The organism is Ruegeria sp. D4, assembly GCF_056534475.1.
Genome location: NZ_JBQFPJ010000013.1, coordinates 56,111 through 145,394, shown reverse-complemented (window position 1 = coordinate 145,394; position 89,284 = coordinate 56,111). Strand labels below are relative to the sequence as shown.

The 89,284-nt window shown below is 57.0% G+C and carries 88 protein-coding genes, 1 tRNA gene, 2 pseudogenes and 1 riboswitch (1 of these 92 only partly in view); of the genes and pseudogenes, 41 read left to right on the top strand and 50 right to left on the bottom strand.

The features are described from left to right. The 3 genes and pseudogenes from ACR0MI_RS17105 to ACR0MI_RS17095 all read left to right on the top strand — a co-directional run. A pseudogene (locus ACR0MI_RS17105) lies at window positions 1–188 on the top strand (IS5/IS1182 family transposase); the annotation flags it as partial. A 37-nt stretch (window positions 189–225) separates the two neighbouring features. Beyond that, entirely contained in the window at window positions 226–1,191 is a 966-nt protein-coding gene (locus ACR0MI_RS17100) for a M15 family metallopeptidase (RefSeq protein WP_480491735.1), read from the top strand. A 247-nt stretch (window positions 1,192–1,438) separates the two neighbouring features. Beyond that, window positions 1,439–2,196 (top strand): annotated as a pseudogene (locus ACR0MI_RS17095) (IS5 family transposase). Window positions 2,197–2,232: 36 nt separating this feature from the next. On the opposite strand, the gene ACR0MI_RS17090 reads toward ACR0MI_RS17095, so the two are convergent. Next, a complete protein-coding gene (locus ACR0MI_RS17090; protein ID WP_170616387.1) occupies window positions 2,233–3,174 on the bottom strand; it encodes a response regulator in 942 nt (313 codons plus the stop codon). 556 nt (window positions 3,175–3,730) lie between these two features. Here ACR0MI_RS17090 and ACR0MI_RS17085 point away from each other — a divergent pair. Together ACR0MI_RS17085 and ACR0MI_RS17080 are read left to right on the top strand one after the other, a co-directional pair. Then, window positions 3,731–4,471: an acyl-homoserine-lactone synthase gene (locus ACR0MI_RS17085; protein ID WP_170616389.1), complete on the top strand. Its 741-nt coding sequence runs from the start codon at window positions 3,731–3,733 to the stop codon at window positions 4,469–4,471. Between the two features lie 403 nt (window positions 4,472–4,874). Continuing rightward, a complete protein-coding gene (locus ACR0MI_RS17080) occupies window positions 4,875–6,011 on the top strand; it encodes a response regulator (protein WP_170616391.1) in 1,137 nt (378 codons plus the stop codon). A 63-nt stretch (window positions 6,012–6,074) separates the two neighbouring features. Here the strand turns inward: ACR0MI_RS17080 and ACR0MI_RS17075 are convergent, their stop codons facing one another. Then, the gene (locus ACR0MI_RS17075; protein WP_480854976.1) at window positions 6,075–7,325 is read right to left on the bottom strand and encodes a cytochrome P450; all 1,251 of its coding nucleotides are present in this window, start codon (window positions 7,323–7,325) and stop codon (window positions 6,075–6,077) included. Window positions 7,326–7,710: 385 nt separating this feature from the next. Here ACR0MI_RS17075 and ACR0MI_RS17070 point away from each other — a divergent pair, with 385 nt between their 5' ends. After that, window positions 7,711–9,144 (top strand): sensor histidine kinase, encoded by a 1,434-nt coding sequence (locus tag ACR0MI_RS17070; protein WP_170616395.1) that lies wholly within the window; start codon window positions 7,711–7,713, stop codon window positions 9,142–9,144. A gap of 151 nt (window positions 9,145–9,295) precedes the next feature. On the opposite strand, the gene ACR0MI_RS17065 is transcribed toward ACR0MI_RS17070, so the two are convergent. From ACR0MI_RS17065 to ACR0MI_RS17035, 7 genes are all read right to left on the bottom strand, one after another. Next, window positions 9,296–10,267 carry a hypothetical protein gene (locus ACR0MI_RS17065; protein WP_480854973.1) on the bottom strand — a complete coding sequence of 324 codons (972 nt, stop codon included), beginning with the start codon at window positions 10,265–10,267 and terminating at the stop codon, window positions 9,296–9,298. A gap of 287 nt (window positions 10,268–10,554) precedes the next feature. Next, the gene (locus ACR0MI_RS17060) at window positions 10,555–11,079 is read right to left on the bottom strand and encodes a hypothetical protein (protein WP_170616399.1); all 525 of its coding nucleotides are present in this window, start codon (window positions 11,077–11,079) and stop codon (window positions 10,555–10,557) included. 297 nt (window positions 11,080–11,376) lie between these two features. Further along, window positions 11,377–11,655 carry a site-specific integrase gene (locus ACR0MI_RS17055; protein ID WP_480854971.1) on the bottom strand — a complete coding sequence of 93 codons (279 nt, stop codon included), beginning with the start codon at window positions 11,653–11,655 and terminating at the stop codon, window positions 11,377–11,379. 92 nt (window positions 11,656–11,747) lie between these two features. Continuing rightward, entirely contained in the window at window positions 11,748–12,953 is a 1,206-nt protein-coding gene (locus ACR0MI_RS17050) for a hypothetical protein (protein WP_480854969.1), read from the bottom strand. A 323-nt stretch (window positions 12,954–13,276) separates the two neighbouring features. Next, entirely contained in the window at window positions 13,277–13,657 is a 381-nt protein-coding gene (locus tag ACR0MI_RS17045) for a hypothetical protein (protein WP_480854967.1), read from the bottom strand. Window positions 13,658–13,698: 41 nt separating this feature from the next. After that, the gene (locus ACR0MI_RS17040; RefSeq protein ID WP_170817274.1) at window positions 13,699–14,820 is read right to left on the bottom strand and encodes a tyrosine-type recombinase/integrase; all 1,122 of its coding nucleotides are present in this window, start codon (window positions 14,818–14,820) and stop codon (window positions 13,699–13,701) included. A 100-nt stretch (window positions 14,821–14,920) separates the two neighbouring features. Then, window positions 14,921–15,007 (bottom strand) — tRNA-Leu (locus tag ACR0MI_RS17035). A gap of 140 nt (window positions 15,008–15,147) precedes the next feature. On the opposite strand from ACR0MI_RS17035, the gene ACR0MI_RS17030 reads away from it, so the two are divergent. Then, on the top strand, window positions 15,148–15,807 hold the full coding sequence (locus tag ACR0MI_RS17030) for a DsbA family oxidoreductase (protein ID WP_170616403.1): 660 nt from the start codon (window positions 15,148–15,150) through the stop codon (window positions 15,805–15,807). A gap of 39 nt (window positions 15,808–15,846) precedes the next feature. Then, window positions 15,847–16,503 (top strand): lipoyl(octanoyl) transferase LipB, encoded by a 657-nt coding sequence (gene lipB / locus ACR0MI_RS17025; RefSeq protein ID WP_170616405.1) that lies wholly within the window; start codon window positions 15,847–15,849, stop codon window positions 16,501–16,503. A gap of 308 nt (window positions 16,504–16,811) precedes the next feature. Here the strand turns inward: lipB and ACR0MI_RS17020 are convergent, their stop codons facing one another. Continuing rightward, window positions 16,812–17,744: a cation diffusion facilitator family transporter gene (locus ACR0MI_RS17020; RefSeq protein ID WP_170616407.1), complete on the bottom strand. Its 933-nt coding sequence runs from the start codon at window positions 17,742–17,744 to the stop codon at window positions 16,812–16,814. Between the two features lie 80 nt (window positions 17,745–17,824). Here ACR0MI_RS17020 and ACR0MI_RS17015 point away from each other — a divergent pair, with 80 nt between their 5' ends. Continuing rightward, window positions 17,825–18,238: a MerR family transcriptional regulator gene (locus tag ACR0MI_RS17015; RefSeq protein WP_170616409.1), complete on the top strand. Its 414-nt coding sequence runs from the start codon at window positions 17,825–17,827 to the stop codon at window positions 18,236–18,238. 2 nt (window positions 18,239–18,240) lie between these two features. Here ACR0MI_RS17015 and ACR0MI_RS17010 read toward each other — a convergent pair whose 3' ends face one another. After that, window positions 18,241–18,660 (bottom strand): HIT family protein, encoded by a 420-nt coding sequence (locus tag ACR0MI_RS17010; protein ID WP_170616411.1) that lies wholly within the window; start codon window positions 18,658–18,660, stop codon window positions 18,241–18,243. 288 nt (window positions 18,661–18,948) lie between these two features. Here ACR0MI_RS17010 and ctaD point away from each other — a divergent pair, with 288 nt between their 5' ends. The 3 genes from ctaD (at window position 18,949) to ACR0MI_RS16995 (ending at window position 21,900) form a co-directional block, all read left to right on the top strand. Continuing rightward, on the top strand, window positions 18,949–20,607 hold the full coding sequence (gene ctaD, locus ACR0MI_RS17005; protein WP_170616413.1) for a cytochrome c oxidase subunit I: 1,659 nt from the start codon (window positions 18,949–18,951) through the stop codon (window positions 20,605–20,607). A 144-nt stretch (window positions 20,608–20,751) separates the two neighbouring features. After that, window positions 20,752–21,351, top strand: a complete 600-nt coding sequence (locus ACR0MI_RS17000; RefSeq protein ID WP_170616415.1) for a 2-hydroxychromene-2-carboxylate isomerase — start codon at window positions 20,752–20,754, stop codon at window positions 21,349–21,351. Between the two features lie 45 nt (window positions 21,352–21,396). Then, entirely contained in the window at window positions 21,397–21,900 is a 504-nt protein-coding gene (locus ACR0MI_RS16995; RefSeq protein WP_170616673.1) for a DUF2244 domain-containing protein, read from the top strand. A gap of 16 nt (window positions 21,901–21,916) precedes the next feature. On the opposite strand, the gene ACR0MI_RS16990 is transcribed toward ACR0MI_RS16995, so the two are convergent. After that, window positions 21,917–22,396, bottom strand: coding sequence for a GatB/YqeY domain-containing protein (locus ACR0MI_RS16990; protein ID WP_480854960.1), 480 nt, complete (start codon window positions 22,394–22,396; stop codon window positions 21,917–21,919). 183 nt (window positions 22,397–22,579) lie between these two features. Between ACR0MI_RS16990 and carA the strand changes: the two genes are divergently transcribed. Together carA and ACR0MI_RS16980 are read left to right on the top strand one after the other, a co-directional pair. Further along, complete coding sequence (gene carA / locus ACR0MI_RS16985) at window positions 22,580–23,746, top strand: glutamine-hydrolyzing carbamoyl-phosphate synthase small subunit (protein WP_170616419.1); 1,167 nt, start codon at window positions 22,580–22,582, stop codon at window positions 23,744–23,746. An 80-nt stretch (window positions 23,747–23,826) separates the two neighbouring features. After that, complete coding sequence (locus ACR0MI_RS16980; RefSeq protein WP_170619757.1) at window positions 23,827–25,707, top strand: glycosyltransferase; 1,881 nt, start codon at window positions 23,827–23,829, stop codon at window positions 25,705–25,707. A gap of 2 nt (window positions 25,708–25,709) precedes the next feature. On the opposite strand, the gene ACR0MI_RS16975 is transcribed toward ACR0MI_RS16980, so the two are convergent. Next, entirely contained in the window at window positions 25,710–26,357 is a 648-nt protein-coding gene (locus tag ACR0MI_RS16975) for a GntR family transcriptional regulator (protein WP_170616423.1), read from the bottom strand. A gap of 100 nt (window positions 26,358–26,457) precedes the next feature. Between ACR0MI_RS16975 and ACR0MI_RS16970 the strand changes: the two genes are divergently transcribed. The 3 genes from ACR0MI_RS16970 (at window position 26,458) to ACR0MI_RS16960 (ending at window position 28,709) form a co-directional block, all read left to right on the top strand. Beyond that, complete coding sequence (locus tag ACR0MI_RS16970) at window positions 26,458–27,102, top strand: pyrimidine 5'-nucleotidase (RefSeq protein WP_170616425.1); 645 nt, start codon at window positions 26,458–26,460, stop codon at window positions 27,100–27,102. Window positions 27,103–27,189: 87 nt separating this feature from the next. Next, complete coding sequence (locus tag ACR0MI_RS16965) at window positions 27,190–27,438, top strand: hypothetical protein (protein WP_170616427.1); 249 nt, start codon at window positions 27,190–27,192, stop codon at window positions 27,436–27,438. A gap of 74 nt (window positions 27,439–27,512) precedes the next feature. Then, a complete protein-coding gene (locus ACR0MI_RS16960; RefSeq protein ID WP_170817275.1) occupies window positions 27,513–28,709 on the top strand; it encodes a UbiH/UbiF family hydroxylase in 1,197 nt (398 codons plus the stop codon). 15 nt (window positions 28,710–28,724) lie between these two features. Here the strand turns inward: ACR0MI_RS16960 and ACR0MI_RS16955 are convergent, their stop codons facing one another. Then, window positions 28,725–29,852 (bottom strand): aminotransferase class V-fold PLP-dependent enzyme, encoded by a 1,128-nt coding sequence (locus ACR0MI_RS16955; RefSeq protein ID WP_170616431.1) that lies wholly within the window; start codon window positions 29,850–29,852, stop codon window positions 28,725–28,727. A 234-nt stretch (window positions 29,853–30,086) separates the two neighbouring features. Between ACR0MI_RS16955 and ACR0MI_RS16950 the strand changes: the two genes are divergently transcribed. Then, window positions 30,087–30,788 (top strand): GntR family transcriptional regulator, encoded by a 702-nt coding sequence (locus ACR0MI_RS16950; RefSeq protein WP_170616433.1) that lies wholly within the window; start codon window positions 30,087–30,089, stop codon window positions 30,786–30,788. Window position 30,789: 1 nt separating this feature from the next. Here ACR0MI_RS16950 and ACR0MI_RS16945 read toward each other — a convergent pair whose 3' ends face one another. Continuing rightward, window positions 30,790–31,248, bottom strand: coding sequence for an Lrp/AsnC family transcriptional regulator (locus ACR0MI_RS16945; protein ID WP_170616435.1), 459 nt, complete (start codon window positions 31,246–31,248; stop codon window positions 30,790–30,792). Continuing rightward, window positions 31,245–31,700, bottom strand: coding sequence for an Lrp/AsnC family transcriptional regulator (locus ACR0MI_RS16940; RefSeq protein WP_170616437.1), 456 nt, complete (start codon window positions 31,698–31,700; stop codon window positions 31,245–31,247). Before ACR0MI_RS16940 ends, ACR0MI_RS16945 begins: the two co-directional genes overlap by 4 nt. Window positions 31,701–31,831: 131 nt before the next feature. Here ACR0MI_RS16940 and ilvC point away from each other — a divergent pair, with 131 nt between their 5' ends. Then, window positions 31,832–32,854, top strand: a complete 1,023-nt coding sequence (gene ilvC / locus ACR0MI_RS16935; protein WP_170616439.1) for a ketol-acid reductoisomerase — start codon at window positions 31,832–31,834, stop codon at window positions 32,852–32,854. Window positions 32,855–32,899: 45 nt separating this feature from the next. Here the strand turns inward: ilvC and ACR0MI_RS16930 are convergent, their stop codons facing one another. Both ACR0MI_RS16930 and ACR0MI_RS16925 read right to left on the bottom strand, forming a co-directional pair. Next, the gene (locus tag ACR0MI_RS16930) at window positions 32,900–33,355 is read right to left on the bottom strand and encodes an SRPBCC domain-containing protein (RefSeq protein ID WP_170616441.1); all 456 of its coding nucleotides are present in this window, start codon (window positions 33,353–33,355) and stop codon (window positions 32,900–32,902) included. Next, window positions 33,348–33,662 (bottom strand): metalloregulator ArsR/SmtB family transcription factor, encoded by a 315-nt coding sequence (locus tag ACR0MI_RS16925; protein ID WP_170616443.1) that lies wholly within the window; start codon window positions 33,660–33,662, stop codon window positions 33,348–33,350. The genes ACR0MI_RS16930 and ACR0MI_RS16925 overlap by 8 nt, the downstream gene beginning before the upstream one ends. Before the next feature lie 79 nt (window positions 33,663–33,741). Here ACR0MI_RS16925 and ACR0MI_RS16920 point away from each other — a divergent pair, with 79 nt between their 5' ends. Further along, on the top strand, window positions 33,742–34,644 hold the full coding sequence (locus ACR0MI_RS16920; protein ID WP_170616445.1) for a DMT family transporter: 903 nt from the start codon (window positions 33,742–33,744) through the stop codon (window positions 34,642–34,644). Here ACR0MI_RS16920 and glmM read toward each other — a convergent pair. From glmM to ACR0MI_RS16880, 8 genes are all read right to left on the bottom strand, one after another. After that, entirely contained in the window at window positions 34,641–35,984 is a 1,344-nt protein-coding gene (glmM, locus tag ACR0MI_RS16915) for a phosphoglucosamine mutase (protein WP_170817276.1), read from the bottom strand. The genes ACR0MI_RS16920 and glmM overlap by 4 nt on opposite strands. Window positions 35,985–36,020: 36 nt before the next feature. Beyond that, the gene (folP, locus tag ACR0MI_RS16910; RefSeq protein ID WP_170619756.1) at window positions 36,021–37,019 is read right to left on the bottom strand and encodes a dihydropteroate synthase; all 999 of its coding nucleotides are present in this window, start codon (window positions 37,017–37,019) and stop codon (window positions 36,021–36,023) included. After that, window positions 37,016–37,936 carry a dihydroneopterin aldolase gene (locus ACR0MI_RS16905; protein WP_170616451.1) on the bottom strand — a complete coding sequence of 307 codons (921 nt, stop codon included), beginning with the start codon at window positions 37,934–37,936 and terminating at the stop codon, window positions 37,016–37,018. The genes folP and ACR0MI_RS16905 overlap by 4 nt, the downstream gene beginning before the upstream one ends. A 196-nt stretch (window positions 37,937–38,132) precedes the next feature. Then, window positions 38,133–38,774, bottom strand: coding sequence for a cell wall hydrolase (locus tag ACR0MI_RS16900; RefSeq protein WP_170619755.1), 642 nt, complete (start codon window positions 38,772–38,774; stop codon window positions 38,133–38,135). Window positions 38,775–38,960: 186 nt separating this feature from the next. After that, window positions 38,961–41,522: a pyruvate, phosphate dikinase gene (locus ACR0MI_RS16895; RefSeq protein ID WP_170616455.1), complete on the bottom strand. Its 2,562-nt coding sequence runs from the start codon at window positions 41,520–41,522 to the stop codon at window positions 38,961–38,963. A gap of 43 nt (window positions 41,523–41,565) precedes the next feature. Next, window positions 41,566–43,785: a glycine--tRNA ligase subunit beta gene (gene glyS / locus ACR0MI_RS16890; protein ID WP_170817277.1), complete on the bottom strand. Its 2,220-nt coding sequence runs from the start codon at window positions 43,783–43,785 to the stop codon at window positions 41,566–41,568. 9 nt (window positions 43,786–43,794) lie between these two features. Beyond that, entirely contained in the window at window positions 43,795–45,006 is a 1,212-nt protein-coding gene (gene gltS, locus ACR0MI_RS16885) for a sodium/glutamate symporter (RefSeq protein WP_480441938.1), read from the bottom strand. A 10-nt stretch (window positions 45,007–45,016) separates the two neighbouring features. After that, window positions 45,017–45,562 (bottom strand): DUF6446 family protein, encoded by a 546-nt coding sequence (locus ACR0MI_RS16880; protein ID WP_170616461.1) that lies wholly within the window; start codon window positions 45,560–45,562, stop codon window positions 45,017–45,019. Between the two features lie 71 nt (window positions 45,563–45,633). Here ACR0MI_RS16880 and ACR0MI_RS16875 point away from each other — a divergent pair, with 71 nt between their 5' ends. Further along, a complete protein-coding gene (locus ACR0MI_RS16875; protein ID WP_170616463.1) occupies window positions 45,634–46,266 on the top strand; it encodes a MarC family protein in 633 nt (210 codons plus the stop codon). 8 nt (window positions 46,267–46,274) lie between these two features. Here ACR0MI_RS16875 and ACR0MI_RS16870 read toward each other — a convergent pair whose 3' ends face one another. Next, a complete protein-coding gene (locus ACR0MI_RS16870; protein ID WP_170616465.1) occupies window positions 46,275–47,204 on the bottom strand; it encodes a glycine--tRNA ligase subunit alpha in 930 nt (309 codons plus the stop codon). Window positions 47,205–47,409: 205 nt separating this feature from the next. Between ACR0MI_RS16870 and ACR0MI_RS16865 the strand changes: the two genes are divergently transcribed. Further along, a complete protein-coding gene (locus ACR0MI_RS16865) occupies window positions 47,410–49,149 on the top strand; it encodes a serine protease (RefSeq protein ID WP_170817278.1) in 1,740 nt (579 codons plus the stop codon). Window positions 49,150–49,214: 65 nt separating this feature from the next. On the opposite strand, the gene ACR0MI_RS16860 is transcribed toward ACR0MI_RS16865, so the two are convergent. From ACR0MI_RS16860 to folE2, 4 genes are all read right to left on the bottom strand, one after another. Next, a complete protein-coding gene (locus ACR0MI_RS16860) occupies window positions 49,215–50,789 on the bottom strand; it encodes a thiamine pyrophosphate-binding protein (RefSeq protein WP_170619754.1) in 1,575 nt (524 codons plus the stop codon). Continuing rightward, window positions 50,789–52,237 carry a TrkH family potassium uptake protein gene (locus tag ACR0MI_RS16855; RefSeq protein ID WP_170616471.1) on the bottom strand — a complete coding sequence of 483 codons (1,449 nt, stop codon included), beginning with the start codon at window positions 52,235–52,237 and terminating at the stop codon, window positions 50,789–50,791. The genes ACR0MI_RS16860 and ACR0MI_RS16855 overlap by 1 nt, the downstream gene beginning before the upstream one ends. Window positions 52,238–52,287: 50 nt before the next feature. After that, entirely contained in the window at window positions 52,288–52,956 is a 669-nt protein-coding gene (locus tag ACR0MI_RS16850; RefSeq protein WP_170616473.1) for a hypothetical protein, read from the bottom strand. A 275-nt stretch (window positions 52,957–53,231) separates the two neighbouring features. Continuing rightward, on the bottom strand, window positions 53,232–54,335 hold the full coding sequence (gene folE2, locus ACR0MI_RS16845) for a GTP cyclohydrolase FolE2 (protein WP_170616475.1): 1,104 nt from the start codon (window positions 54,333–54,335) through the stop codon (window positions 53,232–53,234). Between the two features lie 257 nt (window positions 54,336–54,592). Here folE2 and ACR0MI_RS16840 point away from each other — a divergent pair, with 257 nt between their 5' ends. Next, window positions 54,593–55,390, top strand: coding sequence for a HalD/BesD family halogenase (locus ACR0MI_RS16840; RefSeq protein WP_480441941.1), 798 nt, complete (start codon window positions 54,593–54,595; stop codon window positions 55,388–55,390). Window positions 55,391–55,435: 45 nt separating this feature from the next. On the opposite strand, the gene metZ is transcribed toward ACR0MI_RS16840, so the two are convergent. Then, window positions 55,436–56,626 carry an O-succinylhomoserine sulfhydrylase gene (gene metZ / locus ACR0MI_RS16835; RefSeq protein WP_170616478.1) on the bottom strand — a complete coding sequence of 397 codons (1,191 nt, stop codon included), beginning with the start codon at window positions 56,624–56,626 and terminating at the stop codon, window positions 55,436–55,438. 64 nt (window positions 56,627–56,690) lie between these two features. Further along, window positions 56,691–56,768, bottom strand: a riboswitch (SAM riboswitch). Between the two features lie 118 nt (window positions 56,769–56,886). Between metZ and ACR0MI_RS16830 the strand changes: the two genes are divergently transcribed. Continuing rightward, window positions 56,887–57,585 (top strand): glutathione S-transferase N-terminal domain-containing protein, encoded by a 699-nt coding sequence (locus tag ACR0MI_RS16830; RefSeq protein ID WP_170616480.1) that lies wholly within the window; start codon window positions 56,887–56,889, stop codon window positions 57,583–57,585. 69 nt (window positions 57,586–57,654) lie between these two features. Here the strand turns inward: ACR0MI_RS16830 and ACR0MI_RS16825 are convergent, their stop codons facing one another. Together ACR0MI_RS16825 and ACR0MI_RS16820 are read right to left on the bottom strand one after the other, a co-directional pair. Next, window positions 57,655–58,146: a hypothetical protein gene (locus tag ACR0MI_RS16825; protein ID WP_170616482.1), complete on the bottom strand. Its 492-nt coding sequence runs from the start codon at window positions 58,144–58,146 to the stop codon at window positions 57,655–57,657. A gap of 234 nt (window positions 58,147–58,380) precedes the next feature. Next, on the bottom strand, window positions 58,381–58,752 hold the full coding sequence (locus ACR0MI_RS16820; RefSeq protein ID WP_170616484.1) for an OB-fold nucleic acid binding domain-containing protein: 372 nt from the start codon (window positions 58,750–58,752) through the stop codon (window positions 58,381–58,383). A 127-nt stretch (window positions 58,753–58,879) separates the two neighbouring features. Here ACR0MI_RS16820 and ACR0MI_RS16815 point away from each other — a divergent pair, with 127 nt between their 5' ends. Together ACR0MI_RS16815 and ACR0MI_RS16810 are read left to right on the top strand one after the other, a co-directional pair. Beyond that, complete coding sequence (locus ACR0MI_RS16815) at window positions 58,880–59,203, top strand: 2Fe-2S iron-sulfur cluster-binding protein (RefSeq protein WP_039534845.1); 324 nt, start codon at window positions 58,880–58,882, stop codon at window positions 59,201–59,203. Next, complete coding sequence (locus tag ACR0MI_RS16810; RefSeq protein ID WP_170616486.1) at window positions 59,203–59,925, top strand: FG-GAP repeat domain-containing protein; 723 nt, start codon at window positions 59,203–59,205, stop codon at window positions 59,923–59,925. Before ACR0MI_RS16815 ends, ACR0MI_RS16810 begins: the two co-directional genes overlap by 1 nt. A gap of 117 nt (window positions 59,926–60,042) precedes the next feature. Here the strand turns inward: ACR0MI_RS16810 and purD are convergent, their stop codons facing one another. Next, on the bottom strand, window positions 60,043–61,305 hold the full coding sequence (gene purD / locus ACR0MI_RS16805; protein ID WP_170817280.1) for a phosphoribosylamine--glycine ligase: 1,263 nt from the start codon (window positions 61,303–61,305) through the stop codon (window positions 60,043–60,045). A gap of 75 nt (window positions 61,306–61,380) precedes the next feature. Between purD and xseA the strand changes: the two genes are divergently transcribed. Continuing rightward, window positions 61,381–62,865 carry an exodeoxyribonuclease VII large subunit gene (gene xseA, locus ACR0MI_RS16800; RefSeq protein ID WP_170616490.1) on the top strand — a complete coding sequence of 495 codons (1,485 nt, stop codon included), beginning with the start codon at window positions 61,381–61,383 and terminating at the stop codon, window positions 62,863–62,865. Between the two features lie 3 nt (window positions 62,866–62,868). Continuing rightward, entirely contained in the window at window positions 62,869–63,510 is a 642-nt protein-coding gene (locus tag ACR0MI_RS16795; protein ID WP_170616492.1) for a glutathione S-transferase family protein, read from the top strand. Between the two features lie 8 nt (window positions 63,511–63,518). On the opposite strand, the gene ACR0MI_RS16790 is transcribed toward ACR0MI_RS16795, so the two are convergent. Further along, complete coding sequence (locus tag ACR0MI_RS16790; protein WP_170616494.1) at window positions 63,519–63,914, bottom strand: hypothetical protein; 396 nt, start codon at window positions 63,912–63,914, stop codon at window positions 63,519–63,521. 142 nt (window positions 63,915–64,056) lie between these two features. On the opposite strand from ACR0MI_RS16790, the gene ACR0MI_RS16785 reads away from it, so the two are divergent. The 5 genes from ACR0MI_RS16785 (at window position 64,057) to ACR0MI_RS16765 (ending at window position 68,385) form a co-directional block, all read left to right on the top strand. Then, entirely contained in the window at window positions 64,057–64,695 is a 639-nt protein-coding gene (locus ACR0MI_RS16785) for a lysoplasmalogenase (protein WP_170616496.1), read from the top strand. A 58-nt stretch (window positions 64,696–64,753) separates the two neighbouring features. Continuing rightward, window positions 64,754–65,944, top strand: coding sequence for a signal recognition particle-docking protein FtsY (gene ftsY / locus ACR0MI_RS16780; RefSeq protein WP_170817282.1), 1,191 nt, complete (start codon window positions 64,754–64,756; stop codon window positions 65,942–65,944). An 88-nt stretch (window positions 65,945–66,032) separates the two neighbouring features. Next, entirely contained in the window at window positions 66,033–66,935 is a 903-nt protein-coding gene (locus ACR0MI_RS16775; protein ID WP_170616500.1) for a DMT family transporter, read from the top strand. A 16-nt stretch (window positions 66,936–66,951) separates the two neighbouring features. After that, on the top strand, window positions 66,952–67,557 hold the full coding sequence (locus ACR0MI_RS16770; RefSeq protein ID WP_170616502.1) for an inner membrane-spanning protein YciB: 606 nt from the start codon (window positions 66,952–66,954) through the stop codon (window positions 67,555–67,557). Window positions 67,558–67,716: 159 nt separating this feature from the next. Beyond that, the gene (locus tag ACR0MI_RS16765; RefSeq protein WP_170806107.1) at window positions 67,717–68,385 is read left to right on the top strand and encodes a Crp/Fnr family transcriptional regulator; all 669 of its coding nucleotides are present in this window, start codon (window positions 67,717–67,719) and stop codon (window positions 68,383–68,385) included. Window positions 68,386–68,608: 223 nt separating this feature from the next. Here ACR0MI_RS16765 and ACR0MI_RS16760 read toward each other — a convergent pair whose 3' ends face one another. From ACR0MI_RS16760 to rpiA, 6 genes are all read right to left on the bottom strand, one after another. After that, window positions 68,609–70,051 carry a Do family serine endopeptidase gene (locus ACR0MI_RS16760; protein ID WP_480854979.1) on the bottom strand — a complete coding sequence of 481 codons (1,443 nt, stop codon included), beginning with the start codon at window positions 70,049–70,051 and terminating at the stop codon, window positions 68,609–68,611. 181 nt (window positions 70,052–70,232) lie between these two features. After that, window positions 70,233–70,427, bottom strand: coding sequence for a DUF2065 domain-containing protein (locus ACR0MI_RS16755; protein WP_170616506.1), 195 nt, complete (start codon window positions 70,425–70,427; stop codon window positions 70,233–70,235). Continuing rightward, the gene (gene hflC / locus ACR0MI_RS16750) at window positions 70,427–71,305 is read right to left on the bottom strand and encodes a protease modulator HflC (protein ID WP_170616508.1); all 879 of its coding nucleotides are present in this window, start codon (window positions 71,303–71,305) and stop codon (window positions 70,427–70,429) included. Before hflC ends, ACR0MI_RS16755 begins: the two co-directional genes overlap by 1 nt. Then, on the bottom strand, window positions 71,305–72,450 hold the full coding sequence (hflK, locus tag ACR0MI_RS16745) for an FtsH protease activity modulator HflK (protein ID WP_170616510.1): 1,146 nt from the start codon (window positions 72,448–72,450) through the stop codon (window positions 71,305–71,307). Before hflK ends, hflC begins: the two co-directional genes overlap by 1 nt. Window positions 72,451–72,522: 72 nt before the next feature. Further along, complete coding sequence (gene gor, locus ACR0MI_RS16740; protein WP_170616512.1) at window positions 72,523–73,881, bottom strand: glutathione-disulfide reductase; 1,359 nt, start codon at window positions 73,879–73,881, stop codon at window positions 72,523–72,525. 129 nt (window positions 73,882–74,010) lie between these two features. After that, a complete protein-coding gene (gene rpiA / locus ACR0MI_RS16735) occupies window positions 74,011–74,799 on the bottom strand; it encodes a ribose-5-phosphate isomerase RpiA (protein ID WP_170616514.1) in 789 nt (262 codons plus the stop codon). Between the two features lie 167 nt (window positions 74,800–74,966). Here rpiA and ACR0MI_RS16730 point away from each other — a divergent pair, with 167 nt between their 5' ends. From ACR0MI_RS16730 to ACR0MI_RS16715, 4 genes are all read left to right on the top strand, one after another. Then, window positions 74,967–75,668 carry a glutathione S-transferase family protein gene (locus ACR0MI_RS16730; RefSeq protein WP_170616516.1) on the top strand — a complete coding sequence of 234 codons (702 nt, stop codon included), beginning with the start codon at window positions 74,967–74,969 and terminating at the stop codon, window positions 75,666–75,668. A gap of 1 nt (window position 75,669) precedes the next feature. Then, window positions 75,670–77,043 (top strand): L-serine ammonia-lyase, encoded by a 1,374-nt coding sequence (locus ACR0MI_RS16725; RefSeq protein WP_170616518.1) that lies wholly within the window; start codon window positions 75,670–75,672, stop codon window positions 77,041–77,043. A gap of 98 nt (window positions 77,044–77,141) precedes the next feature. After that, window positions 77,142–77,558 (top strand): GFA family protein, encoded by a 417-nt coding sequence (locus ACR0MI_RS16720; RefSeq protein WP_170616520.1) that lies wholly within the window; start codon window positions 77,142–77,144, stop codon window positions 77,556–77,558. 38 nt (window positions 77,559–77,596) lie between these two features. Further along, window positions 77,597–78,511, top strand: a complete 915-nt coding sequence (locus ACR0MI_RS16715) for a DMT family transporter (protein WP_170616522.1) — start codon at window positions 77,597–77,599, stop codon at window positions 78,509–78,511. On the opposite strand, the gene ACR0MI_RS16710 is transcribed toward ACR0MI_RS16715, so the two are convergent. After that, complete coding sequence (locus ACR0MI_RS16710; RefSeq protein WP_170616524.1) at window positions 78,456–79,163, bottom strand: thiamine diphosphokinase; 708 nt, start codon at window positions 79,161–79,163, stop codon at window positions 78,456–78,458. The two genes, ACR0MI_RS16715 and ACR0MI_RS16710, sit on opposite strands and share 56 nt — an antisense overlap. A gap of 123 nt (window positions 79,164–79,286) precedes the next feature. Here ACR0MI_RS16710 and ACR0MI_RS16705 point away from each other — a divergent pair, with 123 nt between their 5' ends. Next, window positions 79,287–80,912: a hypothetical protein gene (locus tag ACR0MI_RS16705; RefSeq protein WP_170616526.1), complete on the top strand. Its 1,626-nt coding sequence runs from the start codon at window positions 79,287–79,289 to the stop codon at window positions 80,910–80,912. Window positions 80,913–81,229: 317 nt separating this feature from the next. Here ACR0MI_RS16705 and ACR0MI_RS16700 read toward each other — a convergent pair whose 3' ends face one another. From ACR0MI_RS16700 to nthA, 6 genes are all read right to left on the bottom strand, one after another. Further along, a complete protein-coding gene (locus ACR0MI_RS16700; protein ID WP_170817285.1) occupies window positions 81,230–81,832 on the bottom strand; it encodes a hypothetical protein in 603 nt (200 codons plus the stop codon). Window positions 81,833–82,385: 553 nt separating this feature from the next. Continuing rightward, a complete protein-coding gene (locus ACR0MI_RS16695) occupies window positions 82,386–82,628 on the bottom strand; it encodes a DUF2842 domain-containing protein (protein WP_170616529.1) in 243 nt (80 codons plus the stop codon). Continuing rightward, entirely contained in the window at window positions 82,628–83,923 is a 1,296-nt protein-coding gene (locus ACR0MI_RS16690; RefSeq protein WP_170616541.1) for an adenylosuccinate synthase, read from the bottom strand. Before ACR0MI_RS16690 ends, ACR0MI_RS16695 begins: the two co-directional genes overlap by 1 nt. A gap of 218 nt (window positions 83,924–84,141) precedes the next feature. After that, window positions 84,142–84,471, bottom strand: a complete 330-nt coding sequence (locus ACR0MI_RS16685) for a nitrile hydratase accessory protein (RefSeq protein ID WP_170616543.1) — start codon at window positions 84,469–84,471, stop codon at window positions 84,142–84,144. Next, entirely contained in the window at window positions 84,468–85,145 is a 678-nt protein-coding gene (gene nthB / locus ACR0MI_RS16680) for a nitrile hydratase subunit beta (RefSeq protein ID WP_170616546.1), read from the bottom strand. Before nthB ends, ACR0MI_RS16685 begins: the two co-directional genes overlap by 4 nt. Then, window positions 85,142–85,756: a nitrile hydratase subunit alpha gene (nthA, locus tag ACR0MI_RS16675; RefSeq protein ID WP_170616548.1), complete on the bottom strand. Its 615-nt coding sequence runs from the start codon at window positions 85,754–85,756 to the stop codon at window positions 85,142–85,144. The genes nthB and nthA overlap by 4 nt, the downstream gene beginning before the upstream one ends. A 150-nt stretch (window positions 85,757–85,906) precedes the next feature. On the opposite strand from nthA, the gene secG reads away from it, so the two are divergent. Further along, a complete protein-coding gene (secG, locus tag ACR0MI_RS16670; protein ID WP_170817286.1) occupies window positions 85,907–86,272 on the top strand; it encodes a preprotein translocase subunit SecG in 366 nt (121 codons plus the stop codon). Between the two features lie 160 nt (window positions 86,273–86,432). Then, window positions 86,433–88,076 (top strand): CTP synthase, encoded by a 1,644-nt coding sequence (locus ACR0MI_RS16665; protein ID WP_170616552.1) that lies wholly within the window; start codon window positions 86,433–86,435, stop codon window positions 88,074–88,076. 47 nt (window positions 88,077–88,123) lie between these two features. Here ACR0MI_RS16665 and ACR0MI_RS16660 read toward each other — a convergent pair whose 3' ends face one another. Beyond that, window positions 88,124–88,921 carry a peptidoglycan-binding protein gene (locus tag ACR0MI_RS16660; protein WP_170616555.1) on the bottom strand — a complete coding sequence of 266 codons (798 nt, stop codon included), beginning with the start codon at window positions 88,919–88,921 and terminating at the stop codon, window positions 88,124–88,126. 264 nt (window positions 88,922–89,185) lie between these two features. Here ACR0MI_RS16660 and ACR0MI_RS16655 point away from each other — a divergent pair, with 264 nt between their 5' ends. Continuing rightward, on the top strand, window positions 89,186–89,284 hold the beginning of the coding sequence (locus ACR0MI_RS16655) for a DUF1330 domain-containing protein (protein ID WP_170616557.1). It continues 195 nt past the right edge of the window; only the first 99 of its 294 coding nucleotides appear in the window; its start codon is at window positions 89,186–89,188; the stop codon falls past the right edge of the window.

Genomic DNA, 89,284 nt, shown 5'->3' with positions numbered 1-89,284 from the left:
TCTGGCGAAGATGGAGCGGTTACCACCGCCGGAGCCGCGTCGAGACCAAGATGCATTGTGTGAAACTGCTGGGACAACGGCTCATGGCGAGGGACTTCGAGCGACAGGTCGCCGAGTTCCAGGTCCGCATCGCCGTCCTGAACGGCTACACCGCGCTCGGCATACCCGTCACGGGAGCTGTGAGATAAGTCCGTTCGGGGAAAGGGGAACCTCGGCGTTCAGCCGATTTGTGCAACAGAGCCCTCGCAATCGCAAAGATCTCGAAGCCTTCGAAAATTTTGGATTTATGTTATTATACAACCCATTAGCTATAGTTTTCGATGGAGGTTTTTTATATTTAAGCTCTCACGGGGTGGGAACAACGTTCCTGCGGAAGTCCAAAGATGGCAATATTTTCTGTTAAAGAATAACATCCCTCAAGTGGGCATCATCGATGCTATTTTCGGGAGCAATTCTGAAACAGGTACTAAGGTTTTTCAGATGCAGAATGGCTTAACCGCAAATGGCAGGGTGGATGAAAAAACTCTGAAAGCTGCAGCTACTTTGGGCTACAATATTCTGCCAAAGGACTACTACAAAAAACGGTCTGGGATCGACTGGCTACCCAAACCTGCTAAGCTGAAGTCGCCCACTAATGCTTGGCGAAACAAGAAGTTTACGGCTTTTGACTTTATTCAAAAGTCCAAGCCGCCACGGCACGATGAGGAAGCTATCGTCGTAAAAGGGTCGCATGACGGAAAATCTTCAGATTGGGAAGAAGACTTCATCGTCAACTTTTACGACAACCGATTTGAGTTCGCTTCGGGATACAGAGGTTACATCAGGTGTCACAAGCCTATGGTTCCCAGGATCAAAAGCCTCCTTGATGATTGGGAGGACGCGAGTTTGCTTCACCTTGTTCTCAATTACGCAGGTTGCTTCGTGCCTCGTTACAAACGAGACAAGGCTCCCCATCCCACTAAAGGTCATGGGAAAAAGAGCAGTGCAAAAGTTAGCAATTTGAGCAACCATTCTTTTGGATCTGCAATCGACATCAGCACCCATTGGAACCGCTGGAAGAAGACGCCTGCGCTATGCGGGAACAAAGGGTCTGTCCGCGAGCTCGTCGAAATCGCGAATAATGCGGGTTTCTACTGGGGCGGACATTACAACAAGACCAAGGATGGAATGCACTTTGAAATGGCTAAGTGAGCGTTTTCCGCCCTGCCAGAAGCTGGCACCGTGTCCAATTCACTAGTTTTGTGAACCCAAAAACAACAGAAGCACCCTTTCTGCGGGTCACCACAAAAGGGGTGCTTTTAGATCAAGACACACGGGTTTCTGATCTGCTTGATTTTCCACAGCATGGACTTTTACAAGCGGAGGCAAGGTCTAGGGTCAGGACCCATTGATTTCCGCTTGGCTGCGTGGTTCACGGTTCGAAAATCGGGCGGTGACCATGTCTGATCTTTTCTGGCTGACTGATGCGCAGATGGCACTTCTTGAGCCTTTCTTCCCCAAGTCCCACGGCAAACCACGCGTTGATGATCGACGTGTGTTATTCGACATTATCTTCATTAATCGCAATGGGTTGAGATGGCGCGATGCCCCTTCGGCGTATGGCCCACACAAGACGCTCTATAACCGTTGGAAGCGGTGGAGCGACAAAGGCATCTTCGCCCGGATGATGGCCGGTCTGGCTGCCGAACACGGTGAAGAGAAGACCGTGATGATCGATGCCACCTACCTGAAAGCCCACCGTACCGCAACCAGTTTGGGCGTCAAAAAAGGGGGCGTGGATGCCTGATCGGTCGCACCAAGGGCGGCATGAACACCAAGTTGCATGCCATCTGCGACGACCGGGGACGTCCGCTCAACCTGTTTATCACCGCCGGTCAGGTCAGCGATTAAATTGGTGCGCGGGCACGGCTGAGCGGCCTGCCGGATGTTGATTGGCTGCTCGGGGATCGTGGCTATTACGCCGATTGGTTCCGGGAAGCGTTGAAAGACAAGGGGATACGCGCCTGCATCCCTGGCCGGAAGCAGCGGAAGAAACCGGTTAAGTACGACAAGCGTCGTTACAGACGGCGCAACCGGATCGAGATCATGTTCGGCAGGTTGAAGGATTGACGGCGTGTGGCAACCCGCTATGACAGGTGCCCGAAGGTCTTCCTGTCAGCAATCGCCCTCGCAGCACTCGTTATCTATTGGCTATGAGTCCTGACCCTAATCACCATCCATATATGCAGTTTTTCAAGCGATATTCGCCGCTCGACCCTCCGACATTTCAGCCATTTCGACGGCCTTGTCTATCAAGAACAACGCCTCCATCTTGGTTTTGGCTTTAAGCATAACTTCTTCGCTAACTTGGAAGCCAATTGGCCGACCTGAAGTGGTGTCACCGGAAATTTCTTTCAATGCCTCGGGAAGCGGAGCTCCTAACTGGTCCACGCTCAAATTAATTTGATTGTCGTAGATCACCAAGAACACGCCATTTCCCCAATAGGTCGCCACTTTACGCCCTTCCTGACTAGCTGACAGAACCGCTGTACCAGCTAAAGTCATGGCACTACGGAATTCACTGACCGTGCTCGTCTCATAGATTTGTTCGGCGCCTATGCATTTCACCGCCACAAGCTTTGCAGCCATGGAGTGCATCGTTGAAAGCTGAATTACGTAGTTCTCAAATTCAGCTAACCCAATGAAACCGGGCAAATCTCCGAAACATTGCGGATCAATTAAGCGAACGTCCGGACTATTGCCAAAACACAACTCAAAATCCGCTTCAGCTTCCAGCACTTCGATTGCGGCTCTTCGTTCCGCTGCCATTCTATAGGCGTCAGACAACCTCTGCTTCAGGTCAGAGAACTCAAAAGGCTTTGTAACGTAGTCCGTTGCCCCAACTCCGAATGCTTCGTCGATGTACTCTTTTTGCACCATGGCGGTCACCATGATAATGGGCGTGTACTTGTATTCTGGTAATTTTCGCACTTCTTCGCAAAGAGTTATGCCGTTCATTTGCGGCATCTGCACATCCAGTAACAAGCAGTCGAACGCTTCGTTAGGTCGTGACAGTATTTCAATGGCCTCTGGCCCACTTCTGGCGGTGACGACGTCTTTATAACCGAACGCGTCTAGAACTCTATCTAGCAACTCCAGGATGCTAGGATCGTCGTCTACAGCAAGTATACGCATAACTTTTCACCAACCTTTTACGCCTCGCCAACCGTTGGGCATTGCAGACTTCAGGCAACGGTTGGCTGGCGCATGATACACTCAGGGTGTTCTCATCCTCTCTTACGAAGGCGGCAAAACGGTGACATAAGGTGGGCTTCCTTATGTCTGTGCATTATTTTTACCTTGTACAATTCTTCCCGTGCGAGAGCGCATACTGAAAAGCAAATCCCTCCAATTATTGATGCCATTATAACTTTGCTTCTATCAACCGTCACGACTGCCTCGAAATACTATCGGATAGCGAAACCGCGCCTGATCCATCAAAAATTTGAAAGGAATACATAAAAGAATCTATATTTTTCAGTGTGTTGCCAGACATGGGGAAATAATTGGAACCTGCGGGAAAAAATAGAAGCCAAGAACTTTCTAAAGTTTTTGGTCAGGCGGCGAAGGTAACCAAAGGAAGGGAGGAGATTTAGACACACCTATCCATCTATTCGGGCAACTACCGCATAGGGTTGTGGACTTTCTGAGTTGAATCTTGCCATAAGTGTGTCGGAAATATGAGTAAAATATGGACCAACCACTCAGGTATAAGCAGACATACCCGGTCCCGGAGGGGCTTCCGGAACTGACACCTGCTAACGGCACTTCAGGCGCACCAAATACTTTGGCGCGCCTACAAATTTTTGCTGTCAATAGCAAGCCGCCAAAGCCACGTGGCAACATTGGCCATATTCGCGCGACTACACTTAATTTTCGCAATATTTACGAGCATGGCACCCTTCTGGCAAAATACCTTGAAACCAGAAAATCAATTTTCATTGACCAGTTAAAGTGGCAAGTTGGTGAAGCTGACGGGATGGAATTTGACCAATACGACACACCAGCCTGTCGATGGGTTGTGTTGCATGAATTCGGTGAGGTCTTAGGAGGTGTGCGACTTCTGCCCACGACTGCAGAGTGCGGGATATATAGTTATATGCTGCGCGACGCGCAAAGAGGTATCCTTAAAGGAATACCATCTGACGTTCTATTTATTGACGCCCCGGTAAAGCGCTCTGTTTGGGAAGCATCCCGTTTCTTCGTGGCAAAGGATGTTGCATCGTCACGCAGGCTTCCGGTTCAACAGGAGTTGTTTCACCAGATGACTACTGTCGCGATGGAAGGTGGTGCAACCAGCATCCTGGGCATCGTCCCCTCAGTCTGGGCACGGTGGTCACGGCGACTGGGCATCAATGCCTCGCCTGTCGGCGCAAAGTTTTCCATCGATGGCACCATCAGTCAGTCGGTTTTATTCAACATCCACAAGTAAATGGAACACCTCACCCACTAGATTGTCTTATTTACTCTTGGACGCCCGACGCATATTTCATTGCAACTAAGGTTGATTTTAAGACTATTGGGAAAACTCGGCTGTATTGCATTTTCGTGGGGTTCCCAGAGTCGATGCTTGGACTTCTAACCGTTGTTCAATTCCGTAGTTTTGCAATCGTATACTGCCCTTTGGCGCCAACAGATTGCCGAAATAATAACGTTACGAGAAAGCGACGCTAGTTCACAACAATAACTGGCAATTCGTTGTTGAGGCCGTTGGCGCCAAATAAAGGTCAAGAAAAAGCCCCTTTCTACGAAGACTTTCTCCATTTTTGCCGCTGTTTCGACCCACTCTCCTCATAAGTTTACCCCGTTATGAGGATATCGACGGTTCACCAGTTATGAGACATTCCACATTTGGCAGTGATCGGTTCCAAAGAAATCTAGAGCATCGAGCACAAAGAAAGACCGCACTTACTGTACTGGCGGTTGATGATGATCCTGACATCTTGAAATTGCTCCAGTCAGCACTTCCTGAACTCGAAAACTGCAATGTGGCTGCTGCCAGTTCAGCTGATGAAGCGCTTAGGATGATAGAAGCAGCAGAATCCCCGTTCGACTGTCTGCTTGTTGACATTCAGATGCCTGGAACCTCGGGGATAGAGTTGCTTTCACAAATCCGAAACCTGCCGGAAAATCTGGAAACACCTGTCATAATGCTGACTGCACTGGATGACAGGCAGAACATCGAGAAGGCATTTTTAGAAGGCGCGTTTGATTATGTAACTAAACCCTTCGACTTCTTTGAATTGCGCAGCCGTATGAACGCCGCTCACCTTCTGATGATGGAGAGAAAGAAAACCCAATCCTCATCGGCGTCGATAGAAAATCTTCGCAGTGAATTGGATTTCAACCAGAAATTCAATTTCAAGGATCCTTTGTCTATCGACGAGCAAGAACACTGCTTGGGGTATGTCGAATTCGACAACTATGTCGAGCAGCTTTCACGGAGGCGTCGATTTGACACCTGGGTCACCGCAATCAAATTTCGTGACGCCGAGTATCACTTTGATCTGAAGAATTTTGGTGATTTTCGGCGATCTGTTTCCGACATTGGATTCTGCATTGAAAGAACAACACAGGCTGCTGGAGGAATCTATTCCTATCGCGGGAGTGGCGCATTTCTCATTGTTACACATGGGCGGGAATGCACCCAGAATATTCCGACCGAAGCTTTCCTAAACCAAGAACTAGGGACTGTTCTCAGCAACCGCTGCGCATCTGTCCATCTTAAAGTGGTGAAAGGTACACCGGTATCGCTTCGTTCTTTTACGAAGGTTGGAGCATTCGCCTCTTTGGACATGGCTATCAAAAACGTAAATCATCGTGAGGCCAATCTCAGAAAGGGCCTGGTTACAACCTCTTCCACATTTTCTGAGCCCACACCGCATCGCAAAGAAATGGTCAACGATAGACTGTTTGATGTAGTCTTGCGTGAGCTGTACGGCGATAACACTTACCTCACTCGCCGGCAGTAAGCGAATTCTATCGCCAGGCCTGACGTCGATCAAAGGTCAGGCACTGGAGTTTAGATATCAACTTTATTCGCGAACCCGTTCGGCGTTGAGGATGAGTGGGCCACTGGTACGCATGGTGAATGTCAAAACTGGTTCCGGCAATTCAGACTCTGTAATCGAAAAATTTATTCGACGGAGCACCGAAGCCATAAGTACCATGATTTCAGTTTCAGCGTACTGAGCACCAATGCAGATTCTGGGACCATCTCCAAATGGAATGTACTGACCTCGAGGTAGTGTAGATCCCAAGAACCGTTCGGGTCGATAGTGGTCAGGAGCATCCCATAGTTTTTCGTTTCTGTGCAAAGAGTAAACTGGGAAGAACAGCGCGTCACCATTTGCAATCTTTACCCCTTTGATTTCAAGGTCGGCAGATGCGTCTCTAGCAAAGAACGCGGCTGAAGGGTAAAGCCGCAGCGTCTCTTTTACATGGGCGCGCAGGAGTGGCATTGCTTCCAGGTCAGAAAACTCCATTGGACCTTTTGGGCGAACCGACCGAATTTCTTGTCTAACCTTAGCTTGCATATCTTGGTGCAACGCCAGCAGATAATACCCCCAGGCCAGAGCGTTGGCGGAAGTTTCATGGCCAGCGACGACAAAGGTTAAAAGGTTGTCAACGGTTGTCGCTTCATCCTCGAAATCTGTTTTCAACGCCTCAATCATAAAATCAAGGAAGTCCTGTGGCTCGCTGCGGCTTTCGGCGCGACGCTGATCAATGACCTGTCCGGCGAGGTTCCGCATATTGGTGACCGGGGCCAGGCTGCGTAGCCAATTCTTGCGCGGCACCCACTTTGGCAAACCCATTAAATCGAAAAGAGACAAATCAGAAATGTACTCAAAATACTTGATCAGCCCCATGCGTATCTGCTCTGAACTGACTTTCTTGTTACCCGAAAAAATTACCCTAGAAATATTCGTCAACGTTGATGCAGGCGCAATTTGTGCAATATCTACAGGGCCTTCGTGTTCCGCCAATGAATCCGCAATCTCGACACCAGTCTCTGCAAAATGCCGGGCCAAAACCGGGAGGTTCCTGGCGGCGAATAGTGGAGAATACCTACGCCGCTGCTGACGCCATTTTTCCCCTTCAGAGAGTATCAACCCGTTGCCTACAGCCGATCCAATAATGTCTTTAGTGAACTTGGCTTTGGGAAAAGAACGGCCCTGCCCGACAAGTAACTCGGTTATTATTTCAGGATCACAGATATAGTGTATGTTCAAAGGCCCACGAACATAAGTTTCACGTAGAGTTTCGGCCGGGATGACTTCAAACATGTTTCGACCAGCGGACCTTGCAAACTGAAGCAGTGTCACCGGCTTTTTTGCAAGCCTAGCCGAAACAGGAGCGGCAGCGCCCTGCCCCAACTTCGTAAATTCAACAGCAGTCAAACCCCAACCCTTTAAGATTTTCTCCTTCTTTCTGGCACATTAAGATAAAAAAAAACGCACTTAGCAACGAGATCGTCAATTTTGGGCGCCCCACACTGCATTTGCGCAACAAAAGTTTTTCAACCTCTCACACCAGAATCTTGCGTGAAACGCCAACAATCACGGTGGCCTTCAAAGGATTAGCGCCAAACTGTGAACCCAATTCAGACCAACTAAGTCCTCATTGTGCCGCTAATGGTACTGTCCAAGCGCAAAAAACGAAGACATTTAGATGACAGCCATCGACGCCAATCTACCGGACCGGGACTCCGGTGAAACGGAAAACCGGCTTCTGCAAAACATCATAGATTATACTGCCATGAGCTTTGCGCTTCTGTGGCAGCGGCAGGCTATTTATCTGGCCACGACCATTTTGACTGCGTTCTTCTTCGATCCCGTTAACGCCATGCTGTTCTATGGGACAATTCTCATTTGCGAAGCGCAAGATTTATTGCTGGCCAAACGCGTACCGCGCTTAAAGCCAGATCAGCACAAAGCAATTGGTATGATGGTTGTTTGGATTCTGTTGAACACGATCCTCAGTTCATCTGCAATCTGCCTGTATGCTGTTTCAGTTGCATTCGCACAGCCCGCCGGTGGTCACTTTACTCCAATGTTCTTCTTGTTCGCTGCGGCGTTGTTTGCAGCAATGAACAACCATCAGTTTCTGTGGGCAATGATTGTCCGTCTGACCATGTACGGCGTATCGTTCATGTTGATTGTCGTCAAGGATATCTGGACCGAACGCCCCGAGCTTTCATCTGAACTCTGGCTGCACTTCTTCACCGTTATCTTTGTAATGTACTTTCTGATTGACTGTTCGATGGTGTTCCTGAAGCTCTACCGCAGGAATTTGGAACAACTCGAAAAGCTCAAAGCAGAGCACGAAAGAACAAAAGCGGCCTACATTGCGAAAACTCAGTTCATATCGACAGTTAGCCATGAACTGCGCACGCCTCTCACTTCGATCAAGGGATCACTTGACCTAATCAACACAGGCGCATTGGGTGAAGCTCCAGATTCAATGCAAAGCCTCATTCATTTAGCAGGTAAAAACTGCGAACGGCTCGCATCCCTAATCAATGATGTGCTGGACATTCAAAAAATGGAAGCGGGCGAGATGAACTACCGTGAAGGAACTGTTGATGTACATGCGCTAATTCAGGAAGCGATTGCCTGTAACATGGGATACACCAGTGCTCACAACGTAGAAATTGTAGAAGACTTAAGAGGAAACAATGATCTGTACGTTAAAGGTGATGCTTCCCGCCTTCTTCAGGTGTTGGCCAACATTATCTCCAACGCAGCTAAATTCTCCCTTGATGGAGGCGAGATAACCGTCGGATGCGAGAAGGTCGGCGGGAATATTCGCCTCTTCGTCAAAGACCATGGCATCGGGATACCTGAGGGGTTCCATGACAAAGTTTTCGATCGCTTTTCCCAGATAGACTCCTCCGATGAACGTCACGCAGGCGGTACCGGACTCGGGATGCACATTTCAAAGGAAATTGTTGAGCATTTTGGCGGAACAATAGACTACAGAAGCAAACTTGGTGAAGGCACAGAGTTCTTTGTTATGTTTCCCGCGATAAGCGGGCACGAGGTAGGTTCCGCCGGAGCCGAGCACACCTCACTAACCTGCGCCGTGCAAACCAAGCAACTTTAGCCGAATCCCAGCTCTGTTGCACAAATCGGCTGAACGCCGAGGTTCCCCTTTTCCACACCCTCAATATTGAAGTACGCGTCAGCGTGATCGCCGAGGAATTTGCCCAATGCCGTAGCATCATAGATAAGGTCTGCGTCTTTGCGGGTTCTCTTTACCCCTCAAGTTCAATATCTTCAGCGAAACACAAGGCCACCAAACCTTCATCCGTGCCAGCAACCATCTCTGTTGTGACAAACTGCTGCTGAGGATCATTTGCCTTTTCCCACCAGACCGCGATCAAGTTATTGATGCCCTCAGCTTCATTGATAGCCGCAACAGCATCCTTCTGGTCTTCGTTTCCAAGGAACGTACTGACGCCCGCGTTTTCGAGAACCCCGCCAAGTACCCTAACCCATTCGCCATAGGAGGCCATTTGCGGGACTTTCTCCGGTCGGGGCACGCCGTTCACTACCCACGCCTTAATGAGCGTCAGCGCGGCCCACAGTAGTTCTCCGCGATGGTCCGAAACGTAAGTGCCTTCAAGATCAAACTTAAATTCCTTCCGGTCCTTTGGGTTTTCCATCCTGGCATCTAGGCGGATCAGGAATGCACGTCGCTTTAGGTCTTCGTTCAGGCGAGCATTGTTCGACGTCATCACGAACATTGCGTTTGCCGATACGGTTGCCATCTCAGACTTCCCGAGAACTCGCCCCTCAAAAGTCGTCGCCGTCAGTACTGAGGCCAATGCATCAGACGTGATTTCACCGGACACATTGTCAAAAAGGCCGTAAGGCTTCTGCTTCCGCAGGCTGGCAAAGATCGTCTTACGGCGTTCTTCTTCAGACGAAGGAAGTGCAGCCGATGGTTCCGATACACCGGCAGCAATGATGTATGAAGATGCGGCAAGCAGAGACGCGCCGGTGGCAACCTTTGGCATCGAGATGAATGCGAGAGGCAACAGGCGTTCGACCTGTTCACCCCGTAACCATCTTTCCAAGCGGCGGGCTCGGGTAACAGCGTTATCACCCACCCAAAGCTCTTCACCGTCACTTCGAGCAGCTTTGAAAAGTTCGGGAAAAGCGCCTCTTTCTCTCGGTTTGATCGACGGCAAAACATCCGCCAGCCGATAGAGCCGCGCACCCATTGCACCTGTGGTATAATCCAACCCACGCGCACGGGCCGTCACAGTATTCCGCGTTAGCCCGACCGCGTGGGCCAGATCGCTTTGACTTACAGTCAACACTTGTTAACCTACTCACAAATAAAGAAAGTTTCCCTTGGATCATTCATCCCGTTCTGTGCGGATTATGCACCTGAGCTGGGAACAAAGCAAGAAAACCGCAAAAACGGGTCAAGGTCAGCAATGCTGACCTAAAAGATGCAACGCGTTAAATGGAAAGCCTGCTTACGCAGGCTTACTTTAGTGAAGTGCTATGCGAACTCGTTTATGTTCATTCCGTCTCTGACAAAGTCGATCTGTTGCATTTGCATAACAAACGAACCTGAAGCCAACCCATCAGTTAGTATGATGTGCTCTTTGGGTTTCAATCCAAGCAACGAGTTCCTACGGAAGGCGTAAATCATCTCCATCGTCATATCACCAAGGTTATCGATGAACGCCTTGTTCGCTAAGAAAACATTCCACACGTCGCCATCATAAGGCTCAAAGCCAACGGACTTGACTGTACCCGTGCCCGTTGATGTTAGAAGCTTGTCTCCCGGCTTTAAAACGTAAGCTTGTACCAATGAGTAGTAGTTTCTCATTAACGAGTGCCATTTAGAAACCTTTACTTTGTACTTCGCTCTATCAGTTTCGACTTCCACCACGACGACGGGGAATTCTTTTTCTGGGCCTGCTATCAAAGCAACCGGATATACCGTCGAACCTTCGATACATAAGTTCGTCTCCAGCCTTGTCCGCAGTAAATGGCTGAATATCTTCAATTGGCTTTTCATGCCCGTCTTTCAGAAGGACTCTTGTACCTTCAACGACGCAGGCAGCTCGACCGCGAGTGTCCCTTTGAATTCTAATGGTTGAACCGTCAAAAGTCGCACTCTCGGATTCAATTTGATCTGTCACTGAATTATCTCCTCTCAAGAACAAAATACGTGCGTGCCTAATCAACACTAAATGAGCCAACCAATTACCTGAGCCACCGAAAATACCCTGACCCTTGATCATATTGGCTGAGTTTCCGTTTTCTGCACAGCCGGTGCAAACAGCAGGCATCCAGAACACAAAAAACTGACTGATTAATGATCGAGCGGGTCAACCTGTTTCAAGCTGTCAAACAGATACCGCATGCCAGCACCATCACCATAGCCACCCTCAACAGCATCTCTGTTGGCGCGGCCTGTCAGGTAACGACGATGCGCATCAGATATATTGGCGTTGTCGCAGGCGTCCTGAAAGCGATGACGGAAGCTGTGAAAGACCGCCTTGGGGTCCTTGATGCCTAGCTTGGAACGCAACAGGTATGAGAACCGCTTGCCGTAGTCGGCGCTGACGCGCCCACGAGTGTCCGGCGTCATTTCTTCCAGCTTCTTAGCGTATCGCCCAAATTGGTTGAATGCGAAAGCGTCAGCCGGTCGGGCTTCGACCACGCCACGCAATCCGGCTGCGATCAATGCGGGATGGACAGGCACCCAACGACAGATGCCGCATTTTTGGTTTTTTGGTCTTCGCCTTCATCGGTGATCTTCATTGACCAAACGCCACCGATTTCCTCGAAGTCTTTTGTCCGAAGCTGGCAGGCCTCTTGAATCCTCAACCCGTGGTAGGCAGCAATCCATGGTGCCCAGCGGTCCACGGTCGTGCTACCATATTGGTCCGCATTCGATCCTTTGACGAATTCCAATATCTTGCCAACTTCCTCACCCGTGAAGGCGCGGCGGGCCTTTTCGGCGCTGTGCTTCACCTTGGGCTTAACCAGCTTCATGCCCACCCAAGGGTCGGCTTCGACGAAGCGACGCCCAACAGCGTGAGACATGAGACCCTTGAGCATGTCGAAGTATTTCTTCTGAGTGGCATAACCGATGGTGTCCGCCCCGGTCTTCTTGGCATCTGCAACTAGCTGCTGAATTGTCATTTCGCGACGCTTGCCGCTCTGGACCTTGGGAAGACCTTTGAGTGCGTCGGTAAACTCCCGCAGGTGAGCGCCGGTAATGTCCTGCAATCCAATCTCGCCATGCAGTTCAGTGAACCGCCTGACGTATGTACGCCCGTTTTCTGCGGTATGTGCATCAACGGACGGTGCCCAATCTTCGACCAGATCGCGCAAGCTGAACACGTCGCCGACAAGATCAACGTCTTGACCAATCTGGCGCAACACCCTACCCCGCGCATTTGTCTGGGCGCGTATCGCCGCTGACGCGGCGTGGTTTTCTGCTTGCTGTAACTTTAGCTCTTCTGGGTCAGCCAACTCGTCAATCAGCACCTTAGTGGGCGCGCCTCTTGGCCCGACCTCAACGTCGAATGCGCCCGCGTCAGCGGGCTTACCGGCCTCTAAGAAAGCCAGTGCTTTCTTGCTTCGCTCGAACTCATCCAAAAGCCCGGACAATCCACCGGCCTTGTCCAGCAGCGCTCTTTGATCTGGCGGCAAGTGTCGGGCCAATGCCCGCCAACCCTCTTCGGCCTTAGCCTGTTCAAGCTGCGCATCCATGATTGCACGAATGCGCCGCGCCTCCTTTGCGGCAGCAACCGGGTCCGTCGATCTGGTGGATTTTTGGTAAACATCTTTTCCAGCCCAATGCGCCCTAATCGACTCGGGTATCGCGATTTTCACATGATACCGCCCACGCAACTGAATAGTGTCAGCAACCTTTTTCATCCACCAATCCCTAAATCGTCACATTATCTAATGTGACGACCAATGTGACGCTTTGCAAGGCTAAGGCCCTATTTTCACGAAGTTCTTTATTTTTATGGGTGAATTACTGGTGCGGTCGAGAAGCATCTAGGACCATCGAACTAGCGCCACGAACCCCTTATTTTTATGGGCGAAATGCCCCAGGGCAGCCTTCAGGTTTCCCCAAATGTGTGCTGCCCTAAGGGCTATTGTGTGCTGTCGCGCCTGTCAAGCGGCCATAGTTTTCCTTTGAGATTGATGTGAGGTTAAGCGCAATTTCCAATTTCGGGAAAAACAAAGAAAACTCAGTTCACAAAAACTGCCGTTCCTGAAACTGTCTGCTCGTCGTAAGGGTAAGCAACGTTGTCGATCATGACAAAACCGCCAGTCTGAGCGCCAGTCGCACCAATCACTACACCGTTGGCACCAACCTTGGCCGCCTGTTTCTTAAGCTCGGTCACCGCGTAATCAATAGATTGTTGATCAGTCCACCCATTTCCGCTGCTCGCTCGGACAAGCCCAATAACTTCATAGGAAGATTGTGGGGGCTGTGAGTACAACTTAACTTGCTCAGGATTGATGGCGGGTCGTTGCTGGCCCGTTACAACAGTGGTGCCCTCAGCACAGGCAGCAACGATGGCTACAGACAAGATGGCAGCGGCAAATTTTGCGAGTTTCATATTCATTCACTTTCGATAAACGGAGTAGGCAATAAAACCCGAGATGCCTACAGACGAAAGAGGCGAATAGGGCCGCCATCACGGCCATAAGAAGGGAACAGTGGCTCCTCACCCTTGCGCCCCTCTACACGCGCCCTGAGGGATTCCCTGAGGCTGTCTGAAGCTATGGGAACATACCTGTCACTATTGCTGTTTTTGATGCCATTGATTTCGTTGGGGGTGATCAAAATGGATGGCGTTTCCCCGGTCAGGTCCACGTCGCTCACTCGCAGACCGCAGGCTTCACCCAGCCGCATCCCGGTACCTTTCAGCACCTGCCACATATCAGGAAGGTCTTTGCTCCTGCCACCCTCTAGGGTCGTCTGTACGGCGTCGACAACACTGTCTGGTAGCGGGACGTTCTTATCCAGTGAGCTAACCTGCTCCTTAGGCCACGCTAGACGTTCGAAGGGGTCGCGCCCCGCTGGTATCTCTAGCTCCCTGACTGCATGGCGATAAGCGGCGGCTACAATAATCATCTCACGCTGACACGACTTTAGTGCCAGTGGTTTCCCGTTTGCCTTCTTTAGTCCTAGTAGATGGTCCTTGAACGCGCGAGCCGTCAGCCGGTCGATACTCTCGATAGTCACCTCGTCTAGAGGCTTCCTTAGCGCGTCGCTTAGTCGACCAAAGGTGCGGTCAATCCTGACCATCTTCTTCCTGTCATCAGCAAGCCCATTGTCTTTCGCATAAATGTCCCGCATGTCGACCAGCGTTGGCTTTGGAGGTTCCTGATCAGGGTTAAGGACAGCAGCAACAACTTCGGGGGCCTCACCACGGGCAGCCAGACTGTGACCTACTACCCCACGGGTCCAGCTATCGTCGGGGTCCAACCCTTGAACACCCTCTATGTATTGCTCTGCTAGGCGCTGGGCATCGATGAACTTCTGAGTGGCCGACCTGTTATCAACCTCAGGGTGCCGCCTAAGGGTATCCTCAACAATCGCGTCAAAATTCCTCAGGTGAAACTGGTACTCACGCTGAAAGGCGGCTCCATTACGTGCCTTAATGTGCTTCTGGTAGGCGTCCTCACCAAGAATTTCGCGCACCCTCTTTGGCCACCTTCTACGGAAACGCCACTGAGTGTCACTGATTTGGTCTACGTATTTGATAGTCAATTTGAAGGCCATTGTGTGCTGTCCATGTGTGCTGTTTGCGTTATGCGACACACTCGGAAAATGCTGAATGCCCTTGTTTATAAGGCCAAAAACTAACTGATCAAGCTAGTTCTGGTGCGGTCGAGAAGACTCGAACTTCCACGGGAGTTACCCCACAGCGACCTCAACGCTGCGCGTCTACCAATTCCGCCACGACCGCACTGCCAGTGACTTGGTAGAGGGCGTATAGACGCTGATGAAGACGTTGTGAAGAGGCAAAAGACACCTGTTTGAAATCCCCTGCCCTCTGCTTATCTAATCAACCAAACCGACTACAGGATTCCCGCGCAGGAGCTCTCGATGACAACATCCGATCCCCGTCCCGTTGTTCAGATCGACATCATTTCGGATGTGGTATGCCCATGGTGTATTGTGGGATTTCGTCAGCTTGATCTTGCTTTGCAACAAACAGGTGTGCTTGCCCGTCTTCGGTGGCATCCGTTTGAGCTGAACCCCGCCATGCCGCCGGAAGGTCAGAACCTGAGAGAGCATATTGTCGAAAAATACGGCTCGACACGTGAACAAAGCCAGCAGGTACGCGAACGGCTGACAGCGCTGGGGGCTGAGCTTGGGTTTACCTTCAACTTCAACGATGACAGCCGGATCGTGAATACATTTGCCGCACACCAATTGCTGGATTGGGCAGAACATGAGGGGCGTCAGCATCCGCTGAAACTGGCTTTGTTTGATGCCTATTTCACGCAACAGCAGGATGTCTCGGACATTGATGTATTGATGCAGGTAGTGCGAGCGGCAGGTTTGAACCCTGACGCGGCACGGGACGCACTGGCTGGCGGCACCCACGCGGCTGCCGTGCGAGAAAAGCAGCAATTCTGGACAAGCCGGGGTATTTCAGGTGTTCCGGCTATGGTGTTTGGGGGCAAGTACATGCTGACCGGCGCTCAGGGTCAGGACACGTATGCTCAGGTATTGCAGCGATGCCTGTCCGAAGCCGCCTGACCCCTTTTCCCTGACCCCAGTGCAGGATAAGAGGCCGGTATGGAATGGAAGATCACCGAAGGGCTGACCGAATACGAAGACGCCGTGGCCTTCATGGAGGCGCGCGTGGCCGCGATCGCCTCGGGCGACGCGCAGGAGTGTATCTGGTTGCTGGAACATCCCCCGCTTTACACGGCGGGGACATCCGCGCGTATTGAGGATCTGACCGATCCGGAACGGTTTCCTGTTTACCAAAGCAAACGCGGCGGCGAATACACCTATCACGGACCAGGCCAGCGTGTGGCCTATGTCATGCTGGATCTCAACAAGCGTGGCCGGGATGTGCGCAGGTTTGTGAAACAGCTGGAAAACTGGGTGATTTCAGCACTTGCCGAGTTCAACGTCCGCGGAGAGATCCGCGACGGTCGTGTCGGCGTCTGGGTGCGGCGGGATGACAAGCCGCTTATCGTTACGGGCCAGCCTGCCGAAGACAAAATTGCGGCCATTGGGCTACGCCTGCGGAAATGGGTCAGTTTTCATGGAATTTCGATCAATGTCGAACCTGATCTTGATCATTTTACGGGCATCGTACCGTGCGGCATCACCGAATATGGGGTGACATCCCTTGTCGATCTGGGGCTGCCGGTGACACTGGCGGATGTGGATTCTGCCCTCCAGAGAACCTTTGACGACGCTTTTTCCGCGGGTGATTCCTGACCGATCGGCCGGTGGCAAGGCGCCTATTGCCCAACATGCAGTAACAATCACCGACTCCTCTGGCATCTGTTTCCCGGTCAGTGGGTTCATTAACTATTATTACCCACATTTCCGGTGATATTTATGCAAAGTTTAATTCTGGCCGATACAAAGAAGACGTTAACGAGTAGTATGAGTTCACCGTTCTAAAGTGAGTGGTATGTTAACCGGTGATCACGGGCTTGCCCGGAGAATCCGAATATGTGTTTGGTTACGAGTCTGCCGTTCCGACCCCAAATCGGAACGGCAATTCTCATTAAACGCATGTTTCACTGATGTCCAAAGCGGGAAGATGCGGGACAGCATTGGTCAGTTCGCTCCAACTCCAGCGTTGCGTGCGTAATCCCAAATCGGTTTTTCAGGCTCTGCCTGATCCTTGATCTGACGGCCCCGGCGTCGGACCAGGACGCCTCGTCTACAATGACATGTGCGGTCAGCGCCGGTTCGCGCTCCTGCATGCTCCAGATATGCACGTGGTGTACGGCGGTTACGCCTTCGACTTCTTCGATGGCCGTGGCAACCTGTTCCGGCTCCAGATCGGGGGGCGCCCCCAGCATGAGAACCCGGATCGTTTCACCGATCTCACCTTTGACATGCCAAAGGATGTAGACCGAGATCATGATCGTGACTGCGGGATCGACCCATGTCCAATCAAACACAATGACCGATGTTCCGGCGATAATCACGGCAACAGACCCCAGCACGTCTGCCACGTTGTGCAGGAAGGCCGCCCGGATATTCATACTCTCCTTGGCCATTGAGTAGGTCAGTGCCGCAGTGATGAGGTCGACGACCAAAGCAATCCCGGCAATCCAGACGACAATCCAGCCATTGACCGGTTCCGGCTGGATGAACCGCGTGACACCTTCGTACATCAAGTAGACGGACAGCACGATCAACGTTGTGTAGTTGATCAGCGCTGCCACGACCTCGGCCCGGCCATACCCGAAACTCATGCGCGGGTCGGCGGGTCGCCGTGCGATCTTGCGGGCGAAAAAGGCGATGACCAGCGCTGCGGCATCCGACAGGTTGTGCAGCGCATCGGCGATCAGCGCGAGCGAGCCGGACAGAATGCCGCCGACAATCTGCGCCAGTGTAAGGAACAAATTGACGGCGATTGCCCAGGCGACACGGGCATCTCCGGCCTTTGGGTCGATGTGATGATGGTGGCTGTGACCAGAGTGCGAGTGCTGATGTGCCATGTAAAGAGCGCCTGTTGTTTCGGTTCTTAAAGCAATGTAATTCCTCTAGTAACTAGAGGTTCAAGTGGCAGGCCAATAAAATGTACTCAATCGGTGATTTGTCCCGTCATACTGGGGTCAAGGTTCCCACCATCCGATTTTACGAAGAAAAAGGGCTGTTGCCCAAACCTGCGCGCACAGCCGGGAACCAGCGGCGGTATGATGCGGCTGCGCTGCGGCGCTTGCAGTTCATCCGCCACACGCGCGATCTTGGGCTGCCCCTTGCCGAAGTCGAAGCTCTACTGACCCTGGAAGGCGCGCAAGGGGATGACCTGAACCGCGCGCATGACATCGCCGAGCGTCAACTGGCTGACATCCGCGACCGGATCGCACGTCTGGCCCGGCTGGAAAAAGAACTGGCCCGCATCACCAAAGCATGTGACGGGCATCATGATCATGTCTGTGCCGTTCTGCATGCATTCGGGGATCATGACACCTGCGATGGGGCGCATTAGAGTCAGGTCAGAGATGCGCGAATTTTCTCGGCATGTTGGGCGATGAGGTCGAAATCACCCATATTTCCCGGCGGGCGCATCGAAACGCCCTCGTGCCGAGGCAGGACATGGAAATGCAGGTGGAAAACCTCCTGTCCGCCTGCGGCTTCGTTGAACTGCTGAATAGTGACGCCGTCCGCGTCAAAGGCCGCCTTTACCGCCCTCGCCATTTTCTGCACGGTCGCCATTGCAGCAGCCAGTTGCTCGGGTGAGGCATCCAGAACGTTTCGGCACGGTGTTTTGGGTATGACCAGAAGATGACCGTCCGAGCGTGGCATAATATCCATGAAGGCAAGCGTGTCATCGTCTTCGTAAACACGGGTCGCTGGGATTTCACCACGCAGGATCTTGGCGAAGATGTTGTCATTGTCGTAGCCCGTCATGGCATTTCTCCCGATTTGGTACTGCTACCCGTTCTGCGATCCAACTTGCCAGGGGTCAAGCACGGAAACGGGAACCGGGCGCACCTCTTGAAAACCGTACTGCAATAGCCAAATAGCAGGCACCACCGGGTCAAAAATGTCGTGGAAGCCTCCTGCCCGCGACAATTAATCTTGATCCAGATCAAACTCGACCATTGAAGGTCGTCCCCTCGCAATCTAAAACCAGCAGGAATCCCGCGCGTTGGAGAGGTCCGACTGCGCGGTAGTGTTGTAACAGGAGGCACCTAAATGGCAGACGCAGCCATTCATGGTCACGAGCATGAAGACAATCGCGGTTTCTTTACCCGCTGGTTCATGTCGACCAACCACAAGGACATCGGGATTCTCTACCTGATCGTTTCGGCCCTGGCCGGTCTGATCTCGGTTCTGATGACCGTCTACATGCGGCTTGAACTGATGCACCCCGGTGTTCAGTACATGTGCCTGGAAGGCTTCATGGCCGACCCGTGCACACCCAACGGACACCTATGGAACGTGATGATCACCTATCACGGTGTTCTGATGATGTTCTTCGTGGTCATCCCCGCCCTGTTTGGCGGATTTGGCAACTATTTCATGCCGTTGCAGATCGGTGCACCGGACATGGCCTTCCCGCGGATGAACAACCTGTCCTTCTGGCTGTACGTCGCGGGTACCTCGCTCGGTGTGGCTTCGCTTCTGGCTCCGGGCGGCAACGATCAGGCCGGTTCGGGCGTGGGCTGGGTTCTGTATCCGCCGCTGTCGACGACCGAGGGCGGCATGTCCATGGACCTTGCGATCTTCGCCGTGCACGTATCGGGCGCCTCCTCGATCCTCGGCGCGATCAACATGATCACCACCTTCCTGAACATGCGCGCCCCGGGCATGACCCTGTTCAAGGTGCCGCTGTTCAGCTGGTCGATATTCGTCACTGCATGGCTGATTCTGCTGTCGCTGCCGGTTCTGGCAGGCGCGATCACCATGTTGTTGATGGACCGCAACTTTGGCTTCACCTTCTTTGATCCGGCCGGTGGCGGTGACCCGATCCTGTATCAGCACATCCTGTGGTTCTTTGGACACCCGGAAGTGTACATCGTGATCCTGCCTGGTTTTGGCATCATCAGTCATGTCATTGCGACCTTCTCGCGCAAACCGATCTTCGGCTACCTGCCGATGGTTTGGGCGATCATCGCGATTGGTGTTCTGGGTTTCGTCGTTTGGGCGCACCACATGTACACCGTTGGCATGTCGCTGCGTCAGCAGGCCTACTTCATGCTTGCCACGATGGTCATCGCGGTTCCGACAGGCGTTAAGGTCTTCTCGTGGATTGCGACGATGTGGGGCGGTTCCATCGAGTTCAAGACACCGATGCTGTTCGCCTTCGGCTTTCTGTTCCTGTTCACCGTCGGCGGTGTGACCGGCGTTGTATTGTCACAGGCGGGTGTGGACCGTGCCTATCACGACACCTACTACGTTGTGGCGCACTTCCACTATGTGATGTCGCTGGGTGCCGTGTTCGCGATCTTTGCCGGTGTCTACTTCTACTTCAGCAAGATGACGGGCCGTCAGTACTCCGAGTTCTGGGGTAAGGTTCACTTCTGGATGTTCTTCATTGGCGCCAACCTGACCTTCTTCCCGCAGCACTTCCTGGGCCGTCAAGGCATGCCGCGCCGCTACATCGACTACCCCGAGGCATTTGCCCAGTGGAACTTCGTATCGTCGATTGGCGCGTTCATCTCGTTCGCCTCGTTCCTGCTGTTCTTCGGCATTGTCATCTACGCCCTGCTACGTGGCGCGAAAGAGACACGTCCGAACCCGTGGAACGAATACGCGGATACGCTGGAATGGACCCTGCCGACGCCGCCGCCCGAGCACACGTTCGAGCAGCTGCCCAAGCAGGAAGTCTGGGACAAGGGCCACGCCCACTAATCCCTGAAAGCACGACTTAGAAGCCCCGCCAATTTCGGCGGGGCTTTTCTTTTGAAACCTTCGGACATTTCGGGAATATCGCCAGAAGGCCAAAAATCGGCTATTCTGTTTGCGGTTGGTCATCCGGCAATCCGGAGGTACGCAATGCCCGAGATTGATTTCTGGTTCTCAATAGGTAGCACATACAGTTTTCTGACGGTGATGCGTCTGGATGAATGGTGTGCAGAACATGATGCGACAGTACATTGGAAACCGTTCAACGTGCGAACCATCATGTCCGAACAACAAAACATTCCATTTGCCGGAAAACCCACAAAGTCAGCCTACATGTGGCGGGATATCGGACGGCGCGCGGCAAAGTACCGGCTTCATGCCAAGCTGCCTGCCCCTTACCCGATTTCCGATCTTGCCCTTGCCAATCAGGTCGCCCTTCTGGGCATGCGCGAGGGCTGGGGCAAGGACTTTACCCAGAACCTCTATCGCATCTGGTTTGAAGATGGCGTCGAAGCAGGCAGCGAAACTGCCCTGTCCGAGGCCCTGTTCAGATGTCAGCAGGATCCGCGCCTTGCACTGTCCCGCGCGCGCAGTCCGGAAATCTCGGAGGCGCTGGTATCCGAGACCAAGAACGCCACCCAGCTGGGCGTATTTGGCGCCCCGAGCCTCGTCGTGCGCGGTGAGGTGTTTTGGGGCGATGACCGGCTGGATGATGCATTGTCGTGGGCGCGTGTCGGCCACGTGATCTGATCTTTTGGCCATCGACTCCGGGTGTCGATGCGCTATTTTTTCACCATGCCTTATCAATGGACGCAGACATCAGACACAGAGCAGGAATTGCGCCTTTGGCCGCATAATTCGCTGCCGCCCCGATGGGCGATGCGGTTCATCCTGTTGGTGTTTGCCTTCGGGCTTATCCCGATGCTGGCGGTGTTGGGGTCGGTGCTGCTGTGGGGGCTGCTTCCTTTCATGCTACTCAGCGTTCTGGGCCTGTGGCTGGCCATTCAGACAAACTACCGCGCCCGCAGCGTCTTTGAGGTTCTGACGCTGAGCGGCAGCCAGGCCCGGCTGGTGCACCACCACCCCCGAACCGGTCGTCAGGAATGGACGTGCAACCGATATTGGGCTCGGCCTGAAATGCACCAACGCGGCGGGCCTGTTCCACATTACGTCACCCTGACCGGCGACGGCCGCCAGGTTGAAATCGGTTCATTTCTGTCCGAGGAAGAGCGCATCGCGCTTTATGACGATCTGATACAAAAACTGCGCGAACCTGTCGCGCAGCAATTGGTGCAGTAAATGTCGAAGTGACAGGTCAGCTGTTGCTGGCCGCGCAAAGCTGATCCTTGACCATCGGTCCGACCTTGCCGAAATCCAACTGGCCGGTATAGCGGGTTTTGAGTTCGCCCATCACCTTGCCCATATCACGGATCGAACCGGCACCTGTCGCGGTGATCGCGGTCAGAATGGCCTGGTTCACTTCGTCATCATCCAGCTGCTTTGGAAGAAATTCCTCGATCACATCAACTTCGCGCAGCTCGCGTTCTGCCAGATCCAAGCGCCCGCCCTCTTCATAGGCGCGTGCGCTTTCCTTGCGCTGCTTGGTCATTTTACCAAGGATTTCAAGTACCTCGGCATCACCGCAACCTTTTGCTTCTTCGTTGTCCGAACCCCGTGTTGCGATGTCGCGGTCCTTGATCGCCGCGTTGATCAGCCGCAGCGTCGATAGACGTTCGGCCTCCTTGTCTTTCATTGCTTGCTTCAGGGCTGCATTCACCCTTGATCGCATATCCATCTGCTCAATCCATCCCCAAGATGAAGGAACCCCGACCATATCGAAACAAAAAGCGCGACACAACCGGGGTCTAATATATCTAAGTCATTGATATTAAATGATTGCCCAAAAATTGAACAGACTTGACCCAGCGGCCCAACCCCCTTAGGAATGCGCCGATTTACCCTGCAGGAGAGTCGCGCCATGGCCCAGAACGCCCCGTCCAAGCCCACCGCATGTCTGGCTTTGGCCGACGGAACATTGTTCTACGGCACAGGCTTTGGCGCCACCGGCCAGACCGAAGCCGAGCTGTGTTTTAACACCGCCATGACCGGTTATCAGGAAATCATGACCGACCCCTCATATGCGGGACAGATCGTGACCTTCACATTCCCTCATATTGGGAATGTCGGTGTGAACCCCGAGGATGACGAGACCGGCGATCCGGTTGCGGCAGGAATGGTGGTCAAATGGGACCCGACCGAGCCTTCGAACTGGCGTGCCGCAGACGAGCTTAAGACCTGGCTGACGCAACGCGGGCGAATTGCGATTGGCGGCATTGACACCCGGCGACTGACCCGTGCCATTCGGCAGCAAGGTGCGCCTCATGTGGCGCTGGCCCACGATCCGGACGGTAATTTCGATATCGAGGCTCTGGTCGCCGCAGCCCGTGGGTTTGCCGGTCTGGAGGGCATGGACCTGGCCAAGGATGTGACCTGCGCGCAAAGCTATCGCTGGGACGAAATGCGCTGGGCCTGGCCCGACGGTTACTCACGCCAGACAGCCCCCGTGCACAAAGTCGTGGCGCTGGACTATGGCGCCAAGCGAAACATCCTGCGCTGTCTGGCTTCGGCCGGATGTGACGTGACCGTTCTGCCCGCGACGGCAACCGCTGCCGAGGTTCTTGCACACGATCCGGATGGCGTCTTCTTGTCCAACGGTCCGGGCGATCCCGCCGCCACCGGCGAATATGCTGTTCCCATGATCAAAGAAGTGCTCGAGACCACGGACCTGCCCATCTTTGGCATTTGTCTGGGCCATCAGATGTTGGCGCTGGCGCTTGGCGGTCAAACCGTCAAGATGAACCACGGTCATCATGGCGCAAACCACCCGGTCAAGGACATGGAAACCGGCAAGGTCGAAATCACCTCGATGAACCACGGTTTCGCCGTTGACGCTCAATCCCTGCCCGATGGCGTCATTGAAACCCACCGGTCGCTGTTTGACGGCTCGAACTGCGGTATTCGCATGACGGACCGCCCGGTCTATTCAGTGCAGCATCACCCCGAAGCATCGCCGGGGCCGCAGGACAGTTTCTACCTGTTCGAACGCTTTGCGGATGCAATGGCCGCGCGAAAAGAAAAGGCTTAGCCGCCTGCCTTTGCCGGATTAACCGGCCATTAACTATGTTGAAGCAACCCTGACGTGCGTAATCGCGTCAGGGTTTATTAATGGTCGAACTGAACTTACAGCAACTTGCTCCGGCAGAACCGGTACCGGCACTGGGGCTGCGCAAACCTCTCGGCCTCTATTTGATGGAACGCGGCCTGATCACCCGCGCGCAACTGGATCACGCATTGCTGCTCCAATCACGACAGCAGGCCCCCTTGGGCGAGATATTGGTGAGCGAGGGCTGCGTCAGCCGGCAGGATGTCTTGCTGGCCTTGTCCAAACAAACAGGCCTGCAAATCGCGGATCTGGAAGAAACGCCGCCATCCCCTGATCTGGTCGATCTGAAACCTGCGTCCTTCTGGCTTAAGAACCATGTCATACCGTGGGTCAGACTGGGTCCGATCCTTCTGGTTGCCACTGCCCGGCCAGACCATTTCGATGCCATTGCAGCAGAATTTGAGGCAAGCCGATATACAGTGATTCCCGTTCTGGCGGCACCAGATCAGATTGGCACGGCGATATCCCGACTATTCTCACGAGATCTGGCCCGGGCGGCCGAAACCCGTGTGGACCCGCTGCACAGTTGCCGCACCTGGACAGCCCGGGCACGCACCGGACCAGTCGCAGGCGCAATCGCCCTGTTGGCGACAATGATCGCAATCCCAACGATCGGTTGGTCCGTTCTGGTGTTTGCGGCGGTCTGCACGTTGTTCCTGTTCTGGGTCCTGAGATTGTCCGGGTTGCTGGCCTTCTTGACGTCAAAGACAGCTCGGACATCGGAACAGGAAGGACCCAGGGTGTCACGCACTCGCCAGCCCTATGTGTCGATCATGGTGCCTTTATACAAAGAAACCGAGATTGCCGACGCGCTGATCCAACGACTGCGGCGGCTGACATACCCCAAAGCACTGTTGGACGTTATTCTGGTGCTCGAAGAAGACGACGCCGTTACCCGCGAAACACTGTCACACGTTGATCTGCCCAGTTGGATGCGCACCGTGGAAGTCCCGGAATTGAACGGCTTGACCACCAAACCCCGCGCGATGAACTACGCCCTAGATTTCTGCCGCGGCGATTTGATCGGGGTTTGGGATGCCGAGGATGCGCCGCAACCGGATCAGATCGAACGCGTGGTGGATCACTTTCAACATGCGCCGCCCGATGTCGTATGTCTGCAGGGCGTGCTGGATTACTACAACCCGCGCACCAGTTGGAGATCACGCTGCTTTACAATCGAATACAACAGCTGGTTCAGGGTAATCCTGCCCGGTATTGCCCGATTGGGCCTTGTGGTCCCGCTGGGCGGCACCACCTTCTTTTTTCGCCGGGACAAACTGGAGGAGTTGGGCGCCTGGGACGCGCACAATGTCACCGAAGACGCCGATCTGGGTGTCCGGTTGTACCGCGCCGGGTATCGGACCGAGATGGTGGACACAACAACCTTTGAAGAGGCGAACTTTCGGACCTGGCCCTGGGTCAAACAACGCTCGCGCTGGCTCAAGGGTTTCATGGTGACCTATCTGGTCCACATGCGCACACCGGTTGGTTTGTTGCGGGATCTGGGATTGCTTCGCTTTTTGGGCGTTCAGGCGTTTTTTCTGGGAACTTTGGGGCAATTCCTTCTTGCCCCTGTCCTTTGGGTGTTCTGGCTGTTGGCGATGGGTATATCCGTACCGCTGCCGCAGGGGCTGACGCAAGAAGGTGTCACAGCCCTTTTCAGCCTGTTTCTTGCAGCCGAACTGACCAACGTCATGGTCGGGCTTGTCGCCGTCGCAGCAAGGGAAAGGCGTTTCCTGCTGCCTTGGGTGCCGACGATGATCCTGTATTACCCGTTGGGCGTTCTGGCGGCCTACAAAGCGCTATGGGAGCTGATCTGGAACCCATTTTTTTGGGACAAGACCCAACACGGACAAGCGGCCGAGGAACAGCTGCCCTCCTGAGTTCAGGACTCGCGCCGGACCGCATCCTGTTTGAGGCGGGTCATGAACGCGATCGAGATGTGTTCCCGCAACGCCTGACTTGCAGCATCTTCATCACGTGCCGCGATCGCTTCGACAATTCCCTTGTGTTCATTCTGGGCGATTTCACCCCGGCCCTGCACGGCAAGCGATGTCGTGGCCATTAGGGCCATCGTGCGATGCACCAGATCCAGTTGCTGAACCAGATATCGGTTGTGCGACGCCAAATGAATCTGTTCGTGAAACCGACGGTTGGCACGCGACAGGGCCGTCGGATCATCGACCAGTTCGTCATCTGCCAGAACCATGTCCTGAAGAACTTTAATTTCCTCTTCCGTTGCGTGTTTGGCGGCTAGACGGGCTGCCAACGCCTCGAGTTCGCGGCGCACGACGTACAATTCAGCCATCTGGTTGTGATCCAACGATGCCACGATAAGTGATCGCCCGTCCCTTTCCAGCAGGGATTGTGTTTCCAGTCGCTGCAACGCTTCGCGAATCGGGGTGCGCGATACGCCAAAACGTTCCGCCAGTTCGCTTTCGACAAGCCGATCGCCGGGCTTGTACACGCCAACATCAATGGCTTCGAGAATCAGGCTGTAGGCATCTTTGTTGGGTTGGCGGGTCTGGCTCATTTTGTCTTTCGTCTCCTCGTTCGGTCATGTCTATCCGCCACTTGGCCTTCCAATCAAGTGAAGCATTGAAATCCGCAGCACCGGACCCTAAACCATAACCATGGTCAAACCTGCATTTGCTCATGTCACCCAGTGGGTGTTCGATCTCGACAATACGCTGTATCCGCCCCATATGCGCCTGTTCGATCAGATCGAGGTGCTGATGACGGATTATGTCGTGCGCACTCTGGGTGTGGACCAGGCCGAGGCGGATCGTTTGCGGTCAGAATACTGGCGCCGGTACGGCACTACGCTGGCCGGGTTGATGGCCGAGCACGACCTGGACCCTGATCCATATCTGCATGCGGTCCATCAGGTGGACATGAGTCATATGGATCCGGACGCGGAACTGGCCGCCCATATCCGCTCTCTACCCGGTCGCCGCATCGTCTATACCAATGGCAGTGCGCCCTATGCGGAACGCGTTCTGGCGGCACGCGGTCTGAGCGGGTTGTTTGATGCGGTCTATGGCGTCGAACACGCCGGATACCGCCCAAAACCGGAAAAAGCCGCGTTCGAGGCGATTTTCGCGCGAGACGGCATTCGCGCCGAACAGGCCGCGATGTTCGAGGACGACCCGCGCAATCTGGCAGCCCCGCACGAGATGGGAATGCGCACGGTCCATGTGGCACCTGAACCGCACACTGCGGAGCATATCCACCACCATACAGACGATCTGACCCAGTTTCTCGGACGCCTGGTCTGACAGGGCAACCTGCGACGATCTGCTCATTCTGCACCTGCATCATCGTTCCTATATCCGCCTTAGCGACGAACAGAACGGAGATCTCCAATGAGCGCGATCGAAATGTCCCCGCGCCTTCCTGTGTGGCAGCGCCTGTTGTTTGCCATTCCCTTGTTTGGATGGATGGCCCGCGATGTGAAAGACGGCGCGCCCGAGGATCTGGGCTATACCGCCGCCGCCATCGTCAGCATGTGGGGATGTTCCATCCTTCTGTTCGGTCTTCCCGGCCTGTATCTGCCCGCACTTGCGATGGTGCCGGTGATGTTCCTGATCCTGTTGCTGATTTCGCGGGGTTAGGAACCGGGACAGGATGTCACTTGGCGCCCGGGCCGCAACACCACTAGGGTCTGCGGACAACGGAGAATTTCGCGATGACTGACAGTTGTGACATCCTGATATCAGGTGGCGGTATCGCCGGTCTGACCGCCGCCGCTGCCTTTGGGGCAGCCGGATTTGAAGTAATCTGCGTCGACCCTGCCCCGCCCGTGACCGAGCGCAACATTGAAGGGTCAGATCTTCGAACAACGGCGTTTCTGCAACCCGCCCGGGTTTTGCTGGAACAATGCGGGCTGTGGCAACGTCTGGATGCGCACGCCGCCCCTTTGCAGATCATGCGCATCGTGGATGCCGGCGGTGACGTGCCTGAACCGCGTGTCGTTCGCGACTTTGATGCCTCGGACATTTCCGACCAGCCTTTCGCCTGGAACCTTCCCAACTGGCTGCTGCGCCGGGAAATGGTGGCGCGGCTGGCCGAGTTGCCCAATTTGGATTTCAGGCCCGGAACCGGCACCACCAGTCTGTTTACCCGCACCGCCGAAGCCCGCGTCGGGCTTAGTGACGGCGCCCGGGTTCGCTGCCGACTTGTGATCGCGGCAGACGGGCGCAATTCACCCATGCGCGAAGCTGCTGGTATCGGCGTCCGGACAACACGCTATGGTCAGAAAGCGCTGGCTTTTGCGGTCACGCACCCAATCCCGCACGAAAACGTATCAACCGAAATCCACCGGTCCGGCGGGCCATTCACTTTGGTTCCATTGCCCGACTGGCAGGGTCAGCCGTCCTCTGCGATTGTCTGGATGGAACGTGGTCCTCGTGCGGTCGAGCTCATGAAGCTCGACGCCCCGGATTTCGAGGCAGCCATGACCCGTCGATCCTGCGAACTCTTCGGACCGCTCAAGTTAGCGTCGCGTCGCACGATCTGGCCGATCATCAGTCAATCGGCCGAGCATCTGTCCGGTGAAAGACTCGCCCTGATGGCCGAGGCCGCACATGTGGTTCCGCCGATCGGGGCGCAAGGTCTGAACATGTCGCTGGGGGATCTGCGGTGCCTGCTGGATCTGGCGCAGGCGCGACCGGACGGGCTGGGTGATGCCCAGATGCTGGCGGCCTACCACAAAGCGCGCCACACCGAGATCGAATTGCGTGTCAAAGGAATCGACCTGCTGAACCGCGCCTCCATGATCGAAGCGCGCCCATTGCGTGACGCCCGCGCAATGAGCCTGAATGCCCTTTATTCACTGGCGCCGGTGCGCAAAACGCTTATGCAGATGGGCCTCGGCATGCGCTGAGGCCCGGTCTCCGGCTCAAATCACCTGATCCAGAACCCGTTTCAGACGTTGGATGGTACCGTCCACGTCATACAGCTTGTCCAGCCCAAACAGACCAAGGCGGAACGTGCTGAACCCTTCAGGTTCGTCGCATTGCAGCGGCACGCCCGCCGCGATCTGCATACCCAGCGCTGCGAATTTCTTGCCGTTCTGAACATCGGGATCCGATGTATAACTGACGACAACACCGGGCGCGCCAAATCCGTCGGCGGCCACCGAGACAATTCCCTTGTCCTTCAGAATCGCCCGCACACCATTCCCCAGCGCCCATTGCGCATCACGCAGCTTTTCGAAACCATAATCACGGGTTTCAATCATTGTTTCACGAAACGCACGAAGCGCATCCGTTGGCATCGTGGCGTGATAGGCGTGACCGCCATTTTCGTAAGCCTGCATTATCTGGCGCCACTTTTTCAGATCGATAGCAAAACTGTCCGACGTCGTTTGCTCAAGTCGCGCTTCGGCCTGTTCGGACAACATGACCAAACCGGCGCATGGCGACGCGCTCCATCCCTTCTGTGGCGCGGAAATCAGAACATCAACACCGGTTGCCTTCATGTCGATCCAGGCGCACCCCGAAGCGATGCAGTCCAATACCATCAGCGCGCCGACTTCGTGCGCGGCTGCAGCCATGGCCGCCACATAGTCGTCAGGCAGAATCACACCTGCAGCGGTTTCCACATGCGGCGCGAACACGACATTCGGACGTTGTTCACGAATGGTCGTCACGACCTCGTCAATCGGGGCCGGTGCAAAGGGCGACGGGCTGGTATTTCCGGTCTGGCGCGCTTTCATCACAGTGGCCGAGGCCGTCAATCCACCGGTTTCGATGATCTGGCTCCAGCGGTACGAAAACCAACCATTGCGAACCACCAGAACATTGGCGTTCTGTGCAAACTGGCGGGCAACGGCCTCCATAGCATAGGTTCCGCCCCCAGGGATCACCGCGACACCGTCAGCGTTATAGACCTGTTTCAACATATCCGAGATATCGCGCATCACCTGCTGAAAGGATGCCGACATGTGGTTTAGGGATCGGTCCGTAAATACCACCGAGAATTCTTCGAGACCGTTTGGGTCAACACTGTCCAGCAACGCGGGCATGATTGTTCCTTTCCTGAGAGGTTCCTGAAGTTCTGAACCTTTTGGCGAATTTCGTAAAGCACCTTACGCACGTCACATGTTGACGCAACGGAACCTTTCTCTTCAGATTGTTTTTTGCGTCTCGCACGGCCCGATCAAGGCACAAATGACGCCAATTAGGGTCACCCCTACTTTACACTTTGACGTGTTTCTGACCAGATACATACACTTTGTACAAGAAAGGTAATTTCGCAGGTGACAGGGCAAAAACGGATAAGTTTTCAGGTAGTTCGCGACGAAGTCAAAAGAAGGATCGAAGCCCGTATCTGGCCGCAGGGATCTTTGCTGCCGACCGAGACGCAGCTGGCCGAAGAGTTCAATTGCGCCCGCGCGACCGTAAACCGGGCCCTTCGGGAACTGGCCGAACAAGGCTATGTCGAAAGAAAGCGGAAAAGCGGGACACGGGTCAAAAAAGAACCCAGCAAACATGCCAAGCTGGAAATTTCGCTAGCGCGCCAGACAGTGGAAAACCAGAATGCCACCTATCGGTATGCTCTGGTCGAACGAAGCGTCGTGCCCAGCCCTGGCTGGCTGGCATCGCAACTGAGTGTTTCGCCGGAAGCGCGTGTCCTTCATATCATCTGCATGCACTACGCGGACAACCGCCCCTTTCAGTTAGAAGAACGCTGGATCAATATCGAGGCCGTTCCGGATGTGGAACACGCCGATCTGAACCAAAACGGGCCGCATGAATGGTTGCTGAAGACCGCACCCTTTACCGAAGCCGAAATCGCGTTCTGTGCCGTTTCCGCTGACGGGCGACTGGCCGAATTCATGGGGACCACGACCGGTACCTCAATGATTCAGCTTGAGCGTACAACCTGGAAAGACGGAGAGCCGATGGCGTTTGCCCGCATGACGCATCACCCGGGTTTCTGCATCCGCTCAAAATACTGACCTATCCGATCGGGCCCGGAAGACGCTCTTCACTCAGCAGCACGTTGGCCTCGACGTCACCGGCCCCAGGCAATGTCATGATGCGCCGCCGCAGGACGCGTTCAAAGTCCGACAGATCCCGCGCGACGACCCGAAGTCGGTAGTCATAAAGACCCAGCACATGCTCGACCGTCTGAACCTCGGGAATGGCGCTTACGGCACGTTCGAAATCCTCAAGGCTGACCTGCCCTTTGCGCGCCAGTTTCACACCCAGAAACACCGTCACCCCAAACCCCAAGGCCTCAGCGTTCAACCGTAGCCGGCGCCCCTTGATGATACCTTCCTCCTCAAGCCTGCGGATACGCCGCCAGGTTGCCGGTTGCGAAAGGCCAAACCGTCGCCCCAGCGCGCCCGCGCTTTGCGCCGCGTCTTGCGCCAACGCACGCAATATCTTGCGGTCGGTTTCGTCCAGTTCCGTCATACCGGCAGCACCTCGTCCCGTTTCACCCGGGCAATATGCATCAGCGCTTCGATGTCAGCGATGTGCGGCAACGTCAGAATGCGGTCACGATATACTTGCTGGTAGTGGGACATATCCCGCGCCAAAACGGACAAGCGCACGTCGACCCGCCCAAGGAAGGTCTGAATCTCGATCACTTCGGCCACTTTGCGCGCAGCTGCGGTGAACTCGTCAAAGGCACGTGGCTGTGTCTTGTCCAGCGTAATCCGCAGCGAAACCTCAACCGCATACCCAAGCGCGACCCAGTCGATCACGGCCTCCTGCCCCTGAATGATTCCTGCGGCCTGCATCTTTTCAATCCGCCGCCAGCACACCCCTGCACTGATCCTGCACCGCTCGGCGAGTTCGGCTGTGGTCAGGCTCGGATCGGCCTGGAAATGACGCAGGATGCGACGGTCAGTATCGTCAAGCATGATTTTTTCACAATATAGATGTTTTGCGAATTATTCTTCATCTTTTTTTCAAATACTCAACCCCATTACTATCGCCATTGCGCCGACGGGCAGATAGAACCACCGCAATCGAAACTGAAAGGACCGGCAAAATGCGTGTCTATTACGATCGCGATTGCGACATCAACCTGATCAAAGACAAGAAAGTGGCTATCCTGGGCTATGGCAGCCAGGGACACGCACACGCGCTGAACCTGCGCGACTCGGGTGCCAAGAACCTGGTCATTGCCCTGCGCGAAGGCTCGCCCTCGGCCAAGAAAGCCGAAGCCGAAGGTCTGCAGGTGATGGGCATTGCCGAAGCCGCCGCATGGTGCGACGTCATCATGTTCACCATGCCCGACGAGCTGCAGGCCGAAACCTACAAGAAATATGTGCATGACAATATCAAGCCCGGCGCGGCCATTGCCTTTGCCCATGGTCTGAACGTTCACTTTGGCCTGATCGAGCCGAAAGAAGGCGTCGACGTCATCATGATGGCCCCCAAGGGCCCCGGACACACCGTGCGTGGCGAATATGTCAAAGGCGGCGGCGTGCCCTGTCTGGTCGCCGTGAACAACGACGCCACCGGCAAGGCGCTGGAAATCGGTCTGTCCTATTGCTCGGCCATCGGTGGCGGCCGCTCGGGCATCATCGAGACCAACTTCCGCGAAGAGTGCGAAACCGACCTGTTCGGCGAGCAGGCCGTTCTGTGCGGCGGCATCGTCGAACTGATCCGCTGCGGCTTTGAGACTCTGGTCGAGGCAGGTTATGCACCGGAAATGGCTTATTTCGAGTGTCTGCACGAAACCAAGCTGATCGTTGACCTGATCTATGAAGGCGGCATCGCGAACATGGATTACTCGATCTCGAACACCGCCGAGTATGGCCAATATGTCACCGGCCCGCGGATCCTGCCCTATGAGCAGACCAAGAAGGCGATGAAAGAGACTCTGTCGGATATCCAGACCGGTAAGTTCGTGCGTGATTTCATGCTGGAAAACGCTGTTGGCCAACCGACCATCAAAGCGGCCCGCCGTCACAACGATGAACATCAGATCGAGCAGGTCGGTAAGAAACTGCGCGACATGATGCCTTGGATCTCGGCCGGCAAACTGGTCGATCAGGAAAAGAACTGAGCCTGACTTCTGTCAGCACAAGGGCGGCCCCGGTGGCCGCCCTTTTCAGTTTGCAACCGCATTTCGATAGCACTCGCCCAGAACGTAATCCCAGCCACCGTCGTAACTGCCGCGTTTGTCCGGTGCTTCGGTTGCCCAGGCCTGCCAGCCGGAATGGGTAAGGACTACCTTTGTTTGCCCCAGCTCGTGGTCTTCGAATTCGACTGTCACCAGGGTGGAACGCTTTTCGTCTGTTCCGGGATGCCAGGTAAACGCCACCTTTTGCCCGGGCGCAAACAACAGAACCTCTCCCCAGTCCGAACGTGTGCCGTCAAACATTGTTTCGTAAATCGCGCCACCTACAAACGGCTCGATCGAGACAGCAAGTGCCGGTTTACCGTGTGCGGCGGACACGGCATGGCCATGCAGCGGCCACCATTTTGCAATCCGGTTCACAAAAACATCAAATGCCTGTTCACGCGTCGCATTTACAATCACCGTTTTGACGATGGGATCAGTCATTGTTCTGTCCGCTTTCGTTAAATTCGGCCGCATAACTTTCCAGCACTTCGGACCAATACCGATCCAGCCAATCCCGCAACTCGGCAAGCCCCTCGGGGCGGGCAGCATATATCCGCCGGGTCCCTTCGGCACGGCACACCACGAGACCCGCATCGGTTAGAACCCGAAGATGCTGGGACACGGCAGGACGACTGACAGGCATGTTTTCAGCCAAATCCCCAACTGCCTGCGGCTTGATTGCAATCGCTTCGAACAATTGTCGCCGGGTGGGATCACTTAAAGCAGAGAATACATATTGGTTAGCCATCACTTACCGTAAGTGAAAGCTTACCGACTGTCAAATATGGCGGCGTGACATCCCCGGATGCGCAAGATAAGGGGAAGCCATGGTAGAGAGCCCCAATTCACGCGACTGGAGCGGCGTTGTAACGCTTGGCCTGATCTGGGGCGGCACTTTCATGGTCGTTGCCATGGCCCTGGAAGGCTACGGCCCGATCACCGTGGCAACCGCCCGAACGACACTGGGTGCACTGACTTTGCTGTTGATGATGGCGGCGACGGGCCGAAAAATTCCCACTGGCAACCCGGCACTCTGGTGGTCGATCATAATCATCGGCATCCTGTCGACGGCCCTGCCCTTTGTCCTGCTAAGCTGGGGACAGCAATTTGTTCCGTCAGCCTTTGCCGGGCTTTCCATGGCCGCAATCCCGTTGATGGTTTTGCCGCTTGCCCATTTCTTTTCCGATGAACCGATGAACGCGCGCAGACTGTTCGGCGTAACCCTTGGGTTCACCGGTGCGCTGATACTGATCGGGCCAGGTCTTGCACAATTGGGGTCGGGGGCTGAACCCTTGGCTCAACTGGCCTGCGTCGGTGCGGCATTGTCCTACGCCCTGGCCTCGATCTTCACCCGCCGCTGCCCGCCCGTTGATCCGGTTGTCCTGGCCGCCTTGACGCTTGTGGTCGGTGCTGTGCTGTTGCTGCCGATCATGTTGGTTTACGAAGGTATTCCCCGTTGGGAAGGCACCCGGCCCGGTCTTGCCATCATCGTGCTGGGCCTGTTCCCCACTGCCTTTGCAACGCTCCTGCGGGTTTCCATCATTCGCAGCGCCGGATCCGTTTTCCTGACCCTGGTGAACTATCAGGTTCCAATCTGGTCAATGGTGTTTGGCGCCTGGATCCTGTCCGAGGCGCTGCCTTTCCGGTTCTATCTGGCGCTGGCAATGATCCTGACGGGGCTGGCCATCAGCCAATGGTTCAGCCTGCAGAAACTGCTTTTCAGACGCTAGCCAGCCGCCGCCTCGACCTCGGAGACGATGCCGTCAACGACTTGATTCAACAGGGTATCATCTTCGCATTCGGCCATGACACGGATCAGCGGCTCAGTCCCGGACATGCGAATCAACAAACGCCCTTGTCCGTTCAATCGCGCTTCGGCATCGGCAATCGCCGTCTTGACGTTCTGAGCTTCCAGGGGATGTTGGCCAACTTCGTAGCGGACGTTTTTCAGCAATTGCGGAACTTTCTCAAACTGCTGCGAGATCTCAGAGGCGCTGCGGCCAGCCCGAACCATTTCCGCCAGGAAATGCAGCCCTGCCATCAGCCCGTCCCCGGTGGTTGCGTAGTCTGTCATCACGATATGACCCGACTGCTCGCCGCCCAGATTGAACCCGCCTTCGCGCATGCGTTCGACAACATAGCGGTCGCCTACCGCAGTGCGTTCTAGTCGCAGCCCCCGCGCAGCCAGGTGCCGCTCGAGCCCGAGGTTGGACATGACCGTTGCCACCAACGCCCCGCCGGTCAGCCGATCAGCACGGGCCCAGCTGCTGGCGAGCAGCGCCATCAACTGATCGCCATCGGCAACCTGCCCCTGTTCATCGACAATCACGACCCGGTCAGCGTCACCGTCCAGGCAAATCCCTACATCGGCACCGTGGGCAACCACGGTTTCCGCCGCCATTTGCGGTTTGGTCGACCCGCAGTTGAGGTTGATGTTCTTGCCGTTGGGCGCGATGCCAATCGGAATGACCTCGGCACCCAACTCCCACAGAACCTCCGGGGCGGTGCGGTGCGCAGCGCCATTGGCGCAGTCGATCACAACTTTCAGACCATCGAGCCGCAATTCACGTGGCAACGAGGATTTCACACGCTCGCCATAGCGGAACCGCGCATCATCCACGCGACGCGCCCTGCCAATATTCTGGGCCTTGGCGGGGTGGACGCCTTGTTCAATCAGGTCTTCGATATCCATTTCTGCCTGATCCGACAGCTTGAAGCCGTCGGGGCCAAAAAACTTGATCCCATTGTCTTCAGCCGGGTTGTGGCTGGCAGAAATCATCACACCCAGATCAGCGCGCATCGACCGGGTCATCAGACCCACCGCAGGCGTTGGCACCGGGCCCAGCAGCAACACGTTCATACCGGTCGAAGTCAAACCTGCCGTCAGCGCGTTTTCCAGCATATAGCCCGAAAGGCGCGTATCCTTGCCGATGACCACGCGGTGCACGCCGGAGGCGTCGCGCCGGAAATATCGCCCGACTGCCGCACCAATGCGCAAAGCCATTTCCGCCGTCATCGGAGGCGTGTTGGCAGTGCCCCGCACCCCGTCGGTTCCGAACAATTTGCGCATCGGTGTTTTCTCCAAAATTCCAGCCTTGGGACCGGATTACCGGACGGCAGTCCACAAGCGCAAGGCCTGAGCCGTCTCGGCCACATCATGGACCCGAATGATCTGCACACCTTGCGACAATCCGGCCAACGCAACAGCAATTGATCCTGGCGCACGCGCATCCTTGCGCGGTTCCTTGCCGATCTGACCGATGAATCCCTTGCGCGACACGCCCAACAGGATCGGGCAACCCAACCCGTGAAACAGGCTGAGGTTCCGCAACAGGGTCAAGTTATGAGCCTCGGTTTTGCCGAACCCAATGCCCGGATCGGCAATGATCTGGTCCCGGTTCAGGCCAAGGCCCTCAAGGTGTTCGATCTGTCCATTGAGGAAATCGTATACATCCAGCAGGACGTCATCATATTGCGGGTCATCCTGCATCGTCGCGGGATCACCCTGCATGTGCATGAGGCAGACCGGGGCAGCGACCCGGGCACAAAACGGGGCCAGATCCGGATCAAAGGTAAACCCTGAAACGTCGTTGATCAGTCCAGCCCCGGCTGCCCAGGCGGCTTCGGCGACGCTGGCCTTGCGCGTATCGATTGAAACCAAAGCATCCGTTTCCGCGCAGATCGCGGAAATCAGCGGGCGCGTCCGCTCGATCTCTTCAGCTTCCGGAACATATGGGGCACCCGGGCGGGTGGATTCCCCACCGATGTCCAGAATGCTGGCGCCATGCGTGACCATGGATTTGGCCGCAGACACAGCGGCTTCGACCGAATTGTGCAGACCTCCGTCCGAGAAGCTGTCGGGCGTTGCGTTCAAAATGCCCATGATCTGCGGGACCGCCATGTCCAGACCTGCAACTGCCGCCCTTTTACGGGTCAGGCGGCTGATCACTTCTTCCGGGATGTCGTTCACGGCGACCAAAACCGGGTCGCCGTCGCGTGTCAGTTTTTCCGCATGGGTGAACCACAAATCCTGCCCAGCCAACGACACCGCGTGGGCCGGGCGCGTCGGTCCGTGCTGTACAAGAGGACGAAAATACCCGGTCACAGTTTGGCCTGATCCACCGGCACCGCCCGCAGGGGAGTTTTGGGAGCCTCTGGAAGATCGCCGCCTATGACCAACATCTCGCTGGCTTCGAATGTTGCCGCGAACCAAGCTGCCAACGCAACCGAATCGGACGGCGCCGCTGACGGGCCATCCACCGCATCCAGAACGATCTTGGACGGCGCCCAGACACAAATCTGGCCGTTCTTCATGGCCCAATCCAGCTCTGTCCGCGTTGAAATCACCACGCACCGGTGATCGCGCGCCGCCAATACCCATGCATTTTGTTCAATGGCCAGCAGGTCGATCCGACGTTGTGTCATTGCATGACCGGTTTTTGGAACAGTCAGGTCCGATGCCCCGACACACAGGATCAGAGGGCGCTGACGGCTTTCAAGCTGATCGATCCATCCGGTCAGATTTTTCGACTGCATCGCCTCGTTCGACAAATAAACCAGACGTGGATGCGGCCGCTCTTCTTCAATCAGGTCATGATGGGCCGTGTCCTTGCCGCGAACGATCTCGACGCCCAAAGCACCTGGACCCCGGTCCAGCTTTTCTATTCTGACAAAAGCTCTTACAGCCTGAGGTTCAAGCAAGATACGCTCGGCGATCCGGTCGGCCAAAGTTTCCAGAAGGTTCAACCGCTCAGCAGCCAGTTCAAATGCAATGGCTTCTGTGACGCGGTCGTAGGACAATATACGGTCTACATCATCATCAATCGGATCGCTGATCGGGCGCACTTCGACCACGATGTTGAAACAGATGCGCTGCGTTGTTCCCCGCTCGGCCTGAAATGCGCCGATTTCCACTTCGACGATATGATCGCGCAGTGAAATACGGTCCAGAGGACCCCGGGACGCTGTCGCTTCCGAGCGTTCGGACGGGTGCGCAAAGGCAAGGCGGATTTCAGAACTCATGGGTATGGCCTTTTCGGGCTCGGGCAGTGCAGGTTGCCTATCATAGGCGGTGCGCAGGCCTATAACATTCATACAAACGCCATTCCAACCGCCTAAAACGCCACTTGGGCCATTTGCACCGGCGAGAACTTGCGAAACCCGAGCGTGCGAATGCCGGTTCAGCATTCGCGGTGCTTAGTCACCAATCGGAAGCAGGTCAGTTGCTCGCGGTACGGTAATTGTGACGATAGAAGATGTGCACACCGATCCGGGCGGTTTCCTTGTACACCCGCGACCAAGACGGGCGTACGGCTTTGGTGTGATAATGCGTTGCCCCTTCGGTCAGTTGATCTGCAATCCCATCAATGGACGTGCGGGCAACTTTAGCGACACGCTCATAGGCTTTCTTTTCGTGAATGACCTCTTTGCGGCCATCGCAGGTGTAGGTGAACTGACACTGGTACTTCTTGCCCGTTCCCTGCTGGATGACACCGCACAGATCATCCGGAAAGCGGCTGCTTTCAACCCGGTTCAAGATAACCTCGGCCACCGCAAACTGACCACGGACGCTTTCGCCGCGTGCCTCGAAGTACAGCGCTTCGGCCAGACACTTCCAATGCTCATCGCCGGTTGCCTTGGGCTGCTGGTCCAACCATTCCTTGGAATAGGATACGTCCAGCGGTTTGGCTTCTTTTCGGGGCGTAAATAGCTTCAGGTAATCACGAAAAACCTGACCCGGCAGTTCACTCCGAGTCACCAGCTCAGCCTTGGCGGAATGAGTCTCTTCCTTCTCGGCGAAGGATACAGTCGGCAGCACGGTTGCTGCCACAGTGGCAACAGCCATTATGTAACGTAGCATCAGATAACCTCGCACAGGCACTTCTCGCGCCATACCCTCCCCCGGCGGGCGCGATGAGGCTCTTAACGCACTGAGGGCGAAAGGTCTACATCTGAAAAAAATGCAAGAGGAAAATTGCCTGCGGGGTCGAGTTTTTTCGACCACAGGTCCTTCCAAAACCACTATTCCTAGGGCTTGCGACCCTTGTCAACCCCCAAGTCTGGACGAAATCGCCAGTTGAGCGGCAGCCAGCCGAGCGACAGGCACCCGGAAGGGCGAACAGGACACATAGTCAAAACCCAGATCGCGGCAAATCGAGATTGATTCGGGGTTTCCGCCATGTTCGCCGCAGACCGAAAGCGTGACATCCGGCTGCGCGGCACGCCCGCGTTCAGCCCCGAGTTTCAGCAGCTCGCCGACGCCGTCGCGGTCCAGTACATGAAACGGATCTTCGACAAACACGCCCTGGCGCACATAGGCGGACATGAACCTTCCCGCGTCGTCGCGTGACAGCCCATAGGTCATCTGGGTCAGGTCGTTTGTTCCGAAGCTGAGGAACGAGGTCTGTGGCGCGATCTCATCCGCACGCAGGCACGCACGCGGTGTTTCCACCATGACGCCCAGTCTGTATTCGAATTCCTGCCCCTTTTCCGAGGCGACGGCCGCAGCCACGGAGTCGATACGGGACTTCACCAGCTCGACCTCGCGCCTGGCGGAAACCAGCGGAATCATGACTTCGGGCACGACGGCCGCACCATCCATACTGGCTTCGATCGTGGCCTCGAAGATGGCCCGCGCCTGCATGTCATAGATTTCAGGCACCGTAACCCCCAGACGCACGCCGCGCAGGCCCAGCATCGGGTTGTATTCAGTCATCGCATTGACCTGCCGCTCGACATCCGACACCGGCAGATCAAGTGCTTCGGCCAGTTCACGTTGCCCTGTACGAGTGGTTGGAAGGAACTCGTGCAATGGCGGGTCGAACAGGCGGATGCAGACAGGTTGCCCTTCCATGATCCGGAAAAGCTGCACGAAATCTTCGCGTTGCATCGGCAGCAAACGTTCCAGCACAGCCGCACGACCCGACGAGGTCTGCGCAAATATCATCTCGCGCATGACAATAAGCCGACCGGGATCGAAAAACATATGCTCGGTTCGGCACAAGCCGATGCCCTGGGCTTGGAAATTCCGCGCGGTCTGTGCGTCCGCCGGCGTGTCTGCGTTGGCGCGGATTGCAATATCGCGCTCGGCGTCGGCCCAACCCATCAGTGTCTGGAAACAATCGTCCAGCGCGGCCTCAAGCATCGCGGGCCGACCGGCCAGAACTTGACCCGAACTGCCATCAATTGTCAGTTCGTCACCGGTTTGGAAAACACGCCCGTCCGGAGCGGTCAGCAGCTTCTTTTTTGTCTGGAACCGCATCTCCGAAGCGCCAACGATACACGGCAGGCCCAGACCACGCCCGATCACCGCTGCGTGGCTGGTCATGCCGCCCTTTTCCGTCAGCACGGCCACTGCGGCATGCATGCCGCGCACATCCTCGGGCGCTGTTTCGCGCCGTACCAGAATGCAAGGCTCGCCCCGCGCGGCGCTGGCCTGTGCCTCGGCGGAGGTAAAAACAATCTTGCCTGTTGCCGCACCGGGGCTGGCGGCGATCCCGGTGGTCAGGATGTCCCGCTCTGCCTTGGGGTGTACCTGCCGGTGCAGCAACTCGTTCAATGAGTGCGGATCAACGCGCATCACCGCGTCCTGCGGCGGCACAATACCGTCTTCGGCCAGACGCACGGCTATCCGCATCGCGGCGCGGGCACTGCGCTGAACGCGTACCCCGTCCAGAATATGCACGTGTCCGTTTTCGATAACGAATTCGACCTGCATTTCCTCACGCAGCTTTTCGCGCATCAGCGCGGCATGAGATTTCAGGTCGTTAAATGCATCGGGGGCCAGCTCTTCGAGTGACAAGCCGCGCGGGTCTTTTTCGAGATACAGCGCCGCCACGTCTTCGCCCAAAGCGTCCCGACCCTGGCTTTGACTCAGGTAACGGCCCGTGATCTGCGGCAGCCCGGTCGTGGAATCCACAAGCTGCAGAACTCCGGAACCGCATTCCCCCTGCCCGACGCCCGGTATCATTTCCTGAATGACAAGGCCAAGGCCGGCATCGGCCGGCGCGCCCTTGGCCTGACGCAGCAAACGCGCGGAAGTGCCATCCCAGGCTCGGGCCATCGAACGCAGAACACCGATTAGTTGCTCGCCCCGATCCTGCGGAAAGGCCTCTTCGGCTTCATCTTCGTAAGCGCGCAAGGACTGGCGCAACCCCTCGCGGCCGGTGAGATCGATATCATCAAACAGGTCAGGGTCCAGCCGGGCGACATGGATGGCATAACTCTGGACAAAACGCAGATACAGTGCGGCCGCTGCTTCAGCTCCCATCTTGTCGGACAGGTCAACATAGCGGGCGTCGTTCATGCCGATGTTCAGAACCGCGCCCGGCCCGCCCCAGTCGGGGTCCTCGGAGCTGGGACGCACACACAGCAATGCAGTCGGTTCGAACTGTTCTAGAATGGCGGCGATGTCGGGGATATGACCTTCGGCGATCCGGTGGACCGCATCGAATGACAAGGCGACCGTGCGCGGGACCGGCAGGTCAAGCCGGACCAGACGTTGCAGGCATTTCGCCCGGCCGCCATGGGTATGGGCGGCGACGGGCGCGTCGGATGTGATCAGCGTTGTATGCGGGTTATTCTGCACTGCGGCACCTTTTGATTTCACCGCAGCATAAGCGCAAACACTGTTGGCGCAAGTGAGTTCTGGGTCAGCCTTCGATCTTGCTCAGGTCGGCGACACCCAGACAAACCCGGCGGATCTGGCTGAGCAGGTTCAGACGGTTGCGGCGGAGAATATCATCGTCGGTATTCACCTGAACCTCGTCAAAGAACGCATCGACCGGGCCGCGCAACGCGGCCATGGTAGCCATCGCCTTTGGAAAGTCCTCGGCCTTCAGCGCAGGTTCGATTTCGGCCTGCGCCTGATCCAGGGCAGCAAACAGCGCCCTTTCGCTGTCGGTCTCCGCAAATTTTATGTCGGCGCCATAGGAGTATTCGACGCCATCCTTCTCCTCGGCCTGTGTCAGGATGTTGTTGGCGCGTTTGAACCCCTGCACGAGGTTCTCTCCATCCTCGGTCGCAATCACCGCATTCAGCGCGCGGGCGCGTTTGACCAGCAGGTTGAGGTCGTCATTGCCGTCCATCGCGATACAGGCGTCGATGATGTCGTGGCGGATACCCTCGTCACGCAGGAAGACTTTGAGGCGGTCATGGAAGAAGGAGAGGAGGTCGTCAGATGCGTCTGGAACCTTTTTCTCCAGCTCAAGAAACGCCGCCGCTGGTGATCCTTCAAGCCCTTCTTTGACTGTCTGAAAGGCCGCACCAAATACGCCGTGCTCGGCGATTTTTTCCAATAGAACGCGTGTATTCGCTTCCGGCAGCGCGTCGTTGATAGCACTTTCCGCTCGAACCAATTGGCTGTCGAAGAAACGGTCCATCCGAACACGCAGATTGTTATCCAGCACCAGCCGAATAACGCCCAACGCCGCACGACGCAGTGCATAAGGGTCTTTGGACCCCGTCGGTTTCTCATCAATCGCCCAAAACCCGGTCAGTGTGTCCAGCTTGTCGGCAAGCGCTACGGTCACCGACAGCGGCGCGGTCGGCACGTCATCCGACGGACCCAGCGGCGAGTAGTGCTCCTGTGCCACGGCGGCCACGGTCGCGTCTTCGCCTGCGGCCGCGACGTAGTAGCGGCCCATAAGCCCCTGAAGTTCGGGGAATTCGTAGACCATCTCGGAATTCAGATCGGCCTTGGCCAGACGCGCGGCTTTCTCGGCCTGATCCGCATCCGCCCCCGCCACCGGGGCCAGTTCGCGGGCCAGCGCTGCGATGCGGTCGATCCGTTCGGCTTGCGTGCCCAGCTTGTTGTGGAAGGTCACATTCTCCAGCGCGCGGGTCCATTGGGTGATGTCCGATTTGGCAACGCGCAGGTCGTTCTCCCAGAAAAACTTGGCGTCTGCCAGGCGCGCCGACAGAACCTTCTGGTTCCCGGCCAGAATGGTTGCCCCGTTGTCAGCGGTTTCACGGTTTGCAACGGTAATGAACTGTTCGATCCGACCCGTTTTGGGATTGCGGACCGAAAAGAACTTCTGGTGTTCCTTCATCGAGGTTTGCAGAACCTCGGGTGGCAAATCCAGGAATTCACTGTCAATCTTGCCCATCAGAACGACCGGCCATTCGACCAGCCCGGCGACCTCGGCCAGCAGCCCGTTATCCTCGACCACTTCAAGACCGGCAGCGAAAGCAAGGTTCTGGGCGTCATTCCAGATATGTTCGGCGCGCACCTCGGGAGACAATACAACAAAGGCTCGCTTCAACTTGGCCGAATAGTCCTCGAAAGACGAAACCGAGAAACGATCCGGCGCCATGAAGCGATGACCGGCGGTTCTGTCACCGGCGGTGATCCCCTCGACCTCAAGCGGAACCACCTGCGCACCGGCCTCGTCGGTCAGGATGCACAGGATCGAATGCAAAGGGCGTACCCAGCGCATCGGGCCACTGCCCCAGCGCATTGATTTGGGCCAAGGGAAATTGCGGATCGTGGCGTCAAGCACCTCGGACACGATATCGGCAGCCGGGCGACCTGACTTTTCGATGGTTGCGAAATACACCTCGCCCTTGGGTGTCTCGCGTTCTTCCAACTGATCGCGGGTCAGGCCCGCGCCGCGCAGGAACCCTTCGATGGCTTTGTCCGGCGCGCCGACCTTCGGGCCTTTACGCTCTTCCCGGATAGTGGGGCTTTCGGCCAGCAGCCCCTCGACCGCCAGTGTCAGACGGCGCGGAGTTGTCATTGCTGCGGCCCCGGCATACGTCAGACCGGCCTCGACCAGACCATCTGTCACCTTCTTTTTCAGATCCTCACCCGCACGGCGCTGCATGCGTGCGGGGATTTCCTCGGAAAACAGTTCGATCAGCAGGTCGGGCATTTTCGGTCCTTAGAAATTCACGATCGTCTGGATGACGATGGCGTTGGCGATATCCACAAAGAATGCGGATACAAGGGGCAGCACGATAAAGGCAATAGGCGACGGCCCATATCGCTTGGTCACGGCGGTCATATTTGCGATGGCGGTCGGAGTGGCACCCAGCGCAAAACCTCCGAACCCGGCAGCCAGCACCGCAGCGCGGTAATTCGAACCCATAATCGGAAACAGCACCCAGATAACGAATACCACCGCAAACAGGGTTTGCGCGGTCATGATTGCGGCGATGGCAATTCCAAGCTCCGCAATGGTCCACAATTGCAGGCTCATCAGTGACATGGCCAAAAAGGCACCCAACGCGAACTCGGAGATCAGCGCCAGCGACGGCGTTCGCGCAACCGGAGGGGCTGAGGGCGCGATGGCCGATCGGACGTTGGCGATCACGATGCCCATGATCAGGCAGGGCACGAACAATGGCAGTTTGAGCCCGGCTGCCGTGATGACTTCGCTGAGTGCGTAACCAAGAATGATGGCCAGATTCAGATGAAGCAAAACGCGCATCACCGTCAGGTGATCTATTCCGGCGCTCGCTTCATCCGGATTGTCCGGCAGACCGACGGTATGCTCTTCTTCCGGCCGATCCGGGCTAAGCTTGCGCCCTTCGATCAGAAACCGAGCGACGGGGCCACCAACAAGCGCAGCTAAAACAAGACCCAGCGTGGCCACGGCCACCCCAAGTTCGGTCGCGCCTTCCAGACCGGTGGCCCGGCCCACTTCCGGGGCCCATGCGATTGCAGTACCGTGACCGCCGATCAGCGCCGCAGAGCCAAACAATACTCCGGATTGCATAGGGTAGCCGAACACGACAGCCCCAGCCGCGCCAATGGCGTTTTGCGCGACAATTGTGATCAGAGTTAGGACAAGAAGCAAAAACAAAGGCTTGCCGCCTGCAATCAGATCCGACAATCGGGCATTCAATCCGATCCCGGCAAAGAACAGCACCAGAAGGAAGTCCCGCGCCGCCAAACCAAAGGACAGTTCAAGACCCGCCACCAAATACAGCAGCAACACAACGAGCGATGCCAGCAGCCCCCCTGTTACCGGTTCGGGGATGTTGAACTGACGCAGAGTTGCGACCCGGGCGTTGATCTCGGCACCGATCAGGTAAACCGCAAATCCCAGCGTCGCTGTCAGGAAATCGGGGATCTGGACCGTATCAACCAAAATGAACCTCTTACTCCTGTGGCCGCGGCGGACATTCTTCGCCCACAACTGTCCCGTCATAAGCCTTCTCGCCGCAATTGTTCAGCCTGTGCCAGACATAGCCCTGCCCGCCATCGGTCACGGCCACAATGCGATCGACCCCGAAATGGACGTTTTTGATGGCTATGTACGCCCGCGCATGTCCGGCCTTCAGCGCGTCGGCGACGGCCACGGCATCATAACAGCCAAACCAGCTGGGCGCGGTTAGCGGTTCGGGATCGTCAGCAGGCATGAAGGCAGCGGACAATTCGTCCAATGTCAGTTCTGTTTCGAAACAAGCCCGATAGCGGATCGGAGAACTATCCGCGTCAATCGCCTGAAATGCGCTGTAACTGATGGCAACCGGCTGGTTCGTTTCGACTTCTGTCAGAACGACATCCTTGCCCGGTTTCGCTTCGACATCATAGTAGAACCCGTAAATCTGCAAGTAATACATGCTGATGCCCGCGATGGCCGTGCACAGCAACAGAATGACAACAATGACCTTTCCGGCCGAACTTTTTCTTTTTTCGCTCATGCTGCCCCTTCATTCATCGTTGAAAATAGGACAACCTCGCGCAGATTGCAGAACTGATCGAGGCACCCTGAATGGAAACGACCCTTGCCATCGGCTTTTTTGGCGCGCTTTTCGCGATCATGAACCCAGTCACCAACCTGCCGGTGTTCCTGAGCGTGACTCAGAGCCTGTCCGTCGCCGACCAGCGAAAAGTTGCGATCAAGACTGCTGTCTATTGCCTTATCCTGGGTGGAGGGTTTGCCGTCATCGGCAGTCAGGTTTTGGGTCTTTTTGGAATCAGCGTCGACGACCTGCGCGTTGCCGGGGGCCTTGTTGTTCTGATGTTCGGGCTGAACATGCTGAACGGTAACGAAAGCAGTTCGCACCACGGCACGCAGGATGAAAAGCAATCCTATGCGACGCTTGAAGCGGTCGCTTTTTACCCGCTTGCATTTCCCATTCTCGTTGGTCCCGGAACGATTACAACCCTGATCCTGTATGCTCATCGTATCAAAAGCCCGACCGAAGCCATTGTGTACACATGTGTTTTTCTTGCGGTCGTGCTGTTGCTTCTGATCACGTTCTGGAACGCCACGGCCCTGGCAAAGCGGCTGTCTGACAACGCGCGCGTGATCATGAGCCGGTTCATGGGCATGATCCTGTCGGCCATCGCAATCGGCATGATCGCGGATGGCCTGAAGGCATTGCTTCCCGGTTTGGCCTGACCTGCCCATCAGCCCGCGTGACCGGCGGCCCCGGTCAGAACAAACGCATCCGCACATTGTTTGGCCAGCGCCCGCACACGCCCGATATACGCCTGACGCTCCGTTACCGAGATCACGCCACGGGCATCAAGCAGGTTGAAGATGTGCGAGGCCTTGATGCATTGGTCATAAGCGGGGTGCGCCATGATGATACGCTTCCCGGTCTTGGGATCGTCATGTTCCTGCGCCAGAATGGCGGCGCATTCTGCCTCGGCCTCTTCGAATTGACGCAGCAATACCTCGGTATTGGCCACATCGAAGTTCCAGCGGGCGTATTCCTCTTCGGTCTGTTTGAAGATGTCGCCATAGGTTAAAGGGCTGGGCGATTGCGGGTCGTTGAACGGCATATCCATCACGTGATCGATGCCCAGCACATACATCGCCAGACGCTCGAGCCCATAGGTCAGTTCACCCGAGACCGGCGCGCAATCATGTCCGCCGACCTGCTGGAAATAGGTGAACTGGCTGACTTCCATCCCGTCGCACCAGACTTCCCAGCCAAGACCCCATGCGCCCAGAGTTGGGCTTTCCCAGTCATCTTCGACAAATCGGATGTCGTGCAATTCCATGTCGATGCCGATCGCCTCGAGGCTGCCCAGATACAACTCCTGCAGATCGGGCGGGCTCGGTTTGATCAGCACCTGATACTGATAATAGTGCTGCAACCGGTTCGGGTTTTCGCCATAGCGACCATCAGTGGGACGGCGCGAGGGCTGCACATAGGCCGCAGCCCAGGGTTTGGACCCCAGCGAGCGGAGCGTCGTGGCAGGATGAAACGTGCCAGCTCCAACTTCCATGTCATAGGGCTGCAGAATGGCGCATCCTTTGGTGGCCCAGTAGGTCTGAAGCCTCAGGATGATCTCCTGAAATGAACGTGGAGCGCTGGACGGTTCGGTCATGACATTTCCCCTGGACGCCGCAGCATCCGTTTCCGGTCGGTTTTGCCCTTCCTATGCAAGGGGTCCGGGGGCGTCAACGGGCCAGTGGGCTCGTCATGTCTCTGTGCGGCCACACTGGAAATTCCCCTTAATCTGGCCATGGCGTTCCGAGGCTGATTTGGCGTATTCTCCGGGCTGAAAAAACTCTGCGAAACACAGGCGGACAATGGCACGCATATTCACTTCAATTGCATTTCTTTTTCTACTGGGTGTGCGCGCCGTTTTTGCGCAACAGGATACGGGTGTCTGGGTCCAGATCGAGGCACAACCGACCTTGCAGGCGGCGCAGGATCGGGCGCAGATCTATGCAAATACCCTGCCCGACGTGAATGGGTTTCGCCTTAACAGCGGCTGGTATGCCATTGTAATAGGACCCTATTTACGATCAGATGCGGATCAGGTTCTGCAGGTTTACCGGGCTGAGGGTCAAATCCCGTCGGACAGTTTCATTGCCTATTCGAACGCACTGGGGCCGCAATTCTGGCCAGTTGGTGCGAACGTTCTGGATCGGGGCGCGGTAACGCCGCCGGTTCAAACCCAGGCGCAAACAGAACAGCCGCAAGCTGCAGCGGTTCCGCAAGATGCCGATGAAACCCGATCGCAAGCTCTGCAGGGTGAACGCCTGCTGACCGCGCAGGAACGCAAAGACCTGCAGTCAGCATTGCAGGCAGAGGGGTTCTATGACTCGACGATTGACGGGGCTTTTGGTCAGGGTACACGCCGTTCCATGGCCGAATGGCAGCGCTTCAATGGGTTTGAAACCACCGGCGTTCTGACGACGCAGCAGCGCAAGGCCTTGATGGACGGCTACAATGCACCGCTGATCAGCGTTGGCATGAAGCGTTACGCAGACCCGCAGGCCGGTATTGAACTGGACTTACCGCTGGGTGTTGTGACCTTTGACCGCTACGAAGCACCGTTTGCGCATTTCAATGCGACCGCAGATTTGAATGCACAGGTGCTGTTGATCAGCCAGGAAGGTGACAAGGCGACGTTGCGCGCTTTGTACGAGGTGATGCAGTCGTTGGAAATTGTTCCGCTGAACGGCCCGCGCACCCTGCGGGGCGATCGCTTCACGCTGGAAGGCCGCGGGAAAGGGATTGTATCCTACACGCAGGCCGCATTGAAGGATGGCAAGATCAAGGGCTTCACCCTGGTCTGGCCGGAAGGGGACGAGGCGCGCCGCGCACGCGTACTGGCCTCCATCAACGCCAGCTTTACCACAAGGGATGCGGTCCTTGACGCCGGTGCCGGCGCGGATGCGGAACAGCGGATCGACCTGGTTTCAGGCTTGCAGGTGCGTAAACCGCGCTTGTCCCGCTCGGGCTTCTTCGCCGCTGCCAACGGTACGGTTCTGACGGTTTCGGAAGTGGCAAACAACTGCACCCGTATGACCCTGGACGACGATCAGGAGGTTCAAGTGGCGTGGGACGATGCCGATCTAGGCGTGGCCGTGTTGCGCCCAAGCCGGGCACTTGCCCCCATGAGCGTGGCCGAATTCAGCGCAGATGAGCCTCGTATCCGATCCGAAGTGGCCGTATCTGGCTTTTCCTATCTGGGCGCATTGGGTGCACCAACACTGACTTTCGGTCAAGTCGCCGATGTGCGGGGCCTGAATGGCGAAGATGGAATAAAACGTCTTACACTGGTCGCACAGCCCGGCGATGCAGGCGGTCCGGTGTTCGACGACAGCGGAAACGTGGTCGGGATGCTTCTGCCTAAAAGCTCTGACGGTCGCACCCTGCCCGACTCGGTCAGTCTTGCCGCCTCGGTTGATCGACTGCGTACAGTCCTGGATAAAGCCGGTGTTGCAGGTCAGCCTGGGCAGGCGGTCGGTGAAATTTCACCAAACGAGTTGAACCGCCGCGCAACCGGAATGACTGTTCTGGTTCACTGCTGGGACTAAGAAACCGTTAGGTTCCACTAATGGCGTCGCCAGACCAGGCGGCGCCATACCTGTTTTCCGAAGCTTCAGAATATGTCCGGTGTGACGCGGATCAGCGTGGGTACCGGCACATCAAACGCCGCACGGATGGCGGATTGCAGGCCGACCCCCGAGTTGGGTTGGGACGACAACGCGCCAAATGCTTCGGCCAGCTTGCAGAAATCTGGATTGCGAGCCTCAACGGCATTCGGCGCAATCTGGCTGCGCACCATGCTGTCTTCAATTTCCTTCAGCTTGCCATTGTCCCACAGAATGATTGGCAGGGACAAACCCAGTTCGACCGCCACGCCCAATTCCTGCATCGTGTACTGGAACCCATAGTCCCCGGCGATCACGGCCGTGGGCTTGCCGCGTCGGGCAATCGCGCCGCCAATGCCCGCAGGCAACGCATATCCCAACGTGCCGAACCCGGTCGGGTGATGCCAGTGATACGGATAGGCCATGTCCCAGAGTTCCTTTGCGACATAGGCAAACTGCGTCATATCCGAGTAAATCATCGTGTCTGCAGGCAAAGCCGCGCGCATCACATCAATCGCTGCGGCGATCCCGGGGCGTTCGGCGTCGATTTCGGCCCGCCACTTGGTACGGGCGCTGGCCACCTCCTCGGCAGTCCAACCAGTTGCCGGTTTCACCTTATCCAACACCGCCCAAAGCGTTTTCGCAAAGCTTTCACCATCCGCCTGCAGCTTGATCGCTGCACGATGCCGGTCTGACAGAACCTCGGGGTCCAGATCGACGCGGATCAGTTGCGATGTGTGCCCAAGTTTGTCGCGCCAGAGATCTACTTCCCCCAGTTCCGCCCCAACGGCGACAACCAGATCCGCTGACGCAATCACATCGGCGCTGCCCGGTCGTGTCAGCATCGCCCCGAAATCCAGAGCGTAACCGGTGCCAGCCATGCCCCGCCCCGCAAAAGTTGTGAAGCATGCCGCCCCCAGTTGCGTCAATATCTGCCGCCACAGATTTGAATGCGCCCCTCCGCCCAGAATGAACAGGGGGCGGCGCGAGATATTCAGCATCGACAGGACCGGCGCGATATCAGGTGGCAGCACTTTTGTTCTGAGCCCGGGCTGATTCGGGAACGGCGCCGGGTCAGCCTCAGCCTCAAGCTGTGCGATCGGCACCTGAATGTGTTTGGGGCGGGGGCGCTTCAACTCAAACTCTTCGAACGCGCGTTCGACCAGGCCAAAGGCCGCGTCGGCGGTGTTAGCCAGGCAGGACCAGTCCGCCACGGTTTCCGCGGCGGCGCGCTGATCCTTCATTTGATGCAACTGGCCCCGCTGGGCATTTACCTCATCCAGACAGGAGGACAGGACCAGCATCGGGACGGAATCGGAATAAGCCTGCCCCATCGGCGTCATGATATTGCACAACCCTGGTCCGGAAATCACATAAGCCACGCCCGGTTTCCCGGTAGCACGAGCATAGCCGTCGGCCATAAAGCCCGCCCCCTGCTCGTGCCGCGCCAGCACGTGCTTGATGCCCGCTTCTTCGATACCGCGATACATTTCCTGATTATGTACGCCCGGAATGCCAAAGATCACATCTACGCCACGATCCCTGAGCATATGTGAGATTTGCGCACCAAGGGTTCTTTTCATCAACTTCTCCAGAATTGAACGGTGAAGATCGCGTAAACCGCCAGCAGTTCAAGCCGACCGACCAGCATACCCGTGATCAGCAGCCATTTCGCCGTATCGCTCAACCCCGCGAAATTGCCGGCCGGTCCGATCTGATTGCCGAGGCCCGGTCCGACATTGGCAAGTGCGGTTGCAGCACCGGACACGGATGTAATGAAATCCAACCCGGTCAGAGCCAGCGCCCAGGACAGGACACCCATCGTCAGCACGAAGAACATGAAGAAGCTCATGACCGAGGTCAAAACATCTCGGCTGATGGGGCGGCCGTCGTATTGCGGTGTGAACACGCCGTGTGGCGAACGAATGCGGCTGATCTGGGTTTTGATCGACGCGAACAAAAGCTGATACCGGAATACCTTGATCGAACAGGCCGTAGAACCAGCGCAGCCACCGATCAGACCGATCAGAAAGAACAGCATAATCGGAAAATTGCCCCAACCCATGTAGTCGACGCTGGCATAGCCCGTGCCGGAAATGATCGAGGTTATGTTGAACAGCGATTCCCGCAAGGCTCTTTCCCAATGGTGCGGGAACACGGTCGTCAGAAAGACGGTCATGACAACGACCAACACCGCAATGGTCGCCAGAAAGGCGCGAATCTGGCTGTCTTGCCAAAGCGAACCGGTGTTGCCATTGGCCAGTTGCACATACCGCACGAATGGCAGTGCAGCCAGAATCATGAAAACGGCAGCGGCATACTCCGTCGGACCCGAGAATACGGCGAATGAGCTGTCATAGTTGGCAAATCCTCCGGTCGCGATGGTCGTCATCGAATGCACGGCGGCGTCGAAAAAACTCATCCCGAAGGCTGCATAGACCAGGGCACAAATCAGAGTCAGTACAACATAGATCATGGAAATCTGCCCGGCGATCTCTTGCGCGCGCGGCAGAATCTTTCCCATGGTCTCAAAGCCTTCCGAGCGGAAGATCTGCATGCCCCCGACGCGCAGTTCGGGCAGGAACACCATCGCAACCACGATGATTCCGATCCCGCCCAACCATTGCAGGATTCCGCGCCACAGCAGCAATCCAGTGGGCATGCCGTCCAGACCCGATAGAACCGTGGACCCTGTCGTTGTCAGGCCGGACATGGCCTCGAAATAGGCGTCAACGAAACGCAGTTCGGTTTCGCCGAACATGAACGGAATGGCGCCAAACACCGGCAGGGCAACCCACACGCCGGTTGTCAGCAGAAAGGTCTGGCGGATTGTCAGCCCCTCGCCCACACCGTTCGAACAGCTCATGGCCAAGACCACGCCGGTCATAACGGTAATGACGGCGCTTTCCAGAAACACATTCCATTCGCCCCGCCCTTCGATCAGGTCAGCAAGCAACGGCAGCAGCATGGTCGCCCCTAGAATGGCGACCAACAGGCCAATCACATATCCAACCGGGCGCATATCCGTCATGAGGCGCAGCGTTGGCGCGCCTGCACGACTGTGTCAAGCGGATGTCGGGATCAACTGTCCGATTTTGGTGCCTGAACTGGCATCGCGGGCGGTTTGGAAGGTGCCCGGGTGCGCCGCACCGGCTGTTCGGCGGCGGTTTTAGGTTTTGCCGCCGCTGGTGCCTCGGATGCCTTGCTTGCTTGACGCGCGACAGGCTTTGGCTTGTCGTCCGGCAGTTTGGTTGTCACTATTTCGGCCGTCTTGCCTGCCTGAGACTTGGGTGCCGCCACTTTGACGGTTTCAGGCTTTGCTGCCGCTTCCGGCTTGACCGCTGGCTTTTTGGGCGTCGGCGCCTTGGCCACAGTAGCGGACGGTTTTGCACTGGCCGGTTTCGGCGTGGCAGCGTTGGCGACCGGCGCTGTTTTAGGTTCCACTTTCTTTGCCACCGGTTTGGGCGTGACAGACGACGCTCTGACAACAGGTGCCTTTGGCGTTACCTGCGCTTTACGTTTTGCCCGGATCTTGGGTTTTACCGCTGGCTTTGCGCGGACTGCTTCCTTAGCAGGTTCCACCACAGAGGACTCAGACGCTGCCGCACGTAGTGCCTGCAAGGGTACTAAAGGCAACTCGATCGCAGAGCGGGTCATGATTTGCATGATCTTCATCTGATTGACCATGGCATAGCCAGCCACACGCACGGCCGCAGCCTGAAGTTCCAATGGTCCGGAAATCGGGTTCATCTACTAATTCTCCTCTGAAAGCGATGCAGGCAGAGACAAAGCAAAGGGGGTTCTCCGGTTCGGGCCCTTTGGGCGGCAGACCGAATTTGCAATCCAAGGCGTTGCACGTCCCGGCATCCTTTAAGGTGTCGCACCACCTGGTGCGATCATGCTGCATCTGCATTGTCTTGCAGACTACCCAAATATTTGTGCTTGTGCAGAATTTTTGCTGCGGTGCGGCAATAAATCGCCAAGACGCACCCTATTTTCGGAAAACTGCCCTTAAATCAGGCAGATCAACCGACGTGGAACAATGTGGTGAACAGCCGGGGATCCAGACTGGCCGCCGCAAAGGTCGGCCCTTCTGTCAGAATGGACACCGCGTCGTGGCTGTGCAGGCTTTCCTGATGGCTGGCAACTACCCGGAAATCACCGATGTGATGGTCCGCAAGCAGTTCGGCACAGAACAACCGAGCGGCGTCCTCGACAAAAATCGGGTTGGCGGCGTTCAGTTCGGCAAACGCCTGCTCATCTTCGCGCTTGACCATGACCTGCGTCTCGGTCGGAACCGCGCGGCGGCACAGGGTGATCAGATCCTCGAACCACAGGCAATCCGCGTCACAATCGACGACAACTGAAATGCGAGCGACAGACCGCTGCGAATGCGGTGTCGCCAGTTGTCCGCGCGTGGACCGGGCGTGCTCGCTCAATTCCAGCGAACATGGGCAGGTCGAGGAATAGACGTAGTCAAGATGCATGATCTTTAGGCGTTCCCCGCCCCGATCAACCAGTTCCAGCGCGATGTCATAATACTGGTAGCCGGACAGGCCCGAACGCAGGCTTTCCACAATAACCGGATATGAAAACCGCATCTGGATGCGCGCATCCAGACTGTCCAAATCGGTCATATAGTCGTTGAGCGCGGCTTCCATCACCTCAAAGCTGAACGTGCTCTCGGCGTATTTGTAGAATGACCGCATGATCCGGGACATGTTGATGCCCTTTTTCTCGGCCTCAAGGCTTACCGAACCTGTCACCGATGTCTCTAGCGTCAGGTCCTGACCCTTCTTGCGATGAAAGCGAATCGGCAGGCGGAAATTCGAGATTCCCACATGCTGAATCCGCTGTTTGGCACCCCGGATCAGGCTGGACGGACCGTTCTGCAGATCGGGCAGAGAGGCTTTGTACGCCTCACAAAACTTGAAATCCTCGGGGTATTCCCGCGAAAGAGACGGATAATTGACCGGCACAAGCCCCGGGATCAGACGTGCAATCGACGGGTCAAGCTGGCTGATTTCCGCTTCGGTCGCGGATGACGCCCATCGCCGCAAGACGTTAAAGGCCGCCTCGGCTTCGTCACGGTCGGGAGTATTGTCCAGGTCACGGGGATATACGTTCATACGCAGGGTTTCCTTGTGTCGACGCAGGAATATAGCAGGTTTCTGTTCATTTCCAGTCCCCTCTAATACGCACCGGATACCAGACCGGATTGAATAAATCTGCGTGAAACCGTCTATATTCAGCGAAACGCGGCGAGGATTTGATGCCTCGTTTTGGACAACTTGCCCCTTGCTCGACCGCAGGGGCCTGTCGCAAACAGGATAGCATTGCGAGTGGCGAAGTCACAGGTTGTCCGTAAAAACTTCCAAGACCACTGATGAACGAGGCCGTTATGCGCGACATACTCGATCTGGAGCGATTCCCGCTGGACCAGCCCGGCAGCAAAGCGTGGCAAAGCCTTGTCGAGACCTGTAGTCAGGAGCTTGCACAGCAAGGGTTGTTCAATCTCGAAGGATTGCTGCGCCCGGAGGTCGCCGAGTTCACAGTGTCAGAAATGATACCACGCTTTGATACCGACGCCTTCCTGCATCAGCGCCGCCACAATATCTATTTCAAGAAGATTGAGGAATTGCCCGAAGATCACCCCGCGCTGCAGGAATTCGATACGTCCAACCGGACGCTTTGCGCCGATCAGATTCAGGGTACCGCCCTGCTAAGGCTGTACGAATGGCCAGAATTCGCGCATTTTCTGGCCGCAACGATGAACAAGTCGGTACTGCACGTGATGGACGACCCTCTGGCCCGGGTGAACGTCATGTCCTATCGCGAGGGTCAGGCCCTGAACTGGCATTTTGACCGGTCAGAGTTCACCACAACGATGCTGTTACAGGCACCGGATCAGGGTGGCGCTTTTGAGTACCGGAAAGACCTGCGCAGTGAAACCGACCCGAACTATGACGGCGTTGCAAAACTGCTGAGCGGCAATGATAAAAACAGTCGGGTTATTTCCCTGAGCCCCGGAACCCTGAACGTGTTCAAGGGCAAGAATACCGCCCATCGGGTGACGCCCGTAGCAGGAAGCAAGCCACGAATAATTGCCGTGTTCTCCTATTACGAAAATCCCGGTGTCACGTTTTCGGATACCGAGCGGATGGGTTTCTACGGACGGGCCTGAGGCACGTGCACCCTGCGGCGACTGCAAGCCACAGGGTGCATCTGTCTACTTTTGCGATACCGCAAGTGCCTGTTGAATGTCCGCCAGAAGATCTGTCGGGTCTTCCAGCCCGATTGAAAGGCGGATCAGGCCCGGCGTGATGCCCAACTCATCCCGCTGCTTCTCACTCAGGCGCTGGTGCGTGGTTGTGGCGGGGTGTGTCGCGATCGACTTCGCATCACCCAGATTGTTCGAGATTACCGGAATGGTCATGGCATTCAGGAATGCAAAGGCTGCTTCTTTTCCGCCTTTGATATCCAACGACAGAACCGTTCCGCCCTTGCCGCCCAATTGATCCTGAACAAGCGCGTTTTGCGCATGGGTTTTCAGCCCCGGATACAACGTGCGAACCAGAGCAGGATGCCCTTCAAGCGCTTCCGCAACTGTCTGCGCCGTCTCGGCCTGCGCGTTTACGCGCAACGACATCGTTTCCAGCCCTTTCAGCATGATCCAGGCGTTGAACGGGCTCAGCGCGCCGCCTGTATGCTTGAGATACGGCTCGACCGTGCCACGGATGAATTCCTTAGTGCCGATGATCACACCACCCAGAGCACGCCCCTGCCCGTCTATGTGTTTGGTGGCTGAATACACAACCACGTCGGCACCCTGCTCGATCGCGCGCGAGAAGACCGGGGTCGAGAACACATTGTCGACGATAACCACTGCACCGACCGCATGAGCAAGCCGGGACACTGCGGCAATATCAATGACCTCAAGCGTGGGGTTCGACATGGATTCGAAGAAAACAGCCTTGGTGTCCGGCCGGATCGCAGCCTCCCACGCGGCCAGATCGGTTCCGTCCACAAACGTCACCTGAACGCCATACCGCGTCAGGATGTTTTCAAGAATATACAGACAGGAGCCAAACAACGCCTTGGCCGAAACAACATGGTCACCGGCCTGCAGCATCGACGTCAGCGCGCCGTTCACGGCCGCCATGCCGGATGCGGTGGCAAACGCATCTTCACCGCCTTCCAAAGCGGCGATGCGCTGTTCAAACATCGCCACAGTTGGGTTGCCATAGCGGGCATAGATGAACTCATCCGGGCCGGATTCGATGAATCGCGCCTCGGCCTGCTCGGCAGTGTCATAGACGAAACCCTGCGTCAGAAAGATCGCTTCGCTGACCTCGTTATACTGGCTGCGGCGAATACCGCCATGAACGGCTTGAGTGCGTTTGTTCCAGGTCTCGCTCATCTTTTTCCTTTCCGCCCCCGACGCGGGAGGCAAACAAAAAACCCCAGACGCGGCCAAGCGAAAGGGGTCTTTCATCCTGACCTTTTAGCGGTGTTGTTTAGCGTGGCCCGCAATCCGGTAACAAATCGCCACGTAGCTCTGTGCTGCCATACGCCTCGGGCCGCTATTCGTCAAGGCTGCGCTTGGTTCTGTCACGCTTTCGTAACCGCCTCTTGCCGAACCGGCAGAATGCCGCATGATCGCCGATACACGGAGGAGCCATGACCAACCCAATCGATCTGTATTTCTGGCCAACGCCGAATGGCTGGAAGGTTTCCATTGCCCTGGAAGAGATGGGCCTGCCCTACACAACCCATCTGATCAATATCGGCAAGGGTGATCAGTTCGACCCCGAATTTCTGAAGATTTCGCCGAACAACCGCATGCCCGCAATTGTCGACCCCGACGGCCCGGGCGGCGCCCCGGTTTCGGTCTTCGAAAGCGGCGCGATCCTGATGTATCTGGCCCGCAAGACGGGCCGGTTCTATGGCGAAACCGAGCGTGATCGCATTGCCGTCGAAGAATGGCTGATGTGGCAAATGGGCGGCGTCGGCCCCATGGCCGGTCAGGCGCACCACTTCCTGAAATACGCCCCGAACATGGACCCGCCGCAGGACCACCCCTATCCGAAGGACCGCTACCGGGCAGAGGTTGGGCGTTTGTATGGCGTGCTGGATCGACGGCTGGCGGAAAACGAGTACGTCGCGGGCGATTTTTATTCCATCGCCGACATGTCAATCTGGGGCTGGGCCAGCCTGTGGGAAGGTCAACAGCAAGTGCTTGAGGACAAGCCCCATTTTGCGCGCTGGCTGGAAGCCGTCAGTGCCCGCCCCGGCGTGCAGGCCGGTCGCGCGCTGCATGCCGATTTGCGCGGCGATCACCGGGACAAGCAATCGCAAGGGGTGCTATTCAAGCGGTGATTGTTTTCGGAAGTCGTTTTGGGTTCTCAATGATCATCGCTGATTTTACCTTGGCCATACCAAAGACCGCTAGCGAAACAGGAATTCAGGCTCCGCCGGCAAAGGCATCAGCTTGTTTTTCCGGAGACCCTTGCGCATTTGCGCAGCATTGCTGCCGTCCGTACGCATCCGGGCGGTCAGGACAAAAGCCGCATGCCCTGTCTCTGTTGTTTGAGCTGGGCCGACTGAACGCTCTGTCTTTTTGAAATCCACGCCAATCGGTTTTTTCGACCGCGCAGAGCGGAAGTTTGGAACCGAATGCTGTTTCCGATCTGTTTCTTCCTCCGACCGTGACAACTCAACGCCCTTCAGCTTCTGCAATTCTGAGAGGTACTTTGTTGCAATCCCAAGATGCCTGCGTTCGAAGGAGTAGGCATTCAGTGCCTCCTCGATCATTCTGGCGGTGTGTACATATCCTTTTGATCGCGTGAACTCTGAAAGTTCGACAAAACGATCGTGGATCTGGCTCTCATCCGGTCGGACATTTTTTTTGAGCGATCCATTTTGTGTTACGTTGGGCATCCGGACTGACTTCGAGAAGACGTTGAGTGGTGCACAGTCAAGCCCAGGCTTTGACAAAGGCCGACGCGCAAAGATGCTTGCAAGTACCCTTCCGGCATCGGAGAGTCGACCAACCGGCGTCAAAGCGGCGGAAAAGCGCCTTATACTCACATATGGATCAAAAAACACTTATCCGTGGGCGCCAAACCGAAAGTCTTGCAACCGGCAAGCGTCCACTTTGTCCGTAAGGCAGACCTACCCCTCCCCCTGCACCAGCACATCCAGCATCCCCGAGATATCCTCGATCTCTTCCGCGATCACATGGGTCACCGAATGCGCCCGCTGCATCCGGCCCGTTACCCGTAACAGCCGCCCCGAGATCACCGCGCGGCGGAATTGTTCGTAGATCTTGCGCCAGACAACCACGTTGACGATGCCGGTCTCATCCTCAAGCGTGACGAATATCACCCCCTTGGCCGTCCCCGGTCTCTGCCGCAGGATCACCAGCCCCGCCACCGTCACGCGTGCACCTTCGGGCGGGGCGTTCAGTTGGCAGGCGGGCAGGCACGCGGGCGGACGCGGCCAATCGCTGTTTTGATCTGTGGGGCGAACAGGGACAACAAGCATGAGAACAAAAATAGAACAAATGACAAGAAAGTCCAGTCGCGGCACGCCGAGTCGCAAATGAGGCTGGAAAGAGCTAAATGCCTTGACTAAGGAAGGTTTCGAACATCGCAAAAGGAAGACGCACGCAATGGCAAAGATCACCTATGTCGAGCATGGCGGTACCGAACACACTGTCGAGGTCGCCAACGGACTGACCGTCATGGAAGGGGCCCGTGACAACAACATTCCCGGCATCGAGGCCGATTGCGGCGGCGCCTGCGCCTGCTCGACCTGCCATGTCTACATTCACCCCGACTGGGTCGAGAAAATCCCGGCCAAGGACGACATGGAAGAAGACATGCTGGACTTTGCCTATGAACCCGATCCGGCCCGCTCGCGACTGACCTGCCAGATCAAGGTCACGGATGCTCTGGACGGTCTGGTCGTGCAGATGCCGGAAAAACAGATCTGATGCCAGCCAGACCGGTCGTCGCCGTCACAATCGCACTCGGTGTATGTCCGGTCACGGCACAATCGCAGCAACCGTGGCAGTATGAACCACTGGGCTCGGCCGAATACTCCGAACCCACGGCGCGATACCCCCATGGTGTTCTGGGTGATCAGATAGAATACGGCGCGCTGGTCCTGCAATACGCACCCGGATCGACGCAGTATACTATACGGCTGCCAGAAGAACGTGTTTTCGAAGACATCCGGCCGCGCCTGGTCGACGTTGACAACGACGGCCGTCGCGAAGCCCTTGTCGTCGAAAGCCATCGCGACAAGGGTGCCCGGCTTGCAATCTACAACGGCGGCGGCCTGATCGCGGCCACGCCCTACATCGGCACCCGTTTCCGCTGGCTCGCACCGGTCGGCGCTGCGGACCTGGACAACGACGGCCATGTCGAAATCGCCTATGTCGATCGCCCTCATCTTGCGAAAACGCTACGGATCTGGCGTTTCGAGAACAACCAACTGACCGAGATCGCAACAATTCCCAATCTGACGAACCATCGCATCGGCGAAGATTTCATCTCTGGCGGCCTGCGCTTCTGCGGGGACACTCCCTCGCTGATACTGGCCGACGGCAACTGGTCTCGTATTGTCAGCGTCACGTATGACAAGGGCTGGCAATCAACAGATCTGGGACCGTTCCGGGGCCGCGACAGCATTTCCCAAGCCCTTAACTGCTGATCCGCCCCTTCATCTGGCCAAAAATATCCTGGGGGTGAGGCCGCAGGCCGAGGGGGCAAAGCCCCCTGATCAAGAACCCGTGACGGGCGCAGCCCGCCACGAGACCTCTGCCAGAGCTTACAGTGCCCGCCAGCCGATATCCCGCCGACAGAAACCCTCCGGCCAGTCTATCGCATCAATCATCGCATAAGCCCTGTCACGCGCGTCCTGCAACGACCCGCCACGTGTCGTGACATTCAGAACCCGCCCGCCCGACGCCGCAATCCGCCCTTCAAAAGACTTGGTTCCGGCATGGAACACCATGTTCTTGCTGTCTTCCGGCAGGTCATCCAACCCCCGGATCACCGAGCCTTTTTCATAGGTCCCCGGATATCCCTCTGCAGCCAGGACAACCGTTATCGCATGATCATCTGCCCAATTCACTTGTGTATCGCGCAAACGCCCCTCGGCGGCTGCGTGCATCAGGTCCATCGCCTGCGCGCCAAGTCGCATCATCAGAACCTGGCATTCCGGATCGCCGAAACGAACATTGTATTCGACCAACCTCGGCTGCCCATCCCGGATCATCAACCCGGCATAAAGCACGCCCTGAAACGGCATCCCGCGACGCTTCATCTCGGCCATGGTCGGGCGCACAATCTCTTCCATCGCAAGCGCTTCGACTTCGGCGTTCAAAACCGGTGCGGGAGAGTATGCGCCCATGCCGCCGGTGTTCAGCCCAGTATCGCCCTCTCCAACCCTTTTGTGGTCCTGCGCAGTGCCAATGGACAGGATATCTTCACCGTCACAAAGCACGAAAAGCGAGGCCTCTTCGCCCTCCATGAACTCTTCAATCACGACCTCGGCTCCGGCACCGCCAAAAGCGCCACCGAACATGTCGTCAATGGCCGCCAGCGCAGTGTCCTCGTCCATTGCCACGATCACGCCCTTGCCCGCAGCCAGACCATCCGCCTTGACGACGATGGGCGCACCCTGGGTCCGGATGTAGTCCTTGGCCGGTCCGGCCTCGGTGAACCGGGAATAAGCCGCTGTCGGGGCACCCGCGGCATCGCAGATTTCCTTGGTAAAGCTCTTTGATGCCTCAAGTTGTGCGGCACCGGCCGACGGTCCAAAAACCAGGACGCCCGCTTCCCGCAACCGGTCGGCAACACCTGCCGCCAAAGGGGCTTCAGGCCCAACGATCACGAAATCTATCGCGTTTTCTTCGGCAAAGCTGACAACCGCGCCACCGTTTTCGATATCCAGTGCCGCGCAATCGGCGATCTGCTCGATCCCGGCATTTCCGGGTGCCACGATCAGACGGTCGCATTTGGGGTTCTGCAGCACCGCCCAGGCCAGACTGTGCTCGCGCCCGCCGCTGCCGAGAATAAGGATGTTCATGAATGCTCTCCGATCTGCTTGGCCTTGCCTGCGCGGCGTTCTAAGCTGGGTGAGCATTTGAAACAAGGCGCTGAAATGTCCGACCTGCTAGACGACCCAATTCCCGGCCAGAATACCCCTGAATACACCGTTTCGGACATCTCGGGCGAAGTGAAACGGACCCTCGAAGGTGCGTTTGGCCGAATCCGTGTGCGCGGCGAGGTCGGTCGCGTCTTCAAAGCACGTTCGGGGCATTTGTACTATGACATAAAGGATGACCGGAACGTCCTGGCTTGCACAACCTGGAAAGGTCAGGTTTCCGGCCTCTCCGTTGTGCCCGAAGAAGGTCTTGAAGTTGTCGTCACCGGACGGCTGACCGCCTTTGGCGCGCAATCAAAATACAATCTGAACGTCGACGAAGTTGCGGTTGCCGGACAAGGCGCGCTGATGGCGTTGCTGGAAAAACGCAAGAAACAGCTTGAGTCGGAAGGCCTGTTTGCGCCCGAACGCAAGACTCACCTGCCTTACCTGCCCCAGATCATCGGCGTTGTGACCTCTCCTTCCGGCGCGGTGATCCGCGACATCCTGCACCGGCTGCGCGACCGGTTCCCGCGAAAGGTACTGATCTGGCCGGTTGCAGTTCAGGGCGCCAACTGCGCGCCCGAGGTCGCGCGGGCAATCGAAGGGTTCAATCGGCTGACGCCCGGCGGCGCTTTGCCACGCCCTGATCTGATCATTGTTGCGCGCGGTGGCGGCTCGATCGAAGACCTTTGGGGATTTAACGAAGAAGTCGTCGCGCGGGCTGCCGCCGCATCCGCGATTCCACTGATTTCAGCCGTGGGGCATGAAACGGACACGACCCTGATCGACTTCGTCTCGGATCGTCGGGCCCCTACGCCCACCGCCGCCGCCGAATTGGCGGTACCTGTGCGGCTGGAATTGCTGGCCTGGACCGGCGAACAAGGCGCGCGTTTGTCGCGGGCGGCAACGGATGCCGTGCAACGCCGTTCGCAGCGCTTAAGGGATTTGTCACGCGCGCTGCCAAGGGCTGACAGCCTGCTCGACACACCAAGGCAACGCCTGGATCAGGTCTCGGACCGCCTGCCCAACGCCCTGATCCGCGGTGTTCAGAACCGGCGCGTCAAATTGCTGGACACATCCGCACATTTGCGCCCGTCAACCCTGCGCGGGATTGTCGAAACCCGCCGCGACCGATGGCGCAACCTGACGTCCCGCCTGTCTCTGCGCCCGATCAGGCAAGAGTTAAAAAACCGCGCCGAAAACCTGAACCGACTGTCAGAGCGTCTGAATACAGCGCACAAATCCCGGCTGGACAGGCTGCGTCAACAATTGGACGCGACCGACCGGCTGCGCGAAACGCTCAGTTACAAAGCGACGCTGGAACGTGGGTACGCCGTGGTTCGCGCAGAAGGTGCGGTTGTCACCACCAAGTCGCAGGCAGCCGGGCACCCTGTTCTTGAGATCGAATTTTCTGATGGTCGTCTGACAACCGGCGGATCGGCCAAACCAGCGGCCAAAAAAACCAAACCCGACGCCCCGGATCAGGGATCGCTTTTCTGACTCATGCTGACAATCTGGGGTCGCAAAACATCATCCAACGTCCAGGCGCTGATGTGGTGTGTCGGCGAACTGGGCCTGCCGTTTCGCCGCCATGACGTCGGACATGAATTTGGCGGGCTGGATAGCGATACCTTCACGGCCCTCAACCCAAACCGGACAATTCCGGTGGTTCAGGACAACGACGGCACACCAATTTGGGAAACGGGCGCGATCCTTCGATACCTCGCTGCACGCTATGCTTACGACAGTTTCTGGCCCGACGACCCGGTGCGACGTGCAACGGTCGATAAATGGGCGGAATGGGCCAAGCTGAACGTCGCCATGAATTTTACCGTGCCGGTCTTCTGGAGAGTCGTTAGAACGGCACCCTCCGACCGGGATGAAACTGCGATCACCGCTGCCCTGCATGTGCTGGAAGACAAGCTGGCCATTGCCGACCAACAATTGTCGCATTGCGCTTATATCGCAGGGACCAGTTTCACGCTGGCCGACATCCAGTTGGGCCACGTTTTGTATAGGTATTTTGACATCGGCATCCCGCGCGCACCATTCAGGCACCTACGGCGATACTATGAAACCCTGTCGGCCAGACCGGCCTATCGCGATCACGTCATGATAAACTACGAAAGCCTGCGTGCGCATTAATCAAAGTCTCAAACTCCGATTTCCGGGCCATAGCACACCATTTCTTCGCCACGGTCATCAGCCTCGTACAGTTCAGTCTCCAGCGGGTCACCTTCGAACTGCGCAATCAGCCTTCCACCCGATCTGGTGAACAACCAGCATTGAGGATCCGGTCGGTCTTCATAGACGAAACATATCTGTTGATTTTGCTCGTACCAGACACCTTCCTTGCAATCGCCATCCAGAAAAGACCAGATGACCCTGCGCCCGGGCAGATAGCGTTCCACCCCATATACCTGCCCCTGGAAGCCATAAAACAGGGTCTTGCCGCGTGTGTATTCGTCGAACTCAGCAGCCGATAGCGCAGTCTGCGCGGTTGCGGCCTGCGCGGACGCAATCAGAAGAATCACCAAATGCCTCAACATGGTTTCATATTGTCAGATGCCGCAATCCGACGCCAACCAGCATTCTGCGACCGGTTTCCTTGACGTTACCGGTTGAGTTGCCCGGCACATCAGGCTGACACTGCATCAGATCCAACAGCCGACACTGGCAGGAGAGTAAGGGATGACAACAACGCTGTTCTGGATCGCCGCATTGTTTGCAGTCGCCTACCTTCCGATGTCTCCAAAACCGGCCAGCCTAGTGCGAACGGCATTCAAGACCGGATCGGTTGCCATCCTGGCGCTGATCGCAGCGGTTGCCGGCGCCCCTTCCCTGCTGATCCTGGCCCTGGTGTTGTGTGCCGTCGGGGATGCTTTGCTGTCGCAAGAGACCGAGGCGACTTTCATCGCCGGGGTCGGTGCTTTTGCCGCCGGGCATCTGGCTTATATTGCCCTGTTTCTGACCCACGCCAGCAGCGATCCGGCGCTGATCCTGGACCGGCCGGGATTGGTCTGGTCGCTGGTTCTGCTGGGCATTGTCGCGGCGACACTTCTGGCACCACGAGCTGGTGATCTGAAAATCCCGGTGCTTTGCTATATCCCGATCATTCTGGGCATGGGGATCACGGTTCTGAGCCTGCCCGAGACCGGAGCATTACGCTGGGCCCTTCCCGGAGCGCTGGCCTTCATCGCATCCGACCTGATCCTGGCCACAGAAAAGTTCCTGCTTCCGCCCCGGCATCCCGCAATGGCCCTGACCCCATATCTGGTCTGGCCGCTTTACTGGGGCGCACAAGCTGCATTGCTGCTTGCGTTTCTCTGACCCTTTGCAACTGCCGCAAATCCGCATTAGGTGAAGGGAACACCTGCGGAGACCAAAGATGGCGTTTTTCTCAAAGCTCAAGGATCGGCTGTTCAAATCCTCGTCCCGGCTGGAACAGGGGCTCGATGCGATTGTCGAAGATGGCGGCGAAGAAACGACCGCCCCCGATCCGGTCATCCCCGAGCCAGAACCGGAGCCTCAGCCCGTCCCCGAGGTTCCCGAACCGACCCCCGAACCAGTCCCCGCCCCTGAACCAGTCCCCGCCCCTGAACCGGCCCCCGCCCCGCAACCGGTCGAAACGCCTTCTCCCGCGGACCCTACGCCAGCTCCGCCGCCGCCCGAAGCAACCCCGGCGCAGCGCAAGGGCGTTCTGGGACGGCTGTTCAATCGGGGCGACACTCAGGTCGTGGTACGGCGCACGCTTGACGATGACATGCTCGAACAGCTTGAAGAGTTGCTGATCGCCTCGGACATGGGCGTGGATACCGCCCTGCGCGTAACGGCCAACATGGCCGAAGGTCGTTTTGGCCGCAAATTGTCGACCCAGGAAATCAAGCAACTTCTGGCGCAGGAAGTCACCCGAGTGATGGAACCTGTTGCAAAGCCGTTGCCCATCTACCCCAAACGCCCACAGGTGGTTCTGGTTGTTGGCGTCAACGGATCCGGCAAAACCACAACTATCGGCAAGCTGGCAAGCCAGTTCAAATCCGCGGGTAAGAAAGTGGTCATCGCGGCGGGCGACACCTTCCGCGCCGCCGCGGTCGAACAGCTTCAGGTCTGGGGCGACCGCGCTGGCGTCCCCGTCCTGACCGCGCCCGAAGGCTCCGACCCGGCTTCGCTGGCTTTCGACGCCCTGACCCGTGCGCAGAATGAAGGGGCGGACCTTCTGATGATCGATACAGCAGGCCGCCTGCAAAACCGTGCCGACCTGATGGAGGAACTGGCCAAGATCGTCCGCGTCATCCGCAAGGTCGATGAAACCGCCCCGCACAACACCCTTCTGGTCCTCGACGCCACCACCGGCCAGAACGCGCTGAGCCAGGTTGAAACCTTCCGCAAACTGGCCGATGTCTCCGGCCTTGTGATGACCAAGCTGGACGGCACTGCCAAGGGTGGTGTTCTTGTGGCGCTCGCTGACAAGTTCGGTCTGCCCATCCACGCCATTGGTGTCGGCGAACAGATCGACGACCTGGCCCCATTCGACCCGGAAGAATTCGCCGCCGCCCTCACTGGCCTCGACAAGGGCTGATCCGCCCCTTCATCTGGCTGAAAATATCCTCGGGGGGTGTGGGGGGCAGACAGCCCCCCACCCTTTCCACCCAGCAAAAGGCCGATAGTTGAGCGACTGGCTGATTTCCCTCGAAGGCACCGAAGCGGGCCACCAACTTGCGCTGGGACTGGCGCTTATGGCGGCTTTCCTGCACGCGGTCTTCGGAGCGTTGCAGAAAGGGCGTCACGACCCCTGGCTGTCACGCGGCGCGATTGACATCTGCTACTGCCTGATGGCCGCGCCCTTTGCCTTTTTCGTCGTGCCCTGGCCCGAACCTTATATGTGGCCCATCTTCGCAGTCGTCTGGCTGATCCACATAGCCTACAAGACCTTGCAGGCCCTGGCCTACACCAAAGGCTCCTACACCGTGGTCTACCCGGTGGTGCGCGGCACCGGCCCCCTGTTCACCGTTATTGGTGCCTACCTGCTGTTCGGCGAGACATTTTCGACCACGCAGTGGTTCGGCGTCGCGGTGTTACTGGCCGGTATCTTCGGATTGGCCGGATACAACCTGCGCTATCTCGAGACGAACCGCGAAACGCTGGGTATCGCCTTGTTTCTGGCCGTCGTAACCGGGCTGTTCGTAGCGCTTTATACAACCTATGACGCCTATGGCATTCGTGCGACCGCCGATCCGTTCACATTCCTGGCCTGGTTTTTCATGATCGACGGGGCGGCAATGCCGATTTATGCCTTCCTCAGATGGCGGGCCATGATCCATCGCCCTGCGATTGGCCCACTGATGCTGCGCGGGCTCGCGGGCGGTATCATCGCCCCATTGTCCTTCGGGGCCATCATGCTCGCCACACGGCTGGACAAAGTGGGCGAGGCCGCGGTGCTTCGCGAAACCTCGACCGTGTTCGCGGCCCTGATCGGATGGCTGGTGCTGAAAGAGACCGTCGGCCCCCGGCGTATTGCCCTGATGGCCTTGATTGCATTGGGTGCAGTAATAGTTGAAATGGGCGGGTAAGCAGCAGGACAGAATCATGACAGGTAACAAAGAAATCAACCCGTTTCTGAAACAGGTGCTGGAACTGGGCCCGCCTCTGGCCTTCTTCTTCATCTATCTGCGCCTGCGTGACGACAGTTTCCTGATCGGCGGCATCGAATATTCCGGCTTCATCATAGCGACGATCATCTTTGTACCGCTGATGCTGGGTGCCATGGGCATATTGTGGTTTCTGACCGGAAAACTCAGCCGGATGCAGATCTTCACGGCCTTCATGGTGATCTTTTTCGGCGGTCTGACGGCCTGGTTCAATGATGAGCGGTTTTTCAAGATGAAAACCACGCTGGTCTACGGCTTCTTCTCGGTCATCCTGGGCATCGGTCTTTTGCAGGGGAAATCCTATCTCGCCTATGTGCTGGACGAGATGTTGCCCATGCGCCATCAGGGCTGGATGATTTTGACACGTCGCCTCTGTGGCTGCTTCGCCGTTTTGGCAGTCGCCAACGAAGTTGTCTGGCGGACCTTGTCGACCGATCTATGGGTCAAAATCGAAACCTTTGGGTTTCCGATTGCCCTGATGGTTTTTCTGATGCTGCAATTCAACCTGCTGCAAAGCTATATGGACGACCCGGATCATCAATAGGTTCCGACTGCGGACATCACAAAACCGTGAACACGCCCGCATTGGCGCCAAGTATTCTGTCTGAAATCCGGCAATTACCCACAAACAGCTTGGCTAAGCGCCAAAGCTGTGAAGAATGGGGTAACCACTCACCACCCCCATCCGGAGCCCCGTACACTCATGACGGCCTTCCCAAACAGCGGCTTTCTTGCCGAAGCATCTGACCGCCTGAAAGCCATGCTTACCGCGCAGGCTACCGAAATTTCACTGAACGACGGGGAAACCCTTTTCGAACAGGGTGACGAGGGCAACGCGCTCTATGCCATTCTGGAAGGAACGCTCGAAGTGTCCTTTCTGGCGATGAGCGGCCGAAAGCTTACACTGACGCTGATGCGTCCGGGTGAGATCTTCGGCGAAATCGCCCTGTTTGATAACGGCCCGCGTACAGCCACCATTTCCGCTGCCGAACCCTCGCGTGTCCTGCGCGTGCTGCGCAACGATGTGCTGCGTCAAATACGACAGCACCCCGATCTGGCCGAGGACATGATCCGTCTGGCAGGTCTGCGCATGCGCTGGATGGGCTCGCAGCTGAACGAGCAGGTCTTTCTGCCAATGCCGATCCGGCTGGCCCGCAAACTGCTTCACCTTTCGGAGCTTCAGGACAATCCGGCAGACAGGATAACCCTGTCGCAAAGCGAACTTGCCGAATTCGTGGGCGCCACGCGCGAAGCGGTGTCCAAGACCATATCCACCTGGAAACGTGACAATATTGTTCAGGCGTCGCGGGGGGGGTTGCTGATCCAGGACTTCGATGCATTGCAGGAACTGGCCGAGTCCGACCTGATCTGACGCCTGTGACCTGTTTCACATACAAGCGGCGACGTTAACACTAAATTAATAACTGTTACCGTAGGAGGTCAGAGAATCATCCCCGATATCTGTCCACTGACCTCTCCCTGTACCAGAGCCATACGTCCTTCCCAGGCGTATGGCTCACCTTTTCCATCAGCAATTTCTCACAAAAAAGGGCCGGAGTTTACACTCCGGCCCGATAACCTTTTTGCGCCTTGGGTCACTCACCGAGGCTGAGTGCGACGAACCGGGGTTCACCTCCGCGACGCACCAACAGCAGCAGGGACTTGCGCCCGGCCTCTCGTGCTTCTTCCATCCGTGTTTCGAGGTCATTGACGGATGTCACTTTTTGCTGACCGGCCTCGGTAATCAGATCACCGGCCCGCAATCCCTTGGCATAGGCTTCAGACGCCTCATCAACTTCGCTGACGACCAACCCGTCGGCTTCGGCGTCCAGACCAAGGTCTTCCCGCAGCTTGTCGGTCAGCGGGGAAATGGTCAGCCCCAGGATCTCGGAGTTTTCGTCCTCATCGTCCGTTTGCGCGGGCTCATCTCCGTTTTCCACCCGTTCAGCATCCTCGCGACGACCCAGAGTGACCAGTACGGTCTGTGTACCGCCGTCGCGATGGACAACGACGCGAACGGACTTGCCGACCGTTGTTTCCCCCACCTGACGCACCAACCCGCGCGTGTCTTCCACTTCGACGCCATCAAAACTCAGGATCACGTCACCCGCCTTCAGCCCGGCTTCTTTTGCCGGCCCCTCGGGCACGTCGCTGATCAGGGCGCCACCGGGCTTCTCCAGCCCCATGGCTTCGGCCATGTCTTCGGTCACGTCCTGAATGCGCACACCCAGCCAACCGCGACGTGTCTCGCCGAATTCGCGCAGTTGATCGACAACCTTGACCACCACATTCGAGGCCATGGAAAAGCCAATACCGATGGACCCGCCATTGGGTGACAGGATCGCGGTGTTCACACCAATGACCTGACCATCCATATTGAACAGCGGCCCACCCGAGTTGCCCCGGTTAATAGCTGCATCAGTCTGAATGTAGTCGTCGTAAGAGCCGCTGAGCGCGCGGTTGCGCGCCGATACGATACCGGCCGAGACCGAGAATCCCTGCCCCAGCGGATTGCCCATGGCAATCACCCAGTCACCAACGCGCGCCGTGTCGCTGTCACCAAACTTTACATATTTGAGCGGACCGGTCGCTTCGACCTTAAGCAGTGCGATGTCGGTCTTTTCGTCCGTGCCGATCACCTTGGCCGGCAACTCCTTTACGGGTTGCCCGTCACCGGGAAAGAATTCGACAAGGATTTCGTCCGCTTCGGCGATGACGTGGTTGTTGGTTACAATGAACCCGTCTTCGGAAATCACAAACCCGGAACCCAGCGCATTGCTGCGGCGTGGGAGGTTCTCATCGCCGTCGCCATTACGGTCCTGAAACTCGCGAAAGAAGTCTTCGAATGGGGACCCTTCGGGCACGATCCCGCGCGGACCGGTCTGTCCCTCGATCAGCGTGCTGGTCGTGATGTTGACAACCGCGGGGCTTATCTTTTCTGCCAGCGGCGCAAGGCTTTCGCCCCGGGCCTGAACGGCTACGGTCTGGGCCAGAACCAACACCATCGCGGCAAAGGCCAACCACATCCACCGCATCATAAAAACCGCGTCTTCGCGCCCGAGGGAAATACTGCGTGCTTTTGCCTGCACCTGGGGTCTCCTTGTCGAATTATTCAGGTGGCCACTCTCTCGCGGCCCTTCTTACGGACTAATGTAGTCAGTTTGACCTGTCCCGCAACTCAGGATCGCGTGGAAATCACCGGCAAGTGAGATGTCCTGCTCAAAAGCCCAGCTGATAGGCACCCCACAGAAGGATCAGCCCGCTGATCACGCACAAAAGACCCGTAATTCGCCGTGCCTGCTCGGGCAGGGTCCGCAGGGTTTCCAGCATCCGTTCGATAAGCGAAGGGGCCAGCGCATAGGCCAGCCCCTCGACAATCAGTACCAGCCCGAAGGCCAGAAGGATCATACCCATTACCGTCCGCCCTGACCTGTAGGCGATTTCAGGTAATTAAAGAAATCCGAGTCCGGGCTCAGCACCATTGAGCTGTTGCCACCGCGCAGCGCGCGCTCATATGCGGAAAGCGAGCGATAGAACTCGAAAAACTCCGGATCCTTGCCAAAGGCTTCGGCGAAAATCGCGTTGCGTTCAGCGTCAGCTTCACCACGAATGATCTCGGCTTCACGGTTGGCGTCCGAGACCAGTTCGACCACGGTCCGGTCGGCCTGCGCGCGCACACGCTGCGCCGCTTCGTTACCACGGGCGCGTTCGTCAGTGGCTTCACGCTCCCGCTCGGCTTTCATCCGGTCGAACGTAGCCTCAAGGTTCGCCTGCGGCAGATCGGTGGCCTTCAGGCGCACGTCGATCACGTTAACGCCCAGCGCCTGCGCTTCGGCAATCGCGCTGTTGCGGATGCGCAGCATCAGGGCAGCACGGTCCGAACTCAGGATGTCGCGCGACGAAACCGAACCCAGAACTTCGCGTGTTTCAGCGCGCAGGATACGGTCCAGACGATCCTCGGCCACCGGAACGCCACCGACACCAACGGCCTGACGGAACTGGTTCAGATCGGCAATCCGATAACGGGCGAAGGCATCGACCACAAGGCGGCGATCGTCCAGTGGTGTCACCTCAAGCGGCTGCACGTCGATCGAAAGGATGCGGTCGTCATAACGCACCACTTCGTCGAAAACCGGCAGCTTGAACGCGAGGCCCGGTTCCTCCTTGACGTTAACGACCCGTCCAAAACGCAGAACAAGGGCGCGTTCACGTTCGTCGACGATAAAGATCGACGACAGTCCGGCAACGACCAGGATGACGAGAACGATCAGAATAATGGGTGACTTACGCATCAGTTGCTCCCCTCGGCCTGATTACGGCGCAGCTCGTTCAGCGGCAGATACGGCACAACGCCCTGCCCCTGCCCGGTCGAGTTCTCGTCCAGAATGATCTTGTCCACGTCACCCAGAACCTGTTCCATCCGTTCAAGGTACAGACGTTTGCGGGTTACATCCGGGGCTTTGGAATACTCTTCCAGAACGGCGCTGAAGCGGCTGGCTTCACCCATCGCACTGTTGATCTGCTGGGCTCGGTAGGCTTCGGCTTCTTCCAAAACCTGTGCGGCTTCACCGCGCGCCTCGGCGAGTACGCGGTTCGCATAGGCGTCGGCGACGTTCTGAAGGCGGTCACGCTCTTGCGCGGCGGCCTGAACGTCGCGGAACGAAGCAATCACGTCCTGCGGCGGGTCGGCCTTGTCGAAGTTCACACGAATGATGTTCACGCCCGAGTCGTAGCTGTCCATCGTCGCCTGGATCAATTCTTGCAAACGATCAGCAATGATACCGCGGTCGCGGTTCAGGATCGGGGCCAGTTCGCTTTGCGCGATGATTTCCCGCATCGCCGATTCCGACACCGCGCGAATTGTCTGGCGTGGATCGCGCAGGTTGAACAGGAATTTGGCGGGATCGTTGATGTTCCAAACGACTTGATAGTCGATATCCACCACGTTTTCGTCGCCGGTCAGCATCAGACCATCATCACTGCCGCGCGTACCGCCCATATCCTCGGTCTGTTCGCGGGTAACCGGAATAACCTCGGCGGTCACAACCGGCCAGGGTGCAAAGTTCAGACCCGGGTTCCCAACGGCCGAGAATTCACCCAGGAACAACTCAACCGACTGTTCTTCCGGTTTCACGGTATAGAAGCTGGCAGCCGCCCAAAGGCCCACTGCGACCAGAGCGCCGATGACTACCGTGCCTTTGGTAAAGACCGGGCCACCACCACCTGCGCCCTGACCGTTGCCGCCACGGCCACCGCCGCCACGACCACCCATCAGCACGCGCAGCTGCTCCTGGCCTTTCTTCATCAGCTCGTCGATCTCGGGGATCTGCGGGCCATCTCCTTCGGGGGGCTTGCGCCCATCACCGTTGTTACCCCGATTTCCTCCGCCGCCCGAGGAGCCTCCGCCCCCCCAGGGGCCGCCGCTGTTGCCCGCCATATGTGTCTATTCCTTCGTTTAGGCCCGTGTGATCACGGGGTCCCTTGTAACTTGTGTGCGCGCGGTTGCAAATCAAGCAGTGCGCACAGGTTGCCGCATTGTAACAAGTTCTTCCGCCATTACCGGATGAACCGCAACCGTACGGTCGAAATCTTCTTTGGTCGCGCCCATTTTGACGGCGATCCCGGCTAGTTGAATCATCTCGCCCGCACCTGGCGCGACGATGTGACAGCCCAGCACCTTGCGGGTCGCCTGGCTGACGATCAGTTTCATCAATACCCGCTGCGTGCCGCCGGCGAAGGCTTTCTGCATCGGCTTGAAGGATGTCGCGTAAACTTCGACCGGCTCCTGTGCCGCAGCCTCTTCCTCGCTTAGTCCGACGGTTCCGAATTCCGGTTGCGTGAAGATCGCCGTCGGGATCAGTTCATGATCAACCGGGGTCGGGTTGCCTTTGAACACAGTTTCCACAAAGGCCATGCCCTCGCGAATGGCGACCGGCGTAAGGTTCACGCGATCAGTTACATCACCGATGGCATAGATCGAGGGCACGCCGGTCTGACTGTACTCATCCACCACAATCTCGCCCTTGCGACCCCGTTCTACGCCCAGCGCCTCAAGCCCCAGATTATCCGCATTCGGAGCCCGGCCAGTCGCGTACATGACAACATCGAACCGATCTTCAGTGCCGTCAGTGGCCTTTACCCGGATCTTGTCACCTTCCTTGGTCATCTCCAGCACGTTGGTGCCAAGGCGCACATCGATGCCGTTCTGGCGCATCTCTTCGCAAATCAAACCACGCGCTTCTTCATCGAAGCCACGCAGGATTTGCGCACCGCGATAGAACTGGGTGGTCTTGACCCCCATCCCGTTCATGATCCCGGCAAACTCGCTGGCGATATAGCCGCCACCAACGATCAGGATGGATTCGGGCAGCTTGTCGAGGTGGAAGATTTCGTTTGATGTGATCGCTAGGTCAGAGCCCGGAAATTCGGGCACCACAGGGCGTCCGCCGGTGGCGATCAGGATGTGCTTGGCCGTCTTGCGTGTCCCATCCGCCAGCTCAACCGTGTGGGAATCGACCACAGTGGCGCGCTGGTCAAAGCTTTCGACACCGTTGTTTTTCAGAATGTTGCGATAGATACCTTCCAGCCGGTCCAGTTCCGCCACCAGTTTGCCATGGAATGTATTCCAGTCTAGCGCACCCGGCTGAACATCCCATCCATAGGCCTGCGCATCGTCTACCATGCCGGAAAACTCGCTGGCGAAAACCATCAGCTTTTTTGGAACACAGCCCCGGATCACACAGGTTCCGCCATACCGATCCTCTTCCGCCAGCGCCACCTTGGCGCCGGTCTCACCAGCGGCCACGCGTGCTGCACGGACCCCGCCCGAGCCGCCACCGATAACGAAAAGATCATAGTCAAAGCTCATACCGGGTTCCTTTGTTCAGTTTGCCTGAAGGGTTCTGGATATCTGGGCGCGGAAAATCGTCTGCCAACCCCTAAGGATCAGGAATTCGGGTTTCTCTCTCGCCATTTGCAGAAAATCCAGCCGCAATTTTCAATCAGAGAGGTCCGAAAACAGATTGTCCCTTTCGCCATCGGCCAACTGGTCCAGTTCCAGGGTTCCTTCGTTGATGTCGCGCAGTTCGACCCGCCCGTCACCGTGGCCAATTACTACCTTGTCGCAAATATCGATGAACAACCCGTTCTCGACCACTCCGGGAACCTGGTTCAGCACCAGCGCCAACTGACGGGCATTTCCGATGCGTTGCAGATGCAGATCCAGAATGTGGTTGCCCTCATCAGTGACAAAAGGGGCCTGGCCGTTCATTCGCAGCGCAGCCGAGGTGCCAAGCACATCCATCGTATCCAGTGCTTCCTCGATCAGGGTTCGCGTGGTTTGCCAGCCAAACGGGATCACCTCGACCGGCAATGGAAATGCCCCCAGGGTTTCAACTTCTTTGCCTGCATCGGCGATGACCACCATCTGATCGCTGGCCGTTGCCACGATCTTTTCCTGAAGATGCGCTCCGCCGCCGCCCTTGATCAGGTTCAACTCGCCGTCAAATTCATCCGCACCGTCTATGGTCAGGTCCAGCCACCCCGCTTGATCCAGCGAGACGACTTCGATCCCGACCTCTCGCGCCAGCTGTGCCGTGCGGGTCGAAGTGGGCACGCCCTTGATCCGCAACCCTTCCACTTGCACCCGTTCGCCGAGCCGACGCACAAGCCAAGCGGCCGTTGATCCGGTTCCCAATCCGACACGCATGCCGTCCTGAACCATTTCCGCGGCACGGTGCGCGGCTACATATTTCGCCTTGTCGATGGGCGACAGATCCCCTGTCATGGCAGCTTTCCCCCAAGTTGCTGCGGGCCTTATACGAAATGCCACACTCAACTTCGAGACCCAAAACGCCAATTCAACGGGGCGCCCTGTCGCGAAAATACGCGTTTCCTATTGGAAACGTCGCAATCGGCGTGTCCTGCGGGAAAGGTGCGTAATAGATATGCATTATGGAACCGCGCTACCGCCTGCATTACGCCCCTGACAACGCCTCGCTAGTGATCCGACTGGCGTTGGAAGAGATGGGTTTGCCTTATGAGACCGCATTGGTCGATCGGACCCGTGATGAGCAAAACAGTGCTGCCTATAAGCAACTGAACCCCAACGGCCTTATCCCTGTTTTGGAGACGCCGCAGGGACCGATCTTTGAAACTGCAGCCATTTTGCTGTGGCTGACCGATACACACGGGCAACTCGCACCGGCTCCGCAGCATCCGGACCGCGCGGCGTATCTGAAATGGCTTTTTTTTGCGTCGAACACGCTGCACGCCGACCTGCGCATTTTGTTCTATGCCGAGAAGTACATTGAGGCGGCGCAGACAGAAGCGCTGCGGGCTGGTATCCGGACCCGCCTGAAACGACATCTTTCAATCCTCGAAAAGCAGGCGAAGGACACGCCGGGCTGGTTTGGCTCAGACCAACCGTCGGCCCTGTCATACTACATCGCCTGCATGATGCGATGGATGGCGTTGTATCCGGCCGAGGCCGATCGCAGCTGGTTCCAACTGACTGACACTCCTCATCTGAGGCAGCTTTTGCTGCAACTGGAAGCCCGCCCCGCAACGCGCGCAGCAATCGCAGCGGAAGGGCTGGGAGTTGCACCGTTCACTGCACCATCATACGCTACACCACCAGAAGGCTCAGCTACCTGATATGTTTCTATCTGTCTTCGATATGTTCAAAGTGGGCATCGGCCCGTCCTCGTCCCACACCATGGGACCAATGGTTGCCGCGGCCCGCTTTCTGGACCTGATGCGCGCCTCGCCGTTCGAATTCTCGGGGCTTCGGGGGTCATTGCATGGCTCACTGGCGTTCACAGGTGTGGGCCACGCGACCGACCGCGCCACGATCCTCGGGCTGGCCGGGTTTGTTCCGGACACCTATGACAACAACAAGGCCGAAGAAGCGCTGGCCGCCATATCCGACTCGCATACTGTCACGCCGGAAGGGCTGCCGACGCTGAAGTTCGATCCAAAATCGGATCTGGTGTTCGACTATGAAAACAACCTGCCGGGCCACGCCAATGGTATGATCCTGATGGCCACAGACGCGCAGGGCGATGTGATCCTCAGGCAGGTCTACTACTCGATCGGTGGCGGGTTTGTCCTGACCGAAGAAGAACTGGCCGAGGGCAAGGCAACGGATGAAGGTGATCCGGTGCCGTTTCCGTTCAAAACTGCAGTCGAGATGCTTGAGATGGCCAGTTCCAGCGGCAAAAGCATCGCGGACATGAAACGCGCGAATGAAATCGCGCGTGGATGCGCGGACAGTTTTGCCAAGGGCACCGCGCGCCTGTGGCAGGTAATGAATGACTGTATCGAACGTGGATTGGTCACAGATGGCATTCTGCCCGGTGGCCTCAAGGTTCGCCGCCGTGCCAAAGGCATCCATGACGCACTGGTGGCCGAGCGTGGCATGAATCTGAACGCTCCGCACACGATCAACGACTGGATGAGCGTTTACGCCATGGCCGTCAACGAAGAGAACGCTGCCGGGGGCCAGGTGGTCACGGCGCCCACCAATGGGGCCGCAGGCGTTCTGCCGGCCGTTTTGCGGTACTATCTGGATCACGTACCCGGCGCGTCCGAAAGCCATGTGGAAGATTTCCTTTTGACGGCTGCCGCGATTGGCGGGCTGGTCAAGTTCAATGCCTCGATCTCGGGCGCAGAAGCCGGATGCCAAGCCGAGGTTGGCAGCGCCTCGGCGATGGCGGCCGCCGGTTTATGCGCAGTGATGGGCGGCACGCCCGAACAGGTCGAAAACGCTGCGGAGATCGCGCTGGAGCATCACCTGGGAATGACATGCGACCCGGTTGCCGGACTTGTTCAGGTGCCTTGTATCGAACGGAACGGTCTGGGTGCGATCAAGGCGGTTTCAGCGGCCTCGCTGGCGCTGCGCGGCGATGGCAAGCATTTCGTTCCTCTGGATTCGGTCATTGAAACCATGCGCCAGACCGGGCACGACATGCACGAACGCTACAAGGAAACGTCTCTGGGCGGCCTGGCCGTCAATGTTCCGAACTGCTGAGGCAAACGGCGACGTCGCAAAGCGTCCGTATTTCCGCGTTTTCTGGATGGATTTGCACCAAAAGCGGTGCAAATCTGTTCCTGAAAGGAAGGTGTTTCATGCGTGGACGTTGTCTTTGCGGAAAGGTCGGCTTTGAAGTCAGTCCACCTGTTTTGTCCTGCGTCACCTGCCACTGCGAAAGCTGCCGCAGGCAATGCTCGGCCCCGATGACCGCCTATTTCGGCATCCGGGACAGCCAATGGCGCTGGACGGGTGAAACACCAAAGACGTTTCATTCCTCTCCGGGCGTGGAACGCAGCTTTTGCCCGCATTGCGGCACACCAATGTCCTTTCGCTCGCAGTCTATGTCCGACGTGATGCATATGTACGTCGCCGCACTTGAGGATCCCGAGGCTTTGCGGCCTACCCTGCACGTCGCCCATGAAGAGAAACTCAGCTGGCTCAAGCTGAATGACGGCCTGCCCTGCTGCATCGGACCCGATTACACCAAATACCAACCGCTTCCGGAAAGCTGACCTTTCCCCGTCCGCAGCAAATCGTTAGCGTCGCGAACATGACTCAGGACCGACCCGTACTCGGCATCATTCTGATGCTTGGCTTTTGCATGCTCGCCCCGCTGGGTGATGCCATGGCCAAACTGTTGGGTGAGACAACTCCGATCGGCATACTGGTCTTCACCCGGTTTGCCGTGCAGGCACTGATCCTGATCCCTCTGGTCGCCCTCACAGGTCGTCCTTGGCGTCTGCGGGGGCGTATTCTGAAACTGACCGTGATCCGGACCGGTCTGCACATCCTTGGCATCACCGCGATGTTCAGCGCCTTGCAATTCCTGCCGCTGGCCGATGCCATCGCTATCGCCTTCGTTATGCCCTTCATCATGCTGCTTCTGGGCAGGTTCGTTCTGGATGAAGAGGTTGGCATAAGGCGATTGTTGGCCTGCGTCGTGGGGTTTGCCGGTACGCTTCTCGTCATTCAGCCCAGCTTCGCTCAGGTCGGAGCGCCTGCCCTGCTGCCGCTGATCGTGGCCGTGGTGTTTGCGCTGTTCATGCTTGTCACGCGGCAGATCGCCAAGGAAACCGATCCGGTTTCGCTCCAGGCTGTCTCGGGCGCGATGGCAACGCTGATCCTGCTGCCTGTGCTGACCCTAGGAAGCGCCATTGACGTTCCGGAACTGAAGTTCAGCCTGCCTGACAAAGACGCGGTTTGGCTGCTTTTGGGTATCGGTGTTCTGGGCACCGTCGCCCACCTGTTGATGACCTGGTCGTTACGCTATGCCCCATCAGCAACACTGGCGCCAATGCAGTATCTGGAAATCCCGGTTGCGACCGTGTTCGGTTGGCTGATCTTTCACGACCTGCCCAACGGCATCGCCGCATTGGGGATCGGCATCACGATGGCGGCAGGTCTTTACGTCATTCTGCGCGAGCGGGCCAGCGCCCGGTCTGCTCCGACAGAAACGCCTGCATGACCTGATCCAGCGCGCCGCGGGGAACCATTGCAACCAGACCCGGGCCATTCATCTGCAACGTGACTTCGGATACCGCCCGGTTGGACGTGCCGATCTGACCGTCCGGCTCCAGAACCAGATCATCGATCGGCCACTCCAGCCCTTGCGAGCGTCCTGTCACCCTTTGCAGGGGAAACAGGGATACCACGCTCCCCTTCGGCAAGTTCAGGGAAACCTTAGGCGGCGTATGAAACACGACCTCGTGCTCTCCCAGCAATATGCATGATTGGTCCTGACGCTTGATCAGTACGCTGAGGACCGCCAATTGGTGATCCAGACGCCCGCCCAGAAAGCCAACGCCCAAGACCACCGGGGCTTCGATATTGCGCAGCGCCTTGTCGAAATCCGTGCTGTTCTGTTCAGGTATGGGAAACAGGCGGTCCGCCGGTATCTCTTCAAGGTCTGATGCGGAAAGCGAATCGAAATCACCGATGACGGCATCCGGAATACGCCCCGATTCCCTGAGAACCGTCGCACCACCATCCGCTGCAACGGCCAAATTGGCGCGATTCAGCGCCAGATTCAGATCATCGGGCCCGATTTGCCCTCCGCCAACCAGTAAGATTGGCTCGGACGACCGCACAATCGGCGCATTTTTTCTAAGATTGATCATTTTTCCCGGATTTGGACACATTCAGACCACAAAATGATAGGTTCATATAGAGAGTTTCGAACCAATACGTGTGCCTGATTCCGGGCGAATTGGTTCAGGTAGTTTGTAAAGGACGTGCGTCTGATGGTACAGAATAACAAGGTATTGACCGTTTCTTATGGAACCTTCTCCTGCACATTAGAAGGCTTTGACGATTCGTTTGAAACGATGAAAGCGATTGCCGAGTACTTTCGCGACCTTGCAGCAGATGATCGATACTTCGGCTCGGAACCGCCACAGCCTGACGCCGAAATGCTGACCCGGATCGCACAGCGGGACGCCTCGAAACGTGTGGAAGCCAGACAGAGCGACACTGGCCTGCTGCTGCGCGCAACCGAAAGTTCAGCCACGATCGCCACGCCCGCAACGCCGCCAGCACAGGAACCAACCATCAGTGCCCCCGATCTCAACGTCGTCAATACACCGCAACCAGCGCAACCCGTTGCCACTGCCGAACCCTTCGATGCTGCGCCAGCCCCCCCTGCTGACAGCATCGCCGCCAAACTTCAGCGGATCCGCGCGGTGGTTTCGCACTCGACTGACAATCCTGTCGAATACTCGGAAGACGAAGACAGCACCTTGCTGAAAGGTGGCGCTGCCCCGGTTGACGCCGTGGCCGCAGCCTTTGAGGCGGGCGCGCTGAACCCGGCAGACATCGAGCCTGTGACCCCTGTCTCGATGCCTGCACCCGAAGCGGCTACCCCACCCGCCGCTCCAGAACCTGTTCCCGCACCGGAGCCTGTTGTATCCGAAGAGTTTGAAGACGAGGCTGAAGCTCCGGCAGCGGACGCGCTGTTTTCGGACCTTGATGATCTGACGGAAGACGAACAGCCGGAAGCAGAAGCAGAAGAAGACGAGATCGTAAACATCCTCAGCGAAGAAGACGTGGCAGAGCAGGAAGAGGAATCCGAAGCAGTTGAGTCGCAAGAGGAAGCAGCGGAAGACAACAAGCGTCTCCTGACTGCCGAAGATGAAGTTGCACTGCTGGACGAGATCTCGGCCGTTGAGGCAGAACTGGCGCAGCGGGCCGAAGACCAAAAGCCGAAGGATCATTCGAGCCTTGATCTGGACGTGTCCCGCCTGATGGACAAAGCCGACGAACAACTTGATGACCCGGCAGCAAATGATCAGCGCGAGACATATTCCCACCTGCGCACCGCGGTTGCGGCCACCGAAGCCGAGCGCAAGGAAAAGGGTGAATCTGCCGAGAAAGCTCAGGATCAGGAATACCGTGGGGATCTGGCGTCGGTCGTCAGCCCGCGCCGCCCGGAAATTCAGGTCACCAGCATGCGTCCGGAATCCGATGCCGCTGCACCGCTTAAACTGGTGGCGGAACAGCGCATCGACAATCAGCAAAACGAATCTGGCCCCGTCACGCCCCGCCGTGTCACCACCCCGCAAGAAGAAAAGTCTGCTGACGAAGGTGGTTTCGCGACGTTCGCCCAGGAACAGGGCGCTCAGTCATTGCCTGATCTGCTGGAAGCCGCCGCTGCATACCTGTCCTTTATCGAGGGTCAGGAACAGTTCTCGCGCCCGCAATTGATGAACAAGGTCCGGTCCCTCAAGCAGGACGAATTCAACCGCGAAGAAAGCCTGCGTTCGTTCGGTCAATTGTTGCGGGATGGAAAAATCGAAAAGGCTGGCGGAGGCCGCTTTGCCGCCTCGAACCAGATCGGTTTTCGCCCCAGCGACGAGCGCGCAGCGGGATGATCCGCAAAAGGTTTAGTCAGAAAAAGGCCGGAGGACACCAAGGCCCTATAGGTAAATGTTGAAAGAGGTTGAGAGTTCAGCCTCTTTCCTTTTGTGCTCCTATTGAGAGGTTCGAAAATTGGCGCCAACTATCAGACGTTCGATTTTGGTGCAGCGAAGGACCGCTTCGAGCCCAATGCTGCCACAGTTAGACAGCCTCAATGCCGCAAGCGCATTCGACCGTACCCTGCCCAATGCGGACCTTGGCCGTCGCGAGTAAATTTGCGCAAATGCGGGAGATACTGGCTCGATTTTAAACGCTGGCATGAGCCAAACCATCACAGCTTGCCTTCTGAAAGAATGATGCTTAGTGGCTCTTTGATTGCTTGAAACGGATGCTCTTCACCGAACTGGAATTCTGCAAAGGGGATTTCTGCCATCTTTCTGTGGCCTAGCAATTCCAGAACAACGTGTTGGGTTGCTGCGGATGACAATTCGCGGTCAACTGAAAAGTTCAGCAGTCGATACTTCCGACCGATCTTCTTCTTGAGCAGCATGATATGTGCAAACTCGGCCGCGTCTTGTCGAACCCTAGCGGCCATCTCAAGGAGCCTGATATCGTCATCAAGTTCTCTTGGCTTTTTGTTACGGTGCCACCTACTTGATTTTGGGTTGGTCGCCTTGTGTCGCTTGCAAATGTACTCGATGTACTCACTGGCAAACCAAATCCGGGCGTTCTCCCGCATAGAACGAGGCTTTTCTTTGTCTCCGACAATATCCATCGCCTTTTCGACGGCAAGCGGGTGAACGTCAGGATCAACATCTGTTGTAGACGCAATGACATACTTGCTGTCGCTGTGGACGGTGCACATGTGGCGCACTTCTACAAGTTTACGAATACCTCTGGCCGTCTTACCGAACTTTCGATACCGGCTCGGCATGAGCCCAACGGTCGCTCCATGATTGATACATGCAACACTCGGACAACTTTCACGTTTTGTTCTTCTATTCAGGCGGGAGAGCCTTGCGTATTCTTCCGCCAATGCCTTGTTGGACTTGAGGATGCTAGACCGTCCGCAACTTGGGCAAACATAGGTGCGCTCACCTCCAGACCCGGAGACCTTGCCCCGCGCCAAGTTCGAACCAGGGTTAGCTGGTCGGCCGCGCCCATCTCGTGGGTCAGGTAATACGCCGTAAAGGTCACAAAGTGGATTGCGGCAAAAATTGACTGAGAAGCCGCCCGGCAGGCGAGGAAGCCGAGTTCTCATTTTGTTCGCAGATTTTTGCGAAGCCTTCGTGGGTTCCGGCACGTCACAAGCTCTTATTTCTAAAAGAAAACGACCAGCAGGTTAGCTGCTGGTCGATAGCTCGTCAACATTTACCTATAGTGGCTTGGGAGGACACCTCCGGCCTTTTTCTGTTTAACGATCTGGGAACGAACCGGAAGACGCGTACGTTTCTGTCGTTCCAACACACTTGCTTTGGCCAGCGTGGCTAACTTGATCCCTGGTCCGGATCTTCTTTGCCAACGCCACGGAAAACGAACTTGAACGGCAATGCCCACAAGATACCAAGCACGATGTAAACCAGCAGTTCCAGCCAGATTGGCGGGCGATCCAGCCAGTTCACAACCGTCACCACGGCAACGACGTAAACGGGCAAGCCAACCAGCAGAATAATCAGTGACCAGCGGCGGCGCGCCTTGTAGCTCAGGCCGGTTTTTTGTTCGTCGCTCATCAGTCGGCAAACGGGTCTGTCACCAGAATGGTGTCTTCCCGCTCAGGGCTGGTGGACAACAGGGCGACAGGGCATTCAATCAGTTCTTCGACACGGCGAACGTATTTGATCGCATTGGCTGGCAAGTCCGCCCAACTGCGCGCGCCTTCGGTCGATTCACTCCAACCCTGCATTTCCTCATAAATCGGCTTGCAGCGCGCCTGCTGATCTGCCGCCGTGGGCAGATAATCCAGGCGCTCGCCATCCAGTTCGTAACCCACGCAAATCTTGAGCGTCTCGAAACCATCCAGAACATCCAGCTTGGTCAGCGAAATACCGTTCACACCGCTGGTCGCGCAGGTCTGGCGCACCAGGCAGGCGTCAAACCAACCGCACCGGCGCTTACGACCAGTGGTCGTGCCGAATTCGTGACCACGCTCACCAAGGCGCTGACCGTCATCATCCTCCAGTTCCGTGGGGAACGGCCCCTCGCCCACGCGCGTCGTATAGGCTTTGACGATACCCAGCACAAAATCGATGGACCCCGGGCCGATGCCGACCCCGGTTGCAGCCTGCCCTGCGATCACGTTGGACGAGGTCACAAAGGGATAGGTTCCGAAATCAATGTCCAGCAAGGCGCCCTGCGCCCCTTCGAACAGAATACGTTTGCCCGCCTTGCGCTTTTCATTCAGCACCTTCCAGACCGGGGCGGCAAACGGCAGAATCTGCGACGCAATCTCCTTGAGCTGCGCGATCAGACCGTCGCGGTCAACCGGCTCGATCCCTAAGCCTTTGCGCAGCGGGTCGTGATGCTGCAACGCCCGGTCAACCCGAGCTTCAAGAGTTGCCTCGTCCGCCAGGTCCGCAACACGGACCGAACGGCGACCGACCTTGTCTTCATATGCCGGCCCGATGCCGCGCCCGGTTGTGCCGATCTTGGTACCCTTGCTTGCAGCCTCTTCGCGCGCGCGGTCCAGTTCGCCGTGAATCGGCAGGATCAGCGGTGTGTTTTCTGCGATCATCAGTGTATCGGGCGTGATATCGACACCCTGTGCCCGGACCGTTTCGATCTCTTTGACCAGATGCCACGGATCCAGAACCACGCCATTGCCGATGACACTCAGCTTGCCGCCGCGCACAACACCGGATGGCAGCGCATGAAGCTTGTAGACTTCGCCATCGATAACCAAAGTATGACCGGCGTTATGCCCGCCCTGAAAACGCGCGATCACGTCCGCCCGTTCGCTGAGCCAGTCGACGATCTTGCCTTTTCCCTCGTCGCCCCACTGGGCTCCGACAACAACCACATTGGCCATACCAGGTCCTTTTGTGCTGATTTATCAAACCCGGCTCGTATAGCGAGGTGACAGCAGCAGGGAAACAGGTAATTCGACGCATCCGCAAATCGCGCTGCGCGCGATGCCTCCGGCGGGGATATTTTTGGGCCAGATGAAGTCCGGATCCCTTGTTCATCTGGCCCGAAATATCCCGGGGGAGTCGCCCGGTGGGCGGCGGGGGCAGCGCCCCCTCACCCTTACCTGAGGCAAACGGGCTCACCATGAGGCGTCGTCAGATAGGCGTCTTCCCAAGCGTGTCGCAGCAACAGGAGTTCATCCGGGGCAGCATCACCATGCTCTGCCAACAGCGCCTCCAGCGTTTCGAGCCAGGCGTGAAAATAATCATCTCCGCCATCCAACTCTTTGCTCAGCCCATGTTTTCTTAAGGTCGCCGAAAACCTGGCGACCCAATCTGACCAACCGAACCGACCGGTTTCGTTCAGGGCCATGGTTATCGCAAAGACCTGTGCGTGCCATGGCTGGTCAAAAACGGGCTGAGGTGCCGAATGTGTCAGACAGGTGCTCATGCGGGTTCCAGATGGCTCTGCCAGACGTCCAAAACCACCTCATCCCTCGGGTGTTCCGGGTTGGCCCAGAGTTCAGATGCGGGGAAGACCACTGCGTAAAGCGGTTCAGGGGCTTCTCCCAGACCGTGTGCGTTTGAATCGGGAAAAACATGCGTTCCGTGCAGTCTCAGAATGCGCCCCTTTGCACCGGCGGCATAGATGGGCAGACGCGTGTGACCGCCGTCCACAAGACGATTGGCCGCCAGATGCGAGGTAACGACGTCCTGGCCTGCCACGAACCTGGCCGGAATATCCGACGGACGATCGGCGGGACCACCACTGGATAGTACACGGGCCACTGCTTCGGCCTTCATGGCCTTGCCTGCCAACGGATGTGGGCTTTCAGACGGGTTCCCCTGCAGGTCATCAGGCGTCAGGATGCCGCGCTCCACCAACAAATCGGCAAGGGCGGAGATCCACTTTTCATAGTACGAGAACCGGGTGTAATCCTTGGGCGACAGGCGTTCCCGTGCGTGGCGGGAAATGTCGATGTTCCACTGTCCCAGTGATCCGGCTGCCAGGGTCAGCGCCAGCGCCCGGGCGTGCCAGTCTTCGGGAAATACAGGGCCGTCCTCGGGCTCGGGGCGAACCGGTCCGTCGCCGAAACGTCCACCCATGTCGTGCACGCGAGTCATGCCGGCACCTTCGGCAATCCGGTCCCGATCATACTGTCCCGCGTGACAAGCGTGGCGAGTTCGTCTTCGCCTAACCCCTCCGTTCCCTGCGGACGCATCGGCAGTACAAGGTATCGAACCTCGGCCGTGGAATCCCAAACCCGGACCGATGTGTTATCGGGCAGCGTCACGCCAAAATCCGCCAGTACCTTGCGAGGTTCTCGCACTGCACGCGCCCGGTAGGCATCCGACTTGTACCAGCCCGGTGGTATTCCAAGCAGCGGCCAAGGGTAACAGCTGCACAATGTACAGACGACCATATTGTGCTGATCGGGCGTGTTTTCCACCACCACCATATGTTCACCCTGCCGCCCGTAGTATCCCAGTTCGGCAACAACCGGCGTGGCATCTTCCAGCAACGCGGCCTTGAAGGCCGGATCGCTCCACGCCTTGGCGACAACGCGGGCACCATTCTGAGGGCCGATCCTATTCTGATACGTATCTATGATCTCATCCAGCGCGGCTGGATCAATCAAACCCTTGCGTGTCAGAATCGTCTCAAGTGCCTTAACGCGAAGCGCGGGTTCGGGCGGCAAAAGGGCGTGCGGGTGATCGTGATCATCATGTGGCATGGCCGCAGCCTGCGCGAGGAAAAGCCCTGCTGTCCAGTCCCTTTGACGTGATCTGAAGCATCAGGGTTCTTGATGCCAACTCCTCCCTTGCCCCCAGCATCAAACTTGCATAGATACCACGCGATACACGCCACGCTGTACAGGACCACCATGGAAAACGTCGTTCTCATCATCCATCTTCTTTTGGCTCTGGGCCTGATCGCCGTCGTCCTGATGCAGCGGTCCGAAGGCGGCGGCCTTGGCATGGGCGGGGGTGGTGGTGGCGCCATGACCGGTCGTGCGGCTGCAACCGCGCTGGGCAAGCTGACATGGATCCTGGCGGCATGCTTTATCGTAACCTCGATCACGCTGACCATTCTGGCGGCTCAGAAATCCTCGGGCAGTTCGGTGATCGATCGTCTGGGCGTTCCGGCACCGGCCGCAACAGAAGACAGCACACCAGCGGTTCCGTCAACGGATGATCTTCTGCCACCGGCGCAGGGCGACAACGCGCCGCTGATTCCGCAAGCCGACTGATTCACTAGACCTAGAAACCTGAAAGAGAACTGCAACAGCATCTTGCGGTTCTCTTGCGCTATTGGCGCGAATCCTTTATACGTGAAGTCCCGTGATGCAGCGGTTTTTCGGAACCGCCGGGCAGCTGATTTTGACGTCTCACGGGAGCAGCCGAAAAAACATGGCGCGATTTATTTTCATCACTGGTGGTGTGGTTTCGTCCTTGGGCAAAGGACTGGCGTCGGCGGCCTTGGGCGCGCTGTTGCAGGCCCGGGGATATTCGGTGCGTCTGCGCAAGCTGGATCCTTATCTGAACGTCGATCCCGGCACGATGTCGCCGTTTGAACATGGCGAAGTTTTCGTCACCGATGACGGGGCCGAAACCGATCTGGATCTTGGTCACTATGAGCGTTTCACCGGTGTTGCCGCCCGAAAAACCGACTCGGTCAGTTCGGGGCGAATTTATTCCAATGTGCTCGAGAGAGAGCGCCGTGGCGATTACCTTGGCAAGACCATTCAGGTGATCCCGCACGTTACCAACGAAATCAAGGATTTCATCGCCATCGGCGAGGATGAGGTCGATTTCATGCTGTGCGAAATCGGTGGTACCGTTGGTGACATCGAAGGCCTGCCCTTCTTTGAAGCCATCCGCCAGTTTAGCCAGGACAAACCACGCGGCCAGTGCATTTTTATGCACCTGACGCTGCTGCCCTATATAAAGGCCTCGGGTGAGCTGAAAACAAAGCCAACCCAGCACTCGGTGAAGGAACTGCGTTCCATCGGGCTGGCCCCCGACATTCTGGTCTGCCGCTCCGAAGGTCCGATCCCCCAAAAAGAGCGCGAGAAACTGGCCCTGTTCTGCAACGTGCGCCCGGACAGCGTGATCGCGGCGCAAGACCTTTCCACGATCTACGACGCGCCATTGGCCTATCACCATGAAGGGCTGGATCAGGCCGTTCTGGATGCGTTCCAGATCAGCCCGGCCCCCAAACCGGATCTCGCGAAATGGGAAGATGTCAGCGATCGCATCCACAACGCCGAAGGTGAAGTGAAGGTCGCCATCGTCGGCAAGTACACTCAGTTGGAAGATGCCTATAAGTCCATCGCCGAAGCATTAACCCATGGCGGAATGGCGAACCGGGTGAAGGTGAAGATTGAATGGGTTGATGCGGAAATCTTCGACACCGAGGATGCCGCGCCCTATCTGGAAGGCTACCATGCCATCCTTGTCCCCGGCGGATTTGGAGAGCGCGGGACAGAAGGCAAGATCAAGGCCGCGCAGTATGCCCGCGAGCACAAGGTGCCCTATCTGGGTATTTGTCTGGGCATGCAGATGGCCGTCATCGAAGCGGCGCGGAACGCCGCCGGCATCACCGAGGCGGGCTCTGAGGAATTCGACCACGAGGCCGGGAAGAAACGTTTTGAACCCGTGGTTTACCACCTGAAAGAGTGGGTGCAGGGCAACCACAAGATCGAACGCAAAGTCGGTGACGACAAAGGCGGCACCATGCGTCTGGGCGCATACAACGCAGTGCTGGCCGAAGGATCGAAAGTGGCCGAGGTCTACGGCAACACCAATATCGAGGAACGCCACCGGCACCGCTATGAAGTGGACATCAAGTACCGGGACAAGCTTGAAAAGGCGGGCCTGAACTTCTCGGGCATGTCACCTGACGGCCGTCTTCCGGAAATTGTCGAATGGTCGGATCACCCGTGGTTCATCGGGGTGCAATACCACCCGGAACTCAAATCCAAGCCGTTTGACCCGCATCCGCTGTTCCGCGATTTCGTGCGCGCGGCCAAGGAAACGTCGCGCCTGGTCTGACACAACAGACTGACCGGGCGCTGAACAGCGCCCGGCTACTGCACCATTCAGAGCTTTAGTGCTTTGCGGGTCTTGGGCCCGACGATCCCGTCCGGTTCCAGACCGTTTTCTGCCTGGAAATCAATCACAATTGCATGCGTGATCTGGCCGAATTCACCATCCGCAATAATGTCGTAGCCCAATTCCGCCAGCCGCTTTTGCAGTTCCTGAACTTCGGCCCCGATATCGCCAATGGAAAGGTTCGCGTTGGGGACGGTCCGGTTTGAAATCGCCTCTCCCAAAACACCGTCCTTGTGCCACTTGCGTATGGTCTCGTCCGCAATCTCGAAGTGCATTCCATCTTCGAAACTGCTGAAACCCACGCCCCAGAACCAGCCAGCCGCGTTGAAAAACGGTGCCATCGCGGCAAGGCCCGCCAGTGTCTTGCCGTCCTTACCAGCGGTTCCCCCTTTGACACCGATACCATCCAATGCACCTTCGATATTGATGTCGATTGCGCAACCCCATGAATGATTGGACGGATTGTTGCTGTTCTTGATTTTTCGGACACACAGCATCCCCGAACTCCCAAGGGTTTTGAACACTTCTGGATGAGCATCTTTCACATCCGCCATAACGCCGCGCAGCGAAGCAATAGCGGGTTTCAGGCCGGTCGCTTTGAACGGCCCCACGTCGTCTGTGACCATCAGCGATTTGAGCTTGTCGTTTCCTGCAATCCCTCGGCACTTGTTGTCCAGCACAGGCCGCGGCATGCCAAGGATAGCCAACATTGTGGACCGCTTGGCAGAGCTTAGCCCTTTGTTGATCTTTTTCGGTATGTCGACAACTTTCTTGGGCTTAACCATTTCTGACCTCCTGAAATACCGCATCTCACAACATCAAAGCGTGTCCGGCCCGCGCCAGTTTCTCAAAAGGAGACTTAATCGTAGCAACGCTCCGCTGAATACGTGAGGCGAAAATTGCTTTGTCTAATGCATCATTATGCATACACGATTTCCGCAAATCGGGCAAATCCGGCAAATAAACTCCGAAGGGTTGTTTTCGTCATTTGCGGGATTGCCATGTGCCACACAATCAGGCCACGTTTAGCGTGAATCAGAGGGCAAGTTATGACCAAAGGATACTGGATCGCTCACGTCGATGTGGACGACATTGAAACCTACAAAAACTACATTGCGGCAAACGCCGAACCTTTTCACGCCTATGGG

Excerpts from the sequence above, each read along its gene's own strand:
- ACR0MI_RS16945 (WP_170616435.1), bottom strand. The coding sequence starts at position 31,248 with ATGACGGAACTGGACGAAACCGACCGCAAGATATTGCGTGCGTTGGCG.
- glmM (WP_170817276.1), bottom strand. The coding sequence starts at position 35,984 with ATGCGCAAATTGTTCGGAACCGACGGGGTGCGGGGCACTGCCAACACG.
- ACR0MI_RS16810 (WP_170616486.1), top strand. The coding sequence starts at position 59,203 with ATGCCAGCCAGACCGGTCGTCGCCGTCACAATCGCACTCGGTGTATGT.
- rpiA (WP_170616514.1), bottom strand. The coding sequence starts at position 74,799 with ATGACAGGGGATCTGTCGCCCATCGACAAGGCGAAATATGTAGCCGCG.
- secG (WP_170817286.1), top strand. The coding sequence starts at position 85,907 with ATGGAAAACGTCGTTCTCATCATCCATCTTCTTTTGGCTCTGGGCCTG.
- ACR0MI_RS16850 (WP_170616473.1), bottom strand. The coding sequence starts at position 52,956 with ATGAACCCGATTTCCGGACCATTGGAACTTCAGGCTGCGGCCGTGCGT.
- ACR0MI_RS16765 (WP_170806107.1), top strand. The coding sequence starts at position 67,717 with ATGACGGCCTTCCCAAACAGCGGCTTTCTTGCCGAAGCATCTGACCGC.
- ACR0MI_RS16795 (WP_170616492.1), top strand. The coding sequence starts at position 62,869 with ATGCTGACAATCTGGGGTCGCAAAACATCATCCAACGTCCAGGCGCTG.
- ACR0MI_RS16705 (WP_170616526.1), top strand. The coding sequence starts at position 79,287 with ATGGTACAGAATAACAAGGTATTGACCGTTTCTTATGGAACCTTCTCC.
- ACR0MI_RS16870 (WP_170616465.1), bottom strand. The coding sequence starts at position 47,204 with ATGACCGAACCGTCCAGCGCTCCACGTTCATTTCAGGAGATCATCCTG.
- ACR0MI_RS16855 (WP_170616471.1), bottom strand. The coding sequence starts at position 52,237 with ATGACGGATATGCGCCCGGTTGGATATGTGATTGGCCTGTTGGTCGCC.
- ACR0MI_RS16690 (WP_170616541.1), bottom strand. The coding sequence starts at position 83,923 with ATGGCCAATGTGGTTGTTGTCGGAGCCCAGTGGGGCGACGAGGGAAAA.
- ACR0MI_RS17075 (WP_480854976.1), bottom strand. The coding sequence starts at position 7,325 with ATGTTTGAAGTCATCCCGGCCGAAACTCTACGTGAAACTTATGTTCGT.
- ACR0MI_RS16815 (WP_039534845.1), top strand. The coding sequence starts at position 58,880 with ATGGCAAAGATCACCTATGTCGAGCATGGCGGTACCGAACACACTGTC.
- ACR0MI_RS17015 (WP_170616409.1), top strand. The coding sequence starts at position 17,825 with ATGTACTCAATCGGTGATTTGTCCCGTCATACTGGGGTCAAGGTTCCC.
- ACR0MI_RS16790 (WP_170616494.1), bottom strand. The coding sequence starts at position 63,914 with ATGTTGAGGCATTTGGTGATTCTTCTGATTGCGTCCGCGCAGGCCGCA.
- nthB (WP_170616546.1), bottom strand. The coding sequence starts at position 85,145 with ATGACTCGCGTGCACGACATGGGTGGACGTTTCGGCGACGGACCGGTT.
- ACR0MI_RS16875 (WP_170616463.1), top strand. The coding sequence starts at position 45,634 with ATGGAAACGACCCTTGCCATCGGCTTTTTTGGCGCGCTTTTCGCGATC.
- ACR0MI_RS16990 (WP_480854960.1), bottom strand. The coding sequence starts at position 22,396 with ATGGATATGCGATCAAGGGTGAATGCAGCCCTGAAGCAAGCAATGAAA.
- ACR0MI_RS16825 (WP_170616482.1), bottom strand. The coding sequence starts at position 58,146 with ATGCCCAACGTAACACAAAATGGATCGCTCAAAAAAAATGTCCGACCG.
- ACR0MI_RS17020 (WP_170616407.1), bottom strand. The coding sequence starts at position 17,744 with ATGGCACATCAGCACTCGCACTCTGGTCACAGCCACCATCATCACATC.
- folE2 (WP_170616475.1), bottom strand. The coding sequence starts at position 54,335 with ATGAACGTATATCCCCGTGACCTGGACAATACTCCCGACCGTGACGAA.
- ACR0MI_RS16965 (WP_170616427.1), top strand. The coding sequence starts at position 27,190 with ATGAGCGCGATCGAAATGTCCCCGCGCCTTCCTGTGTGGCAGCGCCTG.
- ACR0MI_RS16940 (WP_170616437.1), bottom strand. The coding sequence starts at position 31,700 with ATGCTTGACGATACTGACCGTCGCATCCTGCGTCATTTCCAGGCCGAT.
- ACR0MI_RS16925 (WP_170616443.1), bottom strand. The coding sequence starts at position 33,662 with ATGGCTAACCAATATGTATTCTCTGCTTTAAGTGATCCCACCCGGCGA.
- ACR0MI_RS16710 (WP_170616524.1), bottom strand. The coding sequence starts at position 79,163 with ATGATCAATCTTAGAAAAAATGCGCCGATTGTGCGGTCGTCCGAGCCA.
- ACR0MI_RS17050 (WP_480854969.1), bottom strand. The coding sequence starts at position 12,953 with ATGAAAAAGGTTGCTGACACTATTCAGTTGCGTGGGCGGTATCATGTG.
- ACR0MI_RS16730 (WP_170616516.1), top strand. The coding sequence starts at position 74,967 with ATGGAACCGCGCTACCGCCTGCATTACGCCCCTGACAACGCCTCGCTA.
- ACR0MI_RS16980 (WP_170619757.1), top strand. The coding sequence starts at position 23,827 with ATGGTCGAACTGAACTTACAGCAACTTGCTCCGGCAGAACCGGTACCG.
- ACR0MI_RS16830 (WP_170616480.1), top strand. The coding sequence starts at position 56,887 with ATGACCAACCCAATCGATCTGTATTTCTGGCCAACGCCGAATGGCTGG.
- ACR0MI_RS17040 (WP_170817274.1), bottom strand. The coding sequence starts at position 14,820 with ATGGCCTTCAAATTGACTATCAAATACGTAGACCAAATCAGTGACACT.
- ACR0MI_RS16685 (WP_170616543.1), bottom strand. The coding sequence starts at position 84,471 with ATGAGCACCTGTCTGACACATTCGGCACCTCAGCCCGTTTTTGACCAG.
- hflC (WP_170616508.1), bottom strand. The coding sequence starts at position 71,305 with ATGCGTAAGTCACCCATTATTCTGATCGTTCTCGTCATCCTGGTCGTT.
- ACR0MI_RS16860 (WP_170619754.1), bottom strand. The coding sequence starts at position 50,789 with ATGAAAAGAACCCTTGGTGCGCAAATCTCACATATGCTCAGGGATCGT.
- ACR0MI_RS16905 (WP_170616451.1), bottom strand. The coding sequence starts at position 37,936 with ATGAGTTCTGAAATCCGCCTTGCCTTTGCGCACCCGTCCGAACGCTCG.
- ACR0MI_RS16900 (WP_170619755.1), bottom strand. The coding sequence starts at position 38,774 with ATGCTACGTTACATAATGGCTGTTGCCACTGTGGCAGCAACCGTGCTG.
- ACR0MI_RS16720 (WP_170616520.1), top strand. The coding sequence starts at position 77,142 with ATGCGTGGACGTTGTCTTTGCGGAAAGGTCGGCTTTGAAGTCAGTCCA.
- ACR0MI_RS17060 (WP_170616399.1), bottom strand. The coding sequence starts at position 11,079 with ATGAAAAGCCAATTGAAGATATTCAGCCATTTACTGCGGACAAGGCTG.
- hflK (WP_170616510.1), bottom strand. The coding sequence starts at position 72,450 with ATGGCGGGCAACAGCGGCGGCCCCTGGGGGGGCGGAGGCTCCTCGGGC.
- ACR0MI_RS16930 (WP_170616441.1), bottom strand. The coding sequence starts at position 33,355 with ATGACTGATCCCATCGTCAAAACGGTGATTGTAAATGCGACGCGTGAA.
- glyS (WP_170817277.1), bottom strand. The coding sequence starts at position 43,785 with ATGCCCGACCTGCTGATCGAACTGTTTTCCGAGGAAATCCCCGCACGC.
- ACR0MI_RS16995 (WP_170616673.1), top strand. The coding sequence starts at position 21,397 with ATGCCTTATCAATGGACGCAGACATCAGACACAGAGCAGGAATTGCGC.
- ACR0MI_RS17065 (WP_480854973.1), bottom strand. The coding sequence starts at position 10,267 with ATGGGTGCGCGGCTCTATCGGCTGGCGGATGTTTTGCCGTCGATCAAA.
- ctaD (WP_170616413.1), top strand. The coding sequence starts at position 18,949 with ATGGCAGACGCAGCCATTCATGGTCACGAGCATGAAGACAATCGCGGT.
- ACR0MI_RS16665 (WP_170616552.1), top strand. The coding sequence starts at position 86,433 with ATGGCGCGATTTATTTTCATCACTGGTGGTGTGGTTTCGTCCTTGGGC.
- ACR0MI_RS16865 (WP_170817278.1), top strand. The coding sequence starts at position 47,410 with ATGGCACGCATATTCACTTCAATTGCATTTCTTTTTCTACTGGGTGTG.
- ACR0MI_RS17000 (WP_170616415.1), top strand. The coding sequence starts at position 20,752 with ATGCCCGAGATTGATTTCTGGTTCTCAATAGGTAGCACATACAGTTTT.
- nthA (WP_170616548.1), bottom strand. The coding sequence starts at position 85,756 with ATGCCACATGATGATCACGATCACCCGCACGCCCTTTTGCCGCCCGAA.
- ACR0MI_RS17085 (WP_170616389.1), top strand. The coding sequence starts at position 3,731 with ATGGACCAACCACTCAGGTATAAGCAGACATACCCGGTCCCGGAGGGG.
- ACR0MI_RS16920 (WP_170616445.1), top strand. The coding sequence starts at position 33,742 with ATGGTAGAGAGCCCCAATTCACGCGACTGGAGCGGCGTTGTAACGCTT.
- ftsY (WP_170817282.1), top strand. The coding sequence starts at position 64,754 with ATGGCGTTTTTCTCAAAGCTCAAGGATCGGCTGTTCAAATCCTCGTCC.
- ACR0MI_RS16880 (WP_170616461.1), bottom strand. The coding sequence starts at position 45,562 with ATGAGCGAAAAAAGAAAAAGTTCGGCCGGAAAGGTCATTGTTGTCATT.
- ACR0MI_RS17030 (WP_170616403.1), top strand. The coding sequence starts at position 15,148 with ATGACAACATCCGATCCCCGTCCCGTTGTTCAGATCGACATCATTTCG.
- ilvC (WP_170616439.1), top strand. The coding sequence starts at position 31,832 with ATGCGTGTCTATTACGATCGCGATTGCGACATCAACCTGATCAAAGAC.
- ACR0MI_RS16820 (WP_170616484.1), bottom strand. The coding sequence starts at position 58,752 with ATGCTTGTTGTCCCTGTTCGCCCCACAGATCAAAACAGCGATTGGCCG.
- ACR0MI_RS17070 (WP_170616395.1), top strand. The coding sequence starts at position 7,711 with ATGACAGCCATCGACGCCAATCTACCGGACCGGGACTCCGGTGAAACG.
- ACR0MI_RS16975 (WP_170616423.1), bottom strand. The coding sequence starts at position 26,357 with ATGAGCCAGACCCGCCAACCCAACAAAGATGCCTACAGCCTGATTCTC.
- ACR0MI_RS16755 (WP_170616506.1), bottom strand. The coding sequence starts at position 70,427 with ATGGGTATGATCCTTCTGGCCTTCGGGCTGGTACTGATTGTCGAGGGG.
- ACR0MI_RS17045 (WP_480854967.1), bottom strand. The coding sequence starts at position 13,657 with ATGAATATGAAACTCGCAAAATTTGCCGCTGCCATCTTGTCTGTAGCC.
- ACR0MI_RS16970 (WP_170616425.1), top strand. The coding sequence starts at position 26,458 with ATGGTCAAACCTGCATTTGCTCATGTCACCCAGTGGGTGTTCGATCTC.
- ACR0MI_RS16725 (WP_170616518.1), top strand. The coding sequence starts at position 75,670 with ATGTTTCTATCTGTCTTCGATATGTTCAAAGTGGGCATCGGCCCGTCC.
- ACR0MI_RS16695 (WP_170616529.1), bottom strand. The coding sequence starts at position 82,628 with ATGAGCGACGAACAAAAAACCGGCCTGAGCTACAAGGCGCGCCGCCGC.
- ACR0MI_RS17055 (WP_480854971.1), bottom strand. The coding sequence starts at position 11,655 with ATGACGCCGGACACTCGTGGGCGCGTCAGCGCCGACTACGGCAAGCGG.
- carA (WP_170616419.1), top strand. The coding sequence starts at position 22,580 with ATGGCCCAGAACGCCCCGTCCAAGCCCACCGCATGTCTGGCTTTGGCC.
- ACR0MI_RS16715 (WP_170616522.1), top strand. The coding sequence starts at position 77,597 with ATGACTCAGGACCGACCCGTACTCGGCATCATTCTGATGCTTGGCTTT.
- ACR0MI_RS17080 (WP_170616391.1), top strand. The coding sequence starts at position 4,875 with ATGAGACATTCCACATTTGGCAGTGATCGGTTCCAAAGAAATCTAGAG.
- ACR0MI_RS16960 (WP_170817275.1), top strand. The coding sequence starts at position 27,513 with ATGACTGACAGTTGTGACATCCTGATATCAGGTGGCGGTATCGCCGGT.
- ACR0MI_RS17010 (WP_170616411.1), bottom strand. The coding sequence starts at position 18,660 with ATGACGGGCTACGACAATGACAACATCTTCGCCAAGATCCTGCGTGGT.
- ACR0MI_RS16700 (WP_170817285.1), bottom strand. The coding sequence starts at position 81,832 with ATGCCGAGCCGGTATCGAAAGTTCGGTAAGACGGCCAGAGGTATTCGT.
- ACR0MI_RS16785 (WP_170616496.1), top strand. The coding sequence starts at position 64,057 with ATGACAACAACGCTGTTCTGGATCGCCGCATTGTTTGCAGTCGCCTAC.
- gor (WP_170616512.1), bottom strand. The coding sequence starts at position 73,881 with ATGAGCTTTGACTATGATCTTTTCGTTATCGGTGGCGGCTCGGGCGGG.
- ACR0MI_RS16770 (WP_170616502.1), top strand. The coding sequence starts at position 66,952 with ATGACAGGTAACAAAGAAATCAACCCGTTTCTGAAACAGGTGCTGGAA.
- lipB (WP_170616405.1), top strand. The coding sequence starts at position 15,847 with ATGGAATGGAAGATCACCGAAGGGCTGACCGAATACGAAGACGCCGTG.
- xseA (WP_170616490.1), top strand. The coding sequence starts at position 61,381 with ATGTCCGACCTGCTAGACGACCCAATTCCCGGCCAGAATACCCCTGAA.
- metZ (WP_170616478.1), bottom strand. The coding sequence starts at position 56,626 with ATGAGCGAGACCTGGAACAAACGCACTCAAGCCGTTCATGGCGGTATT.
- purD (WP_170817280.1), bottom strand. The coding sequence starts at position 61,305 with ATGAACATCCTTATTCTCGGCAGCGGCGGGCGCGAGCACAGTCTGGCC.
- ACR0MI_RS16840 (WP_480441941.1), top strand. The coding sequence starts at position 54,593 with ATGAACGAGGCCGTTATGCGCGACATACTCGATCTGGAGCGATTCCCG.
- ACR0MI_RS16660 (WP_170616555.1), bottom strand. The coding sequence starts at position 88,921 with ATGGTTAAGCCCAAGAAAGTTGTCGACATACCGAAAAAGATCAACAAA.
- ACR0MI_RS16955 (WP_170616431.1), bottom strand. The coding sequence starts at position 29,852 with ATGCCCGCGTTGCTGGACAGTGTTGACCCAAACGGTCTCGAAGAATTC.
- ACR0MI_RS17090 (WP_170616387.1), bottom strand. The coding sequence starts at position 3,174 with ATGCGTATACTTGCTGTAGACGACGATCCTAGCATCCTGGAGTTGCTA.
- ACR0MI_RS16760 (WP_480854979.1), bottom strand. The coding sequence starts at position 70,051 with ATGATGCGGTGGATGTGGTTGGCCTTTGCCGCGATGGTGTTGGTTCTG.